Raw genomic sequence first — 109,870 nt, forward strand, 5'->3', positions numbered from 1 at the left:
CATAGCCATCGCCTGTGGCCCGCGGGTTCCTTCCTCGGGGACTTTCGTACGCCTGCCGGCGCCCGAAACTCTTCACGACAGCGGACTGGCAGCTTCGGGCTGCGAATATTCAACAGCGGACATTCAAGTTGGTGTGGGCATCGTCGTGACCTGACCCATTCGAGACCTTCATTCTCGGTGTTGCGAATGGCAGCAACGCGCACCATCTCGGTCGTTCACGGCAGTCCTGTGCATAAGCGGACGTCGATGGTGCACACGCCACGGGCGGCTTTGCGCTGCATGTCGGCCATTGAGATGGTCTCTGACGCTTCCCGGAAGCGGATATCACAGGATCCTCGAGCTGATAGGTCTCTGTGGCGCCACCAGCGCGATCAGATCGCTTTCCGCGACTGCCCGGCAGACGCCCGAAAAGACCGGTAGGGTCATCACTACCTGTCTACGACGACCGGCCTTCGCCAACGCGGGTATCCCCCATGACAGAGAACCCTGACAAGCGGTGCCTGCTTACGCAACCGCAAGAGGCGGCATCAGCATCTCCGCGAAGAAGTCGCTTGCGGTGGTCCGGAAGGTTCCCTGGGCCGTCGCCGGATCGAGGTGGTCGGCAGATTTGCCCTCCAAAATCGCACAATAGCATCACCGTCATCGAGTTCAAACGACCGCAGCGGGACGACTACACCGGCGACGACAATCCGCTCAGACAAGTGTTCGAACAGATACAGCTCATTCGCGGTGGCCAGTTCAAGGATGACAATGGCCGGCCGTTGTCGGTTGCGGGGGACAAGATACCCGCTTTCGCTTACGTCGTCTGCGACATCACGCCGAGCATGCACGCCGAGCTGAAGATGTCGGACGCGATGCCTACGCCGGACCAGCGCTCCTATTACGGCTATCACCGGACCTTCGGGATCTATTTCGAGGTCATCGACTACGGCCGGCTTCTTGCCGATGCCAAGCGTCGCAACCGCGTCTTCTTCGACCGCCTGAACCTCATGGACGCGCAGCTCCCCTAGAATTCGACCGAAAAGGGTCGTGTAGGGGATCGACATGCGCCGTGTCCCCAACTGTCGCGTTCTGCCGCGAGGACGGACGGATTTAGACGTAGCCGTGAACTAATTTGAACGTCCGCTTTCAGGAAGCCGCCACAAGTGGGCAAATGGCGGGAATCAGGCGCGTTGCCGACCGTCAGAGTCGGGGCCGAAGCGAACGTTGGAACCAAGGCGTGCAAGTCATGAATCCAAGGTATAGCTTCACACAGACCTGCTTCTCGTGGAAATCTGAAACTTCGTTGCACCCACTAGGTTTGGAATGTGATCCCGGGCGCCGCACTCTCCTTTGGTTCGTTTACGCTGGTGCCGGCCGAGCGCCTGCTTATGCGGGGCGACGAAAGGCTGAGGATTGGCAGCCGCGCTTTGGATATCCTCATCGTCCTGGTGTCGCGCGCCGGAGAGATCGTTTCCAAAGACGAGCTCGTCTCCCAGGTCTGGCGAAACATGTTCGTCGAGGAAAACAACCTGCGCGTCCACATCACGTCGCTGCGCAAGATTCTCGGCGAGGGCCCCGAGGCGCAGCAATATATCTCGAACATTCCAAATCGCGGCTACAGCTTCGTGGCGCCGGTCACGCGCAAGGAGTCGCCGACGCGGGCCGATGGCCAGCAACCCACGATAGCCCGACTGCCGCTACCCCGGCTGGCCAGCCGCATCATCGGGAGAGAGGCGGTTCTCGATCAGCTCGAGGGGCAGCTGCCCGAGCAAAGGCTGCTCACCCTCGTCGGTCCGGGAGGCATTGGAAAGACGACAGTAGCGCTCGCTCTTGCTCAACGCCTGGATGATGGTTATTCGGACGGCACGGCGTTCGTCGATTTCTCCGGGATTGCCAATGGAGCGCTGATCACCGAGCTGATCGCCACCGCAGCGGGCTTAGTGCTCGCTTCGACCGATCCGCTCGCTGAGCTGGCGAACAAGCTTAGTCATCGCTCGATGCTCCTCGTCCTCGACTGCTGCGAGCACCTCATCGACGAAGTCGCGGCGATCGCCGAGGAACTGATCACCAGGACGCGGCACGTGACGATCCTGGCGACCAGCAGGGAGCCGCTTCGGGTCGCGCCCGAATGGGTTCTGCGCTTGCCGCCGCTGGACTGCCCGGGACCGGACGAGAAGCTGGATGCGGCAAGGGCCCTGGATTTTGCTGCGGTCCAGCTGTTCGTCGAGCGCGCTTCGGCAAGCCTTGGAGGTTATTCTTTGAGCGACGCCGACGCCCCGGTGGTGGCCGATATCTGCCGCCGCCTCGATGGCATCGTGCTCGCTATCGAACTGGCTGCGGGGCGCGTTGATACGTTCGGCATTGCCGGCGTTTTGGAATCGCTGCGGTCTAATTTCGACATCCTGACGCGTGGACGACGCACGGCTCTGCCACGCCACCAGACGCTTCGCGCGACGATGGAGTGGAGCTTTTCCCTGCTTTCCCCGGCACAGCAGGCCGCTCTCGCGCAGCTTTCGGTGTTTAATCAGGATTTTACGCTGGCGGCGGCCCGCGCAGTGGTGTCGGGTGAAAGTGGCGGCGACGTCGAAGAGTGCATCATCGACCTTGCCGCGAAGTCGCTCGTGGTCGTTGATCGCAATGCCTATCCGGTGCGCTATCGCCTGCTTGACATGACTCGCGCCTACGCAGCCGAGAAATTTTCGGTCGCCGTGTCGCGGGAAGACGCTTCGCGCCGCCATGCAGTCCACTATCGGAGCCTGCTCGAATGCGCCGCGCCGCATGAGCAGGACGCCGGCTGGGTGGACGGCTTCGCCCGCGACGTCGGCAATCTCAGGGCTGCGCTCGACTGGTGCTTCTCGCCGGGCGGCGACGCGGCGGCCGGCGTTGCAATGACAGTCGCGGCAATTCCGTTGTGGTACCATCTTTCGCTGGTCGACGAATGCCTGCTGCGGGTGAGGCAGGCGCTGGGTTGGCTCGAACAACAGCCCGACGCCGATCAGCAAAGCCTGATGCGGCTTCATGCGGCGCTTGGCTTTCCGCACATGCGCGCGATTTCGGGCCGTCCAGGTGGCGCGGAAGCTTGGACACGTTCGTTCGAGATCGCCCAGAAGGTCGATGATGTCGACTTCCAGCTGCGCGCGCTTTGGGCGCTGTGGGTAGATCGGACGAATGGTGGCGAACCGCGTGGCGCGCTCGAGAAGGCCGAGGCCTTCTGCGCGCTGTCTGAGCGTTCGGCCGACGACTCGGACCGGCTGATCGGCGAGAGGATGAAGGCAAGGGCGCTGCATCTGCTTGGCGATCAGCCAGCCGCGGAAAGACATGTGCGGCGCATGCTGGATGCCTATCGCCCGCCGTCGAACGGATCGCATCTGGCGCGCTTTCAATATGATCAGCGCATCACCGCGCGGATCACGCTGGCGCGCGTGCTGTGGCTGCGCGGCAAAGCTGAAGAGGCCCTGCGTGAGATCGACGATCTGGTCAGCGCCGCTCTTGCCGCGGGCCACAATCTCACATTGTGCCACGCCCTGTCGGACGCCGCCTGTCCGGTGTCACTGATGGCCGGTGACCTCGCACGCGCCGAGCGCTATACGGACATGCTGCATCGGCGCACGCACGACCACGCGCTCGACGTTTGGCATGCCTATGCCGAATGTTTCGAGGGCGATATCCTGATTCGAACCGGAGACGCCGCAACGGGCGTCACACTCGTCGGCGAAGCTCTCGACCGGCTGGATCGTGCGGGATTCTATCTTTACCACACTGTCTTCCAATCGATACTCGCCTCCGGGCTGGCGAGGATTGGCCAGGAGCTGGAAGCCGTGGCGCTGCTCGACGACGCTCTGGCGCGCTGCAGGTCGAGTGGCGAGGCTTGGTACTGCCCGGAACTGCTGCACCAGAAAGGCAAGATACTTGCCGAACAGGCCTCGCGCCCGACTGAGGCCCGGCTGCTCCTCCAGCGCGCGATCGAAATGGCGCGAGATCAAGGCGCGTTGGCCCTGGAGGCGCGTTCGGTGGCCAGTCTGGTAACGCTAAACAAGCTGGTTAGCGCCGTTTAGCAACGATTAACTGGTTCACGCCGCTCCACTGCGAAACTGTCTCGTCATCGAACGAAGCGCGCGGAGGGAAAGAGCGATGACTTCAACCCGCAGTACATCCTTACGTCAAGCGGTCGTCGCCGGTCTGGCCGGCACTGCACTGCTCGCCGTCCTGATCACCTCGACGACGGCCAACCCGACCACCTCGGCAGAACCCAGCCAGACTGGGTTCTGCGACGCCGCCTGCGTGGAGACGAAAACGTTCGACGTCGACGGCGTCGCCTACGCCTACCGGACGCTCGGGACGCCGTCCGGAACGCCTCTGGTTTTCCTCAACCGCTTTCGCGGGACGATGGACGAATGGGACCCGGCATTCCTCGATCATGTCGCGGCAAGCCGATACGTCGTCATATTCGACAATATCGGCGTGGCCCGCTCCGGCGGCGACGCCCCTCTCTGCATGGCCGATTGGGCGAGGAGCGCCGGCGCCTTTATCGACGGCCTGGGTTTCAAGCAGGTCGATCTGCTGGGCTTCTCCTTCGGCGGCCTCGTCGCGCAGGAACTGACGCTCCAGCGGCCCGGCCTCGTGCGCAGGCTGGTCATCGCCGGTAGCGGCGCGGGCTATGTCGAGGGCGCAAACCTGAATCTCATGGCGATTGAGGTCGCCACCAAGCCGACAAACACAGACGACGACTTCCTCTTCCTCTTTTTCAAGGACATGCAAACCAGCCAGGCGGCCGGACGTGCGCACCTCGCTCGGCTACGGGAGCGCAAGGAGTCATTTGCGAGGCTAGTGAGCGAAAAAACCTGGAAGGCGATGCTTGCCGCCGCAGGGGATCTAGGGACGCCGGAAACATGGCTTCTCAATCGTGTCGGGGCGATCCGCCAGCCGGTGCTGGTGGCGAACGGGAACGAAGACGTCATGATCCCGACGCTCCAGTCTTACGCCCTGGCGCAGGCGATCCCGAACGCGCGGCTGATCGTCTACCCGGACTCCGGCCACGCCTTCCTGTTCCAGTACCCGCGCGAGTTCGGCGACGAGGTCATTCGCTTCCTCGGCGAGGAGTCACAGCCGTGAGCGCCACCCTGCATCCGATCCAACTCACCCGCCGCGAGATGCTCGCAGCAGGCATCACCGCCGGAGCGGCGACCCTTCTGCCGGCATACGCTGCGCAGGCGATTTCCGCCGAATCCACCACTCAACCCAGCGAAGGACGACAGAACATGGGCTTCATCACCACGAAGGACGGCACCGAGATTTTCTATAAGGACTGGGGTTCGAAGGACGCACAGCCGATCGTCTTCCATCACGGCTGGCCGCTCAGCGCCGACGACTGGGACAACCAGATGCTGTTCTTCCTGCACAACGGCTACCGGGTCATCGCGCATGATCGCCGCGGCCACGGCCGCTCAACACAGTCCGACACCGGCAACGAGATGGACACCTACGCGGCCGACGTTGCCGAACTGGCCGAGGCGCTCGACCTGAAGAATGCCGTCCATATCGGCCATTCGACCGGCGGCGGCGAGGTCGCGCATTACGTAGCTCGCGCAAAACCGGGTCGCGTCGCCAAAGCGGTGCTGATAGGCGCAGTGCCGCCGATCATGGTGAAATCCGCCAAGAACCCGGGCGGCCTGCCGATCGAGGTGTTCGACGGGTTTCGCGCGGCGCTGGTCGCGAACCGGGCGCAATTCTACTACGACGTGCCCTCCGGTCCCTTCTACGGTTTCAACCGGCCGGGCGTGAAGGTTTCGCAGGGCATCATCGACAATTGGTGGCGGCAGGGCATGATGGGCGGCGCCAAAGCGCACTACGATTGCATCAAGGCGTTCTCGGAAACCGACTTCACCGACGACCTGGAGAAGATCGATGTTCCGGTGCTCGTCATGCACGGCGACGACGATCAGATCGTGCCGTACGGCGACTCCGCTCCGCTGTCCGCCAAGCTTCTCAGGAACGGAACGCTGAAGACCTATGCCGGTCTTCCGCATGGCCTGTGCACGACGCATCCCGACATCGTCAACGCGGACCTGCTCGCCTTCATCAAGAGCTGACCGCAAGCGAAAGAGGAGACTTGCCATGACCTCGACCACGACCGCTATGGCGGAGGAATATCTGGAGCGCGCGGACGGCCCAAGGATCTTCGTGCGCTCTTGGCACCCTGCGTCCAGACCGAGCGCGGTCGTGGCGATTTGCCACGGCGTTAACTCACATAGCGGCCAGTACTTCTGGGCCGCCGAGCAGATGGCCGCCGCCGGCCACGCCGTCTACGCCCTCGACTTGCGCGGTCGCGGGAAGTCCGACGGCGAGCGGTTTTTCGTCGAGAACGTCACTGAGTATGTCGACGATCTATCGATGCTGATCCAGCTCGCCAAGCAGCGGGAGCCCGGATTGCCTGTCTTCCTGCTGGGCCACAGTGCAGGCGGCGTGGTCTCGACTACCTATGCGCTGGACCATCAGGCCGAGCTCTCCGGATTCATATGCGAGAGCTTTGCGTTCCAGGTGTACGCGCCGGATTTCGCTCTCGTGGTCGTCAAGGGGCTCAGCCACGTCGCGCCGCATTTTCACGTCCTGCGGCTGAACAACGAGGATTTTTTCGCGCGATGCGGCGATTGTGACGTCGATGAACGACGATCCGTTGATCGATAAGGAGGTCCAGCCGACGAGCACAGTCGCAGCACTGATTCGCGCAAACGAGCGGCTGAAAGCGCGACTTTCCGCTGATCACGCTGCCGGTCTTGATCTTACACGGCACGGCAGACAAGGCAACCAAGCTTGCCGGCAGCCAGCTGTTCTTCGACACCGCCGGCTCCGCCGACAAGACGCTGAAGCTCTACCCGGGCCACTTCCACGACCTGCTCAACGATCTCGGCCGCAAGGAGGTGATCGCCCACGTGCTGCGATGGATCGCCGCGCGCGTGCCGGTGCGGTTGGCATTGGCCGGAGTCGAGTGATTGTCAGGGGGCCGAGATGACGTCCACGGGCGCGCCGCTTCGCATAGCCGTCATGCTCAGTCGGTCCTCGGAAGCCGGCAACGTCGGGCTCGAGCAGTTCCTGGGGGTCTACTACGCGCTTCAGGATGCGGGCGCCGAGGTGCTTGTAGCGTCGATGTGCGGCGGCTACGCCTGGCCCACACGTTTCACGCGACTGGGAGCGGAAGCCGACGAGCTTGCAAGGCGGTTCCAGGCCGACCGCCGCGCCCGTGACGATCTCGCCAACACGCTCAGATTCGGCGAGCTGTTCGAGGAGGATTTTCACGGCGGTTTCTGCATCGGCGAGCCGGGCGCGCTCTGGCGCGACGCTGATCGCGACTCGGCCGCGGCGCTGATCGCTCAGTTCCTGCAGGCAGGCAAGCCGATCGCCGTTCTACCGAGCCTGCTGGATATCCTCCCCAAGGGCGCGGGAGATGGCCTGCTCATCCTCGGCGACGGGGCCTGGCCGCCGTCTGCCGCCGTCGCTGCGCTGTTGGCTGCAGCCACCAGACAATTCGAGATCAGGAGATTGGGCCATGAGACTTGATCGACGCACCTTCCTTGCCGGCGCCGCCGGGTTTGTCGGCTGCTCTTCAGTGCGGCCATGGCGCGCCATGGCCGCCTCGCCCCACCGCTTCCGCCACGGTTCCTTCAACATCACGGTGCTGAGCGACGGCCATTTTATGCTGCCGGCGGAGGTCGTCGCACCGGACGCGATGCCTGCCGAATGGGTCGACATCGAGAAACGGCTTGGCGGGAGCAGCGGCGCCATCGATGCGAAATGCAACGTTCCGCTGATCCGGACCGAGAAGGACCTGATCCTCTTCGACCTTGGAACCGACGACCCACAAGGACCGGCTGAACCAGGACATCCTGGATTTCATCAAAGGGTGAGTCTCCCGGCGAGGCCCTCTAGCCCGACACTACATGGCGTAGGAGAGCACGATGCCCAATGCGCATACAATCAATTTGTCTCGCCGCGGCTTCCGCCTGTGCTGCCTAGCCTCGGCTATTTTCGCCGAGGCGGGAGGTTGGCTGGCGCCGAGACAGTTCATGATGAATCCCGCCTTCTTCACCAGGCTCGCTTACGCGGGCGTATGACCAGCCCGGCGAGGAGCACTGCAGCTTTCAGTTAAAACATTAAACCGCTGCCTCCGCAGCCATGCGCACTGGAACCCATCATGGGAAAATTAGACGGAAAGATCGCTCTCGTTACCGGCGGAAATAGCGGTATCGGCCTGGCAAGTGCAAAGCGCTTTATGGAGGAGGGCGCGTACGTGTTCATAACGGGACGGCGCCAGCCCGAACTGGATAAAGCCGTCGCGTCGTTAGGTGACAACGTCACTGGAGTTCGCAGCGATGTTTCCAGTGCTCAGGACCTCGACCGACTGTATGAGACCATCACGGCCCAGAAGGGCCGCATCGACATCCTCTTCGCAAATGCCGGGCTTGGCGAGTTCATGCCGCTGGGCGACATTACCGAGACGCATTTCGACACAACCTTCGGCGTCAATGTTAAAGGCACGCTTTTTACCGTGCAGAAGGCATTGCCGCTGATGCAGGGCGGTGGCTCGATTATTTTAACCGGTTCCACTACTGGAAGCCACGGATCCCCTGCTTTCAGCGTCTACGGCGCGAGCAAAGCAGCGATTCGCAGCTTCGCCCGGAGCTGGATTCTCGATCTGAAAGGTTCCGGGATCCGGGTGAACGTCCTGTCGCCGGGCGCGACTTCGACGCCGGGTTTGCACGGCTTAACGCCTGATCTCGAACAAGGTCGTCAGATGACGGAGTTTTTAATCGCCCAGACTCCTCTGGGACGCATGGGACGTCCGAACGAAATCGCAGCAGCGGCGCTTTTCTTGGCGTCGGAAGAAAGCAGCTTTGTAAATGGCGTCGAATTCTTTGTCGACGGCGGTATGGCGCAAGTATGAGCGTCCAAGATGCGGGCCCGGCTCTTATTTTAACTGGTACTACACAAGGTAATGGACATGACCGAAAGCCCGACTTTGTGCTCCGAGCAGCCAGATCTTCTGCTCAAGAACCCAGATAGTAATTGGGCATCTATGGGTGGCCACCGACGACGCGCCGGTGAAAGTCTATCTGTCCAGCGCGTGTGGAGAGCGTAAGCGCCGGGTTGATGCGCCCGCACGCCAAAATCAACCCCGATACCAGTGCCGAAGAGAACTTTCGTTCAGCAGGAGAAACTCATGACAAATCTTTCGCGCAGAGCCTTTGCCTTCGCAATCCCCGCGGTCCCAGTTGCACTAGGCTCCGCTTTGGCCGCCAGCGTGAATACCGCGAAAGCGCGGACTGCCGATCCCAGAACGCTCGTCCCCTCAGCACAAATCAGGATCGGCCGCTTCACCGTAACCGCGCTGGTGGACGGGTTTGCCGATATGCCCTTCGGCTATTTCCCCGGGAGCATGCCCGAACAAGTTGAGGAACGAGCGCAGGCGATATCGGCGGCGAAGCCCGGAGGCATCCGCTTCGTGTTTAACCAGTATCTCGTCGATGACGGCGAGCGCCTGATCCTGATCGACACCGGCCCCGCCGGCGCGATGGGCAAAACGGGACAGCTCCCTGGTGCGCTCGAAACAATGGGAATCACGAGAGAAGATATTGGGGCGGTCATCGTCACGCATATGCATGTCGATCACCTCGGCGGCCTGGTGGCCGGTGGAAGCCGGAACTTCCCGAATTCTGACGTGTACGTCGATCGCCGTGACGTCGCGTACTGGACTGATCCCGCGAAGAGAATTTCAGCTCCGGAGTTCCTAAAACCCAGCTTCGATGCATCTTTGGAACTGGTCCGCCTCTATCCAAACCTGCAGGCAATGGATGGGGAACGTCAGATCACACCGGGCGTCTCGATCATCGACCTGACCGGCCACACGCCCGGGCACATCGGAGTCCGCATCGAGGATGGCGGACAAAGTCTGCTGATGGTTTCGGACATGCTCTTCCCGGTTGTCCATCCATCGAATCCGGAGGTCGGCTTCCTGTTCGAGCAGGACCGACCGGCCGCGCAGATCATGCGCGAACGATTTTTTCCGCGTGCGGCCGAGGAAAAAGCCCTGGTCGCAGCCACCCACATGCCTTTCCCAGGATTGGGACGGATCGTGACCGACGGCGGAAAGATGCGTTGGATACCAGCCGAGTGGGCTTTTCAGGAATGAGCCCGACCGCCTGCTTTGCAGCACATCATTCCGCAACAAACTCACCAAAGGTGCGGTGAACCCACGTCAAGGAGCCGACGGCGGCGATTGGCGAAGGCGAAGTGCTGCAGTGCTGCGCAGTCCCCGTCTCGTTTCCTGCGACCACCCTCCCATCCTTTCAGCGCTACACAAACAAGGAACTTACCAATGTCCCGTCCGCCGCTTCCCCCTTTCAACGAACAGTCCGCCATCGAGAAGGTCCGCCTTGCCGAAGATGGCTGGAACAGCCGCGATGCCGCCAAAGTGGCGCTTGCCTATACAGTCGACACGCGCTGGCGCAATCGCGCCGAATTCGCAACCAACCGTGCCGAGGCTGAGGCCTTCCTGACGCGCAAATGGAACCGCGAGCTCGATTATCGCCTGATCAAGGAGCTTTGGGCCTTTCAGGGTAACCGCATTGCCGTTCGCTATGCCTATGAATACCACGACGACAGCGGTCAGTGGTTTCGTGCCTATGGCAACGAGAATTGGGAGTTCGCCGATGACGGGCTAATGCGCGCGCGCCATGCCAGCATCAACGAGCATCCGATCGCGGAAGCGGGTCGCAAGTTCCGTTGGCCGCTCGGCCGCCGACCGGACGATCACCCAGGCTTGAGCGACTTCGGCTTTTAAGCGAGACCCGGATCAAGGAGGTCACCGCCGTGGCAGGCTTCAAGCTCGATGCGAAGGCACGGCTGTCGATCGAGCTCGCGCTTACCGCCGGACGCGATGATCGCATTTTTGTCCGGCAGCAGGAGGAAGAAGCGAAGGCTCGGCGCGCGACGTCAAAGAGATCCCTGCTCGCCAACGGCGCGTGGAACGTCCAACGGCGAAGTGGTTCTGGCCAGTATTTCCAGGCAAACGCGTGAAGGGACAATCACTGGAGATTGAGCACGATTCAGGCCGACGCCCATGCTCGTTCAATCGGCAATCTTGAGGACCAATTATGACTGACGAATGGCCTCCACTTAAACCGGTTCTCACTGGTGTACGCGGTTTGTGCCCCCGTTGCGGGAAAGGGCATCTTTTCAACGGGTTCCTGACGCTTAAGCCTAAATGCGAAGTGTGCGATCTCGACTTCTCGTTTGCAGATCCCGCTGATGGTCCCGCGTTCTTCGTAATCTGCTTTGCGTGTGTGCCGAGTGTTCTTCTTGGCGTATGGCAGCAGGTCGCTTTTGACACACCGTACTGGGTCCATCTGCTGACCACGCTGCCCTTCATGCTCATCACTTGCATCCCCCCGCTTCGGCCTCTCAAAGGTTGGCTCATCGCGAGCCAGTATTTCTATAAGGCTGAGGAAGGCAAGATCGACCGCGATTACGTGAGGCCTCGGCACGCTTCGTCCGGCGACGGCGAGGAAATCACACCTGCTGCCGTACCGACCTCTAGCGACGACTCATAAAGATGCGTTGGATACCAGCCGAGTGGGCTCATCCGGACCTAGGAGCACGCGCGTCATCGTTGACGATACCGTTCGCGGTTTCACCAACAATCATGAAACGATCAAATGCGTTCAACGCCAAACCCACAGCCGGGGTGTTGTAGCCTTGATCAGATGTCAGGCGTATAACTAACTTCACGGGTACGGCTATTGCTACACGGCGAAAAGGACCGGGTTCAACGGATGACATCCGACGATAATAGGCACGAGCCTGTCGAACAATTGCTCGACACTCCCGAACTTGCGACTGCGCTCGAAAGTGAACAGTTCAAGAAGTTCCTCGACCAAGTTCCTATCGCAATTGCGGTATCGGATCTGAGGGATCGCGAGACGGTGGTCTACGCCAATCCAGAATTCGAGAAGCTTTCCGGGCTTGCCGCCGCTCGCCTTGAGCAGGAGAATTGGAACGGGCTTTCGGGGAGTGCGGTGAAAGCGCCCTTCGATCAGCGGATCGATGAAGCGATTGTCACACAAACGGACTTCATTGGAACCTTCCGCCTCGAGCGCAAAGGCTCAGGTTCAGCGATCGTAGACGCCTATTCGAACGTCATCGAGGACGACGATGGCAAGCTCTGCTTTCGGCTTGTCGCCCTGGTGGATGTGTCTGCCCATAGCGAGGCGGACAAACTGTCCATTGAGGAGCGGATCCGGGAGAAAGATACGCTCCTCCGCGAGCTGCAGCACAGGGTCAAGAACAACCTGCAAATGATCACTGCGCTCATCCGAATGGAAACTCGAAACGCAGTCGAGCCAGACAAGACGCGATTTGAGCGGCTGGCTGGGCGCGTTGACGCACTCGCGATCCTGTATCAAGCGCTGTCTGGTGAGGATGACAAGAACGAGATCGATTTGGGCGTCTATCTGAGCCAGATAGCCTCCGCCGTGATGACCTCTCACGCGGTGGAGGGTATCCGCCTCGACATGAAGGTCGACACCTATCCGGTTTCGATAAATGTCGCCATGCCGACAGGACTGGTTGTGAACGAGCTTCTCACAAACGCGCTGAAGCATGCCTTCAGAGGTCGGAAGGGAGGGATAATCACGCTGCGGAGCATAGTTGACGGCAATGGTTGCCGGGTCGTGGTCGCTGACGACGGTATCGGTCTGCCTGAGGGTGTGACATGGCCCGCACCCGGTAAACTCGGAGCCCTCATCGCGCGGTCGCTGAGCGAAAATGCCAAGGCGCAGTTCGACGTCACCTCGGCCGTCGGTGAAGGAACCAAGGTGACCATCATCTTCAAGCGGTCGGCTGCGGTCGCCGGCTGAATAGATCATGGAGCCGGCTCGATCGGAATCGCCATTACTGGCATAAACCGCCCGCGGTAGGATCTACGGATTTATCATCGGGCCGCCGCCCTGGGGTTGTAGGGAAAGCGAGACGCACCGCCAGAGCCTCTGAGAGATCTGCGACTGAGGTCGACTGCACGAACGAATGGTGATGTGGCCCCGCCTCCCGATCCAAGGACCGCTTCGGGATCGAGAACTGCACCTTTAACTGGGCGGGCTCGAAGGTCCGAAAGTGCGCAACCAGGACCAATAGCTTCGCGCTGCCGATGTCCGCTTTCGAGTAACAGCGAAATTGCTTCGAATGACCAAGATAGGCGCTAAGCCGACCTTCGAACGGCACGATTGAACACGCGTCCTGCTACCGTCATCTCTAGCGCTTACCGCGTCGCCCGGCGCCGTCCACGGCGGCAAAGCCGCTCCTGCAGATGCCCGTTCAGCACGATCATTTCCTTGAGTGCCTTCACCGCGTCGCCCTTGTGCTGTGCAATGAATTTTTCTGCGATTACCTGAAGGGCGACCTCCTGCCGGCTGTCCGGCGTCACGTCCAGGGCGGCTATGCCTCCAACAGTTTCTGTTCAAATTGAACAAAACGGGAACAAAAATGTCAAGTGTGAATTGACTCGGCGAGGAATGTCTTCCTATTTGTCAGAGGTGGGGCGGTTGCTCACAAACTGGGGAGAGCCGCGATGGGCAGACGAAAAAGCCGGTTCGACAGGCTGTCGGCGAGGCATGCCGAGGCGATCATCAGCGACGCTCTCAGCCTGCGCAGGACGGTGCTTGCGTCGCAACTGCATCTGAAGGCGCAAGGCGAACTGTTTTGGCAGCTTTGCGGGCTTGTCGAAAAATTGCATGAGGTGATGGCCAGCGTAGCGGAGAAGGAGCCCGATTTCCGGATGCCGGATCTTGGCCTGCTTCCGCTTCCCAAGGGCTATTTGACTCGGAAATGAGGCCATGGCCGGGCCGATGGACAGCGTTGGACGTGCCGCGAAGGCCAACATGCTGCTGATCGTCGAGTGCGGCCACTGCTACCATGTCGGGCGTTTTCGGGCCAACGACGTGGCCAAGGTGGTGGGCTGGAACAAGCCGCTGGAAGCCATCAGGTTCAGGTGCAAACGATGCAGCCGCAAGGACACCACCGTTCGCACCCAGTTCGTCGACCAGGACCATCCGCCAAAAGGCTACATCTGGGTGCTGCAGAAATTCAAGCTTTAGAACAGCGAACCCTGTACCGGCGCCTGTGGCGCCTGCGGCGGAAATTTTATCTGCGTCGCCGGCTTGTCGACGATCACCAGCGCGTCGTCCGCTGCCGTGCGCTGCAGGTGCCTGGCCTGCGACCACGGCGCGGTCAGCCAGGTCTCGGTTTCCTCCTGCGTCGTCAGGATCACGGGCATCGCCTTCTCGTGGATCGGCGCGATCAGGGCGTTGGGCCTGGTGGTCAGAAAGCCGTAGAGCTCGAACTCGCCCGGTCCGTCCTTGATCTTGCGCACGCCTTGCCAGCGCGTCCACAGGCCGGCGAAGAAGAACAGCGGCCGCGCCTTGCTCAGCGCGAACCAGTAGTTTTTCTGGATACCGGTATCCGGATCCTTGTCGCCCGGCGTTGGGCTCGGTTCGGCAAAACTGGTGAGCGGCACCACGCAGCGGTTCTCGACGCCGAGATATTGCTGCCAGTGGCCATATTGCGGGTTGCGGATGTTGGTGGTGCCGTAGTCGGCCTTGCCCTTCACGCGCTCGATCGGCGTCGGCATGCCCCACAGCAGCTTGGCCAGCTCGCGCGTCCCGTCCGGCGCATTGCGCACCACCGGGCCGGGCTGGTTGGGATAGATGTCGATGGAGGGCTCGAGATTGCCGAGACTATCGCGCAGGGCGCGGGTCCACTGGCGGATCGCCTCCTGGCTGGTGGTGATGTTGTAGAGGTTGCACATATCGAGCCCCGGGGATGTTCAGGCATCTTGCGGGAAAGGGCAGGTAATTTCCAGCGCTTGTCCATTCGGCTGGTGATACGCTACCCCAGCCCACAGCGCCGCGATCACCGCCGCCATCCCGGCGGGTCGACCGCGGCAGAAGGATACTGCCGCGCAAGCGGCAACCGCTGGCTCCGCTTACGCAACGCACACCGCTCGCGCGCGTTCTATCCATTAGGAGGAGCACGGCCATCAGGAGGAGCATGGGATGTGACAGCTGGTCTCATGCGCTCACAATCGGAGGCAAACCACGATGTCCAAGTTTAGAGATGCCCTTGACCGCGGCAAGGAAGCTCGCCGTGAGCACGAGGAAAAGGTCGGCAATGAGAAGCCCGAAGGGGTGGACTTCGGCGCGCAAGCAAGGGCCTGGCTAAACGACGTCGTGGTTGCGTCGCTGGAAACGGCCAGGGCTGACGTAGCAGGCGAGGTGGCCGTCGAGATGGACACCGCGCCACGCCGCCAAGCCAAAGCATCAACACCATCTATTCGGTTCAGGATCTACAGGAAGCGGGGAACGGAAAAGGAGGTGGTCGGAAGGACGTTCACGGTCAACGTGCAGCTGAGTGGACAAGTGTCGGTCTCTTCGCCCGGGATGGTGGCGAGAAAAGTGGGAAACATCGGGGATAGGGCTGACGAGCGGTTCTCTAGCTTGCTGGCGGAACTGATCGAGGATGCAGCGAAGGGCACTTAGCCAGCAAGGTGTCGAGAAGGGGCTGGCAATTCCAGCGCTGTCCGCTGGCTGCTGACACCGCCGGGCCTGTCAGTAACAGCTTTCCGGATGCCGCAAACTCCCCTTCCGTTAACCTTTCGTTAACCATGGCTGGCTAGCGTTTACCTATCAGTAAGGAATCGCTGTCCGTGACCTTCGCCGCCCCCGTCGAGACCAAATCCATTCGCTTTCGCGCCCGCTCCTTCGTCGCCTTCACGCTCACCCCGGAGACGCCGCTTTCGGAGTGGCTGGAAAGTCTCGACCGCTGGATCGGCAATTCTCCCGGCTATTTTGCCGGCCGCCCGGTGGTGCTCAACCTCAACACGCTGAAGCCCGCGGTCAGCCAGATCGAGGCGCTGGTTGCTGAGCTTGGGCTGCGCGGCATCCGCATCTATGCCATCGAGCTCGACGGCAACACGGTGCTTGAGCCCAGTCTGCCGCCTGTGCTGATCGGCGCCAAGGAAGCCACAGCCGGGCTGCTCATGCAGGCCGACCAAAAGGCTGCCGGCAGGCCGGAAGAGACGGGCAGGGCGGAAGAAGGCAGGGCGGAACCGGGCAAGCGGTCAGAAGACAGGGTGCCGGAAGCGCCGGCCACGCTGATGGTCAAGACGCCGATCCGCTCGGGCCAGTCGATCTTCCACGCGCATGGCGATGTCATCGTGCTGGGCTCCGTTGCCTCCGGTTCCGAGATCGTCGCCGCCGGCTCGATCCATGTCTACGGCACGCTGCGCGGGCGGGCGTCGGCCGGTGTGCTCGGCCATTCGGCGGCGCGCATCTTCTGTCGCAAAAACGAGGCCGAACTGCTGTCGGTCGACGGCTGGTATTGCACCGCCGAGGAGATGGAGCCGGCCTTGCGTGGAAAAGCGGTGCAGGCGTTTCTGGAAAAAGACACGCTGCGCATCGCGCCGTTCAGCCAATGAAGGTACCCGAAAGTACGCAGCGGTTTTGAAATAGAAATAAAGACTTAAGCGCATCGCATAAATCAAACGCTTAACAATACGAACAACAATAAGGAGGCATAGATGGGCAAAGTTGTGGTGGTCACCTCGGGCAAGGGGGGCGTCGGCAAGACGACCTCGACGGCCGCCCTTGGCGCCGCCGTCGCGAGAACCGGCAAGAGGGTGGCGCTGGTCGACTTCGACGTGGGTTTGAGGAATCTCGACCTGATCATGGGCGCCGAGCGGCGGGTGGTGTTCGACCTGGTCAACGTCATCCAGGGAACGGCCAAGTTGTCGCAGGCGCTGATCCGCGACAAGCGGGTCGAGACGTTGTTCCTGCTGCCGGCCTCGCAGACGCGCGACAAGGATGCGCTGACCGAGGAGGGCGTCGGCGAGGTGATCGAAAAGCTGAGCTCGGTGTTCGACTACGTCTTCTGCGACAGCCCGGCCGGCATCGAGCGCGGCGCGCAGCTTGCCATGCGCTTTGCCGACGAGGCGGTCATCGTCACCAACCCGGAAGTCAGCTCGGTGCGCGATTCCGATCGCATCATCGGCCTGCTCGACGCCAGGACCGTCAAGGCCGAGCGGGGCGAGCAGATCGCCAAGCATGTGCTGGTGACGCGCTATGATGCGGCGCGCGCGGCGCGCGGCGAAATGCTCTCGATCGACGATGTGCTGGAGATCCTGTCGACGCCGCTGCTGGGCATCATTCCCGAGAGCCAGGACGTGCTCAAGGCCTCCAATCTCGGGTCGCCGGTGACACTCAGCGATCCGACCAACTCCGCCGCCCGCGCCTATATCGAGGCGGCCAAACGGCTCGAGGGCGAGGACCTGCCGGTCGTCGTGCCGTTCGAGCGCAAGGGCTTTCTCGATCGGCTTTTTGGAAGGAGGGCAGCATGAGCCTGTTAGACCTCTTCAAGCGGCGCGGCAGCGCGCCGGTGGCGCGCGAGCGGCTGCAGGTGCTGCTCGCCTATGAGCGCCGCAACCGCAGCCAGCCCGATCTCGTCTCGGTGCTGCGCGAGGAGATCATGGCCGTCATCGCCAGGCATGTGCAGATCGACCAGGATTATCTGCAGGTCTCGATGGATCGCGGCGAGACGATGTCGACGCTGGAGATCGACATCCAGATCCCCAACAAGAGCGCTAGGCCGCTGGCCATGTCGGCCTGAGCGGCGGTGTTGCGCCTGTCGTAATTTTGACGCCGGCGGGACAGCGCCCCCCTCTGTCCTGCCGGACATCTCCCCCACTTGGGGGGAGATCAGCCGTCACGTCGGCTTTCGTCATTCCGCAACGGTGCAAGAGAGCGCGGCGCGCCGAGGCTGCCAATCTCCCCCCAAGTGGGGGAGATGTCCGGCAGGACAGAGGGGGGCGCTGTCCCGCCGACATTATTTTTTTGTCAACCAGGGATCGCGTTAAACATGCGCGCGCCTTTGCCACTTGCGCAACCAACAAAAGGGTGAAAACGTTGGTCTGGGGTAAATGGGCAAGGGTGGTCGTCGCGGCGGTTAGAAGCTCCGGGGCGGCCTTGAAAAGCGATGAATTTTCCACAGTTCCTGGTAAGGATGACCGCCGCGGCATTCGTCGTGGCGCTCTCGATTTATTTGGCAACGGGTTCAATCTGGAAGGCGCTCGGCTGGACGGTCCTCACCTTGATCGTTCTGCAGCTTGGATATTTTTTGTCCATCGTCTGGCTGATCTATAGGGCCGAACGAAAGACACACAGTGACCGCGACCCGCGAGTACTGGACCGTCGAGACTGCATGCGGTTTCGAGATTCAGGTCGGCCACCACAAATATAAACATGCCTAGACCATGATGTTCATCAGATAGATAGTATGGTCTAAACCGCTTGAAAGCGGACATGTTCGGTTCTGGGAATGTGCCTTGGACGTTCCGTTACTTTAGTCAACCAGTATATATCTCCGGGTGCATATGCCCGATACTGCGCAGCGCGTCATCCGCTCCAGCTCCGTCGCTCTGCTCACTCCGCCGCCAGCTTGTCCTGCGTCCTGGTGTCGAAGTCGCTGGCGTCGTGGCGCTCGTGCAATTGCATCGCCGGCTCGCCGAAGGCGCGGTTGACCATGCGGCCGCGCTGCACCGCCGGCCGCGCGTCGATCGCGTCGGCCCAGCGCTGCACGTGCTTGTATTCCTGCACCGACAGGAACGCGCCGGCGTCGTTGTACATGCGGCCCTTGGCCAGCCCGCCATACCAAGGCCACACGGCGATGTCGGCAATCGTGTAGGCGTCGCCGCCGAGATATTCGCTTACCGCCAGGCGCCGGTCGAGCACGTCCATCTGGCGCTTCACCTCCATGGCGAAGCGGTCGATGGCATATTCGAATTTTTCCGGTGCGTAGGCGTAGAAATGGCCGAAGCCGCCGCCGAGATAGGGCGCCGAGCCCATTTGCCAAAACAGCCACGACAGGGTTTCTGCGCGCGCCGGCTGCTCGATCGGCAGGAACTCGCCGAATTTCTCGGCCAGATGCAGCAGGATCGAGCCGGATTCGAAGACGCGGATCGGCTTTGGCCCGCTGCGGTCCATCAGCGCCGGGATCTTGGAGTTGGGATTGACCTCGACGAAGCCGCTGCCGAACTGGTCGCCGTCGTTGATCCTGATCAGCCAGGCGTCATATTCGGCGCCTTTGTGGCCGCGCGCCAGCAACTCCTCCAGCATGATCGTCACCTTCACGCCGTTTGGTGTCGCCTGCGAGTAAAGCTGCAGCGGATGCTTGCCGACCGGCAGCTGCTTGTCATGCGTCGGGCCGGCGATCGGACGGTTGATGCTGGCGAAGGCGCCGCCATTTTCCTTGTTCCAGATCCATACTTTCGGCGGTGTGTATTGGTTCATTTCGGAGGCCTTTGATGTGAGCGGAGAGGGTCTTGGGGAGGATCAGCTTGCATAGATACAGGTAGTGCGGGCTGACGGAAGTTCAACTTGTGTTGAACTATTGTCGATATCGGCAGCGCAAGCCTGCGCGATTGCATCCGGCCCTTGCGCCTCGTCACATGCGCCATAGCTATAGAAGATGCCGGCCCTCTGAACGGTCGTCGTGAATATTGCCAGGATTGGGAGCATGACCATCGATACGATTTTGCGGTCCATCGTGACGGTGCGGGCTTCGATCCCGGATGATGCCTTCACCGCGAATGCGCTGGGCACCAGCCGGGAAGGCAGCGGCGTGGTCATTCGCGACAACGGCCTGGTGCTCACCATCGGCTATCTCATCACCGAGGCGGAAGAAGTCTGGCTGACCGACCACAGCGGGCGCGTGATTCCCGCGCACGCGCTCGCCTACGACCAGGAAACGGGCTTCGGCCTGGTGCAGGCGCTGGCCCCGCTCTCCCTGCCCGCAGTGGCTTTCGGCGACGCGGCCAGGGCGATGGCCGGCGACCCGGTGGTGCTCGCCGACGGCATCGGCCAGGCGGTCAGCGCGTACATCGTCACCAAGCAGGAATTCGCCGGCTATTGGGAATATCTGCTGGACGAGGCGATCTTCACCGCGCCGGCTCATCCGTCGTGGGGAGGTGCGGCCCTCATCGGGCAGGACGGCAGGCTGCTCGGCATCGGTTCTCTGCGCCTGCAGATGAGCCGCGCCGGCGAGATCGCCGATATCAACATGGTGGTGCCGATCGACCTGCTGCCGCCCATCCTCGACGATCTGCTGACGCGCGGCCAGGTTGCCAAGCCACCGCGCCCATGGCTCGGCGCCTTCTCCGCCGAAAGCAATGGCGAGGTCGTGGTGATGAGCGTCGCCGAAGGCAGCCCGGCCGCCGAAGCCGGCCTGCGCCAGGGCGATATCATCTCGGATGTGCGCGACGGCGAAGTCGACGGGCTCGCCGATTTCTACCGCAAGTTGTGGCAGAACCCGGCGGGCGCCGAGATCCCGTTGCGTGTTGTGCGCGACGGCCGCGAAACCTGGCTGCGCGTCAAGTCGGCCGACCGCAACAGCTTTCTCAAGAAACCGCAGCTGCAGTGAGGCTCCTTTCCTTCTCCCCTTGTGGGAGAAGGTGGATCGGCGCGCAGCGCCGAGCCGGAAGAGGGGTGTTGGACGGAATACGGCGATGCCAAGCTGGAGCACCCCTCATCCGACCGAGCTTCGCTCGGCCACCTTCTCCCACAAGGGGAGAAGGAGGCAAGGAGAACCGATGACGACCACACAAAGGCGGATCCGCTGATGGCGCCGGTCGAGGTCGACCCCGCCAAGGTCCGCGAATTCAGCGATGCCGAGAGCTTCTACACCTGGCTCGGCAAGCATCACGACACCGAGACAGAAATCTGGATCAAGATCCACAAGGTCGGTTCGGGACTGCCTTCGATCACGCCCAAGGAGGCCATCGACGTCGTGCTGTGCTGGGGCTGGATCGATGCCGTGCGCAAGGGGCTCGACGACAAGAGCTATTTGCAGCGCTACACACCGCGCGGCAGGAAGAGCATCTGGAGCCAGATCAACGTCGACAACGTCGCCCGGCTGATCGAGGCGGGCCGGATGACCGAGCATGGGCTCAAACAGGTCGAGGCGGCGAAGGCCGACGGGCGCTGGGCGCGCGCCTATGCAAGCGGCAAGGACATGAAAATCCCCGCGGATCTGCGGGCCGCAATAGACGCCGAGCCCGAGGCCATGGCGATGCTGGCAAGGCTCAGCGCGCAGAACCGCTTCGCGCTCGCCTTCCGCATCCACAACATGAAGACCGAGGCTGGCCGCGAGAAGAAGATCGCCGCCTTCGTCGAAATGCTGAAGCGCGGTGAGGCGATCTACCCGCAAGGGAAGAAGTGAGGCTGGCGCCGTCGCGGCTGTGGCTGCCATTGCGGCAAAGTTCGCGCCTCGTGGGTGTCAGGGTGAGAGAAATTGGCCGTCCACCCCAGCCGCTGCGCAGTAACGGATTCTTCTTTGCTTTTGCCGCACAATGGCCGCGACGAGGCAGGCGAAGTCCAGAGCATGGCCGAAAAGAAAAATCGCGACGGAGAGTTCTGGGAGCTGGCGCTCGAACGCGCGCATCTTGGCGTCTGGGATTGGGATCTCAGGAGCGGCGACTGTTTCTACTCGGCGATGTGGTTGCAGATGCTCGGCTATGGCGAGGGTGAGCTTGCCGAGACGAGCGATCTCTGGTTGCAGCTGACGCATCCCGACGATCGCGAGCGGGCGGTGGCCAGCGGCGAACGCCACATTGCCGGCCTGACCGATTCGATCGAGACCGAGCTCAGGCTGAAGCACAAATCCGGTCACTGGGTATGGGTTCTCGATCGCGGCGGAGTGGTCGAACGCGACGCCGAAGGCCGGCCGGTCAGACTGATGGGCGTCCAGACCGACATCACCAAGCAGAAGCAGGCGGAAGCAGAGCTTGAACAGGTCAACGTCCGCTTTCGCCTGGCATTGGCGGCCAGCGGCACCGGCATCTGGCATCACGATATCGGTGCACGCAAAAGCTACTGGGACCAGCGCACGCGGGACATCTACGGGCTTGTCGCCGACACCGACGAAGTGTCGCAAGACCTCTGGCACAGCTATCTGCATCCGGACGACCGGGCCGACGCCGAGCGGGCCCATTTGGCGCCGCTGCAAACCCAAAAGGTCGTCGCCGTGCAATACCGCATCATCAAGCGGGACGGCGAAATCCGACATCTCGAATCGCTGATACGGTTCGCCGACGCCCAGTCGTCGGGCCAGATCCTGGGCACGGTGCGCGACATCACCGAGGCGAAGCAACGCGAGCAGGAACTTGCCCATGCGGCCCGCCATGACGCGCTGACCGGCCTTCTGAACCGCGCCGCTTTCGACCGGCTGCTGGCCGAGCACATCGCAACGGCGCGCCGGCTCGCGGTGTTCTACGTCGATCTCGATTACTTCAAGGCACTGAACGACTTCGCCGGCCACGCCGCCGGCGACCTTGCCCTGAAGAGCGTCGCCGAGCGCATTCTGGGCTGTCTGCCGCCGTCGGTGCACGCCGCGCGCCTCGGCGGCGACGAGTTCGCGCTGCTGGTGCCTGATTGCGACGCAGCGCAAGCCGAGGGTCTCGCCGGCGCCGTACTCGCGGCGGTTCGCGATGCCGACCTCGGCTCGACGGCGGCGTCGCGCAAGCTCGCGGCCAGCATCGGCATCGCCTTTGTCGCCGATGCGAATACCGCAGTGGCCGACGCGCTCGCCTGCGCCGACGACGCCTGCTATGCGGCCAAAGCCGCCGGGCGCAATCGCTTCGCGGTATTCTCGCCCGAGACGACATCCGGTTCCAGCGGCCTCAATGCGGCGCGGCTGGCCGCCGACACCGTCGACGCCATGGCGGACGGAAGGCTGAAACTGTTCGGTCAGGAAATCCACCAGCTCGGAAAACCCTGGCAAGAAAGCCGCCATGTCGAGGTCCTGGCGCGGCTCGCCGGGCGCAATGGGCGGCTGATCCCGCCGGGCGAGTTCATCCCGGCGGCGGAGCGGTTCGGCGTCGCCTCGCGGCTCGACCGCTGGATTATCAGGACGGCGCTGTCGCTTCATGGTCCGGCGCTGAAGTCAGGGGCGCTCACGCTCGGCTTCAACCTGTCGGCGCAGACGCTGAGCGACCCGCAGCTTTGGGATTTCGTCGACGCCGTCATCGCCGAGACCGGGGCGCCGCATTCCGGCATCGGCTTCGAGATCACCGAAACCGCCGCGGTCACCAATTTCGCAGCTGCCGAGCAGTTCGTCGGCAAGGCGCGCGAGCGGCGCTGCCGCGTCAGTCTCGACGATTTCGGGGCGGGCATGAGCTCGTTCGAATATCTCCGGCGCTTTCCCGTCGACACAATCAAGATCGACGGTTTATTCATCGAGCATATTGCCGATAGCCGCTTCGACCGCGAGATCGTCTCGGCGATATCCGGCATCGCCAGGAGCCTCGGCTGCTCCGTGGTGGCGGAGAAGATCGAAGCGCAGGATGCGCTCGACATCCTCGCGGATATGGGCATTGACTTCGGCCAGGGATTTCTGCTGCACCGGCCGGAACCGCTGCAAGCGATCGTGGCGCGGGCGTGCGCGACCCGGGCGAGCGCGACGCAAGCGGGCGTGACACAAGCGGGCGCAACACGGGCGAGCAAGACACGGGCGAGCGCGCCGGCACCAGCCGGACGGCGAGCCTAGCCCGGATCTCTCCGGGCTGGCCGGGCGAAAAGTCCGCAAAACCGGTCCGGCGCCGTGATGCGCGACTGGTCAGGACTTTCCTGGCGGGCGATAGCGGACCGACTTTGCCTTGCCAAGCGCTTGCATCGTCTCTTCGACGCTCAGGAGAACGGTGGTCTCGTACGAGCTGAGCGCTCCTCCCGCACCAATGGCAAGCATGACAGATGCCATTGAAACGTTGTCGGGCGCCTCCCACAGGTTCCAGCCATCGTGCGCTCCGAAGCCGTACCAGAACCCGTGCAGCTTTCCGCCCACCGATTCGATGTAGGTGCGGGCTGCCTCGCGTCTATCCTCGGGGTTTTCGATCAGGCGCGCCCAGGTCTCGGGCGTATAGCTGAATCGTGAGAGATACATGGGCATGGTTCGCCTCCAGGGCCGCCGATCCCCCAGCGGCTCGGCGTCGAGGGGATCGAGGGGGGCTGGCGCCGAGCCTGACCGGTTTGGTTGGTTCACCGGCTGACAAAATATGCGCTCAGGCTAATATAATCGCAACACCTATCCTGCAGGCCGCCGCCGATGCGGGTCAGGCGTTGCGGCTCGCCATATGCGCGTCGAGCTTCTTTCTCGAAGGCCCGTACCGCTTGATGATGGTCGCGGCCTCGCTCGGCGGTATGCCATATTTTTTCGCAAACGCCGCTACGTCGTAAGGCTCCTCGCCGGCGGCCGGTTTGCGGTCCTGCTTGCTCCTGGATTTGTCGTCGGCCATGTCGTCCTCCATCATATCTGGTGGTTATAGGGTTCCTTGGTCGGCCCGACCATCCATGCCAGTTTGGAAAAGGGGAGGCACGCCGGTCTGACCGGTTGCCCGGCGGGGCGATGCTGGTTCCCGCTCATGGGCTCGAACCACGATTCACGCCTTCAAAGGGCGCTGTCCTACCATTAGACGAAGCGGGAATAGAGGAAGTGACGCTATCTAGCACTTTCTCATCCGCGCATGAAGCTGCTTCATGCCGTCATCGGCTTGAGCATGAGCTTTCGGCGCGGCCTTGTAGAGACGGGAGCAATCGCCGTGACCAGAACCGACCTCTGTGACATCTACCGAGACTACATTGCCTGCCTGAACAAGCAGGACTGGCCGAAGCTGGGACAGTTCGTCGATGATGAGGTGATCCACAACGGGCGGCGGCTCGGCCTATCAGGGTATCTCAAAATGCTGGAGAGAGACTTTGCTGAAATTCCGGACCTTTATTTCAACGTCCAGATGCTGATTTCCGATCCGCCCTACATAGCGAGCCGGCTCGGGTTCGACTGCACGCCGAAAGAAAGCTTCCTCGGCCTCCCTGTAAATGGGAGGAGAGTTTCCTTTGCCGAGAATGTTATCTATGAATTTGGGGACAAAAAGATCGTAGAAGTTTGGTCTGTCATAGACAAGGCTGCCATCGAAGCTCAGCTTTAGTGCAGGAATGCTCGGCCGTCGTTCCACGTTCCGATATGAACCACGATATGAACAATGGCAGCTGCCTGCCCACCGCCTGTCAAGGACCCGGCCTTGACGCCCGAACACGCTGCCCCAGATTACGCGGCGGAGTTTTCAGATATGCGATACGACTGGCAGGGGCGCAAATTCCTGGAACGGCATTTCGGCATTGTTATCGCAATTGGCCTGGCTGCAGGGCTGTCCGTGCTGGTCGCGCTGGGCTACACGCCTTAGAGACTGTTTGGAAACTCTACTCTGGCGGCCATCTGATGGCGTTTTCTGCGCTTCCGGTGCTCACGGACCAAAACGTCCGCTGCGCGCCGGTTCTCGAAACCACCACCATATGACTCGCCAGAGCGAATTTCGAAACAGTCTCTTAAGCCTCGGATTTAGCGCTCTGCTGGGCATGCCCCACGGCATTGGCGAAAGAAATGTCATCCTTGATCTCGCGCATCGCCATCGAGGTGATCGTGCGGCGCACGCCGGGCAGGCGGCTCAGCTCGACGCGCAGCATCCTGTCCAGCGCCATCATGTCGACGGTCACGATCTGCAGGAGATAGTCGGCCTCGCCTGTGGTGGCGTGGCAGCGCCGGATCAGCGGATGCGCCTGGACGGCGGCCTCGAAGGCTTCGGAGAGCTCGAAATCGATCGACACCTGGATGAAGGCTTCGATGCCGAAGCCGAGCTTGGCCGGGTCGATCCGCGTCGAGTAGCCGCGGATGATGCCGGCGTCCTCCAGCGCCTTGACCCGCTTCCAGCACGGCGTCTTGCTTAAGCCGACCTCGTCGGCAAGCACTGCGAAGGAGGTGCGCGCATCGCGTTCCAGCGCCGCGACGATCTTCCGGTCGACGGCATCCAGCATCACACGTTCTCCAAACCTTCGCGATGGACGGACATTCGTCCTCCATTTTCTGGCATTTGGATAACACAAAGGAACAATGTTCAAGTGAAAAGCGACTAAACTGCGGGCTCGGACCGAACAAACGCCCTGAGGACCGGACAAAGGAGCAGCTGCCATGCACAAGCCGGATTATTACGCCCGTATCGAAGCGCCCGAGATGCGCGACTATGGCGTCTATCTCAGCTGCGACAAGCTACTCGCCTGCCAGAAGCCGCTGGCCGAGATGGTCAATGCCGACGAGCTGCAGTTCCAGATCGTCCACCAGGTCGAGGAGCTGTGGATGAAGCTCATCGCCTACACGCTGGTCGATGTCGTCGACTTCCTCGAGCAGCAGAACACCCATCGCATCGTCACGCTGATGGGGCGGGTGCATCGGCTGATGCGCCTGGTGACGGCGCAGCTCGACCTGCTCGAATCCATGTCGCCCAAGGAATACCAGGAGATTCGGCTGCAGCTCGGCAATGGCAGCGGCCAGGAATCGCCGGGCTTCAAGCTCTTGCTGCGCATGCCGCCGGACCTGTGGCGGGCGTTCAAGGCGTCCTATCTCGATGGTCGCGGGCTCTCGCTCGAGGATGTCTACGATGTCAGCTATGACCACGGCGACAGCTATGTCGTCGCCGAGGCGCTGATCGAATTCGACGAGCTGTTCCAGAAATTCCGCGCCAATCATCTTTATCTCATCCACCGCTCGATCGGGCTCGGCTCGAAATCGCTCAAGGGCCGGCCAGTCGAACTGCTGCAGGCCGGCGCCCTGCATCGCTTCTTCCCGGAACTGTGGGACATACGCTGCGACATGACCGACCGCTGGAGCGGCCAGTATGGGACTGTGCGGGCACCGATCAGCCACCCGGAGGCGAAGGCAGGGTAAGGGTAGACGCCGCGCGAAACTCGAGGCGGTCCGACCGGACGGCGAGGCGATCGCGACGTCACATCTGGTCGTTGTAGGGTTCCTTCATCTGGCCGACCATGCGCGCCAGTTTGGAGAAGGACGGCATGTCCGCCTCCGGCTGGCACTGGTTCGCCAGCTCCAGCAGCCGGATCGGGAAGTTGACGGCATCGCGGCTCGACGCCGACATGCCTTCGGAGCGCTCCTCGCTGGTCTCGCTGGCTTCGGCCTTGCGCAAGGCGATGTCTATCTCCTCGACCGTCAGCACGCCCTTGCGGACAAGGATCTGATTGATCGATGCGACGGCCATCAGCAGGCCCTCGAGTTGCAGATTGGCGACATTCATGGCTTTGCTCCCATTGGCAAATTGCAAACGCGCGAACACCGGTTCCGATCCCTGCACCATAGCGCGGCGGGCGGCCGAATTTTAGGCCGGCCCGCGAGATTTCGCTTGCTTTGTGACGGCAGCTATGCTAGGAATATAGTCATGGTGCTGATTTGCGCCAACGACCCGCCCGCCGAGGCGGGTTTTTTTAATTCAAGCCTTCTCACAAGTTCGTGCCTGTGTTGCCGATATCAATGCCGGCGGGACAGCGCCCCCTCTGTCCTGCCATCTCTTTGCCAAAATTTGGCATCTCCCCCACTTGGGGGAGATCGGATGTCACCCCGGCTTTCGCCAATCACCAGCATCGAGGTAGGGCATGGCCGAGAATCCTTTCGACGACGAACCGGCTGATGTGACCGAACCCAGGCCTTCCGGCCGGCCGAAGCGAGCGAAAAAAACGCTGGCCGATGGTTTTCTGGACGCCATCCGCGCCGATTTCCGGGCGCATGGCGCCGGCGTCATCGCCGAGGTTCGTACCGAAAAGCCCGATCAGTATCTGAAGATCGTACTGTCGGTGCTGCCCAAGGATCTGCATCTCAACATCAACAGTCTGGAAGCACTGAGCGATGACGAAATCAGGCAGCGCATCCGCGGCCTCGAAGCCGTCCTGCGGCCGTTTCTCGAAAAGTCCGGCGTCGCAGGACAGGGGCTCGCAAAGCCGGGCCGCGACGGCGAAGGCCGAGTATCTGAGCCTGCTCAGGGAATTGGACCGGAGGCGGCGCACTAACCAGCTTGCCGCCTACCGGCCTTACCCGCGACAGGCCGAGTTCCATGCGGCCGGTGCTGCCAACCGAGAACGCCTGTTCATGGCCGGCAACCAGCTCGGCAAGACAAGGGCCGGCGGCGCCGAATGGGCGATGCATCTCACCGGCCGCTATCCCGAGTGGTGGCAAGGCAAGGTTTTTGACACGGCCGTGCGGCTGTGGGCGGCCGGCGTCACCGCCGAGGGCACGCGCGACAACCCGCAGCGCATCTTGGTCGGCCCGCCGCAGCAGCCGGCGGCGTGGGGCACCGGCATGATCCCGGCCGACGCCATTGTCAGCACCATCATGGGGCGCGGCGCGCCGCATGGGCTGGACAGCGTCGTCGTGCGCCATGGCGGCGGCGGTGATGTGCAGGCCGATGAATCGGTGCTGTCGTTCAAGAGTTTTGAGAAGGGCCGCGAAAAGTGGCAGGGCGAAACGCTGCACGGCGTCTGGTTCGACGAGGAACCACCGCTCGACATCTATTCCGAAGGCCTGACACGCACCAACGCGACAGGCGGCATCACCATCGTCACTTTTACGCCGCTGCTCGGCATGTCGGAAGTGGTGCTGTTGTTTCTGTCGGCGGAAGCGGTGGAGGGGATGGGGTGAGGGGGCGGCGGCCTTGCCTTCTCCCCTTGTGGGAGAAGGTGGATCGGCGCGCAGCGCCGAGACGGAAGAGGGGTGCTGGACGGAGTGCGGTTTTTGCCAAGCTGGAACACCCCTCATCCGACCTCGCTTCGCGAGGCCACCTTCTCCCACAAGGGGAGAAGGAAGAGCGCAGCGCCTTGGCCAGAAAAACCTTGCCCAAACAACACCATACGGCCGGCGCCTGCCAACATGATTCAAGTGCGAGGGCGAAGAAATGACCCGCCACGTCACCTTCATGACCATCGACGATGCCGAGCATTACACGCCGCAGCAGCGCGCCGCGATCGTATCGGCCTATCCGGCGCATGAGCGCGAGGCGCGGGCCAGGGGCATTCCGGTGCTGGGTTCCGGCCGCATCTTTCCGGTGCCGGAGGAGCTGATTGCCTGCGAGCCGTTCCGGCTGCCGCGCTACTGGCCGCGGCTCGGGGCGCTGGATTTCGGCTGGGATCATCCGTCGGCCGCGGTCGAGCTCGCCTGGGATACCGACGCCGACGTCGTCTATGTCACAAAGGCCTGCCGCGCCTCGCAGCAAACGCCGGCCATGCAGGCGCTGACCCTGAAACCGTGGGGCGAATGGCTGCCCTGGGCGTGGCCGCGCGACGGCCGCCGCGAGACGCTGGAAGGTGCGGGCGTGGCACTTGCCCGGCAATATGGCGCGCATGGGCTGAACATGCTTTCCAGCCATGCGCAGTTCGCCGACGGTTCGGTGTCGGTCGAGGCCGGGCTGATGGAGATGCTCGACCGCATGCAGAGCGGCCGCTTCAAGGTGTTCTCGACGCTTCTGCCCTGGTTCGAGGAGTTTCGGCTCTACCACCGCAAAGACGGCCAGGTGGTGAAGCTGCGCGACGATCTGATGGCGGCGACACGCTATGGCGTGATGATGCTGAGGGAAGCGGTGGTCGACCCGGCCGAGTTCAAGACGGCACGGCGAAAGGCAGGGCAGAGCGATCCGCTGGGGGCGTTCCGGTGAGGGCGATGACCGTTCGCATTGTCAGCGCTACGCTGCGCGACCTCTCTTACATCGCCGCCAACCTGCGGCTCGAGGACCGGACGGAGATCGACTGCCAGTTCGACGAATGGTCGCCGGCGCTGCTGGCGCTGACGGCGCTGCAGGGGTTTGCCTATGTCGCCGAGCTGAACGGCAATCCGGAGGCCGGCTTTGGCGCCGCCGAGCAGCGCGGCGGGTTGTGGATCGCCTGGAGCTGGGGCACGCGCCGCATGAAGCGCTGCGTGCCTGGGATCACGGCGTTCTTTCACGCCGTGCTCGGTCCGCAGGTTGCCGCGCACGGCGCCTGGCGGGTCGAGGCGCGGGCGCTGGCCAGCAATGAACTGGCGCTGCGCTGGCTGGCCCGGCTTGGCGCCACGCAACGCTGCCGCCTGCCGGGCTACGGCAAGAACGGCGAGGATTTTTTGCTCTACGACTGGACAAGAACGTCCGACTTCGGGACGTCCAACTTTGGAGAAAGCTGGAACCATGTGCCTGTTTCAAAAGCCGCCGGCGCTGAAGCCGCTGCCACCGACACCGACCATTGCCGACAAGGATGTGCAGGCGCGCGAAGCAGCGCTCCGGGCTGAGCTCGAGCAGCGCCAGGGCACCGCCGGCACGGTCAAGACCGATCTGTCGCCGAGCGAACTCAGTGGCCAGCGCCGCGTGCTGCTGGGGGTGTGACGTGAAATTAGTGAAGCGGCGAGGGTGAGGAGCACCCCTTCTCCCCTTGTGGGAGAAGGTGGATCGGCGCTTTTGCGCCGAGACGGATGAGGGGTGCTGGAAGGAATGAGGCAGTGGATTTTTGCGCTATTGCCAAGCTGGAACACCCCTCATCCGACCTCGCTTCGCGAGGCCACCTTCTCCCACAAGGGGAGAAGGCAAGGCTCTTCAGCCTTCACCCCGGCTTGCGCGCGAAGGCCCAGACCATCAGCGGATATTCCTCGTCGTTGCTGAGGTCGCGCCATAGGCCGTAGGCGCGCACCGGCCCGCCGATATGGGCTTTTGCGCAGGCTTTGTTGCCCCAGCTGAACACTTCAATGTTTGCCTGGGGGAAGCCGCCCTCGACCAGGACCTGCTTGAGGCCGGCGGCGGTCCAGCGGTTGTAGTCGTGCGGCCTGGCATGCACCCTGAACAGGAACGGCGTCGCCACCATCGCCCAGCCGCCCGGCCGGGTCATGGCGTGGATATTCTGTGCCGCGGCAAACGGGCGCTGCACATGCTCCAGCACCTGGTCGGCGATGACGACGGAATATTGCCGGTCGGTGCGGTCCTTGCAGATGTCGAATTCGGGAAAATCGACCGATGTATAGTTCGAGCAAATCGTCTTCCAGTGGCGGTTCCAGCCGGGCGAGATCTCGATCACGTCTGAGGATTTGCGGCCGTCGGCCTCAAGAAACGCGGTGAACGCCTCGATCTGCCTGATGCGCAGCCAGTTGCGGGAATCGTAGCCGATCAGCCGCTTTGCAACCTGCTTGCTTCGCCTCTTCAGGGCGCCGGGTAGGCTTTCCGTCATTATCAAATCGATCTCCTTGAGTCGCCGCCCCGCGCCCCCTTGAACATTGCAAAAGCGAACAAAATTCGACCTGGCCTTGGCAATATCTGGGCTTCGAACAAGCTGATACATCAGAACAAGGAAATGCCATGGCGAGCGATTCCCGTGCCCACGATATCCTGTCGCGACAGGCGGAACTGGAGAGCGAGCGCAGCCAGTATGAGGCTGTCTGGGAGGCGGTGTCGGAATTCTGCGACCCCGACGCGCCCGATGTCTGGAGTGGGCGCCGGGGCGCGGAACCGCAGGCCGAGCGGCAGCAGCGGCGCGGCGCCCGTGTCTACGCCAACACCATCAACTCGGCCGCCAACCGGCTGGCCGCCGGGCTGGAAAGCCTGATCATCCCGCAGTCGGAGAAATGGCACGGGCTGTCGACCGCCGCCGTGAACGACCAGGAGAGCGACGAGGAGAAGGAATGGGCGGAGGCGCTTCGCGATTTCCTGTTTGCGCTGCGCTATTCGGCCAATTCGAATTTCGTGCCGGCGACGCAGGCCTGCCTGCGCAACGTCGTGCGCTATGGCCCGGCCTATCTCTACGCCGAGGAGGGCTTTGGCGGCACGCTGATCCGCTATGCCTCGATCCCGGTGGTCGAGGGCTATCTCTGCCGCAACCGCTGGGGCCAGGTCGACATTTTCCACCGCCGCTATGAGCGCACGGCACGGCAGGCGGCGCAGCTGCTCGGCTATGACAAGCTGCCGGCGCGGATCAAGATGCTGGTCGACGACCCGGCCAGATGCGAGACCAAGATCTCGCTGATCCAGTGCATCCAGCCGCGCGACGAGCGCAAGATGTACCGGCTCTCCGGCACCTACCAGTATCTCGACACGGCATTCGCCTCCTACCACGTCGTCGAGGACGAGGAGGTCATCGTCAGGGAGAGCGGTTTCCGCTCCTTCCCGGTGTCCTGCTTCAACTGGCGCCGCCATGAGGGCGACCCCTATGGCATCTCGCCGACCATCGAGGCGCTGACCACGGTGCGCGAGGAAAATGCCGTGCGCCGCTCGGGCCTCAGGGCGCTGCAGCAGATCACCGATCCGGCGACCGCGTCGAAAGCGCGGCTCGACTATGTGCCGGTGCTCAATCCCGGCGAGAACTATCCCGGCCTGATCGACGACAATGGCCGGCCGCTTATTGCGCCGATCGCTGTGGGCCAGAACCCGACCCATGCATTCGACTACGCGGAAAGCCGGGCCGAGGAGATCCGCGACATGATGTTCGTCAACCTGTTCCAGACGCTGGTGCAGAACCCGCAGATGACGGCCACCGAAGCCTTGATCCGGCAGGAGGAGAAGGGCGCGCTGCTCGGGCCGTCCGGCTCGATCATCCAGGCCGGCTTTGCCGCCAATCTCGACCGCGAGCTCGGTATCCTCGAGGACAAGGGATTGTATGAGGAAGACAGCCGCTTCCTGCCGCCGGCGAGCCTCGCCGGCAAGGCGGTGCGGCCGACCTTCACCGGGCCGCTCGACGTGCTGCGCCGCTCGGCCGAGGCGCGCGACACCATCCAGGTGGTGACCACGGCCATGCAGATGGCGCAGTTCGACCCCGGCGTCATGGACAATATCGACGGCGACGAGGCGCTGAAGATCGTGCAGAGCGCCGGCCGCAGCCCGCAGCGCATCTTTCGCCGCCAGGACGAGGTGGCTGATATTCGCGATGCCCGAGCCAGGGCGCAACAAGCGCAGGCCGGCATGGCGGCGATCGCCGCCGCCGGCAAGGTTGCCAGGGATGCGGTGCCGGCGGCGGTCCAGGCGCGCGACAGCGGCCTGCTCGACAGTCTCAGCGGGCTGATGCCGCAGGACGGCGAGGGCGGCGCATGAGCGGCAAACGCTTCGCCCATTCGCGCCAGGCCGGCGGCCCGGCCAGGGCGCAGGATGCGCTGACCAGGGCCTATCTCAGGGTGTTCTCGGGCCAGGACGGCGAGATGGTGCTGGCCGACCTGACGGCGGCGACCGGCTATTACCGCCGCCCGTCCTATGGCGAGTGGCTGGCCAAGACCAGGACGCCGAACGGCTTCGAGCTGCACAGCGCGCTGAGCAACGCGCGCGCCGAAGTGGTGCAGCACATCATGGGGTTTTTGACACTCGACGAAGCGCAACTGGCGGCGCTGGAGAAGGCGGCGCGGCTGGAGGGGAGGTAGGGTGATGAAACTGCCTTATGGCTAAGTCTTGCTCAAATCGACGGTGATCCGCATCGGGCTGGTTTTGACGCCTGGCGGCCAACACTTCTGGACCGATTTCGAAAGTTGCTGGGCGGCTTCCGCCGCCGCCTCCGAATGTGGATCATAAGATACAACGGTAACCGACTTGACCTTGCCGACCTTGTCCAACGTCACCTCGAAAGTGGCTTTGACGTGATTGTCTACAGCGGCCACCGGCAAGACCAGGCAATCGCCGATCCGCTCAACACTGACAGCCTGTCTGGCGTGTGCGGAAACCGAACAAACAACCAGCAGCGAAGTCATCAAAAATCGCATCGTCGCCCCCTTTGGATAGCAGACGATAGCGTCTAAACGCGCTGAGGGTAAGGATCAAAACCATCGGGTAGACCGCGCCGACGCTGAAACTGCGCCCCTCTCCCCGTTCTACGGGGAGAGGATGCCGGCAGGCAGGTGAGGGGCGGCGCCAGCATATCAGAATTCTGCGCTGCCCCTCATCCCCCTGCCGGGACCTTCTCCCCGTATAGTGACGGGGAGAAGGGGCTATCAATAATCACCGCGGTAGTAGCGGTCGTCGCAACGGGCGGTGTAGATGCGGCCGTAGCGGTCCTGATAGCGGCAAAGCTGTTCGCCGCGCCGCTGTGGCGTCGTTGCGCTGCCGACGACCGCGCCCAGCAGGGCGCCGCTGGCTGCGCCGATAACCGTGCTCTTGGTGTCGCGGCCCAGGGCCTGACCGACCAGAGCGCCGCCAGCGCCGCCGACCAAGGCCCCCGTGGTGGCTCTTTGCTGGCCTTCGGTCTGCGCACATCCCGCCAGCGCGGCAGTCACAAGCAGGGCGGCAATGGCTTTGTACATGGTCATCGTCTGATACTCCGTTGAAGCCTATGAACTAATACACTGGCTGGTTTTGCCAAGTGTTTGCCAAGTGCGGTTGCATTGCGGCGGAACCGCGGCAACCGCTTGTCACGAAATGCGACATGGTTTCTTTCGTCTTGACGGTGCGTGCCTCCGGTTCTGAAAGATCGTACTCGAACAAGACGATAGCGCCAGGTTCTGTCGAAAAGAATCAGGCTGCGGCCACAACGATTCCGCCGCGTCCAGCCGATCCCTCAACAATCCAATAACACACCCGGCTGAACTGGCCAGTGCTCGTTTCCATTTGCAAACAACAAGAAGGAATCTTTCTCATGACAGATCTGGCAGACGCCGGGTCCGTGGTGGCGTCGCCACCGGCGGGCAACCTTGCACGGCCACCGGCCGCCGGGGACAACGGGTCCGCCCCGCCGGCTGCAGAAAGTTGGTTTGACGGTCTTTCCGAAGGCAACCGTAAAATCGCTGAAGCAAAGGGCTGGACCAAGCCTGATGGCAGCATCGACAAGGTGCTGACCTCCTATGCAGAACTGGAACGCCAGCAAGGCGAAAGCCTTCGCGTTCCGGCGGCCGACGCACCGCCAGAGGAATGGGCAAAGTTCCATGCCCGCCTTCCCGAAGACATGCGTCCGGTCGCAGCTGACAAGATCGATTTCAAGCGCCCGGAAGGGCTCCCCGAAAACCTGCCATACGACGAGAACCTGGCCAACGCCTCCAAGCCATGGATGGCCGAAGCCAAGCTTTCAGCGAAGCAGGCGCAAGTCGTTCACGACAAGTTTGCGGCATATCAGGCTGAACAGGCAACGGCTCAAATGGCCGCCATCGCCAAGTCGGTCGAGACGACGCATGACGACCTCGTGAAGGATTGGGGACCGGTAACCAGCGACGGCTTCAAGGAGAAGCTGGAGGTCGCCAACCGGGCGATGAAGAAGCTCGGCCTGGTCGATGCCTACAAGGCGAAGGGCATCCTCCTGCCTGACGGCGCCTTGACCGATCCGCAGATCGCCAAGGCATTCCACGCCATCGGCGAGGCGATGTTCAGGGAAGACACGATCGACGGCGGCGCAGCCCTGAGCGGAGGCAATCCGTTCAAGCGCAACGCCGCCGGCGAACGCAACCTGACCGAAATCTCGGCGCTCGTCAGAAGCGACCCCGTCCGCGCCCGGCGGCTGGCACGCGAGGCCGGCGAGAACCCGGATCTGTGGATGCCTACCAATCCTCTTTGAACCAAGACACCGCGCAACCTGAAGGAAAAAAGATGGCAGACGCCTATACCCGCATCGCGGACGCGATCGTTCCGTCCGTCTATGCACAATACTCGTTCGAGGAGCACGTCCAGTCGCTCGATATCTACCAGGCCGGGATCCTGTTTTCCGACCCGGCCATCGCCTCGAAGCTCTCCATGGGCGGGCGTTCCGTCGACATGCCCGGCTGGAAGGATCTCGGCAACGATCCGTCCGAGCCGGTCAACGACGATCCGGCCGACTCGATCGAGATGAAGAAGATCGGCGCGCGCCGCGAGGTCGCCGCCCGCAATGTCCGCGCCCAGGCGTGGGGCATCCCGGACCTGACCTCGATCCTGGCCGGCGACGACCCGCAGAAGCTGATCGTGCGCCGCCAGACAGACTACTGGCAGCGCGCCAACAAGCTGACGCTACTCGGCATCCTGAAAGGGGTGGTGGCCGACAACCTCGCCAATGATGCCGGCGACCTCGTCCGCATCACCGGCGCCTCCATCGTCGACAGCGACATCATCGAGGCCGCCTATCTGATGGGCGACCGCGCCGACAAGTTCAAGACGATCTGGATGCATTCCAAGCAGATGAAGGCGCTGAAGCTCGCCGACCTCATCGACTATGTGCGGCCGTCCGAGCAGGGCGGGCCGCTGATCCCCTATTATATGGGGCTGCGGGCCGTCATCGACGACGACATCCCGGTCGCCGCGGGCGTCTACACGGCGTTCATGTTCAAGGACAAGGCAATCCTGTGGAACGAGCTGCCGGTCAATACCGAGGGCGGGCCGCTGGAGTTCGACCGCAAGCCGCGCCAGGGCCATGGCGGCGGCGTCACCGAAATGGTCGCCCGCCGGCATTTTGTCGCGCATGTGCCCGGCACCCGCTTCCTCGATGCGTCGACGGCGGGTGAGTTTGCGACCGATGCCGAACTGGCACTGGCGGCGAACTGGGACCGCGCGGCGTCGAGCGTCAAGCACATGACGTTCATCGCGCTGAGGACGACCGAGGCCTGAGAGACCGTTTGGAAACTCTACTCTGGCGGCCATCTGATGGCGTTTTCTGCGCTTCCGGTGCTCACGGACCAGCGCATGACCCCTGAAACCGATTTCGGTTTCCGGAAAGGATCATGCGCAAATGTAGAGTGTTAGAGCGTCCTTTGCGCGTCCAATTGGACGCGCGGCGCTCTAATGTCCGCTGCGTGCCGGTTCTCGAAACCACCACCATATGACTCGCCAGAGCGAATTTCGAAACGGTCTCTACGCCGAGGTGACATGTGAGCCTCTGGCTGCATTGTTGTTGTTGCACATTGATCAATCGCCGCCACCAAACGGTTACACAAGCGGGCGATGCTGCCTTGTCTTTGCAATGGAGGGTAACCATGAATATGACCTACAAGGCAGTTCAGGATGTGCTTCGAAAAGCCGGCATTGTCATAAGCAAAAAGGGCGAGCTTCACCGCATCAACTTCTTCAGCGGCCTGGAAAACACCGCCTACTACACGACAAGCCTCGAGAATGCGCTTGAGCGCGGTTTGGCAATGGCGAGAGGCGCCGAAAAATTGCCAGCAAGCGCCTTTGCCAAGTCGCGCGGGCGGCCGGCGAGCGCACACTTCGGCTGACGCCGCAGGATGTCATCGCCGCGTTGCGCGGCGATGTTGGGAACGCCCACCAGTTTTCCAGCGGTCGCGTCCGTCGCGCCCCCCTCTGTCCTGCCGGACATCTCCCCCACTTGGGGGGAGATCGGCAGCTTCACCGACAACGCCCTTTCTTCAACGTTGGCGATTGGCGAAAGCCAACGCGACATCCAATTTCCCCCTCGTGGGGAGATCGGCAGCTTCACCGACAACGCCCTTTCTTCAACATTGGCGATTGGCGAAAGCCAACGCGACATCCAATCTCCCCCGGGAGATGCCCGGCAGGGCAGAGGGGGCGCGACGGATCGCGACCTTCCTCACAATCCCACCGCACTCATGTCCTGCTTTTCCCGATCCACACAGACGGAGGCCTAAAACCATGGCCATCACCCCGCTCGACATCGCCAACATGGCGCTTGGCGTCCTCGACGAGGCGCCGGTCGACAGCCTTGATCAGGATGTCAAACCGGCCCGCCTGCTCAACCTGCATTTCGACCTGACCCGCGAGGCGGAGCTGATGAAACATGCCTGGGTGTTCGCAATCCTGGCGGCCGCCGTCGCCGGGTCCGATACCGGCAGTGGCGCGGGCACGCTGAACTTTGCCTATGAATTGCCCGTGGACTGCCTGCGGCCTTTGCCGCTGACCCACAATGGCGAGCCGGATGGCGTGCCGATCGCGTGGCGCCAGGAAGCCGGCTTGATCTATTCCGACCAATCGAGCCCGCTGATCATCCGCTATATCGCCAACCTCACCGATCCGAACGACTGGGACGCGACGTTCACCGAAGTGCTGGTTGCAGCGCTTGCCGTCAAGATCGCGCATCCGCTGACCCACAAGGCGGGCATGATCGACATCGCCCGCGGTGCCTATAGCGCGGCGCTGGACGCGGCGTTCCACGCCAACGCCATCCAGCGTGGCGGCAGGTTTTCAACGTCGTCCTGGGCGGTCCAGCGCGGCGACAACCGGTTCCGGCGCGCCTGATGACGATGCTCTATCCCATCCAGGACACCTTCGTCCGCGGCGAAATCTCACCGCGATTGCACGCTCGCGCCTCGCTCGACCTATACAGGGCCGCGCTCTCCCGCTGCGAAAACTTTTTGACGCTTCCCCATGGTGGCATCCGGAAGCGCGGCGGCACCTATTTCTGCGCCGAGGTGAGGGATTCTTCCAAAGCGACGCGGCTGATCCCGTTCATCTTCTCGGCGGACCAGGCCTATGCGCTCGAATTCGGCGATCTCTACATCCGCGTCCATGCCTATGGCGCCCGCGTCGGGGTGGTTGAAGTGGTGACGCCATACCTGGAGGCTGACCTGTTCGACCTGCAATTCGTCCAGTCCGCCGACCAGATGTGGATCACCCACAAAAACCACCTGCCGCAGGTTCTCACCCGCACGGCGCACACCGCATGGACGCTGGCCGAGTTCGTCTTTCTCGACGGCCCCTATGACGACATCAACACAAGCGCCACCACGCTGACGCCGGCCGAGACAGGCGCCGTTCATCCGGCGATGACCAGCAATACGCTGCCAACCGGCACCGCTGCATCCAGCGCCGGCACCGCATATCTCGCGTTCGACCGTGACAACAAGACAGTCATAACGTTCGGTACGACCACCGGCGACGTGTCCTATGATTTTGCAGGCACCGCGACAAAGGTGTGCGACGGTTACTGGATACAGACTAGGGCGAACGGCGGCTCCAGAGCACCGGTGTCATGGGATTTCCAGGGCTTCGATGGCACCAACTGGATCTCGCTTGACAGCCGGACGGCGGAAACCGGCTGGTCGCGCGGCGAGGTGCGGTTTTATGAGTTCCAGAACGAGACCGCCTATCAGTCCTATCGGATAGTGCTCAACGGATCCGAAGGCGACGACAACATGGACATAGCCGAGATGGGCTGGCACGAGGACGGCGACACGATGACGCCATTCGATCTCACGGCATCCTCGATCGTCGGCATCAATGACGGCACCGGCTTCCAGACCAGCGATGTCGGCCGGACCATTCGCTTGCTCGGCTCGGATGCCGTCTGGCGCTGGGCGCGCATCACCAGCCGCAGCAGCGCGACCGTGGTCAAGGTCAGGCTGTATGGGCATGCGCTGCCCAATCTCAGCCCGATCGCCCGCTGGCGCCTCGGCACCTTCGTTCCCGGCAAATATGTCCAGAGCGGTTCGCTGTACGAGGAGCGCCTGGCCTTCAGCCGAAAATTTTCCGTCTATGCCTCGGCAACCGGCGATTTCGAGAATTTCGCCACCGGCGAAAAGGACGACGACGCGCTTGAATTCGTCCAGGCCGGCGGCGGCCAGGCCAACGATATCACCTGGATTGCGGAATCCGACGGGGCGCTGATCATTGGCACCCTTGGCGGCATCCGGGCGCTGTCGGGCTCGGGCATCGACGAAGCGCTGACGCCGTCATCGTTCAAGAACCGCCGCTCCCGCACCTTTGGCTGCGCGCCGCTGCGCCCTGTCGACGCCGGGCAATCGTTCCTGTTCGTCACCAGGTCGCGCAAATCGATTGCAGAACTGACCCAGAGCGCGACCGGCAAATTCACCTCGGAGGATGTCGGGCAGGTTTCCGAGCATATCCCGAAGCAGGGTGTCGTCGAACTGGCATTCCAGACCGATCCCGACCCGCTGCTGTGGTTCCCGCTCGATAATGGCGAGTTGGGGGGATACACGCACCAGCCTTCGCAGGAAGTCCGCGGCATGCACCGGCATCGCATCGCCGGGTATTTCTCCGGTTCCGCGTTCTCAGATTCAGCATGGGGAATGGTCGAGAGCGCCGTGGTGACGCCGGGGCAGGACGGCAATGACGATCTGTGGCTGATCGTCAAGCGCACCATCGGCGGGGCAACCAGGCGTACTATCGAAATCAAGTCGGCGCCGTTCGAATATGGCGAGATTGCCGACGCATTTGAGGTCGATAGCGGTCTGACCTACAGCGGTGTGGCTACAGGAACGGTCACAGGGCTCGATCATCTCAACGGCGAGACGGTCGATGCCCTGGCGGATGGCGTGGTCTACAAGGGCCTTGTCGTGGCTACTGGGGCGGTTTCCTTGCCTGGTGGTGCGACGGCCGCCAAATGGCAGGTGGGCCTGCCGTATGAGGCGGGCGCCGACACGCTGGAACTCGATGTCGGCGGCAGGGATGGCTCGATCGTTGGGCGGCGCAAGAAAGTCGCCAAGGTCATTCTGTCGCTGTTCGAGACGGATACGACCGGGCTGGAGATTACTTCCATGCAGCGTGGGCGGTGGGAGCCGGTTCGTATTCCCTCTGTCGTGACCCCTGACAGTTCGGCCAACCTGTTCACCGGGAACGTGGAAGTGCCGATCGACGATAGTTGGGAAGGGCAGGGGCGGGTGAGAATCCGCCATACCAACCCGACACCGTGCACCATCCGCGCGATCACGCCGGTGTTCGACAGTGAGGCGTAGTTCAAACTGCCGATCTCCCCCTCAAGGGGGGAGATTGCGCGCTCAGCCCTTCCATCACTCCCTTAAAAGGACCCCGCTTCGATGACCCCATCCCCGCATGCCGAAGCTCTCGGCAGGGCGCGGACGGCTGCCGATTTTGCTGCCGTCATCGCCTTGCTCGACAGCGACCTCAAAACTGCTGCCGCCCGCAAACAGGAACTGGAAAAGGCCAAGGGTCGTGCGATGTTCGGCCGTGGCGACCTGGCGGCGGCGCGCATTGCGCTCTCCGAGGCCAACGCCGTCGTTGCGCTGCTGGAAAAAACCCGTGAGGCGGCGAACGAGCGCCATGCCGCCGCGCAAAGCGAAGACTGCGTCGACATCGCAGCACTTGCCGACGAGATCAGGGCAAACGCCGCTTCCCTCGACGAGCGCTGGCGCATGGCCCACTGGCTGGTCGAGCAGCTGCGCCAGCAATTGTTCGACGCCGATGCCTTGCGCGGTGCCGTCGCCACCGTCAACAGCCAGCTCGACGCCGCCGGCGTCGCCAACCTGAAAATTAACCCGACCGCCGTCCGGCGCGCCGCCGTGACCGGGCCGCGAGCGACAGCTCCGGCTCGTCTCAGCGCGGCAGCGATCCAGGCCGACAGACTGCTTTTGTCGCTGCTCAGCCCCGGCGGCGCGCTCGACCCGCGACCGCCGCTTGGCGCGCCGGTCGGAGGCATCGCGGGTCGATATTCGCTGCGTGGCCGAGGCCGCGGCTGACCATGTGCACGCTTGCCCTTATCGGCACGGCTCTCTCGGTCGGCGGCGCGCTGGTCGAAGGCCAGCAGTCGCGGCAGATGGCCGACTATCAGGCCAGAGCCTATGAGCAGCAGGCGCAGGCCGACGCGCAAGCCGCCGCCTTCGAGCAGGCCCAGGAACGCCACAAGCAGGATCTGTTGCTGTCGCAGGCGCGCGCCCGGGCCGGCGCCTCGGGCGTCGCCCTGTCAGGCTCACCGAGCGAGGTGCTCGCCGCCAATGCAAGACAGGGCCAGCTCGACATCAAGGCGATCCAGTACGGCTCGCAGCTGCGCCAGAACAATTTGACCACGCAGGCCGCCATCTCGCGCTTTTCCGGCAGGCAGGCGGCGGCTGCCTCGATCTTCAGGGCCGGCGGCAATCTCGTGTCCGGCCTTTCCGGGCTGTACGACCCGAACAAAGCGGTGACGTTCGGCAACAGCGCCTTTCCGCCGGCGCCGGGCGGAGGGCTTTACTGATGGCGACCATCCCCCTCCAGCTCGCCCAGCGCCGGCTCGACAGCGGCAGCGTGGTTTCCTATCCCGACAACTCGCCGGTCGGCGCCGCGATGCAGGGCTTTGGCGACGAGCTCGCGGCCGTCGCCGAGCGTTTCCGCCAGCAGAAGCAGCAGCAGGACGCGTTCGACGCCGAGGTCATCGGCCGCGAGCTGAACGGACAGATCGCCCAGGCCGAGAAAGAAGCGATCCAGAATGCGCCGGCCGACGGCCGCGGCCTGCACGACGCCATGTATGGCCAGGCACGCAACGGTGTCGTCAAGCCCGGCCTGTTCGACAAGATCTTCGACAGCACCGTGCCAAAAATGCCGGAAAGCGAACGCGCCAGCTTCATCAGGCAAAAAGAGGCGATGAGATTGGCCGGGTCGGCGCGCATGGCCGCACAGCAATATGCGCGCCGCCAGGACTATGAGCAGGCCGAATGGTCCAAGGCGCAGGCTGCGGAACTCGATGCCATCGCGCAGAGCGACCCGGACGACAGCGCGACGTTCGAGGCGATCAGGCGGAGCGGGTTCGACTTCATCGCCAAGATGGGCAGCCCGGTGGCCCGGCAGCTGGCCGAAACCGGCTGGCGCAGCAACACGGCAAAGGCGCTCGCCCAGGCGATGCTCGCCAAGGACCCGAGGCGCGCTGCCGAAATGCTGGGTACTGCGCCGGCCGCGCAGGCCGGTGACGGTGAAACCACAGGCGCTGATGGCACTGATCTGTCGGCGGAAAACCCGAATGGGCCCGCTTCGGGCGACGACCGCCTTGCTGATCTGACGCCCGACGACAGGGTTGCGCTCGCCCGGCTGGCCGGCGTCTCGATGACGCAAAACTGATGTCGGCACCGGCGACCTGGCCAGGTTCTTCTCGTCACCTGGGCTGTTGCATCTTTAATGGCTTCTTCATGTTAGTGGGCTTTTTTATGGGAAAACCCAAAACCCCTCGCAGGCATGGGGTCGTTTTCAGCGATAAGAGCGACGGCGGCCTTTCTTACAACACAGACTTGTGGTTCTGGATTTGAAATTCCCATGCGCTGATGCGATCATTGGCAAATCCACCTCGCCCATGCAGGCTTCTCAGATGAAGGACTGACCCTACCTTGTTGCGCCTAGATTCTTTTCCGATGCTGGCAAGGATCGTTTTTCCGATCACGTTGGCCGGCGTTCTCCTGCTCACGCTTCTGCCGGCGCGGTTCTTGCCCGAACTCGGCACGGCCGTCACGCTTTACGACGACAAGCTGCAGCACGCCATCGCCTTCGCGGTGCTGGCGGCCCTGGGAAGCCTCGGCTGGCCGGAACACAGGACAAGGCTGATTGTCCTCCTCGCCTTTACCGGCGCGGCGATCGAGGTGCTTCAGGGCGCGCAACTCATCGGGCGCGATCTGGATGGGTTCGACTGGGTTGCCGACTGCGCCGGCATGGCGTTGGGACTGACAATCGCCGGGACAAGCAGGCGCGTTGGCAAGCGCGTCGGCGGATTGCCGTAGGTCGTCATCCCAAGGCGATCCATGCCGCGACATCAACCGAGCTGCGGCGGTTCAGGATAAAAGCGCTCCGTAGCGATCCTTCGCGCCCCCCTCTGTCCTGCCGGACATCTCCCCCACTTGGGGGGAGATCGGCCTCCATCACTGATTTCGCCAACCACCAACGTTGAAAAAAGGACGCTGTCCGCGAAGCTGCCAATCTCCCGCGTTGTGGGGGCGCTGTCCATCGGCGATCAAAAGAGGGCTTACGGCCAATCGCAGACGTTGGAGAAAGACCGCGCGTCCCGCGCCCGCTGAAATCACTTTCAAGCCTCGCTTCGCGGGGCTTTTTTTATGGAGCAAGCCTGATGGCCCGACCCGCAACTGCCGCCGTTCGACTTCTGACCGGCGAACGCGAACCCGTGCGCGTGGCGACCACGGCCAGCATCCTGCTCCATCGCCTGCAGACCATCGACGGCGTGCCGGCTGAGGTCGGCGACCGCGTGCTGGTCAAGGACCAGGCCGACCCGACGCAGAACGGCATCTACACGGTGAGCGAAGGCGAATGGTTCCGCGCCGCCGACGCGCGCACCGCCCGCACCTTGCAAAAGGGAACGACGGTCCACACCCAGATCGGGTCGGTCAATGCCGGCCGGGTATTTGAATTCAGCGCCGACGAGCCGGTGGTGGGCAGCGACGCCATCACCATTGCCCCGTTCGTGCCGCCCGATATTTCGCAGGTGGTCGGTGCGGTGGTGACGCTGCGCGATGAAACGCAGGTGCTGAAGCATGCCAGCGCGGCCAGCGCCGGCCAGGCCGCCGCCAGCGCGTCCACCTCTGCTGCCAATGCCGCACAGACCGCCGCCGATGTCGCTTCCACGGCGGCCAACCTGGCCGGCGCCCAGGCGGCACGCGACGCGTCGCTGTATGGCAAGGGCATCTTCCCGACGACGGCCGCCGCGTTCGGCTTCGGCGTGGCTGGCTTCAGTGCCCTGGTCGGCGGCGCCGGCGGCACGGACGGCACGTTCGATCTGGCGTTTACCGGCGGCGCCGGTTCTGGCGCCGCAGGACGCTTCGTTGTCGCTGGCGGTGCTGTGACGATGATCCTGATCACGGCACCCGGCTCCTACGCGGCGGCGCCGGCTTTCAGCTTTGCGGCCTCTGCGGGATTGGCGGGCGCAAGTGCGGCGGCGGTTTTGGGCCGGAATGTTGAAGTTGGTGAGTACTTTTGGACCGAGGTCAGCGACGGCATCATGGGAATGTACACCGTGGCGGCTGGGCCTGTTGCCGTCGACACCGGTGTTCGCGCGTCGGCAGCGGAAGTTGTCGGCTTGATCGGGTCGCGGACGGTTGGGCCGGTCCTGATCACGGGCTCCGTCGGCGGCACGGCTGTTACCAATACCAGCGCCTATTATTGGCCGGGCTCTCTGTCGGCTGTCGATGAGTATCTGTCGAGCCTTGAACTTGGCTTCGGCGCTGGAGCAGGAACAATCCATATCGTAATTGCCCACGCCGAGGGCGATGGCACTTTAACTCTCGTCTCTGAACAAACGATCCCTGTCGTTGCCGGCCCGTCTTCCGTCAACTCGGGTCTTTCGATCCTGAAGCCAGCCGGCAGTGTCATGGGCCTGCAACGGACAGGAGCCGGCACGTGGTATTACACGGCGGGGGCCATTCCGAACGGCGAAAGCAAGTGGCTCACGGCGACGGTTCCTGCGTCACACACAGCCAAGACCGTTGACTTTGTCAATGGTCCGCAATGGAAAGCCACTTTCACGGGCGAAGTCGGCACAAAGGCGCGTGCAGCCTACGACACCGCAAACGATCTGGTCGACATCGTCGGCACTGAGCAGGTGGTCGGCTGGCCGAACCTGGTCAACACCGGCACGAATACCCCGGCGAACTACAGCGTCGTCATGCAAACGCCAGCGCCGGCCGATGGATACATCACCGAAATCGATGTCGGTGCCAGCGGGGCCGGCACGGCCAACATTCACGTCGTCCAGTACAATGGCGATCTAACCGTGAACGTGATCAGCACGCATCAGATCACGTTGGCCAATGGTGTGAGCGAAATCCCCCTCAGCATACCGATTGCAGCGGGGCAGTATCCGGCAATCAGCGGCGGCGGCTACAAGTTTCAGAACAGCGTCAACCCGCAAGGCATCCCCGCATGGATCAGGTCTGGCGTGCTGTCGAACGGCGCTATTGTGGCATCATCGACCCTGCACCGCTATGAAGTTGCGTTCACGATCAAAACTGGCCTCATCGCCGACGCTGCGCGGGCTCTGACAGGCGGCACACAGAACACCGGCATGAACCTGCTGGCGGACGCCGACCCGAATGGCGTCGTTGACGCGACCGCAATCTTTGCCTCGGCCGCTGCTGCCCATCCAAACCCGTATGTGCCGCCCGGCAGCTTCGCGTTGACGGCTATGCCTAAGTCGGGTGACGGTTTTTGGGGACCAGGAAAGCCGTTCGTCGGCGGCCGGAGGTTCTTCGTTCCGGCCCGCCCGTCGCTGTTCAATCTCTATGATGGCTTCCGGGCCAAGATGGCAGAGCATATCGCCAACAACGATGTGCTCTGCTTGATCGCCGATGGCATCGGTCTTTGGGCGTTGGCCAGCAATGGCCCGGCGCATTGGTTTAATCGAGTTACCCAATTTGCCAATCTCGGCATTGCCGATGACGAGCCGGGCATGACGGCGCTGCGGCCAAGCTCCACCTACACGCCGGCCTTCTATGGCGTTGCGACCAGCGGAACCGTCTCGACGGGAACGCGCGGGCCACTTGGCGAAAGCATCATCCTTGCGGATGGCGCGTCCCTGGCGTTCACTGGAGCTTATGAACAGGTCGATGTCCACTACACCCGGGACGCCGGTCAAGGTTCGCTTGCCTTCGCTTTCGACGGTGGCGGGGCGTACAAGACCGTCAATGCTGCCGGCGCTCTGGCGCTCGATCAATATTCCGGCCCGTCGATGACGGGGCAGGCTGCCAGCGGCAATTACACACTGACGGCGGTAGGCGGCCCGTCGAAATTACCGGGCTTATCCGTCTTGGAGTTAAGGCGCCGGGATCGCGCCCTCGACTGCGCTCACTGCGCGCCGCGCATGGGAGCTATACTTTCGCGTCGTTTAATACGGCGCGTCTTACCTCGGCAATCGTTCAAGCGAGCTATGCTGGCGGCAAGATCGTTCCGATTCTCGCACTTGGCATCAACGACAGTTTTGGTACCGCGCCGGCTACGATTTCAACGAACATCACTGCGGTGCTTAATACGCTGGAGGCAGCTGCCGCACCTCGCATCCTTGCGATGCCGCCGACGCGCCCGTCTTCGGCCTGGGATGGTAGCTACACTGGAGGGCGGACTTACGACGCGGCGCTTGGCCCTATCCGCCAGACATACCGGTCACGAAACGTGCTGACGATCCCGATTGATGGTTTCGATTATATCGACGCTGGAGCCTATCAAGAGGGGCTTCACTTCAACGACGTCGGCCATGACAGCAACGCCTTGCGCTTCATCGAATATATCGCGGAGAGGGGATAGGCAAATGGCACAGGCAATTCAGCACAAGGGTGAGACGGTAGCCAAACTCCGGGAAGGCGAGGAGTGGGTCGTTGTCGGCACCAAGATCGAGCGGCATGGGCTACCTCACGTCGACACTGTACATGTCGGACGAGCTGCATCCGAATGCAGCCGGCAACCTGCCACCTATGACGCCGAATGCCTGCGTCAAATGGTGCGTCGGGGTCTCTTCGATGCCTAGACTGAAATGGTAGCGTGTGGCAGATGTTCGCAAATGCGTATCTTCTCCACCATTCTCGCTGTTCGCCGCCGCTTTTCGTCTTGGATCGCCACAGGCGCCGCAAGGGAGAATGCCGTCATCGGGCAGCGCACGAAGTTCGGTGCCGGGGCGGAGATCTTCAACATTCATGGCGACAGGTCCCGGGTCTCAATCGGCGCGGACAGCCATCTGGACGGACATCTGCAGGTCTTTGCCCATGAGGGTCGGATCAATATCGATGACTGGTTCTACCTTGGTCCAGGCTCGACGATTTGGTCATCGGATCCGGTGGGGATCAAGATCGGCAAACATGTCCACGTCTCGTGGGGGGTGGCGATCCACGATACCAACTCGCATCCCATGGACCCGCAGAAGCGTTTTGCGCAGATGCAGGCCATCTTTCGCGAAGGCCACCCGCGCGTCGACCCAGGCATCCGCTCAGCACCGATCACAATCGGAGATGATGTCTGGATCGGCAACAGTGCCATGATAATGAAGGGTGTCACGATCGGCGACCGGGCGATAATTTCAGCCGGCTCAATCGTACGGTCGGACGTTCCGGCCGACGCTTTGGTGCGGCCGGACCGCGACCTGGTGAAATGAAATGATGCCTTCGCTCATCAATGAGCGTCGTCCCATCATAGAGTGCCAACCATTCGCTTGCGCCAAGGCGCGGGCGAATGGCAACGGCTAATGACGGCTGTCTTGCGGCTTGTTGTGAGGCTGGCTGTTCGACCACCAGACAAAATACAGCGAACCCACCTTCATGACCGGCACGCGGCGCTCGCGTTCGCGCCCCCGCAATTCGCGATAGACTTTTACCTTCAAGGTGCCGCCCGGCAGTTTGATGCGCACGGCCATCGGTTCAACTCCGCTGTGCAATTCAATGATGATGTGCGATGCAGCAATTAGAGAACTTCCCCAGCCGAAGAGTCAACCGCCGATGCGCGCGTTTGTTGGCTTGACCGGAAGGGTTCAAGCGCAGCCGCCCGAGGACGGCTTTTTTCGGGCCGTCAAGGCGCTGCCCGAGATCGGTTTGGATCGTCGTCGGGCTGGTCGTTCAACGGACGCGGCCGGTTCGACCACCAGCTGAAATACAGCGAGCCCAGCTTGAGAACCGGGATGCGGCGGGCGCGCTCACGCTCGCGCAACTCCCGATACACCTTCATCTTCAAGGTGCCGCCCGGCAACCTGATACGCACTGCCATTGCTCCCAACCCCCGTTGTGCAATGCAGCGACTTAGAGAGCTTCCGTGGCGGAAGAGTCAAGGGCTGATCGTTGATTATTTCCGCGGCTGTTTTCCGGGACCGGTTCCAGAACAGCTTGAGCGGGTGAATGGTGAATGGTGAATGGTGAATGGTGAATGGTAGTAGTGAGTAGTGAGTAGTGAGTAGTGAGTAGAGTGAGAGCACCTTCTTCACTATTCACTATTCACCCACTCCCTTTGGCGGGCGTCCGGACGGACGATCCGAAATGCTGCTCGGCCACCAGACGATGAAATAGTCTCCAAGCCGCCAGACCGGGACTTGGCGCTTCTGCTCGCGGCGGCGCAGCTCGTCCTTTTTCTTGATCTTCAGTGTCCCGCCCGGAAGCCTGATCCTGATTGTCACGCGCCCTCCGCACCTGTTCCCATGGGGTATGAACGGTTCATGCGAGCAGTTTATTCCGGCTAAGCGGTTTCCATGCCGATGGCAAGACGGATCGAGCTGTTCTCAACTGGTCAATGCCGTCAGTTGAAGAAATTCGCCATGCCCCGGAAGGCCAGGAACGCATAGACGATCGGCCCGGCTATCAGCCCGCAATAGAGGCACAGGATCACCGCCAGCGCGACAAGCAGAGGCTTGTCGCGGCCGACCGCGCAGAGCTCGGCCTTCACCGTCCAGCGCGCCGTTCCTTCGTCTTGCGACATCGGCAAATCCCCACAGTTTGGGGCCATTTCACACAATCGCCTGCAAACATCAACCGGGCGCCTGCAAACATCAACCGGGCGCCTGCAAACATCAACCGGGCGCCTGCAAACATCAAGCTGGCGCCTGCAAACATCAAGCTGGCGCCTGCAAACATCAACCTGGGAAAGGACCAAGACCATGGACATGACGTTCAAGGGCGCCGCCAGGCGCCTCGACGATCTCGATCTGCCAAAACTCGGCGCCAGCATCGGCGTCGGCGAAGACGAGATCCACGCCTTTCTCGATGTCGAAACCAGCGGGCATGGCTTCGACGCCCAGGGCCGGCCGGTCATCCTGTTCGAGCCGCATGTGTTTTACCGCAATCTGGCGGGCGCGGCTCGGGCAAAGGCGGTAGCGGCCGGCCTTGCCTATGCCAAATGGGGCGAAAAGCCTTATCCCCGCGACAGCTATCCGCGCCTGAAAGCCGCCTGCGCCATCGACGAGACGGCGGCGCTCAGATCGGCGTCATGGGGGCTCGGCCAGGTTCTCGGCGAGAATTTCAGGGCGGCCGGCTTCCTCACCGTGCAGGCCATGGTCGAAGCCATGATGGCGGACGAGGCGCTGCAGCTGGCGGCGGCGGTCAATTTCATCGCCCCCAACCGGCTCGACGGCAAATTGCGCAAGCATGACTGGGCCGGCTTCGCCAGGGGCTACAACGGCGCATCCTATGCGAAGAACGCCTACGATATCCGGCTTGCCGAGGCGTTCCGCAAATGGTCCGGGATCAGGGACACGCCGCCCCCTCCGGCGCCGGTTCCGATCCCGCAGCCGCCGCAACCGAAGGGTTTCACGCCCGCCAAGGCAGAGCCGGGCAAAGCCGGAGTGCGGCCCGGACCGTTGTCCGGACCGTTTTCCGGATCGTTGTCCGGATTATGGGCCGCAGTGCTGGCTCCGTTGGTCGCCGCAATCCTCTCCTTGTTTCGAAAGGCCCCCTCCTTGTTTCGAAAGGTAAAGCCATGAACTGGTTCAATACCAACGCCGCGCACAATCTGATCAATGTGCTGATCCTGCTGCTCACCGGCCTGGTCGGCTTCGACTGGACGCTGTTCGGCATCGACGCCGCCCTGGCGCTAAAAATCACCGGGGTGCTGGCCCTGCTCAAGATCCTGATCAATGTCGTGCGCGACGGCGTCGCCGGCCTCGTCAGAAACCAGCCTGCCGTGGAGGGCAATTGAGATGTGGGTGCTTTCGATGCTGGGCGCGCTCGCCGGCAACACGACGATCTTGGCGATTTTCGCCGCGCTCGCCGGCGGCATCGGCCTGTTTGTCGCCGGCGGTCGGGCCAACAAGGATGCGGCCAGGCGAGCGGCGGAAAAACTCGTTGCCGTCGAGGAGCGCCTCGAAATGGACCGCGAGGCGACCGATGCCGAACGCGCGGCGCGCGACCTGCCGGACGAAGCCGCACGGCGGGAGGCGATGCGATGGTCAAAGCGCTGATGCTGCTGCCCAAGAGCCTGCTGTTTGGGTGCCTGTTGCCCAAGTGCCTGCTGTTTGGCGGCCTGCTGCTCGCCGGGTGCGCAACGCCGGTTTCGCCGGCGCGCCAGGTCTGGTGCGACCACAACCAGCCGCGCCGTGCGTCCGCCGCCGTCGTCGCCGCCATGACGCGGCCGGAGCTCGACGAAATCAATGCCTACAACGGCAAGGGCGCCAGATGGTGCGGGTGGAAGCCATGATACAGGAACTTCTCGACGCGCTCGGCATCAAGGCGCCGGTGGTGGTCGCCGGCCTTTCCGGCGGGATTTTGCGAGCCCTGTCGCGCCACCGCTACAAGGTTCGCGAGATGGTGGCGTCGCCGATCTGCGGCGCGCTGGCGGCGGCCTACCTGACCTTGCCGGCGGTGCATTAATTCCGCGCCACCGGCCTGGCGATTCCAGCCAACGACGACACCACGACGCTGGCCGCGGCGTTCCTCATCGGCGTCTCGGCGATGTGGATCTCGGACATCGTCTTCGAGGTGGTGGTCAGGCGGTTCAAGCCCGAGAAGGAGGAGTGAGATCGCGGCTGTCTTGTTGCGCCGCAGTAGCACTCTTGCGGGAGACACTGGTAGAGTGGGGTGAAGGTGCGGAACCACGGCCGAAGCTGCGCGTTAGGCACGACCTTTGCGAGGATGCAGCATGCCAGCTCGCCCAATCGTCGCGACAGCCGCAGCGATCCTGATCGCCGCGACAAGCATGGCTCACGCCCGGCCGGATACGCGCGCCATGACATGCGAACAGACGCAGCTTCTGATCCAGAGCCGGCGCGCGGTGGTGCTGACCACCGGCCGCAACACCTATGACCGCTATGTCCGCCGGTTCGGCAATGAATGCGACTGGCCCGAAGTGCCTGTCGCCGCCTATGTCGGGACGCTTGACGGTCAATGCCGGGTCCATCGATGCGAGGAACCGGTGTTCGATTTCCCGGACTAGGAGCGCTGTTGCATACAGAACCTTTGATCGCCGAGGGACAGCGCCCCCCTCTGTCCTGCCGGACATCTCCCCCACAAGGAGGGAGATTGGCCTTCATCAATGATTTCGCCAACCACCAACCTTGCAAAAAGGACGCTGTCCGCGAAGCTGCTAATCTCCCCCCAAGTGGGGGAGATGTCCGGCAGGACAGAGGGGGTGCGAAGGATCGCTACAGAGCGCTTTATTCTGAACCGCCGCATTCTTCGGCTGATGCGACATATGGACCGCTCTAGAAGCCGAAGAACTGCCAGCCGATGAGGTAGCCAAGCGCGACGACCGCCAGGGGAAACAAGGCCGGCGCCAGCCGGCTCAGGGCGGAGTTGCTTGCCGGCTCCTTTGGAGCGCTTCTTTCGGCGTTTCCGAGGTTCTTGGTCATTCCGCTATAGTAGCAATCGCTGATTAACGATTCCCCAACATGCCGCGCCCGCGCGAAGGAGCCGGGCGGCTTGCTGCAGGCGGGAACCAATCGCCGCCAACCGGCTTTGGCAAAGAGGCGATCGTTCGCGCGGAGGCGTTCGACATGAAACCTTTCGCATTCCTGCCAATCACGCTGCTCGGCGCACTGGCGTTGGCGGCGCCGGTTGCCGCCCAGGCGGATAACCAGACACAAGACCAGGCGCCTGCCGGCCACTGCCAGGCGCAGCCGCAGAACGGCCAGCAGCAGCCGCCGCCGCCCGTCAACAACGGTGACAACAACAACCTGACCGATACGCTTGACCCCTGCAACGGCGTGCTGCTGCCGCCGCCGACCGGCGATCAGGGCGTGGCCGCACCGCCGCCGGACCAAGGCAGGACACCGGTGCTCAAGCCCGGCGAGGTCCCGGCGCAGCCGCCGAAACCATAGATTGGGGGCATTTGCCGGTCTCGCGCCTGACGTGCCGGCGCCGGCAGGGATTTTTTGCCGTAGGGAGCGGAACATTAGTTATCGCTGAATGTTCTTTTCGAAGCAGTCGATATCATCCCCCTCCGGTATCGCTGCTGATCGGGCAAAACCGATCGGCCCGCGCGCTTGGGCGACCAAGATCGCGGGCCACTGCCAGCCAACACGGCGATCAATTAGTCGCCGCTCACGGAACAAGACGGTTTCGTCAAACGTTGGCTTTTGGGCTGAGTCGTCCCGACTGTGGACAGCAGAGCCCGCAAACCAGACAGGAGAAGACGATGAAAATCCACCTTGTTCCTGCCGCCGCCGGGCTGGCTCTGCTGGCCGGTGTCGGCGTCGCCACCGCAGACCAGGTGATTATCACGCCCGAGCAGCAGACGGTCGTCCGCCAATATGTGGAGAGGCACCCGCTGGCGTCGATCAGCCTCCTGGGCGTGGAACTCAATGTCGGTTCCACCTTGCCCGACACGGTTGAACTTCATGAGGTTCCCGACGTCGAATACAGATACGTAGTCGTCGACGATCGCACCGTGCTGGTCGATCCCGGCACCCGCAGGATCGTGCAGGTCATCGACTGACCTTCACCCGCCGCTCTCCCGGGAAGACGCGGGAAGAGCGGCGGCTCGCCGGCAGGCAGCCGGCTGTCGATCGTCTTCGTGGCGGGACGGAAGGAGCCATTTCCATGTTGCCGCATGTCGAATCACGCGATGTGGCCGCATCCGTCGACAAGCTGCTTGCCCTACTTGCCGAACGGGGCTCTGCCCTGTTGTCGATGAAGGCGTTGATTGCAGCCGTGCGTGAGCAAACCGGAACCGAGCGCTCGGACGCGGATCTGGCGGGGCTGATCACCAAAAAGGCGGCACTCCTCGGGGTTGCGGTCCTGTCCGATTTAGGCGGGCCAGACCCGGGCCGACCCGACCCTGGCCGACCCGATCTGGGCCGAAGCCCCCAAGACGCCGGTCGAAAATTCAGCTAGAAGTTGTCGCTCACCGATTTGAGCCGAGGAGGCAACAGTGACTGATAACAGGCAGGAACGCATTCGCCGGCGGGCTCACGCGATCTGGGAGCAGGCCGGCCGGCCCGACGGCGCGCATCAGCAGCACTGGGACCAGGCCGCGGCCGAGATCGACGGTGGTGGGGAAAGCGGACCCAAAGCCAAGACTGCTCGGCCGAAGGCGCCGGCTCGGCCGAAGGAGCCGGCGGCCGGCAAGCTGACCAGTTCAAAGACTGCCCGGCCGCGCAAGGGCTAGCCGCCATCTGATGTAGTGCTCTACGGCGCCCCCCTCTGTCCTGCCGGACATCTCCCCCACAAGGGGGGAGATTGGCAGCTTCGACGACGGCACTCTTCTTGCGACTTTTGTGATTGGCGGAATCAGTGATGACAGCCAATCTCCTTTTGTGATTGGCGGAATCAGTGATGACAGCCAATCTCCCCCCAAGTGGGGGAGATGGCCGGCAGGACAGAGGGGGGCCTCGCTCTGCCATCAAAGGTTTCGCACATAACGCTTCGGCCGCGGGACGAAGCACTGTCCCGCGGCCGAAGCGCTGGTCCCGAAATCGATCTCGGCTACTGGCCGCAGTGCCTGTCGTTGACGGTGGGTGAAACCGTGCCGGGAGCCTTGTGCGTGGCATCAGGCATCGCGCCCTGCGGGCTTGGCGGGCAGTTCCGGTCGGCATTGGAATTCGTGCCGTCGGGGCCCGCAATGATGCTGCCGGTAATCCCGGTATCGACCGTATCCGGCTCAGCCAGGGTCGGATCGACCGGGGCCGGGTCGATGACGACGCTCCTGCCGCTGCCGGGAGCCATGCCAGCCTCTGTGTCGGCTGGGTCGGCTGTGGTCTGGGCCATGGCAGAGGTGGCCAGGCCGGCGGCGAGCACGGACGCCGCGAGTAACTTGGTAAGCATGGTTTGCCTCCATTTGTCTCCATTTTTTCGGTCGTCGCCGCATCGCGACTACAGAAAAAACCGCTCGGGGGTGGTGAAGGTTCCCATAAAATTCCAGCCTGCGACGAGCCGTCGTGACCAGGAGGGGCCGTCGTGATCAGCAGGGCCCGTGGTGATCGGGAGAGGCCGTCGCGACCAGCAGGGCAATCTTGCCTGGGATTCCGGGAACCCAAAGTGCGCCGGCCGCGAGCCGTTGACATGACTTGGCCTATCGCGATATTGAACAGGACTATACAGGTTTACTGAACAGGTATTCCATGGCGCGTCGCACGACCCTGTCGTCTCCCGGAACCGGCAAGCCGGAACGGATCGCCACCGTCCTCGAGCACGAGATCCGCTCCGGCGTGCTCGGCTTCGGCGACCGCCTGCAGAGCGAGAACGAGCTTGTCCAGCGCTTCTCCGTCAGCCGCAACACCATCCGCAAGGGTCTCGAGGAATTGTCGAGCCGCGGACTGATCACCACCAAGGTCGGCATCGGCTCGTTCGTCACCTTCGACGGCATGCCGGTCGACGATGCCGTCGGCTGGTCGCGGGCGCTGGCCAATGCCGGCGCCAATGCCGAGACGCGCACGCTCAGGCTCGAAGTCATGCAGGATGGCGAGCTCGCCGCCAGGCTCAGCGTCGAAAGCCCGTTCTTCATCGCCGTCGACCGGGTGCGCTCAAATGCCGATGACGGCCACGCCATCTCGATCGAGCGCAGCCGCCTGCCGCTGTCGCCCGAACTGGACGACGTGCCGCTGCGTGGCCTGCGCGAGGGCTCGCTGCACCAGACGCTGCGCGCAGCGGGGCTTGTCCCCGATCACGGCGAGGAGTGGGTCGATATCGAGATGCTGAGCGCCGAGGACGCGGCCATTCTCGACTGCGCGCCGGGCGCGCCGTTCCTGCGCACGCGGCGCCTGACGCGCGCCGCCGACGGCCGCGCCATCGAATATGTCACCAGCCTGCTCAATCCGGCGCATTTCGCGCTTCACCTGGAGTTCTGAGCATGGAGATGGCCGCGGCGATCGACCGGGCGATCGGTGCGCTTGTCGGCGGGGCGCTGGGCGATGCGCTCGGCATGCCGACGCAGCTTTTGTCGCCGGCCCGCATCGCCGAGCTCTACGGTCCTGTCGAGAGTTTCGTCGCGCCCGCCGCCGACCATCCGGTGTCGAAGGGCCTGGCCGCCGGCACCGTCACCGACGACACCGAACAGGCGCTGCTGCTCGGCCGCATCCTGGTCGCTTCAGGCGACGGCTTCGACCACACGCGCTGGGTCAAGGCGCTGCTCGACTGGGAGCGCGAGGTCAAGGCGCGCGGCAGCTACGATCTGCTCGGACCGTCGACCAAGCGCGCCATCGACGCCATCAATGACGGCGTGCCGGCCGAGGAGGCCGGGCGCAGCGGCGACACCAATGGCGCGGCGATGCGCATCGCGCCGGTCGGCATCATGATGCCGCCGGAGCCGCTCGACGCGCTGGTCGCCAAGGTTGCGGAAACCTGCCGGGCGACGCACAACACCTCGATCGCCATTGCCGCGGCGGCTGCCGTTGCCGCTGCCGTCAGCTGCGGCGTTGCCGGCGGCGATTGGCGCGCCGCCTCGGATCGCGCGGTCGTGGCGGCCAGGCAGGGCGCAGAACGTGGTCACTGGACCACCGGCGGCGATATCGCCGCGCGCATCGACTGGGCGAGGGGCCTGGTTCGCGGCAAGGCCGTCACGGACGGCATCCGGCTGATCGTCGACCTGGTCGGCACCGGCGTCGCCAGCCAGGAATCGGTTCCGGCGGCCTTCGCGGTGCTGGAAATCGCCGGCGGCGATCCCTGGCGGGCGGCCGTCATCAGCGCCAATCTCGGCGGCGACACCGACACGATCGGCGCCATCGCCGCCGGCATGGCAGGCGCCTGCGCCGGCTTTTGCCGATTGCCGCAGGAACAAATCGCCGGGCTCAAGGGCCTCGACATCGCGCAGGTGCGCGCGCTCGCCGCCGACCTGGTCGCGGCGCGGATGGCGAAACGCGGTTCAGGCAAGGACGCGGCGGCATGAGCGGAGCTCAGCCTGACATGAGCGGAGCTCAGCCTGACATGAGCGGAGCTCAGCCTGACATGAGCCGGCGTCTTGTCCATGTCGGCAGCGCGGTGGTCGACTATGTCTACCGCATCGACGCCCTGCCTGAGCCCGGCACCGAAAAGACCGCATCGAGCTTTGCCCAGGTCGCCGGCGGCGGCTTCAACATGATGGTTGCGGCCAGTCGCACCGGCATGAAGGTCGTCTTCGGCGGCCAGCTCGGCAGCGGACCGAATGGCGACTTCCTGCGTGCCGCTTTTGCCGCCGAGGGCATCGCAACGCTGACGCACCCATCGCCTTTGATGGACAGCGGCAATTGCGTCGCCATGATCAGCGGCGACGCCGAGCGCACCTTCGTGTCATGGCCTGGCGCCGAGAGCGTGCTCAGCCTCGGCATGATGGCGGCCGTCCGGGTTGCGCCTGATGATTGGGTGTTCGCCTCCGGCTATACGCTGAGCTATGTCGGGAGCCGCGACGCGCTGGCCGACTGGATCGAGGCGCTGCCGGCGGAAATTCCCTTCGTCTTCGATCCGACGCCTGTCATATCGGAGATTCCGCGCGCCATTCTCGACCGGGTGCTGACGCGCACGAACTGGTTGAGCTGCAACACAACGGAAGCGGCCGAGATCGCCGGCCGCGGCGATGTCGAGGCCGTTGCCGCCCGGCTGCTGGCCAGCCACTGCCCGAACGCCGACGGGGTCGTCATCCGCGCCGGAGCAAAAGGCTGCTTCGTGCGGTTGGCTGACGGCACCGCGCGGACCATGCCCGGATTCAACGTCACCGCCGTCGATACCAACGGCGCCGGCGACACGCATATCGGCGCCTTCGTCAGCGCGCTGTCACGCGGCGTGCCGCCGTTCGAAGCGGCGGGTTACGCCAATGCGGCGGCAGCGCTCTCGGTCACCCGCCGTGGTGGGTCGTCGGCGCCGACCGACGAGGAGATCCAGACATTCCTCAGCCATGACGATCGATCCGTGCACGGCCGGAAGCAAAAGGCCCATTTATGACAGCCTAAATGACGCAACAAGCCCGCCAACCGGGCAAACAATGAGAGGAACGAACATGCGCATGCCCAAACTGACTGCTTTTCTGACGGCAACCGCCGTCTTCGCTTCCGCACTGGTCGCCAGCGCCGACGAGGTGCATGTGCTCAACTGGAAGGGCTACGGCGCCGACGAGCCCTGGGCCATCGCCGCCTTCGAGAAGGCGACCGGCAACAAGGTCGTCAACGATTTTTTCAATTCCGAACAGGAAATGCTGACCAAGCTCAGGACCAATCCCGGCCTCTACGACGTCGTCATGATCAACGCCGCCTTCAACGACCAGGCGATGGCGGAAAAGCTGATCCAGCCGATCGACGTCTCGAAAATCCCCAACTATGCCGACATCAGCGCGGACAAGGCAGGCTCGCCGATGCTCGCCCGCGATGGCAAGGTCTATGGCGTGCCATGGGTGTGGGGCCTGACCGCGCTCGCCATCAACGAGAAAGCCTTCGAGACGCCGCCGACCAGCATCGCCGAGATGTGGAACGAGGCGCACAAGGGCCGCGTCACCATCCGCGACGACGCGGTCGAGGCGGTTCAGTTCGGCGCCATCGCCACCGGCCAGAACATCAACGACATCAAGGATATGGAAGCGGTCAAGGCGAAGCTGGCCTCGCTGATGCCGCAGATCAAGACGTTCTGGAGCTCGGAAAACGACTGGAACCAGATGGTCGCCTCCAACCAGATCGACATCGGCACTTATTGGAGCGGCTCGGCCGATCGGGCCAAGACGCATTTCAAGCTGCCGGTCTCGCTGGTCATCCCCAGGGAAGGCGCCGTCGCCTGGCTCGACGCCTTTTCCATTCCGGTCGGCGCCAAGAATGTCGCCGGCGCCGAGGCCTTCATCAACACCATGATCGACCCGAAATTCTACGTCGAATGGGTCACCAAGGTCGGCGCGCCGGTGTCGGCCAACGCCAAGGCGGTCGCCGCCCTTCCCGAAGACGCCTTCAACCGCAAGGTGATGGGCGACCCCGACGTCGCCAAGCGCATCCAGTTCCAAGCGCCGATCAGCGATGCGCAGCGCGAGGCTTATCTGGCGCTGTGGCAGGAGCTGAAGGTCAATGTGAAGTAACGGGCTGGGTGAAGTAACGGGCGGGGTGAAGTAACGGCAAGCTTTTCGGGAGGAACATATGGCAGGACAGGTCGCGACCGGTGCGAGGAGCGGATTGCGATCGGCTTTGCCCCTGCTTGTGCCCGCCTATCTCTGGCTGACGGTGGCGATCTTCTTGCCGCTGTCGGCCATGGTGTTCTTCTCCTTCATGACCGAGCTGCCGCTGTCGGGAAAGGCGTGGTCGTTCACGCTGGACAATTATGCCACCTTCTTTGCGCAAGGCCTCTACCGGACGCTGCTGCTGGCCTCGCTCAGGCTCGGGCTCGAGGTGACGCTGTGGTGCGTCGTCATCGGCTATCCCGCGGCCTATGTGCTGGCCAAGGTGTTTAGGGGACGCAGCCGCGAGGCGATCTTCCTGCTCGTCATCCTGCCGTTCTGGTCGAACGGCCTGGTGCGCATCTTCTCCTGGGCGATGGTGCTGCGCGAGGGCGGCCTTCTCGACACCGCACTCAACGCCGTGCTGCCGTTCAAGATCAACATCGACCTGATGTATTCCTATCCGGCTGTCATCATTGGCCTGGTCCACTCCTACGTGCCCTACATGGTGCTGACCTGTTACCTGACGCTGCAGGCCATCGACGATTCGCTGATCGAGGCAGGGCGCTCGCTCGGCGCCTCGCGGCTGCAAATGCTGAAACGGGTGATCATTCCGCTGTCGATGCCGGGGCTGGTCGCCGGTGCGGCGCTGATCTTCGTTCCCGTCGTCGGCTCCTTCATGGAACCGCGTATCCTCGGTGGCCGCACCGGCACTTTCTACGGCACGGTCATCGAGGACCAGTTCGTCGCCGTGTTCAACTGGCCGCTGGGTGCGGCGCTGTCCTTCATCCTGCTGGCCGTCGTGCTGGTCATCCTGGCATTGGCGTCGCCGGTGTTGAAGAGGGCCGCGTGATGGCGACGACGCGTATCCTGGAATGGTGTGGGCGCCTCTACATCTGGCTGCTGCTCGCCTTCCTCTACCTGCCTGTTATCATCATGGCGCTGATGTCGTTCAACGTCTCGCCCTTCTACCAGTTGCCGTTCGAATGGACGACCGAGTGGTACGCGTCGTTGTGGCAGAACGACCAGCTGATCTCGGCCACCTGGAACAGCATGGAGATCGCCATCATCAGCACCATCATCGCCATGGTGCTCGGCTCGGCGGCATCGCTGGCGCTCTATCGCCATGAATTTCGCGGCAAGAAAGTCCTGCAAGCGCTGCTGTTTCCACCGATCGCCATTCCGTGGCTGATCACCGGCACGGCGATGCTGATCTTCTTCTTCGGCGTCGGCATCGGGCGTGGGCTGTTCGCGATCCTGCTCGGCCATGTGGCGCTGGCGCTGCCCTATGTCATCGTCGTCGTCTCGGCCCGGCTGCAAACCTTTGCGCCGGAGCTGGAAGAGGCGGCGCGATCGCTCGGCGCCAACCAGTGGCAGGTGACTTCGCGGGTGACGCTGCCCTGGATCATGCCGGGCGTCATCGCCGGCGGGCTGTTCGCCTTCGCCGTGTCGTTCGACCAGTTCGTGGTCTCCTACTTCCTGTCGACGCCGGGCCAGACGACGCTGCCGGTCGAGATCTACGCCGCGATCCGCAAGGGTTTCACGCCGGAGATCAATGCCGTCTCGACGATCATCATCGTCGTCTCGATGGCGCTGATGCTGCTCACGGCAAAATTCTTCAAATTCGGCGGAGAGAAATAATGGCCGGCGTGCAGGTAGCGAATCTGTCGCGCAGTTTTGGCGCGCACAAGGCGCTGGACGATGTCTCGATCGATTTCGCCGACGGCGGTTTCTATGCGCTGCTCGGGCCGTCGGGCAGCGGCAAGACCACGCTCCTGCGCCAGATCGCCGGCTTCGATTTCCCCGACTCCGGCCGCATCGCCATCGGCGGCGAGAGCGTCGAGCGGGTGCCGGTCGAGAAGCGGCGCATCGGCATGGTGTTCCAGAACTATGCGTTGTTTCCCAATATGAGCGTCGCCGACAATGTCGGCTTCGGCCTGTCGGTGCGCGGGCAAGCCAAGCCAACAATAGCCAGCGAGGTGCAGCGCGCGCTCGACCTGGTGCAACTCGGCAAGCTCGGCGGCCGCCGCCCGCACCAGCTGTCGGGCGGCCAGCGCCAGCGAGTCGCGCTGGCGCGCGCCATCGTCACCAAGCCGCGCGTGCTTTTGCTCGACGAGCCGCTGGGCGCGCTCGACAAGGCGCTGCGCGTCGACATGCAGATCGAGCTGAAACGCATCCAGCGCGACATCGGCATCACCACCATCTTCGTCACCCACGACCAGGAAGAAGCGCTGACGATGAGCGACCGCATCGGCATCCTGCGTGACGGCAGGCTGGTGCAGGAGGGGCCGCCCGAGGAGATCTACGACAGGCCGAAGAGCGAGTTCGCCGCCACCTTCCTCGGCGACGCCAACATTTTTCGCGGCGACAGCACCGGCGCCGGCATCCGGCTGCCGGACGGCACGGCGATCGCCGCCGCGGCAGGCGCGACGCTTGCCGCCGGCGCCACGGCCAGCTGCGCGGTGCGGCCCGAACGCATCCGCATCGCTACCGATTCAGGGACGACCGATCCGAACGCCAATATGCTTCGCGGCCAGGTATCCAAGCGCATCTTCGCCGGCAACAACAGCACCTATTTCGTCGATCGCGACGGGCAAACGCTCAAGGTCATCGTGCAGAACACCGGCGTTGAAAGGTTGGCGGAGGGGCAAGAAGTGGTGCTGCGCTGGTCGCCGGAGAGCACGGTGCTGATCGCGGCAAACTGATCTTGCCAGGCCGACCGCAATCAGTGAGAGCATGGTCGGGCATAGTGCGGGAAAGCGGAACACCCGATGACGCTTGAACTCAGTGCGGGCGACCAGTCGATGCTCGACGGCGAGCACGGCCGGGCCGTGGCCGCAGCCATGAAGATACTGGTCGCCTTTTCCAACGCCGTCGGTGCGCGCAAATTGTTGGACATTGCCGGGGCGCATATCGACGGCTGTCTTTATCACGGCCAGGCCAGCCTCGATTTCGTCGAAAGGCTGGTCGAGGGCGGCGGCCGCGTTCGGGTGCCGACGACACTCAATGTCGGTTCCTTCGACCTCATCCATCCCGGGCTGGTGAAGATGCCGCCGGCGCAAGAAGTGCCGGCGCGGCGGCTGATGAAGGCGCATCTAAAACTCGGCTGCCAGGCGACCTTCACCTGCGCGCCCTATCAGACGCGGTTCCGGCCGGGCTTTGGCGAGCAGATCGCCTGGGGCGAGTCCAACGCCATCGTCTTTGCCAATTCGGTGATCGGCGCGCGCACCAATCGCTATGGCGATTTCATCGATCTGTGCTGCGCGATGACCGGGCGCGCGCCGGCCTGGGGACTGCATCTCAGCGAAAACCGGCGCGGCCAGATCCTGTTCGAGCTGACCGGTTCTTTCGAACCTTCCGATGCCCTGTTCGTTGGCGTCGGGCTTATTGTCGGTCAAAGGAGCGGCGACCGTATTCCTGTGATATCGGGCCTGCCGCAGCCGCGCGACGAGGATCAGTTGAAGGCGCTTGGCGCGGCGGCGGCAACGACGGGTGCAGTGGCGCTGTTTCATGCGGTCGGCATCACGCCGGAAGCAAGGACGCTCGACGATGCATTTCGCGGCGTGGCGCCGGAAGCGACGATCCGGATCTGTCGCGCCGACATCGACCAGGCGCTGGCAAAACTGTCGAGCGTCCCCGACGGCGCGCCGCTTGCGGCCGTATCGCTCGGCACGCCGCATTTTTCCCATGACGAGTGGATGCGCCTGCTGGCGATGCTGCGCGAGGTGGCGCCGGGCAGGGGCATCCCGATCTACGTCAACACCGGGCGCGCCACTTTCAAGAGATTGCAGGACGAGGGCGAGCTGAATGATGCGCAAAAGTTCAACCTCATTCCGGTTACCGATACCTGCACCTATGTCACCTCTGTGCTCGAGCGTCTCGACGGCGTGGTGATGACCAATTCCGGCAAATGGGCGCATTACGCGCCCGGCAATATCGGCGTGTCGGTGGCCTTCGGCGACCTGGCAGACTGCGTTCGCTCGGCCGCTGCCGGCCGCGTCGTGCGAGGCGCGCGATGAGCCGACAGGACAGTCGAGCGCAGAACAGAGTTGGCACGTTCCAGCTTGCCGGCGAGGCGCAGGGATCGGCGCTGGTGCTGTCGCATGCGCTCAGCTTCTGGGGCGGCGTCGATGCCGAAACGGGCGACATCATCGACCGTTCGCACCCGGGCGGCAACGTCGCCGGCAAGATCCTGGTGATGGCATCCGGGCGGGGATCGTCGTCCTCGTCTTCGGTCCTGGCCGAGGCGATCCGCCGGGGCACGGCGCCGGCCGGCATCATCCTGCAGCGGCCCGATCCGATCCTGGCCGTCGGCGCCATCGTCGCCGAGTTCCTCTACGAAATCAGCATGCCGCTGGTCGTCTGCGACATATCGGGCATTGTCTCCGGCGACCGGATCGCGATCGGCATGGCTGAGGGTGCGCAAGCGATGGTGAGCAGAATCTAGGCCCGTGTTGACAGTGCCACAGGCCGTTCAGATCTCCGGGATGCTCTCCCTAAAAATCACCTGCAGCCTCGGCTGGTGCAACTCGTAGGGCAAGCCCCTGATCGCGTGGGTCAAGGTGTTGAGCGCTTCGCGGGCCTCGACGCGCGGGTTCTGGTCGATCACTGCATCGAGCGTGCCGTCGAGCAAAAGCTCCTTGGTGCCTTCCGTCACTTCATGGCCGAGAAACACGGTCGACAGCGCCCGCCCTCGCTCCTTGAGCGCGCGGGCGATGCCGGTGTTGCCGGCGCCGACATTGTAGATCGCGGCCAGGTCCGGATGCCGATCCAGCAGGGCGGAGGCCTCCGCATAGGCCTTTTCCCGGTCGTCGAGCATCTCGCGCATCTCGACGATCTGCAGATTGGGCGATTCTTCCGTCAATATGTGGCGGAACCCCATCTCGCGTTCCTCATGGCCGCGATAGGAGAGCGAGCCGGCGAACAGCGCGACCTTGCCCGGACGCTCAGCGCCCATGAAGCGATTGAGCAGATAGCCGGCGAGCCGGCCGGCGGCGCGGTTGTCGATGCCGATATAGGCGACCCTCGGCACGTGCAGGATGTCGGACGCTATGGTGACGACGTTGACGCCGCTGGCCGACAGCGAACGGATCGCCTCGCGGACCGTCGGGTGATCGAGCGCGATGACGCCGACGCCCTGCGTCTGGCCGCGCAATTCCTGCAGCAGGCGGGCAAGCCGGTCGGGATTGAAGCCTTCGATCGTGGCGACGCGAACATCGAGGTCTGGCCGCGATTGCGCCTGCGCCTCGATGTGCCGGTGCAGCATCTTGATGAAGGAATTGGTGCCGGCGGGCAGGGCGAAGTCGAGCCGTATGACATCGCCGGTCGGTGCGTGGCGCGGGGTCGGGCTGTTCGAATTCTCAGCTATGTAGCCAAGCCGCTGCGCCGTTTCCAGCACGACCTCGCGGGTGCGCGCCCTGACCCCGGCGCGGTTGTTGAGCACACGATCGACCGTCGCGGCTGAAACGCCGGCTTCCCGGGCTATGTCTGTCAGGGTGGACCGCACAGTCGATCACCTCACTGCTTGCGCGCTACCGCGCATCAAAATCGCGCGCTCAATGGTTCGAATGCCGGACGACCGCTTCATGCCATCCGCGATTCTGATGGGAAATGATGTATCCGGCCTTAGCCGATGCGCAAGCCGGCGCTACACTAAATCGTCGAGCCGCGCCGCCCTTCAAATTCAAGCCCCTCAAAATCCAGCAGCGAGTGCGATGGGGCGATGATGATCGACTGCATTTTTCCTCCATTTGCGATGTTGTGATTTGTTTTGATTATTTATGATGTTGACAGCCTTCCCCGGTGCCGTCAATATCCATCACGAGGGCCGTGGAGGAACAAGGCCCCCGAGGGAGGAGTTCCAATGTCTGATATGATCCGCATGTCGCGGCGCCGTCTGCTGGCGTCCGGTGGAAAGGCGGCCGTGCTTGTTGCCGCCGCAGGTATCGCGCCGAAATTCATCCGCCCCAGCCGCGCCTATGCGGCCGATGCGCTGGCGCCGGGCATGATCGGCGGCCCGACCGGCTTCGACGGCTCGGAGCGCTATCAGTATGGTCCCGACACGCCGGAAGGCCGCGCCATCGAGGCGGCCAAAGCGATGAAGGGGGCCGGCAAGGCGCCGGCCAAGATCGTGCTTGGCCTGTCCGACGGCTCGATCGGCCAGCTGACGCAGCCATTTCCCGCCGGCGCGCCCTCGATCAAGGATCTGTGGGAGAAAGAAACCGGCATTCCGCTCGAGATCGTCGGCGTGCCGAACGGCCAGGAATTCACCAAGACGATGCAGGACATCTCCACCAAGGGTGGGGCCTATGACATCTACGCGGTGGAATGGAACCGTCTCGGCGATCTCGCCGAAACCGGCGGCATCCTGAAGCTCGACGACTTCGTCGCCCAGTACAAGCCGGAATGGGACGACCCCGAGCGCGGCTATGTCGACGGCGCCAAGGGCGTCTCGCTGCTCAACCAGTATCGCGGCTCGACCTATGGCGTGTCGCTGGACGGCGATTTCCAGACTTGGGTCTATCGCACCGATCTGTTCGGCGACGCGGCCGAGAAGAAAGCCTTCTCCGACAAGCATGGCTATGAACTGGCGCCGCCGAAGACCTGGAAGCAGCATGACGAGATCGCCGCCTTCTTCCATCGCCCGGACAAGGGTCTGTTCGGTTCGACCGATCTGCGCAACCAGGGCTGGGGCTACACCAATTGGTATCAGCGTTATGTTTCAATGGCTTCGCCCAATCAGTTCCTGTTCGACGATACCGGCAGGCCGCTGATCAATTCGCAGCAAGGCATTGCCGCTGTTAACGAGTACATCGCCTCGCTGGCCCATCATTCGCCGGATGCGATCTCGTGGGGCTGGCCGGAGCAGTACGGCAATTTTGCCAAGGGCGGCGCCGCGATGACCTGCGCCTTCTCCAACCTGCCGAAATTTTTGGACAATGCCGGCAACAAGGATTCAGCTGTCACCGGCAAGATCGGCTCGATGCTGCCGCCCGGCCGCGAGATCGACGGCAAGCTGATCAGCCGCTCGGTGCTGTGGCTCAATCTGTCGGCCTCGGTCTCGTCGCAGGCCAAGAATCCGGAGGCCTGCTACCTGTTCCTGCAGTGGCTGGGTTCGAGCCGTATCTATGCCTGGATGACCGCCAATCCGGGCGGCTATTTCGATCCGTTCCGGTTGTCGGATTTCTCCGACCCGCTGGTCCGCCAGACCTATCACGCCTACCACATGGATGTGGTGCGCGAGACGGTCGCCCGCACCGTGCCGACCATCAACTATCCCGGCGCCACCGCCTTCCACAACGCGCTGGACGAGAACCTCGTCGCCGCACTGACCAAGGCCAAGACCGCCGAGCAGGCGATGGCCGACACCGAGGCGGAATGGAAGAAGATCGCCCGCCGCACCGGCGAGGAGAAGCTTCTCGAAGCCATCAAGACCAACAAGGAGGCCTGGCCCACGGTTCTCGACCCGGTCAGCTGATCCTCCTCCCAGGATCCGAATGGAGGCGAGGAGTTTGCGCTTCGCCCCCGCAAACGACGGTACCAGCAAAGCTGCAAGATGAAGCGTTCCATTCCCTTCGAAATATTCCGCTATGCAGCGATCCTTGCCGCCATCGCGGTGACGCTGGTGCCGATCCTGTGGATGGTGTCGATGGCCTTCAAGCCGATCGCCGAATGGTCGGCGACCGGCGCCGAGCTGACCTGGTGGCCGAAGGATCCGACGCTCAGCAATTTCCGCTTTGTCTTCGGTGAATCGACCAACAACCTGATCGTCGCGCTCGACCGCACCGCCCTGAAGCCGATCCTGTCGTCGCTGCTGTCGGCCACCTTCGGAACGGCGATCGCCATGTCGGCGGGCACCGCGGCGGCCTACGGGCTGTCGCGCTTCGGCTCGGGCCAGAACCTGCCGCTGGCGCTGATCCAGCTCCGCCTGTTTCCGCCGATGGCGGTGATGACCCCGGTGATGATCATGTGGGCCTTCCTCAACTTCACCGACAGTTGGTGGGGGCTGTCGCTGATCTACGGCATCGTCACGCTGCCCTTTGCGTTCTGGCTGATGAAGACCTTCTTCGACGACATGCCGCGCGAGATCGAGGAAGCGGCGCTGGTCGAGGGCTGCTCGCGGCTGCGCGTCTTCACCCGCATCACGCTGCCGATGATGCGCGCGCCGCTGGCCAGTGCCGCGCTGTTCGTCTTCATCCTCAACTGGTCGGACTATCTGATCGCGCTGCTTCTGACGACGCGCGAATGGGTGACGGTCCCCGTCTACATGGCCTCGCTGTCCTCCTCGATGACCGGGCAGCTCTATGGCGCCAAGGCAGCTCTCGGCCTGATCGCGGCGGTGCCGCCTGTGATCATGGGTATCGCCATCCAGCGCCATCTGGTGCGCGGGCTGACCTTCGGGGCGCTCAAGCAATGAGCGCCGCGACTGCCGCAATTTCGGAGCAGGCCCCCATCCCGGAGGACAACAGCCACGCGGCCCACGCAAACCCGGCTTTGCCTGATGAAGGGGCAAAGCTCGGTTTCCGGCTGACCTTGCCGGCGCAGATACTGGTGCTGTTCATCGCGGTCTTCCCGCTCTTGATGCAGCTCTATATCAGCCTGACCGACTGGTCGCCGCTGTCGGGCCTCGGCTGGTGGAGCGCCTGGTCGCTGTGGAACAATTTTGCCAACTACACCGACCTTGCCGCCGACGCTCGCTTCTGGAGCGCGCTCAGGCGCACCGTCATCGTGATGATCGTCTGCGTGCCGGCGGAATTCCTGCTCGGCCTGGCGCTCGCCACGCTGTTTGCCGACGAGTTTCCAGGCAAGCGGATCTTTTATTCGATCCTGCTGATGCCGATGATGGTGGTGCCGGCGGTGGCCGGCTACATGTTCTTCATGCTGTTCCAGTCGGGCGGCCCGGTCAACGACATCCTGTCGGCGCTATCAGGCTTTCCCGTCACCATCGCCTGGCTGTCGGACCCGACGCTGGCGCTCATCGCCGTCATGGTCGCCGATATCTGGCAGTGGACGCCGCTGATGTTCCTCATCCTGCTTGCCGGCCTGGTCGGCGTGCCCGAAGACCAGATCAAGGCGGCGACGCTGCTCGGCGCCAATCCCTGGCAACGCTTCGTCACCATCGTGCTGCCGAAGATGAAGACGATCATCATCATCGCGCTGGCGATCCGGGTGATCGAGAACTTCAAGATATTCGACACGCTCTACATCATGACCGGCGGCGGCCCCGGCGTCGCCACCGAAACCATCTCCGTCTATATCTATAAGCTCACCACCCAGGACCTGATCTGGGGCTATGTCGCGGCGATCGCGCTGGCCATATTGATCGTGCTGTCCATAGCCGCGGTGTTTGCCATGAAGCGCATGCCCGGGCACGCGAGGTGACGGCATGAGCGCCATCCACCTGCAGAACCTGGTCAAGAAGTTCGGCGACTTCACCGCGCTGAAGACGATGGATCTTGCCATCGCCGACGGCGAGTTCATGGCGCTGCTCGGGCCGTCGGGCTGCGGCAAGTCGACGACGATGAACATGATCGCCGGCATGGAAGAGCCGACCAGCGGCAAGATCCTGTTCGGCGAGCGCGACATGGAAGGCGTGCCGATGGGACGCCGCGGCGTCGGCTTCGTCTTCCAGAACTACGCGATCTTCACCCACATGAGCGTGCGGCAGAACCTCGCCTACGGCCCCAAAATGCGCGGCGCGGCAAAGGCCGAGATCGACCGTCGCGTCGGCGCCATTGCCGAGATGCTGCAGCTGACTGCGCTGCTCGACCGCAAGGCCGACAGGCTGTCGGTCAACATATTGCAGCGGGTGGCGATCGGCCGCTCCGCGATCATCGAGCCGGCGATCTTCCTGCTCGACGAGCCGCTGTCCAATGTCGATGCCGCCTTCCGGGCGGTGATGCGGACCGAGCTGAAGCAGCTGCAGCGGCAGTTCCGGCAGACCATGGTCTATGTCACCCACGACCAGCTCGAAGCGATGACCATGGCCGACCGCATCGCGGTGATGGACCATGGCGTGCTGCAGCAGATCGGCACGCCGCTCGAGGTCTACAACGATCCGGCCAACGTCTTTGTTGCCCGCTTCATCGGCGCGCCGGGCATGAACCTGCTGAGGGGCAGGCCGGCGGAAAGCGACCGGGGCCTGGTCATCGACCTCGGCCCGCTCGGTGTCACGCCGCCGCTGCCGGACAATCTCGCCGCGGCAGTGAGGGCCGCGCGCGGAGATGTGCTCTACGGCTTTCGGCCGGAGCAGGTGATTCTCTCAGACCGCGGCCTGTCGATGCCGGTAACGTTCGTCGAGCGCATCGGCGCGCGCACCATCGTCCATCTCGGCCAGGGCGAGAGCGCGGTGAAGGCGGTGTTCGACAATGATGTCGGGCTGGCGATCGGGCAGACAGCGGTTGTCGCGCCGGCCGCGCAGTCGGTGCGCGTCTTCGACGCTGGCACTGGTCGCGCCATCAAGGCGGGAGGCTGAGATGCTCGTACAAATATCTCTACGTTGGCGCCGCCCCTCACCCTTACCCTCTCCCCGTATAGTGACGGGGAGAGGGGGGCGCCAGCGTTGGAGCTTCACCCTTCTCCCCGTCATTATACGGGGAGAAGGTCCCGGCAGGCGGATGAGAGGCAGCGCCAACGCCGGTAGTCTGTCCGCAACCAGCGAAGCGGATTAAGACCATGGCCGATATCGTCTTCCGCAATGTGACGAAACGCTATGGCGACACGCTCGCCGTCGATGACGCCTCGTTCACTGTCAATGACAATGAGTTCTTCTGCTTCTTCGGCCCGCCGCTGTCCGGCAAATCGACGATACTGCGCTTGGTGCTCGGACTGGAAACCCCCGATAGTGGCGAGATCCTGATCGGCGGCCGGCCGGTCAATACGGTGTCGCCAGCCGAGCGCAATGTCGCCATGGTGTTCCAGAACCTTGCGCTGTTTCCGCATATGAGCGCGCGCGACAATGTCCGCTTTCCCCTGGTCGAACGCCGGGTCGCCGAGGCCGATATCGTAAAACGTGTCGATGACGTCGCGGCCAAGCTGCATATCGGCCACATCCTGCACAAGCCGCCGGCGCAGCTTTCGGGCGGCGAGCGGCAGCGCGTGGCGATTGCCCGGGCGCTGGTGCGCGACCCCAATGCCTATCTGATGGACGATCCGATCTCGGCGCTCGACGCCAGGCTGCGTGAGGAGACTCGCGTCGAGCTGAAGCGCATCCAGCGCGAGCTTGGCAAGACGCTGATTTATGTCACGCACGACCAGGAAGAGGCGATGTCTGTCGCCGACCGCATCGCCATTCTGGAAAACGGCAGGATCAGGCAGACCGGCGCGCCGGCCGAGATCTATGATCGGCCGGCCAGCACCTATGTCGCGCGGCTGCTCGGTTCGCCGATGATGAACATCTTGAAGTCGGTGCGCGGCGCGGAAGGCATGGAGGCGGCCGAAGGCGCGATCCGTATTGCGGACAAGGCCGCGCCGGCCAATGCCGTCGAGATCGGGCTCAGGCCGGAAGATATCAAGGTCCGGCCCTGGCTGGATGGGGAAATATCGGATGGCGGAATGTCGGTTGGGCGCGCGGGCCGCCCGGCACGAGTGTTCGAGGTCGAGCCGCTCGGCGGCTATACCGTCGTGACTCTCGCTGCCGGGCAGGCGCGCCTGCGGGCGCTGCTGTGCGGCCAGCCGGACATCAGGCCGGATGCGATGGTGGCGATATCCTGCGAGCCGGGCAGGGTACATTATTTCGGGCAAAGCGGGGGAGCGCTGGCAAGATGACGGCGACCGCAAGCAACGAGGTTCGGGAGGAAGACATGGCGAGCGAAGGCGGGCCAAGAAACGGCTTCGAGCCGGACGTTAAAGTCCGCACCAGGGACTACAGGATCGGCTGCGTTGGCGCCGGCATGATCATGGCCGAATGTCACCTTGCCGCCTACAAGGAAGCTGGTTTTCCCGTGGTGGCGATCGCCTCCAGGACCAAGGCCAGCGCCGAGAGGGTCGCCAGGCGCTGGGAGATCCCGACCGTCCACGACACGCCGGAACAATTGATCGAGGACAAAAATGTCGAGATCATCGACCTTGCGTTTCCGCCGGACCAGCAGCCGGCGCTGATCCGCCATGCGCTGAAGCAGCAGCATATCAGGGCGATCCTGGCGCAAAAGCCGCTGGCGCTGTCGCTCGATGAAGCGGTCAAACTGCGCGACGAGGCGGCCAGGGCCGGCAAGATCCTCTCGGTCAACCAGAACATGCGCTACGACCAGTCGATGCGGGTGCTGAAGCAGATCATCGACAGCGGCGCGCTCGGTGACATCGTCTTCGCGCAGATCGACATGCATGCGATCCCGCACTGGCAGACATTCCTCGAAGACTATGACCGGCTGACGCTCGCCAATATGAGCGTCCACCATCTCGACGTGCTGCGCTTCCTGTTCGGCGATCCCGACGAGATCACGACGCTGACCCGCAAGGATCCGCGCACGCGCTTCGACCATTCGGACGGCATCACCGTCTCGACGATGCGATTTCCGTCCGGCGTGCTCGCCGTATCGCTGGAGGATGTCTGGTCCGGCCCGCGCCAGGACGGCTACAGGGACGACCAGCACATCAACTGGCGCGTCGACGGCACCAAGGGCGTCGCCAAGGGCACCATCGGCTGGCCGACAGGCTCTGCCTCGACGCTGACCTATGCCTCGACCGAGACCACCGGCGGCGAATGGGTCACTCCCAGCTGGAGCACGATGTGGTTCCCGCATGCCTTCATCGGCGTGATGGAGCAACTCCAGCATGCGGTCAAGACGGGTGAGCGGCCGGCACTTTCCGTCGCCGACAACGTCAAGACCATGGCGCTGATCGAAGCCGGCTATCGCTCGATCGACGAGCGCCGCACGGTCAAGCTGTCCGAAATCTCGATAAACCCAAGCAACTGAATCGCTTACAGGGAGGATTTCATATCATGATGCAGGCAGGTATCTTCACGGGCTATTTCCCGTACGGCCTCAAGGAAACCGCGCAGAAGATCCGTGCGCTCGATTTCAACACGGTACAGCTCGATCTGCATTTCAGGGATATCGACCTGTCGGCCGGGCAGATCACCAAGGAAAAGGCCAGGACGGTTCGCGACACCTTCCGCGACCACAACCTGCCGGTGTGCTGCGTGTCGGGCTATACCAACATCATTCATCCGGACATGGGCGAGCGCGAGAGGCGCGTCGGCTATCTCAAAGAGATCATCCGCAATGCGCGCGAATTCGGCTCGCCTTACGTGATCTCGGAAACCGGCACCTACAACACCGAATCCGACTGGGTGCACCATCCCAAGAACAAGACCGAGGAAGGTTTTGAGGAATGCCGCAAGGTTATCGCCGACCTTGCCCAGACCGCCTACGACCACGGCGCGGTGTTCCTGCTCGAAACCTATGTCAACAATGTCGTCGGCTCGGTCGAGGAGACGGTGAAGATGTTCGCGCACGTCGACCATCCCGGCCTCGGCCTGTTGATGGATCCGACCAACTATTTCGAGACCCATAACATCGACAGGATGGACCAGATCCTGAACCAGGTATTCGACACCCTGACCGACAAGATCAAAATAGCCCACGCCAAGGACGTCAAGCGCTCGGGCGGCGACAAGTCGGAGAAGCACGCCGATATCGGCGACGAGGACGCGCTGGAAAGCCACACTTTTCGCGGTGTCGGCGAGATCGAGCTGCCGGCGCCCGGCCTCGGTTCGCTGAACTACGACCTCTATCTCAAGCGGCTGTCCGAAAAGCACCCGAACATCCCGGTCATCATCGAGCACCTTTCGGAGGACGACGTGCCGCGCGCCAAGAAATTCCTCGACGAGAAATTTCGCGCCAACGGACTGTGACGGCCACAACAAAGGGAGGAAGAGAATGTTGAGATTCGTATCGAAAATCGCGGCTGCGGCGACCGTGTTCGCCGGTGTTGCACTGGCTGTACCGGCGCTGGCGCAGGATGCTCAGAAGACGTTCTACCTGCTGTCGCATGGCGGCCCGTCGGACGCCTTCTGGATCGACTGGAATGCCGGCGCGACCAAGGCCTGCGACCAGCTCAAGGTGACCTGCAAGATCTCGTTCAGCGGCGGCGACATGGCGGCGCAGAAAGAGGCCTTCAACTCCGCACTTGCCGCCAAGCCGGACGGCATCGCCACCACCTCTGCGCAGCCCGGCCTATGGACCGAGGAGGTCAAGGCAGCCAAGGCGGCTGGCATCCCGATCGTGTTCTTCAACACCGACGATCCAGCGACCGGCCGGCAGGCCTATGTCGGCGCCGACCTTAGGCAAGCCGGCGTCATCTGGGCGAAATATCTGGTCGACCACAAGTTGGTGAAGCAGGGCGACAAGGTGTTCCTGCCGGTCGAAGTGCCGGGCGCCAGCTATCAGCAACTCGAGACCGAAGGCATCGCCAGCGTCTTCGATCCGCTCGGCATCAAGTACGACGTGGTCGATTGCGGCACCGATCCGGCCGGCATCATCGCCAAGATGACCGACTACATGGTCGCCAACAATCCGCCGGCAATCATCGCGCTCGGCGATTCCGTGGCGGCCAGCGTCAAGCGGGTGTTCGACGGCGCCGGCGTGCCGGCTGGCAAGATCCCGGTCGTTGGCTGGGGCAATTCCAGGGAAACCGCCGAAGCCGTCAAGACCGGCTTCGTCAACGCGGCTGCCTGGCAATTCCCGTCGGCGCAGGGCTTCATGCCGGTGGCGCTGCTCGGGCTTGCCGCCGCGGGCGAACCGATCGGCTACGATATCCACACTTTCAGCCTCTACGACGCATCGAGCGTCGAACCGATCCTGAAACTCTACGACAAGTGATTGAAACTGACGCCCGCTGCGCAGGCGGCGGGCGCCGCCCTGAGATATGGTCCAAGCAGTCATGACTATCGCCGCAGAACAGGAAATGCCGCGCTCCAAACGCAGGTCGAGCCTGATCCGCTCGCCGCAATTCTCTTCGCTCGTCATCCTGATTGTCCTGCTGGCGGTGTTCGCGATCGCCGACGGGAACTTCCTGTCGCCGCTCAACATCTCCAACATGATGGCGTTCCTGCCCGAACTCGGCATCATCGCGCTCGGCATGACGCTGCTTCTGACGGCGGGCGAGTTCGACCTTTCGGTCGGCGCCGTGTTCGGCCTTGCGCCGGTCGTCGTCATGCTGCTGGTGCAGAACGGCGGGTTTGATATCGGCATCGCGCTGCTTGCCGGCCTGCTGCTCTGCATAGCGATCGGTGCGGTCGACGGGCTGATCGTCACCAAGATCGGCATCTCCTCGTTCCTGGTGACGCTGTCGATGCTGCTCGTCGTGCGAGGGGCTGCGCTCTACATCACGCAAGGTTTTCCGCTGAAATCCTGGGACCAGCCTGGCTTTTTCGTGACACTGCTGGCCGGCAGCTTCAATATCGGAACGTTCCGTTTCTATACCTCGCTGTGGTGGTTCATCGGCCTGTCGCTGCTGGCGATCTACGTGCTGCACTACGCCAAGCTCGGCAACTGGATCAGCGCCATCGGTTCGAACCGCAACGCTGCGGTGGCGCGCGGCGTGCCGGCCGATGCGGTCAAGGTCTGGCTGTTCATCCTGACCTCAGTGCTTGCCGGTCTTGCCGGCATGATCAGTGCGTTCCGCATCTCGGCCGCCTCGCCGGTAGCCGGTACCGGATACGAGCTCGAAGTGATTGCCATGGTGGTGGTCGGCGGCACGGCGCTGACCGGCGGGCGCGGCACCATCCTGGGTACCATCGTCGGCGCGCTGATGCTGCGCAGCATCCGCAACGGCATCGTGCTGATCGGCGTGCCCGGCCTCGCCTACAATATCTTCGTCGGCGTCATCATCCTTGCCATGCTCATCCTGCACGCTTTGCTGCAGAAGAACGCCGCCAGGAGCTGACCATGGAAGTGCTTCGGCTGCACAATCTGCAAAAATCCTTCGGCAGCGTCCGCGCGCTGAAGAGCGCCTCCTTCACCCTCAACGAGGGCGAGGTGGTGGCCTTGCTCGGCGACAACGGCGCCGGCAAATCCACTTTGATCAAGGCGATCTCCGGCGTCTTCCCCGTCGACCGCGGCGACATCTATGTGCGCGGCCTAAAAGTCTTGATCCGCTCGACGCGCGACGCCATGGATCTCAGCATTGAGACCATTCACCAGGACACGTCGCTGGCGCCGGACCTGAGCATCGCGCGCAACCTCTTTCTCGGTCGCGAGCCGGTCAATCTGAAATGGCTGGGCGTGTTCGCGCCGCTCGACCTCGCCAAATTGCGCGATGCCGCGTCGGCGCTGCTGAAGCGCGTCGGCATCTCGAAAAAACTCGACGCCGATGCGCTGGTCAGCACATTGTCGGGCGGTGAGCGCCAGTCGATCGCCATTTCGCGGGCCATGCAGTTCGCCGCCAAGGTCATCATCCTCGACGAGCCGACCAACAATCTCGGCGTCGAGGAAACGCACGGCGTGCTGCGCTTCGTCAAGGAGGTGCGCGCCGCCGGCCATTCGGTTCTGCTGATCACCCACAACATCCATCACGTCTTCCAGGTCGCCGACCGCATCATCGTCATGCGCCGCGGCGAGATCGTCGCCGAGCAGACAGTCGCTGATACCGACCTGCTGACGGTGGAGAGCATCATCACCGGCGCCGACATGTCGGCCCTGCTCAAGGAGACGAGGGCGAAGTGAAGGAACTGGCCGTCAGATGGTAGAGCTTTACGGCAAGACGCTTTCGCGCCGGCAGGTCTCGGAGCGGTCCGGCATGCTGTCGCAATTCGCCGGCGTGCGGCTGATGACGCTCGGCGACGGGGTGGAGCGCGGCATCCGCATGCTCGAATTCCGCACCGGCTCCGGCCTGCGCTTCACCGCGCTGGTCGACCGGGCGCTCGACATCGCCGATTGCGATTTTAGGGGCCAGGCGATCGGCTGGCATTCGCCGAGCGGCTTTCGCCATCCCGGCCTGCACGAATATGAAGGCGAGGAGGGGCTGGCCTGGGCGCGGTCGTTTTCCGGCCTGCTGCTGACCTGCGGCCTCGACCATATATTGTTCATGAACGAGGTCCCCGCCGACAGCTACAATTATCCGCCGAAGAAGACGGTGCGCCATTCGCTGCATGGCCGCGTCAGCACCATCCCGGCGCGATTGACCGGCTATGGCGAGACATGGGACGGCGACCGCTGCGTGATGTGGGCCGAAGGTGTCGTCCAGCAGTCGACGGTGTTCGGCGAGGATCTGCATCTGCTGCGGCGGATCGAGGCCGATGTCGGCGGCAACGAGATCCGGCTTTCGGACCGCGTCGTCAATCACGGTTTTAGCCGCACGCCGCATATGTACTTTTATCACATCAATGTCAGCCATCCGGTGCTCGACGAGGGCTCCCGCTACCTGGCGCCGATCCGCGACGTCGTCTGGGCGGGCCATGCCGGCGAGCGCTATGAAGCGCAGAAGGTCGGCTACCGCACGGCGCCGGCACCGCAACTGGGCTTCACGGAACAGGTCTGGCAGCACGAACTCGGCGCCGACGCCAACGCCGACGTGCCGGTGGCGGTGGTCAACGACCGTCTCGGCCTCGGTCTCGAAGTCGTCACGCGCAAGCACCAGTTGCCTTGCGCCTATGAGTGGCAGAATTTCCAGGCTGGGCATTATGCGCTTGGCATCGAGCCGTCGACGCATCATGTGCTGGGCAATCTGGCAGCGCGCGAGCGCGGCGAGATGATCTGGCTGGAGCACGGCGAAAGCCGTTCGTACGAAGCGGTGTTCCGGGTTCTCGACGGCGCCGGCGAGATCGCCGCCGCCGAGAGCCGGATCGCAGCGATTGCCAGGCAGCCGCGGGAGGATTATCCGCGGCCATCGGGTCATTTTCCTGTTCTCGGAGGCAGGTCGTGACAATGGCGAAGGCGGTGCGAAACACCAGTTGGAAGGCTGGCCTTGGCCGGAGTGGAGAGAGCTCGCGGCGGTTCGAAAATTGGAGGTCACAATGGCTGGCAAGGTGAAGCGCGATTACAGCCTGGTCGGCGAAAGCACGCGGATTGCGATCGAAACCGGGCTAGCCTCGGCTGAGTGGTACCATACCGATGTGCCGCGCAAGACGATGAAGGAACTGATGCAACGTTCCGACAGTCCGGCAATCCGCGACACGGCCATCTGGCTGGGCGCCATCCTGGTCTCCGCCGCCGGCGGCGTTTACTTCTGGGGCACCTGGCGGTGCGTGCCGTTCTTCTTCGTCTATGGCGTGCTCTATGCCTCGGCCAGCGACTCGCGCTGGCACGAATGCGGCCACGGCACGGCTTTCCGCACACGCTGGATGAATGATGTCGTCTACCAGATTGCCAGCTTCATGCTGATGCGCAATCCGGTGACCTGGCGCTGGAGCCATGCCAGGCATCACACCGACACCATCATCGTCGGGCGCGATGCCGAGATCGCCGTTATGCGCCCGCCGGATCTGCTGCGCACCGCACTCGCCTTCACCGGTATCCTCGACTTTCGCTATTCGCTTCCGGCACTGGCACGCCAGGCGTTCGGCAAGCTGACGCCGGACGAGAAAAGCTACGTGCCCGAGATGGAACAGCACAAGGCCGTCATCGCCGCGCGCTGCCATGTCGCCATCTACATCGCCACAATCGCGCTCGCGGTTTTCATGCAGTCGTGGATACCGCTGGTGCTGATCGGCGGGCCGCGCCTCTATGGCACCTGGCACATGGTGCTGACCGGCCTGCTGCAGCACATCGGCCTGGCCGACAATGTCATCGATCACCGGCTCAACTCCAGGACCGTCTATATGAACCCGATCAGCCGGTTCATCTACTGGAACATGAACTACCACGTCGAGCATCACATGTTCCCGATGGTGCCCTATTACGCGCTGCCCAGGCTGCACGAATTGATCAGACACGATCTGCCGGAGCCGAACCCGTCGATGTGGCATGCCTATCGCGAGGTTTGGCCGGTCCTGCTCAGGCAGCTCAAATACGAGGACTATTTCCTCAAGCGCGAGCTGCCGCCGACGGCACGGCCCTATCGTGGCGAGTTCCACGAAGTGAACATGTCGGCAGCAGCTGAATAGCACTGCGCAGCACAACAAGTCGAAACTTCGGGAGAAAGTAGGGATGGCCGATTGGGTCGAGGCGTGCGCTGTCGACGATGTCGACGAAGAGGATGTCATCCGCTTCGATCATGGCGGCCGCAGCTTCGCGATCTACCGTTCGCCGGATGACGAATTCTTCGCCACCGACGGCTTTTGCACACATGAAAAGGCGCATCTGGCCGATGGGCTTGTCATGGACGACATCATCGAATGCCCCAAGCACAATGGCCGCTTCAATTACAAGACCGGCCAGGCCAAGGGCGCGCCGGTCTGCGTCAATCTGCAGACCTTTCCGGTGAAGGTCGAAGCTGGCAAGGTGATGATTCAGATCTAAAAGCATGATTCCGAAAAGTGGGAACCGGTTTTCGGATAAGATCATGCAAATTGAAGCCTGACCGGCCTTCCATTCACGTAACATAGGGGACCAGAATCGATGAGCCGGAAAAGACCGACGGTGGCAGACCTGCGCGCCATGAAGGGCAAGCGGCAATTGACCATGCTGCGGGTGCTGACGATGGACGAGGCCGAGGCCGCCGAACGAGCCGGGGTCGACATAGTCTCGGTGCCGCCGGAACTGGTGCTCGATCCGCGATACCGCGATGCCGCACCCAGCCTGTTCACCATGCCGGGCGACAATTTCTACGAGATCGGCACAGCCGACGATTTCGTCCGCTGGGCGTTCCGGCTCTACAAGGCGAGCGCCGACGCGGTTTATTGCAGCGCCGGCTTTGCCACTGTCAAACGGCTGGCCGATGACAATATCCCGGTCATCGGCCATGTCGGCCTGATCCCGTCGCGCGCCACCTGGACCGGCGGCTTCAAGGCTGTCGGCAAGACCGCCGACAGCGCCATGCAGATTTTCGACGCAGTCAAGCAATACGAAGCGGCCGGCGCGATCGGCGCCGAGATCGAAGTCGTGCCGGTCGAGGTGGCCAAGGCGATTTCGGAACGCACTTCGCTGATCATGCTGTCGATGGGGGCCGGCACCGGCTGCGACGCGCAATATCTGTTCGCCGACGATATCCTTGGCCAGAACCGTGGCCACATGCCGCGCCATTCCAAGGTCTATCGCAATTTCGCCGCCGAATATGACCGCCTGCAGGCGGAACGCATCGCTGCTTTTTCCGAATATGTCGCCGACGTCAACAGCCTGGCCTATCCCGAAGACAAGCATGTGGTGCATATGGACCCGGATCAGCTCGGTCAGTTCATGGAGAAGATCGACGCCGGATGAGACGCTCCGGCCAGGACCTGCTGTGACCTTCTCCCACAACAAGGGGAGAAGGAAAGGGCGCTGCTCGCTACACCGGCCGATATATTCTCTGCCGTGACTGGTCGCGCTACGACACAAAAGTTTGTTGGGCCAAGTCTGGACGTCGCCGCCCAAATGCTGTTCAAACCGGTGCGTCATCGATTTGCCGGACAATCGCCTGGTCCCAGTGGCGCGGGAAACCTTTCGTACAGTTCTGCGCATGACCGCCATTCCCGAAAACAAAGCCTTGCCCGAAACCGCGACGGCGGCGCGGCAGGCGCGGCGGGTGGCGCTGATCGTCGCCGTCGCCTTCTTCATGCAGCTTCTGGATTCGACGATCATCTCGACATCGCTGCCGCAGATGGGAGAATCCTTCGGCGTGCCGGCAGTGGCGATGAGCATCGGCATCACCGTCTACATGCTAACCATGGCGGTGTTCGTGCCGCTGTCCGGCTGGCTCGCCGACCGCTTCGGCGCGCGCAACATCTTCCTCGTGGCGATCGCCCTGTTCACGCTGGCCTCGATCGCCTGCGGCATCTCGCAGAACCTGACCCAGTTCGTCGCCGCGCGTGCCGTGCAGGGCCTGGGCAGTGCGCTGATGACACCGGTCGGCCGCATCCTGGTGCTGCGCAACGCCTCGAAGTCCGAGCTTCTCAACGCCACCGCGCTGATCACATGGCCGGCGCTGTTTGCGCCGGTGATCGGGCCGGTGCTTGGCGGATTCATCACCACCTATCTTTCCTGGCACTGGAATTTCTTCATCAACATTCCGCTCGGCGCGGCCGGCCTGGCGCTGGTCGCCCGCTTCATTCCCGGCGACCGCGCTTCCGAAACCAGGCCGCTCGACTGGCGGGGCTTCCTTGTGACCTCGGCCGCGCTCGCCTCAATGCTCTACGGCCTCGAACGCATCGCCCATCCGCAAGACGGCGCCTTGCCGACCGTGGCGCTGCTTGGCGCCGGCGTCCCGATCGGCTGGCTGGCCGTGCGGCACCTGGCGCGCGCCAAAAATCCGCTGCTCGACCTTGCGGCATTCAAGGTGCAGACTTTCGCCATATCGACGCTGTCGGCCGGCACCATTTTCCGGGTCTCCATCAACGCCACGCCGTTCCTGCTGCCGCTGCTGTTCCAGGTCGGGTTCGGCCTGAGACCCGTCGATGCCGGCATGCTGATCCTGGCTTATTTCCTCGGCAATCTCGGCATGAAGACGGTGACGACGCCGACGCTGAAGCGCTTCGGTTTCCGTTCGGTGCTGGTCGTCAACGGCGTGATCGCATCGCTGTCGATCATGGCCTGCGCCGCGATATCGCCGCAGACACCGCAAGCGCTGGTAGTGGCGCTGATGCTGATTGCCGGATTGACGCGGTCGATGCAGTTCACCGCGCTCAACACGCTGGCCTTCGCCGATATCGCTTCGGCGCAGCGCAGCTCGGCGGCGACGCTGTCCAGCATGCTGCAGCAGGTGGCGATGCTGTTCGGCGTGGCGGTCGCCGCGGCGCTGCTCAACCTGTCGCAGATCGCCAGGGCCGGGGCGGCGCCCGACCTGGTCGACTTCCGCCTCGCCTTCCTGGCGATCGGGGCCATCGGGCTCGTGGCCTCGTTCCGCTTCCTGGCGCTGCCGCGGGCCGCCGGCGCCGAAGTTTCGGGCCATCGGGCATGACCTTCTCCCACAAGGGTGTTTGGAAGGGGGGCAGCGCGTCACACCGGCCGATATACCTTCTCCGCTGTGTTCCAAAAAATGTCCGCCTCTGCGGCGGCACCATGCTTGGCTACTGCCTGCCGGTGCGCCTCGATCAGTTCGGCGTGGCTGGTCCATAGCTTTTCGATCGGGAAGTTGGAGCCGAACATTAGACGGTCGCTGCCGAGGATGTCGATTGCGTTGTCGACGATGTAGGCGATCAGCGCCGGGTCGTTGCGGTGGACGAAGGTGCCGAGGCCGGACAGCTTGGCGTAGAGGTTTGGCGCTGCTGAAAGCGAGCGCAGGCCGGCCTTCCAGGCTTGCGTGGTTTCCTCCGACATGTCGGTCAGCATGCCGGCATGGGTGAGGATGAAGTTGGTCTCGGGATTTTCGCCGACAAGCGTCAGCCCGTCCTTCATCTGGGCCGGGAAAAGCTGCAGATCGAAGGACAGGCCATAGTCCTTCAGCCGCGCCACATTGGCCCGCACCTTCGGGTCGACGACCTGATCGGCGGACGCGGCAAAGCGGAAGGCCGGCGTTTCGTGCCAGTGCAATTGCATGCGCACGCCGCGCAGCAGGGGGTACTTGATCAGTCGGTCGATCTGATGGCGTACATCGTCCACCATCATGTCGGCATAGCCGACGATGGCGTGCGGGCAACCGGTTTCGTTAGCCGTCGTCTGCAGGAAGGCGACTTCTTTCTCGAAATCCTCCTTGGCCCAGTTGGTCTGGACGTAGACCGCCTTCTCGACGCCAGAGCCTTGCTGGTCGGCGAGGAATTCCTCGATCGGGTAGTCGCGGCGGATCGGCTCGTAGGGCCCAAAAATGCGCGGCACCATCGGCCCGCGTAGCCAGGGCTGGTCCTCTCGGCGCCAGATGTGGAAATGCGCGTCTATCGCCTTCTGCATCATGAAACCCTTTTCCAGATTGCTGCCGCCGCCGGAGCTGGGCGGGCGAGCGACAGGATGAAATCGCTGAGACCGGCGATCGAAGAACCGTCGACCAGATCGTCGAGCACCGGCAGGATGGCGCGAAGTGCTGCCGTCGCCGGCCGGAAACGCGGATCGCCGGCCAGCGGCGTCGCCAGCGACAGGCGGAAGGCGCGGGCGCTCAGCCGGCGCATCGCCATTTCCAGCTCGGCATGATCGCCGCGCTCCAGCGCGTCGGACAGGATGATGACCGCCGCCCCGCGGGCGAATGCGGAAAAGCGCGGCACCGACAGGAAGGCGAGCAGCGTCGGTCCCATGCGGGTGCCGCCATCCCAGTCGTCGACCAATGCTGCCACGCGGGCGAGCGCCTGGTCGCGGTCGCGAATGCGCAGCGCCGCGGTGATGCGGGTCAGCCGCGTGCCGAAGGTGAAAATTTCGGCCCGGTCCGCGCCTTGCACCGCTGCATGCGCCAGCTTGAGATAGTCCGATGTGTAGAGCTTCATCGAGCCGGACACGTCGATCAGCAGCAAAAGCTTGCGCGGCACGGTCTGCCGGCGGCGCAGCAGCGGCGACGGTATATCGCCGTCGGCACTAACGCTTTCGCGCAGTGAGCGGCGCAGATCGAGCTTGCCGCGCGCGTGCGTGCGCACAGTGCGGAAGGAGCGGCGGGCGGGCAGGGCGGTAGCGAGCTTGCGGCGGAAAGCGGCAAGCTCGTCGCCGTCGCGCTCGAAGACGCGGGCGCTCAACTGTTCGGCGCCGGACGATAGCGCACCACCTTCCTCCTGGCGCGCCACCTCGTTCTCCTCGTCGCTGGCGCCGCCGTCATCCTTGATGCGGGTTTCCTCGTCGGCCTCGCCTTCGACTACGGCAACCGTGTTGCCGTAGAAATAGCTTTGGAAATGCGCCTCGAATTCGTCGCGGCGGTCGGGCGGCGGCGCCAGCGTGGCAAGGGCGGCCTCGTGGATATCGGCCATTGAGCGGGGCCCGAGCAGCGTCACCGCCTGCATGAAGCCTGACACCTGCTCGGGCGCCACCGGAAAGCCGTAGCGGCGCAGCAGCCGGCCAAAACCGAGGAGAGGTGCTGCGGCGCGGGGCAAGCTTTCTTTCCGCATCATTCCTTCGCGGGCGCTGTCCCGCCATCGGTGTGGTCGATCCGTATTCGGCCGCCCCGCCGTGAACGGGGAGAAGGGATCGTTGACGTCGCGTGTCACGCCAATGCCTCCTCGACGATCCGGCCAAGCTCGGGGGCGATGTAGGACAGGTCCTCCTCGTCCTTGATCAGCACGCCGATGGCGCGGCGGAACGCTTCCGGCCACGGGCTGCCGCCCTTTTCGAGGATCGTCGCGGCGTTCGCCCATTCGACCGCTTCGGCGATGCCCGGCGGCTTGGCCAGCGGGCGGGCGCGGATGTCGCGCACGGCCATAGCCACGGCGCGCGCCGTGGCGTTGGCGACGCCGCCGGCGCGCAGCATGATGATTTCGGCCTCGCGCTCGGCGTCGGGATAGGTGATCCAGTGGTAGACGCAGCGCCGCCGCAGCGCCTCCGCCAGTTCGCGGGTGCGGTTCGAGGTCAGGACGACGATCGGCTGGGCTTTGGCGCGGATGGTGCCGCGCTCGGGAATGCTGATCTGGAAGTCGGACAGGAATTCCAGCAGCAGCGCTTCGAACTCATGGTCGGAACGGTCGATCTCGTCGACCAGCAGCACGCGCTTTTCCGGCGCCTTCAGCACCTGCAGCAGCGGCCGCGCGATCAAAAAGCGGTCGTCATAGATGTCGACCTCATGCTCGCCGGCATGGCGGATGGCGAGCAACTGGCGCTGGTAGTTCCATTCGTAGAGCGCGTGTGCTGCGTCGATGCCTTCGTAGCATTGCAGCCGCACCAGGTCGCGCCCGAGCAGTTCGGCTATCGCCTTGGCCGCTTCGGTCTTGCCGACGCCCGGCGCGCCTTCGAGCAGCAGCGGCTTGCCCAGCCGGATCGCCAGGAAAATGGCGGTGGCCAGGCTTTCATCGGCCAGATAGCGCGAGGCGGCGAGACGCGATGCCACCGCCTCCGGCGAGATCACGACAGTGTCGGCGCTTCTAGCCCGGGCGCTTCTTTTGGGCATTTCCAGCACTCAGTTCGAGGCTTGCGCCTTCAGCGCCCGCAGGATGCGTTCCGGCGTGATCGGCAGCGTGTCGATGCGCACGCCGACGGCGTCGAAGACCGCGTTGGCGACCGCCGGGATTTGCGGGTTGGCGCACATTTCGCCCGGCCCCTTGGCGCCGTACGGCCCGTCGGCCGAGGGCCTCTCCAGCACGATGATCTCGGTTTTCGCAAGATCGCCTGGTCCCGGCATCAGATATTGGTTGAAGTCGATGCCGCCATGATCGCGGTCGGGGTAATAGGGTTCCGTCGTCTCGTAGAGCGCGTGGCTGATGCCCATCCACGAGCCGCCGACGAGCTGCTGCTCGACCATTTTCGGGTTCAGCGCGCGGCCGATCTCGAAGACATTCTTCACCGTCAGCACGGTGACCTCGCCGGTCTCGTCGTCGACCTCGACCTCGGCCACGGTGCAGGCATGGGCGTAGCAGGTCGACGGTTTCATCGCGCCAGTCTCCTTCTCCGGATAAGAGCGCGGGATGAGAAACATGCCGCGGCCGGAAATCGAGCGGCCGCGCTTGAAATGCGCCGACAGCGCGACATCGAAGATCGAGATCGATCTTTGCGGCGCACCCTTGACCAGGATGTTGCCCTGGCCGTCGGTCTCGAGGTCCGAGGCGTTCACTTCCAGTTCCTCGGCCGCCACTTCCAGCATCACCTGGCGGGCTTCCCTGGCCGCCTGGATGACGGCGTTGCCGGCGCGATGTGTGCCGCGCGAGGCGAAGGTGCCCATGCAGTGCGGGCCGGTGTCGGTGTCGGCGGTGTCGACAACAACGCGGTCGGTCGGCACGCCGATCGTCTCGGCACAGATCTGCGCCATGATCTGCTTCATCCCCTGGCCGAGATCGACGCTCGACAGCGTCACCATGAAATTGCCGGTCGGCGTCGAATGGACCAGCGCCTGGGTTGGATCGCCGCCGAGGTTCATGCCTGTCGGATAGTTGATCGCGGCGACGCCGCGCCCGCGCCTGATCGCCATTTCAAGCTCCCTTCGCGTAGGACGACATCGCCATGAATTTTTCCGCCACCGGCCAGTTGGCGGCGCGCGAGGCTTCCTGCATGCACTCGATCAGAGCCGCGCCCTCGGTCGGCTGGCGGTGCGCCTTCATGTCGCCGTCGCGGTAGGCGTTGATGAAGCGGAATTCTAGCGGGTCCATGCCGATCAGCCGGGCGAGCTTGTCCATCTGCACCTCAAGCGCGAAATCGCCGATGGTGACGCCGAAGCCGCGCATGGCGGAGGAGGGAGTGCGGTTGGTGTAGACGCAGTAGGTGTCGATCCAGACATTCGGGATGGTGTAAGGGCCGGGATAGTGGCCGGCGCCCTTCTGCGCGCCATAGGGCGAATGGCGCGAATAGGCCCCGGCATCGGTGTAGCCGGTGACTTTTCTGGCGACGATGCGGCCATCCTTCATGACGCCGTCCTTGATGACGACCTTTTCGGCGGCGCGCGGCGAGGAAATCTGCATCTCCTCCTCGCGGCTGTAGATGAAGGAGACCGGCCGCCCGGTCAGCTTGGCGCCGAGGATGGCGATCGGCTCGACGATGACGTCGACCTTGCCGCCAAAGCCGCCGCCGACGGTGCCGCCGACGAAATGCAGTCTGTTGCCCGGCATCTGCAGGATGATCGAGGCGTTGTCGAGGGTGAAGAACATCGCCTGCGTATTGGTGTAGCAGGTGAAGCGGTCGTCGCCCTCCGGCGCGACGATGCAGCCGGTCGTCTCGGTCGGCGCGTGCTCGATCGGCGACGATTGATAGGTCTGTTCGAGCACGTGATCGGCGCCGGCAAAACCGGCCTCGACATCGCCGAAGCGCACCTTGCGGCATTCGCCGCTGTCATAGAGGTAATAGTTCCGGCCGTGGTATTCGTTGACAACAGGCGCGCCGGGCTTCAGCGCTTCTTCCATGTCGAAGACGGCCGGCAGCACCTCGTAGTCGACCTTGACCTTGGCCGCCGCTTCCTGGGCGGCACGCTCGGTCTCGGCCAGCACCGCCACCACGGCTTCTCCCTTCCAGCGCACCTTGCCGTCGGCCAGCACCGTCTCGTCCTCCGGGCCGATCTGGATCAGGATCAGGATGGTGTAGACATTGTGCGGCACGTCCTTGGCGGTCAGGATTTTCACCACGCCCGGATGCTTTTCCGCCTCTGAAGTGTCGATGCTGCGGATGCGGGCGTGATGATGCGGGCTGCGCACCATCTTCAGATGCAGCATGCCTGGAAAATTGCGGTCGGCGAAATAGGCGGTCTTGCCGGTGACGTGACCGGGCGAATCGGAGCGCGGCCGTGGTTGGCCGATCTCGTGCAGATCGTCCGTGCGCTGGTCGGCGAAATAGCTCTTGCGGAGTTCCATTTTTTCGACTCCCCTCAAGCTGCATTCTGCGAATTGGATCGCGCGGCGGTCAGCACCGCCTGGATGATCGGCTCGTAGCCGGTGCAGCGGCAGATATTGCCCGACAGCGCCTCGACCACCTCGTCGCGGCTGGGGTCCGGCGTGTGGTCGAGCAGAACCTTGGCGGCCATGATCATGCCCGGCGTGCAGAAGCCGCATTGCGTGGCGAAGGCGTCGAGGAAGGCGCGCTGCAAGGGATGCAGCACGCCGCTTTGCGAAAGCCCCGATGTCGTGGTGATCGCCGCACCGTTGCAGGTTTCGGCGAGTGTCAGGCAGGACAGCCGAAGCTCGCCGTCGATGATGACCGAGCAGGCGCCGCATGTGCCCTGATGGCAGCCGCCCTTTGGCGAGGTGTCGCCGATCTTGTCGCGCAGCGCATTGAGCAGCGTCGTGCCGCTGTCGATGAATTCGGCCTTCTCCGCGCCGTTGAGCGTGAACTGAACGGGGATCTTTGCCATCTTTTACTCCTTGCGCCGCAGCCAGGCGGAGATGCGCGCCGTCGGCTTTCAGGCGAGCAAAAGCCGGCCGAGATGGACCGGCAGGACTTCGTTGCGATACCAGGCACTGGCGATCGGATCGGTAATCGGCGAGGTGCCGTCGTTCGCGACGGCCAGCGCCGGCGCGATGCCGTCGCTCGTGAGTTTCCTGCCGAGCAGCGCCTTCTCCGCCGCCTTGGCGCGCATCGGCCGGTCGGCCATGCAGCCAAGCGCGATGTGCGCCGATGACACGGTTCCGTCCGGCGTTCGTTCCAGCACGGCGGCGATGCTTAGCACCGAGACGCCCTTCGGCTTGACCCGCGATATTTTCAGGAAGCGAAAGCCGCCTTCCAGTGGCAAGCTGAAGCCGACCGAAGTGACGATGGCGTGATTGTCTTCGCGTTTTGCCAGGAAGGTTTCGATCGGCACCTCGCCGTCATCGGTGCCGACGGTTGCGCCCAATGCCAGCAGCGCGACGGTGAAATCGCCATAGGGCGCCGGGGCGAAGAGATTGCCGCCGACGGTCGCCATGTTGCGGATCGCCGGGCCGCCGACGGCGCGTGCGGCGCGGGCAAGGGAAGACAGATCCGGGTGACGGGCGATCGCCGCCATGGTCACCGAAGCGCCGATGCGGACCTCCCTGCCGGAAACGGTGATGGCCGACAGCACCGGTTCGGTCGACCTGATGAGGCCGGAGACCGAAACGTCGCCTTCATTGGCGGCGCGCACCACCAGCGTGCCGCCGCCGAGATAGCGGGTGCCGGCGGCTTTCAGCGCCGCATTGGCGTCCTTGACCGTCGAGAAAGTCTGCAGTGCAAGCGCCATGGAACGCTCCTTTTTTGTGAGCCCCATTCAGCTCAACCCTGGCCGGCGAAATGGGTCTTCAGGGCGTTAAAGCCGCCCTGGAAGACATTGGCGCCCATGCCGTCGGCCAGCTTGTCGGCTTCCTCTGGAGCCGCGTCGAAGCTGGCGGTCCATTCGGCATAGGTGCGGTCGCCATCGGTCACCCGGCGCAGCTGCAGCGTCGCCTGGTGGTTGGTCAGCGGCTGCGGCGTCTCCAGGATGGAGTAGCTGACGAGGAAATTATCGTCGGAGAAGTCGAGCAGCTTCTCGCGGATGCGGGCGCCGCTGGCGAGCTGAAAGTTGCGCACGCAGCCGACCGTGCCGGCGTCCTTGCCGTCCTCGATATGGCTTTCGACCATGCGCGGGTGCCAGTTCGGCAGCCCGTTGAAGTCGCGTATGCGCGCCCAGACCTTTTCGACCGGTGCGTCGATGACGCTGGAGACGGTGACTTTCGCCATATGATGCTTCCCTTGCAGATAGCTGTGTCGCGAGGGTAGGGCGGCGAGCCCGGCAGCACTTATCAATGCGTCTTGAACGCCTATCAATAAGTCTGAAAAAAACCGGCAATCTGAAAAAAACGGGCAGTGTGAAAATGGCTCAGGAAATGGCCCGCGCCGCCTCGCGATAGAGTGTCGGGGGAACGCCGACATGGTCGCGGAAGAAACGCGAGAAATTGCCCTGCGTGGTGAAGCCGAGATTGCAGGCGACCGAGATCAGCGGTTCCCGCGACCACTGCAACTGCCGCACCGCTTCCTCCATGCGCAGCGTGTTCCAGTAGACATTGGGCGTCAGATTGGTCTGCTCCTTGAACAGCGCGAAGAAATGCGGCCGCGACAGGCCGACGCTACGCGCCACCTCGTCGAAGCAGATGCGTTCGCAGACATTGGCCTTCATCAGCTGGATCGCCTTGCGGACACGGAAATCCTGCACGCTGTGGACGCGGGCGCGCGCCACTTGTGGCGCCGAGGCGTCGGCGGCGTCGAGCACGCTGTCGATGAAGCGCTCGATCTCGTAATTGGCGATGTCGTCGATGCTCTCATTGTCGCTGAGATGATCGAGAAGATTGGCTGCCGCCTTGTGCAGCCACGGCTCCAGCGTGATCGCCGGTGCCGAAAACAGCGGCGCGGTCGACGGCAGGTCGCGGCGCCGGCGCGCCCAGTCCGGATCGATGTAGAAGGCGAGGAACAGGCCGGGCCGGCCGTCGCGGGACAAAGCGTGGCTGTGCGGCTGGAAGGAATTGATGCCGGCGGCGGTGCCGGGCCCAAGCCGCACCGTCTCGCGGCCGATGGTCATCTCGCCGGCCGTGCCTTCCAGCCAGATGATGATATGCGCCTCGACATGGGCATGGGTGACGAAGTCGCTGGCGACGTTCAGGACAGAAACATGTCCGAACCGGCCCCAGTAGAGCCTGATCGCTTCCGTCATGGGTATATCCTCCCGCAGGCGCTGGCCTCCCTTCGCCTGCAATCGGGATAGTGCGGCTCAGTCCGGGCCTGCGTCAAGGCGCATGTGCGCGCCTGGCGCCGGCCGCGCGGCGTGCCGGCCGATTTTCAGACTGAGCGATAGCAACGACAACGAATTGCGCTTCTGTCGCCGGCCAACGTATTTACCTGCCGCAGCGGTTGTATCCATGGAGAACGCAATGACTTGCCAGCCGCGCTGACCGGAATCGCTGGCTCACCCTCGCCATCCGGCCATGGAGGTGGCGGCCAACAGGGCAAAGCAGCACAAGAGATGAGGAGCTTTGAATGACACTGGACTTGGAAACCTCTCGCCTGCGACTATCAAGGGTTCAACCTGAAGATTGGGAGCCCTATTATCCGATCTTTTCAGCCCCGGAGACATCGCGGTTTTCCGATTTTCCACGCAAGCCTACCGAGAAGCGGACAAGAGGGTTCGTGAACTGGATGGTCCGCGTTTCCCAGCAATCCAAGGGATTCGGCTGGATGGTGCGTGATCGCGGTACTGGGGTTCTCTTGGGCTGTATCCGCCTGAATTCGATCGACAAGCCAGCGTCGCTGGCGATCATCGGTTACGAGTTCGGTAAGTCCTTCTGGGGGACAGGATACGCCACCGAAGCATTGATCGCTGTCACCATACACTGCCATGAGGCCATGAAGCTTTATCGGCTGGAGGCTTGGACAGTTGAGGGTAACCCGGCCTCGGATCGCGTGCTCACAAAAGCGGGGTATCGGCACGAGGGAACACAGCGAAAGAAAATGGTCATAGGCAAGCGGCGCTTCGATCGGCGGCTATTTGGACGACTGGCCGATGATTGAAGTGGGGAAACCGGACGTGAAATCGCAGTCGCATTCTGGTTAACTGAGTCCTCGCCCTCCTTCTTTCCTTTAGCGTCTGAGCGAGCCATGTCGATTTCCGATGCTATCTACGGTCCCTTCGAAAATTTGATCCGGCCACTCGATATTCCCTACCGGCCGCTGCCCTCCAAGGGGCCCGTAACCGTCCTTCTGCACTTCATCTCGATGTTCCGTGGCGTGCTGATCGCGCTCGCACTTTCGTCCATGACAATCGAGGCTATCAACCTGACCATCGTCTGGGGGCTTTCGGTCATCGTCGATGGCGTATCGCAGAAGGGCGCATCCGCCTTCTTGCACAGCGAATGGCCACTCCTGACTTTTCTCGGGCTCCTGATATTTCCGGCCATGCCAGTCGCCTCGTTCCTTCTAAACACACTCAATTCGCATACGCTCGGCGTCGGCATGCCGGCCGCTATCCAGTGGCAGGGTCACAAGGCGGTCGAGCGGCAGGATCTGGCGTTTTTCCACGACCTTTTTGCCGGACAGGTCGCATCGCGCCTGTCACAGGTAGCATCGGCCGTCCAGCAGCAGATCATCGCCGCCTTCCAGTCCATTCCGCGCTTCTTGTTGCAGATGGTCGGCTCCGTGGTTCTGCTCAGCGCGTTATCCTGGCAGCTCGCCCTGCCGGTCGTCGTCTGGATTGCGCTTAATGTGGCGCTCGCCATCAGGATGGCGCCGATATTCGTCGAACGCTCGCGCAGCACCGCCAAGCAGCGCAGCCTAGTGGCCGGCGCCATCACCGACCTCTACACCAATATGCAAATGATCAAGCAATTCGCGGCCGAAGACAGCGAGGCTGGCGCAATCCGTCGCATCATTCAGAAGACCATACAGACGCAGCACAGGGAACAACGCATCTACCGCACGTCGGAACTGACTGTCGTGGCGCTTAACATGGCACTCTGGCTAGCGATGCTTTCGATTGGCTTTTCGGGCCTCGTCCACGCCTTTCTCACAGTCGGCGAGTTCGTCGGCGCGGTCTATATTCTGCAACGGCTGTCTGGTCACACCTTCACGTTCCTGCAGATGGGCCAGCAGATCTTTCAGGCAATCGGAACGATCAAAGACGCGATGCCCGTGATGACGACGCCGCCCACCATCACAGATCGGCCTGACGCGGCGAGCCTCACGGTCAATAGCGGCGAAATTCGTTTCCAAGACGTCTGCTTCGCATACAAGTCCGGGAAGCATGTCATCGATAATCTGTCGCTAACGGTTCGGCCCGGCGAGAAGGTGGGGCTGGTCGGCCTCTCCGGGGCGGGCAAGACTACGCTGGTGAGTCTGCTGCTACGCTTCTACGACATCAGGGACGGCGCGATCCTGATCGACGGGCAGGATATCCGCACGGTCACACAGACGAGCCTGCGACAGTCGGTCGGAGTCATCGCCCAGGACGTTTCGCTGCTGCACCGTTCGGTCGGCGACAATATCCGCTACGGCCGACCGAAGGCGACGCAGGACGAGATCGAACAGGCGGCGAAGACGGCAAGAGCCGATGCATTCATTGTCGATCTTGCCGACGGCGAAGGCCGCAAGGGCTATGACGCCTTCGTTGGGGATCGTGGCATCAAGCTCTCCGGCGGTCAGCGCCAGCGTATCGCCATCGCGCGCGTCTTGCTGAAGGACGCGCCGATCCTTGTGCTTGACGAAGCGACCTCCGCCCTGGACAGCGAATCCGAGGCGGTCATCCAAGAAAAACTCAATTTCGTGATGGAGGGGAAGACGGTGATTGCCATCGCACATCGCCTTTCGACCATTGCCATGATGGACCGGATAGTCGTGCTCGATCAGGGCCGCATCGTGGAAGAAGGCAGGCCCGGCGAACTGGTCGAACAGGATGGCTTGTTTGCCCGCCTGTGGAAACGCCAGACAGGCGGCTTCATTCCCGATGAATTAGCATAGCCTCGTCGGGTGACGAACACGTTTGCAAGGTCGCGAAAGCGCCATTCTGGCACTCAAGTGGCAGGGCAGCTATAACACCACAGCCGGAGAAGAGGTGAAATGACAGCTCCCTGTCTCACTCGTTGCGCCGGAAATTGCGGAGCCGGTCGAACAGGACCGCCATCAGAATGGCACCGCCGATGAACACCCCCTGCCAGAAGGCGTTGATGCCGAGCAGGCCAAGGCTGTTGCGGATCACTTCGATCAGCGCCGCGCCGACGACGGCGCCAAAGGCCGTGCCCATGCCGCCGGCCAGGTTGGCGCCGCCGATGACGGTGGCGGCGATGACCTGAAGCTCCATACCGTTGCCGAGATTGGTGGTGACGGCGCCCAGCCAGCCGGTCTGGATGATGCCGGCAAGGCCCGCTGCCAGCGCCGAGATCATGTAGACAGCGACCTTGATCTGGCGCACCGGAACGCCGGTCAGCGTCGCCGCATGCTCGTTGCCGCCGATGGCGAAGATGTGCCGGCCGAATTTCGTCCAGCGCAGGACGAAGCCGGTGATCAGCGCCAGCACGATCATGTAGAGCACCGGATTGGCGATGCCGAACACAAAGGCGCCGCCGCCCAGCGCCAGAAGCTTGTCGTGGTCGGGCCCGAACTGGAAGACGACGGTGTTGTTGGAGGCGACCATGGCGAGGCTACGCGCGATCGACAGCATGCCGAGCGTCACCACGAAGGGCGGAAACCCGAGATAGGCGATCAGGATGCCGTTGAAGGCGCCGATGATCAGCGCCGTCGCGATCGCAGCGGCAATGCCGACCTCGATGCCGTAGCCGGCATGCATGGTCACGGCGAGCACCATCGAACACAGGCAAAGCACCGAGCCGACCGACAGGTCGATGCCGCCGGTGATGATGACGAAGGTCATTCCGAGCGCGACGATGGCGACGAAGGTGATGTTGCGGGTGATGTTGTAGAGGTTCTTCGTCGTGGCGAAGGAATCGGTGGCGACGGACAGGAACAGGCAGGCGAGGATGACCGCGATCACCACCCAGAAGGTCTGGCTGGCAAACACCCTGGTCAGCAAAGTGTGCTGTTTCTGCGCGATCGTCTGGTCAAGAGTTACTGCCATCGTCGACCTTTATCTGCTTGCGTGGTGGAACCGGCTGGCATCAAACCTGTTCGATGGCGCCGGTGATGAGCCCGGTGACTTCCTCGGGCGAACTCGACGCGATCGTCTTGTCGGCGACCTTGCGGCCGCGCCGCATGACGATGACGCGGTCGGCAACGTCAAAGACGTCGGGCATGCGGTGGCTGATCAGCACGACGGCAATGCCCTGGTCGCGCAAATGGCGGATCAGGTTCAGCACCTCGGCGACCTGCCGGACCGAGATCGCCGCCGTCGGCTCGTCCATCAGCACGATCTTGGCCTGCGAAAGCATGGTGCGGGCGATCGCCACCGCCTGGCGCTGGCCGCCCGACATCTGCTTGACCAGATCGCGCGGGCGGGTTTCGGATTTCAGCCCGGCAAAGATCTGGCCGGCGCGCTTGTACATCGCGGCGTAGTCGAGGATGCGAAACGGCCCGACACCGCGGCGCAGCTCGCGGCCGAGATAGACATTGGCGGCGGCCGTCAGATTGTTGCACAACGCCAGATCCTGATGGACGATCTCGATGCCGTGCTGGCGCGCCTCCACCGGCTTGTGCAGGATCAGCTCCTTGCCGTCCATCTGCATCGTGCCATGGCTTGGGCGGAAGTTGCCGGCGATCATCTTGACCAGCGTCGACTTGCCGGCGCCGTTGTCGCCCATCAGCCCGACCACCTGTCCGGCCTCGATCGACAGCGAAACGTCGTTGACGGCCTGGATGGCGCCGAAATGTTTTGAGATGTTGGCGAGTTCGAGAACCGGCACCAGTCTGCTTCCTCCGTGCTTTCGGCCTGCGATCCTGTCGCGGCCTCGCTCTTCCCAGCTCCTCCCGGGAACCGCGCTTTCGCCCATTTACGCATATGCCCCCTTGCCGTCAACAGCGGCTTCTTTCGAAAAATCCGTTTTGTAGGACAAATAGCAATTGACGTCCGTCGCAAGCCGATATTAGCTAGGCGTCGGAGGAGATTATGCCGATCTCCTGCCCCGGCTCGCCGGGGCTGAGCAGGCGGAGGTTTATCGGTCGAGGATCTGGCAGCGTCCCTATCGCGCTGGTCTGCAACCGCATATGGAAATACTTATCGGCCCGGCTTGACGACACGAGCGCTCGCGAAACGAACCTCTGTCATCGCGCATCCGGGCTGGTCTGTGTGGCGGGCACGCCGTGTCCGTCTGTTTCAAGGGAGGACTGAAATGAGGAAATCACTATTGCTCGCTGCCGTCGCCATGCTGGCGTTGGGCGCCGGGCCGGCCATGGCCAAGAAACAGCTCGTCATCGTGGTCAAGGGGCTCGACAATCCGTTCTTCGAGGCCATCAACCAGGGTTGCCAGAAATGGAACAAGGAAAACGCCGACTCGGAGTATGAGTGCTTCTACACCGGTCCGGCATCGACCTCGGACGAAGCCGGCGAAGCCCAGATCGTCCAGGACATGCTGAGCAAGCCGGACACGGTGGCGATGGCGATTTCGCCGTCCAACGCACCGCTGATCGCGCAGACGATCAAGAGCGCCAATCCGTCGATCCCGATCATGACGCTCGACGCCGACCTCAGCAAGGAAGATGCGGCGCTGCGCAAGACCTATCTCGGCACCGACAACTACCTGATGGGCTACAAGATCGGCGAGTACATCAAGAAGGCCAAGCCCGACGGTGGCAAGATCTGCACCATCCAGGGCAATCCCGCGGCCGACAACATCCTGCGCCGCGCCCAGGGCATGCGTGACGCGCTTACAGGCCAGAAGGATCTCCCGGCGCTCGCCGGCGAGGGCGGCTGGACCGAGGTCGCCGGCTGCCCGGTGTTCACCAATGACGACGGTGCCAAGGGCGTGCAGGCGATGACCGATATCCTCGCCGCAAATCCCGATCTCGACGCCTTCGGCATCATGGGCGGCTGGCCGCTGTTCGGTGCGCCGCAGCCCTATCGCGACCTGTTCAAGCCGATGGCCGACAAGATCGCCAAGAACGAGTTCGTCATCGGCGCCGCCGATACGATCGGTGAGGAAGTGGCCATTGCCAAGGAGGGCCTGGTGACCGCATTGGTCGGCCAGCGGCCGTTCGAGATGGGCTACAAGGCGCCCTCGGTGATGATCGACCTGGTCGAAGGCAAGCCCGTCGCCGATCCGGTCTTCACCGGTCTCGACGAGTGCACCAAGGATACGGTCGATACCTGCATCCAGAAGTAGGTTCGCATTTTCGGGGCGTCCGCTCGACGGGCGCCCCGTCACGCCGGTTCACGAAAATCTACGAGGTGACGTGGCTGGGGCGAACCGCTCCTGCTTTGCCGCGCCTTGAGTTCAGCCTGTGCCGGGGAACATGGATGTCGGACGCCAGATCGAAAAAGCGACTTATCACGGTCAAGGGACGGGCTACGGTCAAGGCACGGGCCAAGGTCAAGGCACGGGCCAAGGTCAAGCCGCCGGTCGCCCGCCCGGCCGGCGCCCGCCGGACCGACGCGGCGCTGATCCCCGGATCGAGCGTGCATGCGTCGCTGGCCAACGAGATCGGCCTCAGGATCGTGCGCGGCGACTATCCGCCGGGAACCATCCTGCCCAACGAGGCCAAATGGTCGGAGACTTTCGACGTCAGCCGCTCGGCGGTGCGCGAAGCGATCAAGATGCTGATGGCCAAGAGCCTGCTGGCCTCACGTCCCAAGATCGGCAGCTGGGTCGAGCCGAAAGAGCGCTGGAACCTGCTCGATCGCGACGTGCTGGCCTGGTATGCGACGGCGCCAGATCGCGAAATGTTCCTGCGCACGGTCCAGGAGTTCCGTCACATCATCGAGCCGGAAGCCAGCGCCTTTGCGGCGATCCGGCGCAGCGACGAGCAGATGGCCGAGATCAGCCAGGCCTGCCGGGAGATGGGCGAGGCGGCGACATTGCCGGAGCGCACCCGTGCCGACACGCGTTTTCACCTGGCTATCCTGCGCGCCTCTGGCAACGACCTGCTGGTGCCGCTGGGCGTGCTGATCGAATCGGCGCTCGATCATCTCTTCGTTTTCGTCACGCGCGAAACCAGCGACCAGCCTCGAGCGCAGGCGCTGCATGAGGCGATCGAGAAGAACATCCGCCTTCGGCGGCCGGCGGCAGCCCGCACCGCGGTGCACCGACTGCTCGCCAACACCGACGAGGTTATCGGGCGGTCGCGGCGGTAAGGTCAAACGCAATCGCTCTGAACGGCCAGGGAGCGGCGACTTGGAAGACTCACGTCGGGCCTGAAACCCCATATGCTTCGTTGACCTCCTTAGAGCGAGGAACGAACCCATTTGCCAGCACTCTTGCTGAGGAGTATCCTTTTGCGCAAAGCTGGCGGTGAGTGTCGGTTGAAAGGGGGAGCATGGCCAGACTTGTCGCACTCTACAAGACTCCGAAAGACGTGGCCGCCTTCGACCATTACTATGTTTCGACCCACATTCCTCTGGCCAAAGCCATTCCCGGGTTGAGGAAATACGAAATCAGCGATGGCGGCGTCCATTCGCCGGGTGGGGCCTCAGGCTATCATCTTGTTGCTACGCTCTACTTCGATTCCGTTGCGGATATTCAAGCGGCCTTAGCGTCCCCCGAGGGTCGGGCCACGGCGGCTGATCTTGGCAATTTTGCAGATGGCGGAGTGGAGCTAATGCTCTTTGAGACTAGGGAAGTCTGAACCTCGCACAATCCGACCCCAGCAAAGTATCAACCGAATTTCGGTTGTCGTTCCGCTGTTCGTCATGGGCTCAGTTGCGCCATGACCATTCATTCGCGCCGCCCTGGACGAACGGCAACTCATGGCGATGGCTTTCGCTGGCTGCCGGCGGACTGGGTCTGGGATAGAGAAACCTGACCTGTTTGCGTTTCCTGGGCGATCTGCTGTCGCGGATGTCACGCCTAAACGCCGATTGACACGGATCGCGGTTCTCAACGACGTCCCGTGGAAAAGCCACTGTCACCAACCGATCCGCCATCAAGTGGCCGTCAAGGCGGGACTGGAAATCCGCTGGGGCGGTGAGCCATCGAAGAGGGCTTCTGAAGCATTGATGGCGTTTTCCGAGCGCCCACTTGGTGTATTAGATGTCGGACGTCATCTGCAGTATGACCGTAGATTGCCATGACCGTCAGGATGATCGGCTCGCTCAGGAGATCGTCAAGCGTAGGTTCACGCTCTTGCGTCATAGGTCGCCTCAAAATTCTTGTTTATTCCCGCACCTTCTCCTCGAACGATGACAGTGAGACGGCGATCGGGAAACCCCTCAAAAAGAGGTAGTCTGCATCGTCATTGCCGACGACTGATATGGGTGCAGGTTGCCGCCATTAGCGGCTGGAGCTTGTCCCTTCTCCCCGTTTTCCACGGGGAGAAGGTGGCGGCAGCCGGATGAGGGGCAGCGCCAACTTTGACCAGATACAGCGAGCCGATCGCCTCAAATCGTCTGTTTCTTCCCATCCTTCGTCGGCGTCAAATCGACGCCGTTGACCTTGCGGATATGCGTCGCCAGCATCGGCACATATTGATCGGCGGGCCCAGCGGCGAATGCGCCGGCGAAGGCGTTCTTGGTGGCATTGCCGAGTGGGTTGGCGATGCCGGCGGCACCGGCCATCGATTCGAGATAGGTAAGGTCCTTGAAGGCGTTGGCGATGGTGAATTTGTGCGCGTCGCGGTCGCCTTCAAGCGTCCAGCGCATAAAAGTCTGGTAGAAGCCGCAATCCATGCGGCCGTTGCGGATGACGCTGTCGAAGCGCGGCGGCGAGATGCCGACCTTTTCGGCCAGCGCCAGCGCCTCGGAATAGATCGCCGCATAGCCCAGCGAGATGAAATTATTGAGCAGCTTCATACGGTGGCCGTCGCCGGTGTCACCGATATGGACGATACGTCCGGCCCAGGTATCGAGCACTGGCTTCAGCCGGGCAAAGACCGCGTCGGATGCACCGACCATGGCGTCGAGCGTGCCTTCCCAGGCCTCCTTCGGCGTGCGGCTGAGCGGGGCATCGACATAGTCGATGCCGAGCCCCTTGAGTTCGGCGGCAAGCGCCACCGTCGAGGTCGGGTCGGAGGTCGAGCAATCAACGACCACCGAACCCTGCTTCAGGCCCTCCTTGAGGCCGCCCGGCCCGCGGATGATGGCCTCGACCTCGCGCGAGCCGGTGACGCAGATAAAGACGATATCGGATGCAACGGCCACGTCGCGCGAGGTCGCGGCTTCCTTCGCACCGCGGTCGAGCAGGTCTTGCGCCGGTGCGCGGTTCTTGCGGCCGAGAAACGTCAGGGAATAGCCCTTGTCGACGATGTTCTTGGCGATCCCGTGTCCCATCAGGCCAAGGCCGATGAAGCCGATCTTTTCGCTCGCGGCGGTGGTGTTCATGTCGTGTAATCCTGTGTTGCGGTCTCGATGACGGCGCCGCACTTCGGCAGGCGAATTGTTGAAGCGGGTTTTTGCCAAAAGCGGTTGGCGGACGATTGCAGAGTTCGATATTGTCTGACAATACACCCGAATTCCAGGGAATGTGGAGAGCAAAATGACGAAGCGGATCATGTTCACCGGCGGCAGCGGCAAGGCTGGGCGTCATGTCGTGCAGTATCTGGTCGAGCAGGGCTGCCAGGTGCTCAACATCGACACCAAGCCGCTCGACAATCCCAAGGTGCGCACCTTGATCACCGACATCACCGACAGCGGGCAGGTGTTCAATGCGCTGTCGAGCTATATGGGCCTGCATGAATTCGACCCGTCGCTGCGCGCGCAGCCCGTCGATGCCGTGGTGCACTTCGCGGCGATCCCGCGCATCATGATCACGCCCGACAACGAGGTGTTCCGCATCAACGCGCTCGGCACCTACAATGTCATCGAGGCGGCGGCAAAACTCGGCATCCGCAAGGTGGTGATCGCCTCCAGCGAGACGACCTATGGGCTGGTCTTCGCCAACGAGCCGCGCGACCCGACACATTTCCCGCTCGACGAGGACTATGACGTCGATCCAATGGACAGTTATGCGCTGTCGAAGATCGTCAACGAGAAGACGGCGCGCGCCTTCGCGCTGCGCAGCGGCATCGACATCTACGCCTTGCGCATCGGCAACGTCATCGAGCCGCATGAATATTCGCTGTTCCCGAAATGGTTCGCCGATCCAGGTTTCCGCAAGCGGATCGCCTGGAGCTATATCGACGCGCGCGACCTCGGCCAGATCACCCTGCGCGCCATCGAGAAGGACGGGCTCGGCTATCAGGTGTTCAACGCCGCCAATGACGACACCTCGTCCGACCTGCCGACGGCCGAACTCTTGAAGCGGTTCTATCCCGGCGTGCCGGTCAAGGGCGAGCTCGGCGAATACGAGACGCTGCTTTCGAACCGCAAGGCGCGGGATATGCTCGGCTTCCGCCCGGAACACAGCTGGCGGAAATACGTCAAGACGGCATGACGAGGCCGATGCATCCCGGCTGATCTGTGCACAGAAGCAGGCTTTGCCGCCCGAGGCTTGTCCGGTGCTTGACAGCTTTCGCAATCCGGACTTTGTGAACGCATGCGGGACGGCAAGCCGAATAAGCGAAAAACACCGGCCAGGGCGGCGTCGGCCGAGCGCCCGGCTGCCGTTCGCCGTGCCGATACGGCGCGCATGCCTGGGGCGAGCGTGCATGCGTCGCTGGCCAACGAAATCGGTCTCAGGATCGTGCGCGGCGACTATCCGCCGGGAACCATCCTGCCCAACGAGGCCAAATGGTCCGAGACTTTCGACGTCAGCCGCTCGGCGGTGCGCGAAGCGATAAAAATGCTGATGGCCAAGAGCCTTTTGGCGTCGCGTCCAAAGATCGGCAGCTGGGTCGAGCCGAAAGAGCGCTGGAACCTGCTCGATCGCGACGTGCTGGCCTGGTACGCGACCTCGCCCGACCGCGAGGTGTTCCTGAAAACGGTGCAGGAGTTCCGCCACATCATCGAGCCGGAAGCGACCGCCTTTGCCGCGATGCGGCGCACAGACGAGCAGATGGCCGAGATCAGCCGGGCCTGCCGGGAGATGGGCGCGGCGGCGACGCTGCAGGAGCGGACCCGTGCCGACACGCGTTTTCATCTGGCGATCCTGCGCGCCTCCGGCAACGACCTGCTGGTGCCGCTCGGCGTGCTGATCGAATCGGCGTTCGATCATCTGTTCGCCTATACGACGCGGGAACTGGACGATCTGCAGCACGCGCAGAAGCTGCACGAGGCGATCGAAAGGAATATCCGCCTGCAGCGGCCGGATGCGGCACGCAACGCGGTGCGCAAGCTGTTGGCCAATACCGACGGCGTCATCAAATCGCGCTGATAAAGCGCGGCGGACCACTGCAGCGCTTCATCTTCTTTCTCCACCGCCCGCAATTTCGCCGTTCGCAATCTCCCCGTTCGCGATCGCCGCCGGGCCACAGCCGCCAATCTCCAAGATTTGAGATTAGCCGCAGGGTCCCATGCCTTCGTCATCCTGGGGCGAAGCAAGGAGCGAAGCGACGCCGCGCAGACCCCAGGATCCATTCCGTTACCTTGGAGCACTGCTGCGGTGCAGGACCTTTGATCGCGGAGGGACAGCGCCCCCCTCTGTCCTGCCGGACATCTCCCCCACAAGGAGGGAGATTGGCTTCATCACTGATTTCGCCAATCACCAACCTTGCGGACGCTGTCCGCGAAGCTGCCGATCTCCCCCAAGTGGGGGAGATGTCGAGTCTTGGCAAAGAGGGCAGGACAGAGGGGGCGCGAAGGATCGCTACAGAGCGCTTTTGTTCTGAGCCGTTGCATTCTTCGGCGGCTGTCACGGAATGGCTCCCAGGGTCTGCGCCGCGTCGCTTCGCTCCTTGCTCAGTGTTCTCTCGGGCGGCCAAACGCGGCGCGCAGTTCGTCCTTGGCGTCCTCCAGCACTTTCTTCTGCTTGGCCGGCAGGTTCGTGCCGGCGCGGTTGATGTAGAAATTCAGCATCGACATGGCGGACTGGAACGGCTCGGCCTTGCGCCGGTCGCTGTGCTCGGCCGATCGCTTCAACGAGGCTGCGATCTTCTTGGGGTCGTGGGATTCGAAGATATGGTCCTCGAGGTCCAGCGCATCGCTGTGCTCGGTGACCTCGGCCGACCATTTCCTTTTCGCGGTCATGACAAACTCCTTCTTCCTTCTATTGGCCTATTGGCGAGTTTGATGAAAAACTTCGGGAAGGCGGCCACCGTTCCACTGCAGCTCAAATCTCTGGAGCCACGCAATTGCGCGATGTGGCGCTGCACGGCGCCGCCAATGTGCCGATAATGGTGTCGAACCCGTCGACTTGCACACAACCGCGGACAGGAAACGCCTTGACCACAACCGCCTCCAGCCGGCCGAGCAGCCCCGGCATAGACAGCGCCTATGCCTGGCTGCGGCTCGGCATCTCGATGCTGCTGGCGACGATCGGCGGTGTCGGCATGTGGGCGGTGGTCGTGGTGCTGCCCGCCATGCAGGCCGAATTCGGCGTCGATCGCGCCGCCGCTTCGATGCCCTATACCGCGACCATGGCCGGTTTCGCCGTCGGCAATGTGCTGGTCGGCCGCGCCATCGACCGCATCGGCTACTGGATACCGGCGCTCATTGCCTCGGTGACGCTCGGTACCGGGTTCCTGCTGGCATCGCTGACCACTTCGATCCTGCAGTTCACCCTTGTCCAGGGACTTTTGATCGGCGTCGGCACGTCGGCGATTTTCGGGCCGCTGATCGCCGACATCTCGCACTGGTTCAACCGCCGCCGCGGCGTCGCGGTGACGGCTGCCGCCGCCGGCAGCTATCTCGCCGGGGTGATCTGGCCGTTGGCAATGCCCTACGTCATACAGAGCGAGGGCTGGCGCTTCACCTATGCCGCAATCGGCGTCGTCTGCCTCGCCACCATGCTGCCGCTGATCATGCTGCTCAGGCGCGGCGCACCACATGCCGCCGCTCCCGGTTCACCCGGCAGCCGGCCGGTCCAGCCGATCACGCTGTCACCGGCAGCGCTGCAGGTGTTGCTCGTCGTCGCCGGCCTTGGCTGCTGCGTGGCGATGTCGATGCCGCAAGTCCATATCGTCGCCTATTGCATGGATCTCGGCTACGGCGTGGCGCGAGGCGCCGACATGCTGTCGATCATGATGGCGGCGGGCGTCGTCAGCCGGCTGGCGTCCGGCTTCCTCGCCGATCGCATCGGCGGCGTGAAAACCCTGCTGATCGGCTCGGTGCTGCAAGCCCTGTCGCTGTTGTTCTACATCCCCTTCGACGGGCTCGCGTCGCTTTACGTCGTCTCGCTGGTCTTCGGCCTGTCGCAGGGCGGCATCGTGCCCTGCTATGCCATCATCGTGCGGGAATACATGCCCGCCAAAGAGGCCGGCCAGCGCGTCGGAATCGTCATCATGGCAACGATCTTCGGCATGGCAATCGGCGGCTGGATGTCGGGCTGGATCTACGATCTGACCGGCTCCTACGCCGCCGCGTTCCTCAACGGCATCGCCTGGAACCTGCTGAACATAGCGGCCATGGTGCTGCTGTTGTGGAAGGCGCGGCGCAGCGCCGCGGCGATGGCCTGAGCACTGACCCCCTTTGGCCAGAGCGATGGCAGCGACATGGGGTAGGCCCCGTGACGCGGAGCCCGGTCCAGGTTCCTGCTTGACGTACACATATCTCGGCGGTTATTGATTTCCAATAGCCAGAGAGTTATCGATCGCCATGTCACAGCCCCACGAGATCCTCTTCAAATCGCTTGCCGATCCGACGCGACGGGCCATCTTCGAGCGGCTGTGTCGCGACGGAGACCAAACCGTCGCGGCCCTGACCGCTCGGGCCGGGGTCTCGCAACCGGCCGTGTCAAAGCATCTTGGGGTGCTGAAGCAGGCCGGGTTGGTGCGCGATCGCCACGAAGGCCGCAACACGCACTACAGCGCGGAGCTCGGCGCCCTGGCGCCGCTGATCGACTGGACAAACCAAATGGCTGGGTTCTGGCAAAACCGGTTCGACAACCTCGAAGATCTGCTCAAAAGGATGGACCAATGACCAATACCGAGACCGAAACGCGCGCCGTCATTGTTGAACGGGAGGTCGCTTTTCCGCCCGGAAAAGATCTGGCGCGCGCTCACCCAATCACACCTGATCGAGGAGTGGCTGATGAAGAACGATTTCAAGCCAGACGAGGGGCACCGTTTCAATCTGAGCGCGGACTGGGGGACGGTCAACTGTCAGGTCCAGGCAGTCGAGCCCAACAAGATGCTGTCTTACACGTGGGATACCAAGGATCTCAGAAGTGTCGTCACGTGGACGCTCACCCCTACGAGCACGGGGACCCATCTGCGCATGGAGCAGTTGGGCTTCCGGCCGGACCAGCAGCAGTACTACCAGGGCGCCCAACACGGGTGGCAGCGGTTCTTTGCGAAGCTGGAGCAGGTCCTGGCGCGGATAGAATAGCCGTGCCGGCGCCATAGGCATCTGCGGGCGAAACGCAATGCCCAACAAGACGTCTGTCAACGAAACAAGGTAGCAAAAAAGCCGCCAAGCGGGTCGTGCGGCTCGTCTTCAGAGGAGGTCCCAAATGAACTGGAACACGTGGATCCGGCAATTCCACCGCTGGCTGTCGATCATTTTTACGGCGGTCGTCGCTGCCATCTTCATCACCTTGGGCGTAGGTGTCGAGCCGGCCTACTGGGTATATCTCATGCCGCTGATCCCGCTCGGCTTGCTCATGCTCAGCGGTCTCTATCTGTTCGCGTTGCCCTATGCCACGAACTGGCGCAGCGGACGACGCACGGCGTAGAAGACTGAGCACGGTGGACGACAAGACGCCCGCTCACCACCCACAGCCGAAATTCAAACAGTGGCGCTACCCGAGTTCGGGTAGCGTCCTGCCCGGTTCGCTTGACAATGGGGTAAGGCTGCGCGACGCCAGACGGGTGTGGCAAGTCGGGTGCGGCAAAGTCGGATTGGCATGGCGACAGTGGCAAAGACGCTGAACAGCATTTCGCGGTCGCGCTTCGGCGAGGGCGCCGCGTTCGGGACCAGGCTATGACCAAACCGCGCTCGCGCCGTGGCGGCGGCCGTCCGACGATCGCCGATGTCGCGCGCAAGGCCGGCGTCGGCGCCATTACCGTCTCCCGTGCCTTGCGCGAGCCGGAGCGCGTTTCGGAGGATCTGCGCCGCCAGATCCAGGCTGCTGTCGATGAGCTCGGCTATCTGCCCGATCCGAATGCGCGAGCATTGGCTTCGGCGCGCGCCGAGGTCTTTGGCGTGCTGGTGCCGTCGCTCACCAACAGCGTCTTTGCCGAAGTGCTGCGCGGCATCTATGACAGCCTGTCCGACAGTTCCTACCGCATCCAGTTCGGTAACACCCATTATTCCGGCCTCGAGGAGGAACGGCTGCTGCAGGTGTTCGGGCCGCAGCGCCCGGCGGCGCTGATCGTGGCGGGCATCGACCAGACGCCAGTTTCGCGAAGACTGCTCGAGACGGCCGGCTGCCCGGTGGTGCAGGTCATGGAGACCGGCCCCGATCCGGTCGACATGATGGTCGGCTTCTCGCATTTCGATGGCGGCAGGGCGGCGACTGAGCACATGATCGAAATGGGCTATCGCTGCATCGGCTTCATCGGCGCGCGCATGGACCCGCGCTCGCAGCGGCGTCTGGCCGGCTATCGCGCGGCGATGGAGGCGGCCGGCCTGTTCAACGCGCGGCTTGTCACCACCACGCCGGTGCCGTCCAGCGTGACGCTCGGGCGCGAATTGTTTCGCGACGCGCTGGCCAAGATGCCGACGCTGGACGGGATTTTCTGCAACAATGACGACATCGCGCTCGGCGCGCTGTTCGAGTGCCACCGCGCCTCGATCGCCGTGCCGAAGACGATCGGCATCACAGGCTTCAACGATCTCGACATGATGGAAGTGGCTTTCCCCTCGGTCACCAGCGTCCGGACGCCTCGCTACGAGATCGGCCGGCTGTCGGTCGCCATGGCGCTCGCGGCGATTGCAGGCAAGCGGCCGCAACAACCGGTCGTAGACCTTGGCTTCGAACTCAAGCGCCGTGAGAGCACTTCCCGCTGAAAGCACTGGCCGCTGAAAGCGCTTGCAGGCATCGCGAAATGCCGCTTTACTCTACGTCATGGTAGCGCTACCAGTTCTATCCAGGCGAAAGCTCGCGAAACAGCGAAGGTCTGTTTATTATATATAAGCGACAGCTGATGCTTGTTTATTATGTATAATATGATAGTTTTTATTCCGGTTTACTGAGCCACGAGGGAGGAGATCGGGTTGGCATTCGGCCACCCTGAAAGCGCGACGGCAAGGCAGGAGGTGCCGAGCCAGGCACGCGAGACGCGTAAGAACAATCAGAAACTGCAACTGGGAGGAATATCGATGATCAAGTCACTCGTAGGTGGCGTCGTCGCCGCCACTGCATTCGTCATGCTGAGTTCGTCGGCGCTCGCCGAACCCGAAATCGTCGCAGGCCCATCCGCCGAGCCGGAATGCTTCGCGCCATGGGCCGCCGACACGCAGTTCTTCAAATTTCCCAAGAAGGAAGGCCCGTACCGCATCGCGCTCGCCAATGGCTATATCGCCAACACCTGGCGCATCCAGATGGTGCAGACGGCAAAAGCCTATGCGGCGCAGCCGGAGGTCGCGGCCAAGCTCAAGGAATTCAAGGTCGTCTCGACCGGCGAAGACGTGCCGGCGCAGATTTCGGCGATCAACAATTTCATCGATTCCGGCTATGACGCGATCGTCGTCAACGCGCAGAATCCGACGGCATTCGGTCCGGTCATCAAGCGTGCCAAGCAAGCCGGCGTCGTGCTGGTCGCCTTCGACAACATCCTCGACACCAAGGACGCCATCAACGTCAATGTCGACCAGAAAGGCCTTGGCGAATTGTGGGCCAACTGGCTGATCAAGCATATCCCCAATGGCGGCAAGCTCCTCGAGGTGCGCGGCGTTGCCGGCACGTCGGTCGACACCGACCGCCACAACGGCATCCATGAGGCCCTCGACGCTTCGGGCAAGAAGTGGGAGGTCACCGAAGTCGTCGGCAAATGGGACGATGGCGTCGCGCAAAAGGCTACGGCCGACGCGATCGCCACCAACGGTCCCTTCGACGGCGTCACCGGGCAGGGCGGCGACACCGGCATCGTCCAGGCGATGATCGACGCCAAGCATCCGTTCGTGCCGTTCGGCGGCGAAACGGAGAATGGCTTTCGCAAATTCTGCGCCAAGTTTGCCTCAGAAGGGCTGAAATGCTCGTCGGCCGGAACCGGACCCGCCCAGGTGGCGGTCGCCATCAAGACGGCGATCGCCGCGCTCGAAGGCCAGGTCGTCCCGCAGGCGGTGAAGCTGCCGCTGGCGATCGTCGAGGATCCGAACTTCAAGGAGGGCGAGGACTATTTCCCCGACCAGTCCGACAATTTCTTCGTCGGCAATTCCTTCCCGACCTGCGGCATCAATTTCACCGCGCAGGAAATCATGGGCCAGAGCAAGGAGAACCAGTAGGCTGATCGCTCGGCGCCGCGGGTATTCCGTGGCGCCGGTCCCGAAGAACAAGCGCCTTGGGAGGGGCCGATGGACGGTGCGGTTCCGCTCTTCCGCATGGAGGGCATATCCAAGCGCTATGGCGGTGTGCGGGCGCTGGAAAAGGCCGAGCTTTCGGTCACGCCAGGCAGCATCCACGCTATCCTCGGCGAAAACGGCGCCGGCAAATCGACGCTGATCAAGGTCATGGCCGGCGTCGTCGCGCCTGACGAAGGCCGCATGATGCTGGACGGAAGCGAGGTGAGCTTCGCGTCGCCGGCCGCGGCCAACCAGGCCGGCATCGTCTGCATCTTCCAGGAATTGTCGCTCGTCCCCGAACTCAGCGTCGCCGACAACATCGTCATTTCCGATCCGCCGAAACGGTTCGGCATGATCGACCGCAAGGCGCAGCGGCGCATCGCGGAGGAAGCCCTGGCGCGTGCAGGCGCCGCCGACATCCACCCGCTGGCGCTGGTCAAGGATCTTCCGCTTTCAAGACGGCAGATGGTCGAGATCGCCAAAGCACTTGCCAGGAAGCCGCGCATCCTGATCCTCGACGAGGCGACCTCGGCGCTGACCGCGGCCGACGTCGCCAAGATTTTTGGCGTCTTGAAGCGGCTGCGCTCGGAAGGGTTGGCGCTGCTCTACATCTCGCATCGGATGAACGAGATCGCCGAACTAGCCGACCAGTGCACGGTGTACCGCAACGGCCGCAACGTCGCCAGCTATGCTGCGGGCTCGAAGAGCGACAATGAAGTCGTCGAGCTGATGATCGGCCGCGAATACAGCCATATTTTTCCACCGAAGCCGGTGCGCGCCCCGGCTATAACCGCTCCGGTGCTTGAGGCGCGAAAACTGTCGTGGACCGACCGGCTGGACAATATCTCGCTCACGGTCGGGGCAGGCGAGGTCGTCGGCCTCGGCGGCCTCGACGGCCAGGGCCAGCGCGAATTGCTGCTCGCCTTCTTCGGCGTGCTGCGCGGCCTCAGCGGCCAGATACTGATCGACGGCAAGCCGGTGGCGATCGCCAGCCCTGCCAAGGCCCGCGGTGACCGGATCGGCATGGCGCTGATCCCGGAGGACCGCAAGACCGAAGGCCTGATGCTGCCGATGACGGTGCGCGAAAACCTCTCCTTCGCCGCACTCGACCGGTTGTCCAGGGCCGGCATCATCGACCGTGCCGCCGAACAGCGGCTGATCGACGAAATGGTCGCCCTGCTGGCGATCAAGACGGCCGGCCTCGACATCCCGGTCGGCGCGCTGTCCGGCGGCAACCAGCAGAAGGTGGTCATCGCCAAATGGCTGATGCGGCAGCCGCGCATCATCCTGCTCAACGACCCGACGCGCGGCATCGACGTCGGCACCAAGCAGGAACTGTATCAGCTGATGCGCAAGCTCGCCGACCAGGGCGCGGCGATCCTGTTTTACTCGACCGACTATGACGAGCTGATCGGCTGCTGCGACCGGGTGCTGGTGCTCTATGACGGAGCGGTCAAGCGCGAGCTGGTCGGCGCCGAGATCACCGAGCGGGCGCTGATCGCCAGCGCGCTTAACATCCATGGCGAAGAGATGAAAGTCAAAGGCATGGCGAAGACGCCAGCCCGAGGAGCGGACGCGTGAAGGATTGGCGCTACTGGCTTGCCGAACAACGCGGAACGCTGCTGGCATTCGGCATCTTCATCGTGATGTTCACGATCTACACCTCGAACCATCCGGCCGGCTTTACCGCCAATGTCGTGCAGACGGCTTCCAACAAAGGCGTGCTGCTTGCCTTCGTCGCCATGGCGCAGACGCTGGTGGTGATCACCGCCGGCATCGACCTTTCCGTCGGCATGATCTTTCTGCTGACCAACTGCCTGGCCTCATGGCTGGTCATCGGCACCGGCATCGAGACCGCGTTCGGTGTCGTCGCGGTGCTCGGCACCGGGCTGCTGTGCGGGGCGATCAACGGCGCCATCGTCATCTACGGACGGCTGCAGCCGATCGTCACCACCATTGCCACCGGCGCGGTCTATTTCGGCATCGCGCTGCTGCTGCGACCGTTCCCGGGCGGTTCGGTCAATGAGGATCTTGCCGACGCGCTGACCGGGCGGCTGTTCGGCGTGGTGCCGGCGAGCCTGGTGGCGCTGCTGGCCATCGTGCTCGTCGTCTGGGTGCCGTTCAGCCGCTCCGTGCTTGGGCGCGCGGCCTATGCCGCAGGATCTTCGGAGATGGCAGCCTACATGTCCGGCGTGCCGATCCGCCGGGGAAAATTCGCCGCCTATGCGCTGGCCGGCCTGCTGGCCGCGATCGGCGGGCTGTTCCTGACCTTCTTCACCTATACAGGCGAGGCGGCCTATGCCAGCGGCAATGCCTATACGCTGTTCTCGATCGCCGCCGTGGTGCTCGGCGGCGTCTCATTGTTCGGCGGCAAGGGCAGCGCCATCGGCGCGATTTTCGGCGCGCTCGCCTTCCGCACTATCGGCGACCTGCTCTTCGTCTTCGATTTCGATCCGCTCTGGCAGCCGCTGTTCCAGGGCGTCATCCTGCTGATCGCCGTCAGCCTCGGCGCCTTCGCCCTGTTCAGGGTCCGCAACCGGCTGGAGTGGTTCCTGTGAGCGAAACGACCATCGCCGGCATCGCCGGCCGCATGCCGAAATTCATCCGCCGCGCCGACCCTGCGGTGCTGACCGCCTTTGCCTGCATCGTGCTGCTGCTGTTTGTCGGCAGCCTTTACTCGCGCAGCTTCCTGTCGCCGGAATATCTGCTGCAGCAGCTCAAGGTGGCGTCGTTTCTCGGCGTCATCGCCACCGGCATGATGCTGGTCATCCTGCTTGGCCAGATCGACCTGTCGGTGCCGTGGTCGGTGGCGACGGGCGCGATGATGGCCTGTGCGGCCGCCGCCTACGGCCCGCTCGGCGTGGCGCTGGCGATCCCGTTCGGCATTTTCTGCGGCGTCGCGATCGGCATCGTCAACGGCATTGGCGTCGCTTATCTGCGCATTCCCTCGATGATCATCACGCTCGCCACCAATGCCGTCGCGCAAGGGCTGATGGTGGTCTATACCGGCGGCTTCTCGCCACAGGATTCGGCGACCCGGGCGATGCGCTATCTGGCGACCGGCTTTGCCATTCCGGGCGTGCCCAACGCCGTCGTCATCTGGGCGCTGATCGGTGCTGCGATGGTTTTCGTGCTGACCCGCACGGGCTTCGGCCGCACGGTCTACGGCATCGGCAACCGCGAGCGCGCCGCCTACCTCTCCGGCATCGACACGCGGCGCGTGGTGCTGATCGCCTTCGCCGTATCCGGCGGGCTCTCAGCCTTCGGCGGCGTGCTTCTGGCCGGCTATGCCTCCAAGGCGGCGCAGTCGATGGGCGACGCCTATCTGCTGCCGTCGATCGCTGCGGTGGTGCTTGGCGGCACCTCGATCCTCGGCGGCCGCGGCTCCTATCTCGGCACGGTCGCGGGCGTCATCCTGATCACGCTTTTGCAATCCATTCTTTCCGTCATGCAGATGCAAGAGGCGGGGCGGCAGATCATCTATGGCGTCGTCATCGTCGCCATGCTCCTGCTTTACGGCCGCGCGCCGGCCAGCCGCTGACCCGCATCGTGGACGAAAAGCCAGCACAAGTGCAGAGGAAACGCATTCGGCCCGCACCGGCCGTCGTGGTGATGGGCGTCGCCGGATGTGGCAAGTCGGCGGTCGGCGACGCGCTGGCGGCGGCGCTGGGCGCTGCCTTCGTCGAGGGCGACAGGCTGCATCCACCGGAAAACGTCGCGCGCATGGCAAGCGGCGAGCCGCTGACCGACGCATTGCGCGAAGGCTGGCTCGACGCGATCGGCCGGCGCATT

123 protein-coding genes, 1 tRNA gene and 3 pseudogenes (1 of these 127 cut by a window edge) are annotated in these 109,870 nt (G+C 63.3%); 96 read left to right on the forward strand and 31 right to left on the reverse strand.

The genetic code is table 11. From position 1 onward, the window contains the following. The first annotated feature begins 701 nt into the window (after window positions 1-701). The 13 genes from AC0L2B_RS10175 to AC0L2B_RS10235 all read left to right on the forward strand — a co-directional run bounded on the left by AC0L2B_RS10175 (window position 702) and on the right by AC0L2B_RS10235 (window position 12,890). Window positions 702-1,010, forward strand: coding sequence for a hypothetical protein (locus AC0L2B_RS10175; protein ID WP_473745216.1), 309 nt, complete (start codon window positions 702-704; stop codon window positions 1,008-1,010). A 297-nt stretch (window positions 1,011-1,307) separates the two neighbouring features. Beyond that, entirely contained in the window at window positions 1,308-4,037 is a 2,730-nt protein-coding gene (locus AC0L2B_RS10180) for an ATP-binding protein (RefSeq protein WP_473745217.1), read from the forward strand. 76 nt (window positions 4,038-4,113) lie between these two features. Next, complete coding sequence (locus AC0L2B_RS10185) at window positions 4,114-5,094, forward strand: alpha/beta fold hydrolase (protein WP_473745218.1); 981 nt, start codon at window positions 4,114-4,116, stop codon at window positions 5,092-5,094. Between the two features lie 146 nt (window positions 5,095-5,240). After that, a complete protein-coding gene (locus AC0L2B_RS10190) occupies window positions 5,241-6,071 on the forward strand; it encodes an alpha/beta fold hydrolase (protein ID WP_473745351.1) in 831 nt (276 codons plus the stop codon). Window positions 6,072-6,096: 25 nt separating this feature from the next. Next, complete coding sequence (locus tag AC0L2B_RS10195) at window positions 6,097-6,666, forward strand: alpha/beta fold hydrolase (protein ID WP_473745219.1); 570 nt, start codon at window positions 6,097-6,099, stop codon at window positions 6,664-6,666. A gap of 74 nt (window positions 6,667-6,740) precedes the next feature. Further along, window positions 6,741-6,971, forward strand: coding sequence for a serine aminopeptidase domain-containing protein (locus tag AC0L2B_RS10200; RefSeq protein ID WP_473745353.1), 231 nt, complete (start codon window positions 6,741-6,743; stop codon window positions 6,969-6,971). A 16-nt stretch (window positions 6,972-6,987) separates the two neighbouring features. Then, window positions 6,988-7,536: a type 1 glutamine amidotransferase family protein gene (locus tag AC0L2B_RS10205; protein ID WP_473745220.1), complete on the forward strand. Its 549-nt coding sequence runs from the start codon at window positions 6,988-6,990 to the stop codon at window positions 7,534-7,536. Window positions 7,537-8,170: 634 nt separating this feature from the next. Continuing rightward, window positions 8,171-8,920 (forward strand): SDR family NAD(P)-dependent oxidoreductase, encoded by a 750-nt coding sequence (locus tag AC0L2B_RS10210; RefSeq protein WP_473745221.1) that lies wholly within the window; start codon window positions 8,171-8,173, stop codon window positions 8,918-8,920. A gap of 276 nt (window positions 8,921-9,196) precedes the next feature. Continuing rightward, entirely contained in the window at window positions 9,197-10,165 is a 969-nt protein-coding gene (locus AC0L2B_RS10215) for an MBL fold metallo-hydrolase (protein ID WP_473745222.1), read from the forward strand. Window positions 10,166-10,351: 186 nt separating this feature from the next. Next, complete coding sequence (locus AC0L2B_RS10220) at window positions 10,352-10,816, forward strand: nuclear transport factor 2 family protein (protein ID WP_473745223.1); 465 nt, start codon at window positions 10,352-10,354, stop codon at window positions 10,814-10,816. 29 nt (window positions 10,817-10,845) lie between these two features. Continuing rightward, window positions 10,846-11,052: a hypothetical protein gene (locus tag AC0L2B_RS10225; protein ID WP_473745225.1), complete on the forward strand. Its 207-nt coding sequence runs from the start codon at window positions 10,846-10,848 to the stop codon at window positions 11,050-11,052. Window positions 11,053-11,129: 77 nt separating this feature from the next. Beyond that, a complete protein-coding gene (locus AC0L2B_RS10230) occupies window positions 11,130-11,585 on the forward strand; it encodes a DUF983 domain-containing protein (protein ID WP_473745227.1) in 456 nt (151 codons plus the stop codon). A gap of 222 nt (window positions 11,586-11,807) precedes the next feature. Continuing rightward, window positions 11,808-12,890 (forward strand): sensor histidine kinase, encoded by a 1,083-nt coding sequence (locus AC0L2B_RS10235; RefSeq protein WP_473745229.1) that lies wholly within the window; start codon window positions 11,808-11,810, stop codon window positions 12,888-12,890. Between the two features lie 398 nt (window positions 12,891-13,288). Here AC0L2B_RS10235 and AC0L2B_RS10240 read toward each other — a convergent pair whose 3' ends face one another. After that, the gene (locus AC0L2B_RS10240) at window positions 13,289-13,453 is read right to left on the reverse strand and encodes a hypothetical protein (protein ID WP_473745231.1); all 165 of its coding nucleotides are present in this window, start codon (window positions 13,451-13,453) and stop codon (window positions 13,289-13,291) included. Window positions 13,454-13,597: 144 nt separating this feature from the next. Here AC0L2B_RS10240 and AC0L2B_RS10245 point away from each other — a divergent pair, with 144 nt between their 5' ends. Further along, window positions 13,598-13,858 carry a hypothetical protein gene (locus AC0L2B_RS10245; protein ID WP_473745233.1) on the forward strand — a complete coding sequence of 87 codons (261 nt, stop codon included), beginning with the start codon at window positions 13,598-13,600 and terminating at the stop codon, window positions 13,856-13,858. Window positions 13,859-13,862: 4 nt separating this feature from the next. After that, the gene (locus AC0L2B_RS10250) at window positions 13,863-14,123 is read left to right on the forward strand and encodes a hypothetical protein (protein ID WP_473492941.1); all 261 of its coding nucleotides are present in this window, start codon (window positions 13,863-13,865) and stop codon (window positions 14,121-14,123) included. Here the strand turns inward: AC0L2B_RS10250 and AC0L2B_RS10255 are convergent. Then, a complete protein-coding gene (locus tag AC0L2B_RS10255; protein ID WP_473745235.1) occupies window positions 14,120-14,833 on the reverse strand; it encodes an SOS response-associated peptidase in 714 nt (237 codons plus the stop codon). The genes AC0L2B_RS10250 and AC0L2B_RS10255 overlap by 4 nt on opposite strands. 292 nt (window positions 14,834-15,125) lie before the next feature. Between AC0L2B_RS10255 and AC0L2B_RS10260 the strand changes: the two genes are divergently transcribed. From AC0L2B_RS10260 to AC0L2B_RS10280, 5 genes are all read left to right on the forward strand, one after another. Further along, entirely contained in the window at window positions 15,126-15,563 is a 438-nt protein-coding gene (locus AC0L2B_RS10260) for a hypothetical protein (RefSeq protein ID WP_473745237.1), read from the forward strand. Window positions 15,564-15,730: 167 nt separating this feature from the next. Next, entirely contained in the window at window positions 15,731-16,501 is a 771-nt protein-coding gene (gene minC / locus AC0L2B_RS10265) for a septum site-determining protein MinC (RefSeq protein WP_091598979.1), read from the forward strand. A 102-nt stretch (window positions 16,502-16,603) separates the two neighbouring features. Beyond that, window positions 16,604-17,419: a septum site-determining protein MinD gene (gene minD / locus AC0L2B_RS10270; protein WP_023803856.1), complete on the forward strand. Its 816-nt coding sequence runs from the start codon at window positions 16,604-16,606 to the stop codon at window positions 17,417-17,419. Continuing rightward, entirely contained in the window at window positions 17,416-17,688 is a 273-nt protein-coding gene (gene minE / locus AC0L2B_RS10275; protein ID WP_023803855.1) for a cell division topological specificity factor MinE, read from the forward strand. Before minD ends, minE begins: the two co-directional genes overlap by 4 nt. Before the next feature lie 393 nt (window positions 17,689-18,081). Beyond that, a complete protein-coding gene (locus AC0L2B_RS10280) occupies window positions 18,082-18,318 on the forward strand; it encodes an exopolysaccharide production repressor protein (RefSeq protein WP_473745354.1) in 237 nt (78 codons plus the stop codon). Window positions 18,319-18,500: 182 nt separating this feature from the next. On the opposite strand, the gene yghU is transcribed toward AC0L2B_RS10280, so the two are convergent. After that, the gene (yghU, locus tag AC0L2B_RS10285) at window positions 18,501-19,367 is read right to left on the reverse strand and encodes a glutathione-dependent disulfide-bond oxidoreductase (protein ID WP_473517254.1); all 867 of its coding nucleotides are present in this window, start codon (window positions 19,365-19,367) and stop codon (window positions 18,501-18,503) included. A gap of 226 nt (window positions 19,368-19,593) precedes the next feature. On the opposite strand from yghU, the gene AC0L2B_RS10290 reads away from it, so the two are divergent. The 3 genes from AC0L2B_RS10290 (at window position 19,594) to AC0L2B_RS10300 (ending at window position 23,619) form a co-directional block, all read left to right on the forward strand. Further along, on the forward strand, window positions 19,594-20,496 hold the full coding sequence (locus tag AC0L2B_RS10290) for a S1C family serine protease (protein WP_091598989.1): 903 nt from the start codon (window positions 19,594-19,596) through the stop codon (window positions 20,494-20,496). A gap of 198 nt (window positions 20,497-20,694) precedes the next feature. After that, window positions 20,695-21,294, forward strand: coding sequence for a YdeI/OmpD-associated family protein (locus AC0L2B_RS10295; RefSeq protein ID WP_473745239.1), 600 nt, complete (start codon window positions 20,695-20,697; stop codon window positions 21,292-21,294). Between the two features lie 162 nt (window positions 21,295-21,456). Then, complete coding sequence (locus AC0L2B_RS10300) at window positions 21,457-23,619, forward strand: EAL domain-containing protein (protein ID WP_473745241.1); 2,163 nt, start codon at window positions 21,457-21,459, stop codon at window positions 23,617-23,619. 69 nt (window positions 23,620-23,688) lie between these two features. Here the strand turns inward: AC0L2B_RS10300 and AC0L2B_RS10305 are convergent, their stop codons facing one another. From AC0L2B_RS10305 to AC0L2B_RS10315, 3 genes are all read right to left on the reverse strand, one after another. Next, the gene (locus AC0L2B_RS10305) at window positions 23,689-24,018 is read right to left on the reverse strand and encodes a GYD domain-containing protein (protein WP_128174988.1); all 330 of its coding nucleotides are present in this window, start codon (window positions 24,016-24,018) and stop codon (window positions 23,689-23,691) included. Between the two features lie 163 nt (window positions 24,019-24,181). Further along, window positions 24,182-24,364: a DUF3606 domain-containing protein gene (locus AC0L2B_RS10310; RefSeq protein ID WP_027155385.1), complete on the reverse strand. Its 183-nt coding sequence runs from the start codon at window positions 24,362-24,364 to the stop codon at window positions 24,182-24,184. A 114-nt stretch (window positions 24,365-24,478) separates the two neighbouring features. Beyond that, window positions 24,479-24,552 (reverse strand) — tRNA-Gln (locus tag AC0L2B_RS10315). Window positions 24,553-24,667: 115 nt separating this feature from the next. Between AC0L2B_RS10315 and AC0L2B_RS10320 the strand changes: the two genes are divergently transcribed. Together AC0L2B_RS10320 and AC0L2B_RS10325 are read left to right on the forward strand one after the other, a co-directional pair. Beyond that, window positions 24,668-25,054, forward strand: a complete 387-nt coding sequence (locus AC0L2B_RS10320; RefSeq protein ID WP_473745243.1) for an ester cyclase — start codon at window positions 24,668-24,670, stop codon at window positions 25,052-25,054. A 93-nt stretch (window positions 25,055-25,147) separates the two neighbouring features. Then, on the forward strand, window positions 25,148-25,309 hold the full coding sequence (locus AC0L2B_RS10325) for a hypothetical protein (protein ID WP_287283671.1): 162 nt from the start codon (window positions 25,148-25,150) through the stop codon (window positions 25,307-25,309). 142 nt (window positions 25,310-25,451) lie between these two features. Here the strand turns inward: AC0L2B_RS10325 and AC0L2B_RS10330 are convergent, their stop codons facing one another. After that, window positions 25,452-25,937: an Lrp/AsnC family transcriptional regulator gene (locus AC0L2B_RS10330; protein WP_473745245.1), complete on the reverse strand. Its 486-nt coding sequence runs from the start codon at window positions 25,935-25,937 to the stop codon at window positions 25,452-25,454. Window positions 25,938-26,091: 154 nt separating this feature from the next. Here AC0L2B_RS10330 and AC0L2B_RS10335 point away from each other — a divergent pair, with 154 nt between their 5' ends. Beyond that, window positions 26,092-26,844: a tryptophan 2,3-dioxygenase family protein gene (locus AC0L2B_RS10335; RefSeq protein ID WP_473745247.1), complete on the forward strand. Its 753-nt coding sequence runs from the start codon at window positions 26,092-26,094 to the stop codon at window positions 26,842-26,844. A 58-nt stretch (window positions 26,845-26,902) separates the two neighbouring features. Here the strand turns inward: AC0L2B_RS10335 and AC0L2B_RS10340 are convergent, their stop codons facing one another. Further along, window positions 26,903-27,208, reverse strand: coding sequence for a hypothetical protein (locus AC0L2B_RS10340; RefSeq protein ID WP_473517260.1), 306 nt, complete (start codon window positions 27,206-27,208; stop codon window positions 26,903-26,905). Window positions 27,209-27,563: 355 nt separating this feature from the next. On the opposite strand from AC0L2B_RS10340, the gene AC0L2B_RS10345 reads away from it, so the two are divergent. The 4 genes from AC0L2B_RS10345 (at window position 27,564) to AC0L2B_RS10360 (ending at window position 30,216) form a co-directional block, all read left to right on the forward strand. Further along, window positions 27,564-27,974: a hypothetical protein gene (locus AC0L2B_RS10345; protein ID WP_473745249.1), complete on the forward strand. Its 411-nt coding sequence runs from the start codon at window positions 27,564-27,566 to the stop codon at window positions 27,972-27,974. A 79-nt stretch (window positions 27,975-28,053) separates the two neighbouring features. Next, the gene (locus AC0L2B_RS10350) at window positions 28,054-28,602 is read left to right on the forward strand and encodes a terminase large subunit domain-containing protein (protein ID WP_473745250.1); all 549 of its coding nucleotides are present in this window, start codon (window positions 28,054-28,056) and stop codon (window positions 28,600-28,602) included. Between the two features lie 253 nt (window positions 28,603-28,855). Continuing rightward, window positions 28,856-29,611 carry a phage terminase large subunit family protein gene (locus AC0L2B_RS10355; RefSeq protein ID WP_473745251.1) on the forward strand — a complete coding sequence of 252 codons (756 nt, stop codon included), beginning with the start codon at window positions 28,856-28,858 and terminating at the stop codon, window positions 29,609-29,611. 5 nt (window positions 29,612-29,616) lie between these two features. Continuing rightward, the gene (locus AC0L2B_RS10360) at window positions 29,617-30,216 is read left to right on the forward strand and encodes a hypothetical protein (protein ID WP_473745252.1); all 600 of its coding nucleotides are present in this window, start codon (window positions 29,617-29,619) and stop codon (window positions 30,214-30,216) included. Between the two features lie 308 nt (window positions 30,217-30,524). Here the strand turns inward: AC0L2B_RS10360 and AC0L2B_RS10365 are convergent, their stop codons facing one another. After that, window positions 30,525-31,142: a methyltransferase domain-containing protein gene (locus tag AC0L2B_RS10365; RefSeq protein WP_473745253.1), complete on the reverse strand. Its 618-nt coding sequence runs from the start codon at window positions 31,140-31,142 to the stop codon at window positions 30,525-30,527. A 128-nt stretch (window positions 31,143-31,270) separates the two neighbouring features. Between AC0L2B_RS10365 and AC0L2B_RS10370 the strand changes: the two genes are divergently transcribed. Both AC0L2B_RS10370 and AC0L2B_RS10375 read left to right on the forward strand, forming a co-directional pair. Then, window positions 31,271-32,995, forward strand: a complete 1,725-nt coding sequence (locus AC0L2B_RS10370) for a portal protein (RefSeq protein ID WP_473745254.1) — start codon at window positions 31,271-31,273, stop codon at window positions 32,993-32,995. Beyond that, window positions 32,992-33,315, forward strand: a complete 324-nt coding sequence (locus tag AC0L2B_RS10375) for a Bbp19 family protein (RefSeq protein ID WP_091599017.1) — start codon at window positions 32,992-32,994, stop codon at window positions 33,313-33,315. Before AC0L2B_RS10370 ends, AC0L2B_RS10375 begins: the two co-directional genes overlap by 4 nt. Window positions 33,316-33,336: 21 nt before the next feature. Here AC0L2B_RS10375 and AC0L2B_RS10380 read toward each other — a convergent pair whose 3' ends face one another. Together AC0L2B_RS10380 and AC0L2B_RS10385 are read right to left on the reverse strand one after the other, a co-directional pair. After that, window positions 33,337-33,639 (reverse strand): hypothetical protein, encoded by a 303-nt coding sequence (locus tag AC0L2B_RS10380; RefSeq protein ID WP_473516455.1) that lies wholly within the window; start codon window positions 33,637-33,639, stop codon window positions 33,337-33,339. A 240-nt stretch (window positions 33,640-33,879) separates the two neighbouring features. After that, window positions 33,880-34,194: a YMGG-like glycine zipper-containing protein gene (locus tag AC0L2B_RS10385; RefSeq protein WP_027154393.1), complete on the reverse strand. Its 315-nt coding sequence runs from the start codon at window positions 34,192-34,194 to the stop codon at window positions 33,880-33,882. A gap of 326 nt (window positions 34,195-34,520) precedes the next feature. On the opposite strand from AC0L2B_RS10385, the gene AC0L2B_RS10390 reads away from it, so the two are divergent. The 13 genes from AC0L2B_RS10390 (at window position 34,521) to AC0L2B_RS10450 (ending at window position 47,618) form a co-directional block, all read left to right on the forward strand. Further along, the gene (locus AC0L2B_RS10390) at window positions 34,521-35,429 is read left to right on the forward strand and encodes a hypothetical protein (protein WP_473745257.1); all 909 of its coding nucleotides are present in this window, start codon (window positions 34,521-34,523) and stop codon (window positions 35,427-35,429) included. Window positions 35,430-35,461: 32 nt separating this feature from the next. Next, window positions 35,462-36,451 carry a Coat protein gene (locus AC0L2B_RS10395; RefSeq protein ID WP_473745259.1) on the forward strand — a complete coding sequence of 330 codons (990 nt, stop codon included), beginning with the start codon at window positions 35,462-35,464 and terminating at the stop codon, window positions 36,449-36,451. 260 nt (window positions 36,452-36,711) lie between these two features. Further along, the gene (locus AC0L2B_RS10400; RefSeq protein WP_236473360.1) at window positions 36,712-37,056 is read left to right on the forward strand and encodes a hypothetical protein; all 345 of its coding nucleotides are present in this window, start codon (window positions 36,712-36,714) and stop codon (window positions 37,054-37,056) included. Between the two features lie 394 nt (window positions 37,057-37,450). Then, a complete protein-coding gene (locus AC0L2B_RS10405) occupies window positions 37,451-38,053 on the forward strand; it encodes a phage connector family protein (protein WP_473745260.1) in 603 nt (200 codons plus the stop codon). Continuing rightward, entirely contained in the window at window positions 38,053-40,509 is a 2,457-nt protein-coding gene (locus AC0L2B_RS10410; RefSeq protein WP_091599035.1) for a phage tail protein, read from the forward strand. The genes AC0L2B_RS10405 and AC0L2B_RS10410 overlap by 1 nt, the downstream gene beginning before the upstream one ends. Window positions 40,510-40,590: 81 nt before the next feature. Next, entirely contained in the window at window positions 40,591-41,250 is a 660-nt protein-coding gene (locus tag AC0L2B_RS10415) for a hypothetical protein (protein ID WP_091599038.1), read from the forward strand. 2 nt (window positions 41,251-41,252) lie between these two features. After that, complete coding sequence (locus AC0L2B_RS10420) at window positions 41,253-41,744, forward strand: hypothetical protein (protein ID WP_473745262.1); 492 nt, start codon at window positions 41,253-41,255, stop codon at window positions 41,742-41,744. After that, a complete protein-coding gene (locus tag AC0L2B_RS10425) occupies window positions 41,744-42,601 on the forward strand; it encodes a hypothetical protein (protein WP_208602549.1) in 858 nt (285 codons plus the stop codon). The genes AC0L2B_RS10420 and AC0L2B_RS10425 overlap by 1 nt, the downstream gene beginning before the upstream one ends. Before the next feature lie 287 nt (window positions 42,602-42,888). After that, window positions 42,889-43,251 (forward strand): VanZ family protein, encoded by a 363-nt coding sequence (locus AC0L2B_RS10430; protein ID WP_023797892.1) that lies wholly within the window; start codon window positions 42,889-42,891, stop codon window positions 43,249-43,251. Window positions 43,252-43,595: 344 nt separating this feature from the next. Then, window positions 43,596-46,652 carry a hypothetical protein gene (locus tag AC0L2B_RS10435; protein ID WP_473745264.1) on the forward strand — a complete coding sequence of 1,019 codons (3,057 nt, stop codon included), beginning with the start codon at window positions 43,596-43,598 and terminating at the stop codon, window positions 46,650-46,652. Beyond that, complete coding sequence (locus tag AC0L2B_RS10440; RefSeq protein ID WP_473745265.1) at window positions 46,646-46,777, forward strand: hypothetical protein; 132 nt, start codon at window positions 46,646-46,648, stop codon at window positions 46,775-46,777. The genes AC0L2B_RS10435 and AC0L2B_RS10440 overlap by 7 nt, the downstream gene beginning before the upstream one ends. 4 nt (window positions 46,778-46,781) lie before the next feature. After that, entirely contained in the window at window positions 46,782-46,997 is a 216-nt protein-coding gene (locus tag AC0L2B_RS10445; protein WP_091599048.1) for a hypothetical protein, read from the forward strand. Between the two features lie 33 nt (window positions 46,998-47,030). Continuing rightward, window positions 47,031-47,618, forward strand: a complete 588-nt coding sequence (locus tag AC0L2B_RS10450) for an acyltransferase (protein WP_167366550.1) — start codon at window positions 47,031-47,033, stop codon at window positions 47,616-47,618. An 87-nt stretch (window positions 47,619-47,705) separates the two neighbouring features. Here AC0L2B_RS10450 and AC0L2B_RS10455 read toward each other — a convergent pair whose 3' ends face one another. The 4 genes from AC0L2B_RS10455 to AC0L2B_RS10470 all read right to left on the reverse strand — a co-directional run bounded on the left by AC0L2B_RS10455 (window position 47,706) and on the right by AC0L2B_RS10470 (window position 48,925). Further along, window positions 47,706-47,876 (reverse strand): hypothetical protein, encoded by a 171-nt coding sequence (locus tag AC0L2B_RS10455; protein ID WP_023798595.1) that lies wholly within the window; start codon window positions 47,874-47,876, stop codon window positions 47,706-47,708. Window positions 47,877-48,028: 152 nt separating this feature from the next. After that, window positions 48,029-48,223, reverse strand: coding sequence for a hypothetical protein (locus AC0L2B_RS10460; RefSeq protein ID WP_473509311.1), 195 nt, complete (start codon window positions 48,221-48,223; stop codon window positions 48,029-48,031). Window positions 48,224-48,443: 220 nt separating this feature from the next. Then, a complete protein-coding gene (locus AC0L2B_RS10465; RefSeq protein WP_023798597.1) occupies window positions 48,444-48,626 on the reverse strand; it encodes a hypothetical protein in 183 nt (60 codons plus the stop codon). A gap of 119 nt (window positions 48,627-48,745) precedes the next feature. After that, entirely contained in the window at window positions 48,746-48,925 is a 180-nt protein-coding gene (locus tag AC0L2B_RS10470; protein ID WP_287223987.1) for a hypothetical protein, read from the reverse strand. 178 nt (window positions 48,926-49,103) lie between these two features. On the opposite strand from AC0L2B_RS10470, the gene AC0L2B_RS10475 reads away from it, so the two are divergent. From AC0L2B_RS10475 to AC0L2B_RS10500, 6 genes and pseudogenes are all read left to right on the forward strand, one after another. Continuing rightward, window positions 49,104-49,925: an N-acetylmuramidase family protein gene (locus AC0L2B_RS10475; protein ID WP_473745268.1), complete on the forward strand. Its 822-nt coding sequence runs from the start codon at window positions 49,104-49,106 to the stop codon at window positions 49,923-49,925. After that, on the forward strand, window positions 49,922-50,140 hold the full coding sequence (locus tag AC0L2B_RS10480) for a hypothetical protein (RefSeq protein WP_023798600.1): 219 nt from the start codon (window positions 49,922-49,924) through the stop codon (window positions 50,138-50,140). The genes AC0L2B_RS10475 and AC0L2B_RS10480 overlap by 4 nt, the downstream gene beginning before the upstream one ends. A gap of 1 nt (window position 50,141) precedes the next feature. Further along, window positions 50,142-50,402, forward strand: coding sequence for a hypothetical protein (locus tag AC0L2B_RS10485; RefSeq protein WP_473646961.1), 261 nt, complete (start codon window positions 50,142-50,144; stop codon window positions 50,400-50,402). Continuing rightward, the gene (locus AC0L2B_RS10490) at window positions 50,387-50,638 is read left to right on the forward strand and encodes a hypothetical protein (protein WP_287073200.1); all 252 of its coding nucleotides are present in this window, start codon (window positions 50,387-50,389) and stop codon (window positions 50,636-50,638) included. Before AC0L2B_RS10485 ends, AC0L2B_RS10490 begins: the two co-directional genes overlap by 16 nt. Further along, window positions 50,617-50,958: pseudogene (locus AC0L2B_RS10495) on the forward strand (hypothetical protein). The gene AC0L2B_RS10490 and the pseudogene AC0L2B_RS10495 overlap by 22 nt, the downstream one beginning before the upstream one ends. A 121-nt stretch (window positions 50,959-51,079) precedes the next feature. Beyond that, window positions 51,080-51,373, forward strand: coding sequence for a hypothetical protein (locus AC0L2B_RS10500; RefSeq protein WP_473587528.1), 294 nt, complete (start codon window positions 51,080-51,082; stop codon window positions 51,371-51,373). 268 nt (window positions 51,374-51,641) lie between these two features. On the opposite strand, the gene AC0L2B_RS10505 is transcribed toward AC0L2B_RS10500, so the two are convergent. After that, window positions 51,642-51,788, reverse strand: coding sequence for a hypothetical protein (locus tag AC0L2B_RS10505; protein WP_091599075.1), 147 nt, complete (start codon window positions 51,786-51,788; stop codon window positions 51,642-51,644). Between the two features lie 144 nt (window positions 51,789-51,932). On the opposite strand from AC0L2B_RS10505, the gene AC0L2B_RS10510 reads away from it, so the two are divergent. From AC0L2B_RS10510 to AC0L2B_RS10525, 4 genes are all read left to right on the forward strand, one after another. Continuing rightward, window positions 51,933-52,256 (forward strand): hypothetical protein, encoded by a 324-nt coding sequence (locus AC0L2B_RS10510; protein ID WP_473745271.1) that lies wholly within the window; start codon window positions 51,933-51,935, stop codon window positions 52,254-52,256. Window positions 52,257-52,573: 317 nt separating this feature from the next. Further along, window positions 52,574-52,873, forward strand: coding sequence for a DUF1236 domain-containing protein (locus AC0L2B_RS10515; RefSeq protein WP_091599078.1), 300 nt, complete (start codon window positions 52,574-52,576; stop codon window positions 52,871-52,873). Between the two features lie 104 nt (window positions 52,874-52,977). Beyond that, a complete protein-coding gene (locus AC0L2B_RS10520; protein ID WP_473745272.1) occupies window positions 52,978-53,271 on the forward strand; it encodes a hypothetical protein in 294 nt (97 codons plus the stop codon). Between the two features lie 37 nt (window positions 53,272-53,308). Continuing rightward, window positions 53,309-53,545, forward strand: coding sequence for a DUF2934 domain-containing protein (locus AC0L2B_RS10525; RefSeq protein WP_091599081.1), 237 nt, complete (start codon window positions 53,309-53,311; stop codon window positions 53,543-53,545). 317 nt (window positions 53,546-53,862) lie between these two features. Here the strand turns inward: AC0L2B_RS10525 and AC0L2B_RS10530 are convergent, their stop codons facing one another. Then, complete coding sequence (locus AC0L2B_RS10530) at window positions 53,863-54,201, reverse strand: hypothetical protein (protein WP_473745273.1); 339 nt, start codon at window positions 54,199-54,201, stop codon at window positions 53,863-53,865. 296 nt (window positions 54,202-54,497) lie between these two features. Here AC0L2B_RS10530 and AC0L2B_RS10535 point away from each other — a divergent pair, with 296 nt between their 5' ends. The 9 genes from AC0L2B_RS10535 (at window position 54,498) to AC0L2B_RS10575 (ending at window position 62,921) form a co-directional block, all read left to right on the forward strand. Next, window positions 54,498-55,223, forward strand: coding sequence for a GntR family transcriptional regulator (locus AC0L2B_RS10535; protein ID WP_473745275.1), 726 nt, complete (start codon window positions 54,498-54,500; stop codon window positions 55,221-55,223). 2 nt (window positions 55,224-55,225) lie between these two features. Continuing rightward, complete coding sequence (locus tag AC0L2B_RS10540) at window positions 55,226-56,260, forward strand: ADP-ribosylglycohydrolase family protein (protein ID WP_473745276.1); 1,035 nt, start codon at window positions 55,226-55,228, stop codon at window positions 56,258-56,260. 59 nt (window positions 56,261-56,319) lie between these two features. Further along, a complete protein-coding gene (locus tag AC0L2B_RS10545) occupies window positions 56,320-57,288 on the forward strand; it encodes a PfkB family carbohydrate kinase (protein WP_473745277.1) in 969 nt (322 codons plus the stop codon). 55 nt (window positions 57,289-57,343) lie between these two features. After that, window positions 57,344-58,399: an ABC transporter substrate-binding protein gene (locus AC0L2B_RS10550; protein WP_473745279.1), complete on the forward strand. Its 1,056-nt coding sequence runs from the start codon at window positions 57,344-57,346 to the stop codon at window positions 58,397-58,399. Window positions 58,400-58,457: 58 nt separating this feature from the next. Beyond that, a complete protein-coding gene (locus AC0L2B_RS10555) occupies window positions 58,458-59,327 on the forward strand; it encodes an ABC transporter permease (RefSeq protein WP_473745280.1) in 870 nt (289 codons plus the stop codon). Beyond that, window positions 59,327-60,115: an ABC transporter permease gene (locus AC0L2B_RS10560; protein ID WP_473745281.1), complete on the forward strand. Its 789-nt coding sequence runs from the start codon at window positions 59,327-59,329 to the stop codon at window positions 60,113-60,115. Before AC0L2B_RS10555 ends, AC0L2B_RS10560 begins: the two co-directional genes overlap by 1 nt. After that, a complete protein-coding gene (locus tag AC0L2B_RS10565; protein ID WP_473745282.1) occupies window positions 60,115-61,179 on the forward strand; it encodes an ABC transporter ATP-binding protein in 1,065 nt (354 codons plus the stop codon). Before AC0L2B_RS10560 ends, AC0L2B_RS10565 begins: the two co-directional genes overlap by 1 nt. 66 nt (window positions 61,180-61,245) lie before the next feature. Beyond that, window positions 61,246-62,493: an aconitase X gene (locus tag AC0L2B_RS10570; protein ID WP_473745283.1), complete on the forward strand. Its 1,248-nt coding sequence runs from the start codon at window positions 61,246-61,248 to the stop codon at window positions 62,491-62,493. Then, window positions 62,490-62,921 carry an aconitase X swivel domain-containing protein gene (locus AC0L2B_RS10575; RefSeq protein WP_473745284.1) on the forward strand — a complete coding sequence of 144 codons (432 nt, stop codon included), beginning with the start codon at window positions 62,490-62,492 and terminating at the stop codon, window positions 62,919-62,921. The genes AC0L2B_RS10570 and AC0L2B_RS10575 overlap by 4 nt, the downstream gene beginning before the upstream one ends. 27 nt (window positions 62,922-62,948) lie before the next feature. Here AC0L2B_RS10575 and AC0L2B_RS10580 read toward each other — a convergent pair whose 3' ends face one another. After that, window positions 62,949-63,980 carry a LacI family DNA-binding transcriptional regulator gene (locus AC0L2B_RS10580; protein WP_473745285.1) on the reverse strand — a complete coding sequence of 344 codons (1,032 nt, stop codon included), beginning with the start codon at window positions 63,978-63,980 and terminating at the stop codon, window positions 62,949-62,951. Between the two features lie 357 nt (window positions 63,981-64,337). On the opposite strand from AC0L2B_RS10580, the gene AC0L2B_RS10585 reads away from it, so the two are divergent. The 15 genes and pseudogenes from AC0L2B_RS10585 (at window position 64,338) to AC0L2B_RS10655 (ending at window position 80,449) form a co-directional block, all read left to right on the forward strand. Further along, entirely contained in the window at window positions 64,338-65,951 is a 1,614-nt protein-coding gene (locus AC0L2B_RS10585) for an extracellular solute-binding protein (protein ID WP_473509278.1), read from the forward strand. Window positions 65,952-66,029: 78 nt separating this feature from the next. Continuing rightward, entirely contained in the window at window positions 66,030-66,890 is an 861-nt protein-coding gene (locus AC0L2B_RS10590) for a carbohydrate ABC transporter permease (RefSeq protein WP_473745286.1), read from the forward strand. Further along, window positions 66,887-67,863, forward strand: a pseudogene (locus AC0L2B_RS10595) (carbohydrate ABC transporter permease). The gene AC0L2B_RS10590 and the pseudogene AC0L2B_RS10595 overlap by 4 nt, the downstream one beginning before the upstream one ends. After that, window positions 67,860-68,948 (forward strand): ABC transporter ATP-binding protein, encoded by a 1,089-nt coding sequence (locus tag AC0L2B_RS10600; RefSeq protein ID WP_473745287.1) that lies wholly within the window; start codon window positions 67,860-67,862, stop codon window positions 68,946-68,948. Before AC0L2B_RS10595 ends, AC0L2B_RS10600 begins: the two are co-directional and overlap by 4 nt. A gap of 200 nt (window positions 68,949-69,148) precedes the next feature. Beyond that, window positions 69,149-70,240: an ABC transporter ATP-binding protein gene (locus tag AC0L2B_RS10605; protein WP_473745288.1), complete on the forward strand. Its 1,092-nt coding sequence runs from the start codon at window positions 69,149-69,151 to the stop codon at window positions 70,238-70,240. Between the two features lie 35 nt (window positions 70,241-70,275). Further along, window positions 70,276-71,388 carry a Gfo/Idh/MocA family protein gene (locus tag AC0L2B_RS10610; protein WP_473745355.1) on the forward strand — a complete coding sequence of 371 codons (1,113 nt, stop codon included), beginning with the start codon at window positions 70,276-70,278 and terminating at the stop codon, window positions 71,386-71,388. A 26-nt stretch (window positions 71,389-71,414) separates the two neighbouring features. Further along, window positions 71,415-72,329 carry a sugar phosphate isomerase/epimerase family protein gene (locus tag AC0L2B_RS10615; RefSeq protein ID WP_473745289.1) on the forward strand — a complete coding sequence of 305 codons (915 nt, stop codon included), beginning with the start codon at window positions 71,415-71,417 and terminating at the stop codon, window positions 72,327-72,329. Window positions 72,330-72,354: 25 nt separating this feature from the next. Continuing rightward, complete coding sequence (locus tag AC0L2B_RS10620) at window positions 72,355-73,296, forward strand: sugar ABC transporter substrate-binding protein (RefSeq protein ID WP_473745290.1); 942 nt, start codon at window positions 72,355-72,357, stop codon at window positions 73,294-73,296. A 61-nt stretch (window positions 73,297-73,357) separates the two neighbouring features. Beyond that, complete coding sequence (locus AC0L2B_RS10625) at window positions 73,358-74,362, forward strand: ABC transporter permease (RefSeq protein ID WP_473745291.1); 1,005 nt, start codon at window positions 73,358-73,360, stop codon at window positions 74,360-74,362. After that, window positions 74,359-75,141: an ATP-binding cassette domain-containing protein gene (locus tag AC0L2B_RS10630; protein ID WP_473745356.1), complete on the forward strand. Its 783-nt coding sequence runs from the start codon at window positions 74,359-74,361 to the stop codon at window positions 75,139-75,141. The genes AC0L2B_RS10625 and AC0L2B_RS10630 overlap by 4 nt, the downstream gene beginning before the upstream one ends. 16 nt (window positions 75,142-75,157) lie before the next feature. After that, window positions 75,158-76,339 carry an aldose 1-epimerase family protein gene (locus AC0L2B_RS10635; RefSeq protein ID WP_473745292.1) on the forward strand — a complete coding sequence of 394 codons (1,182 nt, stop codon included), beginning with the start codon at window positions 75,158-75,160 and terminating at the stop codon, window positions 76,337-76,339. Window positions 76,340-76,430: 91 nt separating this feature from the next. Further along, window positions 76,431-77,519, forward strand: a complete 1,089-nt coding sequence (locus AC0L2B_RS10640) for a fatty acid desaturase family protein (protein ID WP_473745294.1) — start codon at window positions 76,431-76,433, stop codon at window positions 77,517-77,519. Between the two features lie 43 nt (window positions 77,520-77,562). Then, entirely contained in the window at window positions 77,563-77,874 is a 312-nt protein-coding gene (locus AC0L2B_RS10645) for a MocE family 2Fe-2S type ferredoxin (RefSeq protein ID WP_473745295.1), read from the forward strand. A gap of 99 nt (window positions 77,875-77,973) precedes the next feature. Continuing rightward, a complete protein-coding gene (locus AC0L2B_RS10650) occupies window positions 77,974-78,774 on the forward strand; it encodes a 3-methyl-2-oxobutanoate hydroxymethyltransferase (protein WP_473745297.1) in 801 nt (266 codons plus the stop codon). A 238-nt stretch (window positions 78,775-79,012) separates the two neighbouring features. Continuing rightward, a complete protein-coding gene (locus tag AC0L2B_RS10655; RefSeq protein ID WP_473745298.1) occupies window positions 79,013-80,449 on the forward strand; it encodes a DHA2 family efflux MFS transporter permease subunit in 1,437 nt (478 codons plus the stop codon). A 38-nt stretch (window positions 80,450-80,487) separates the two neighbouring features. Here the strand turns inward: AC0L2B_RS10655 and AC0L2B_RS10660 are convergent, their stop codons facing one another. The 9 genes from AC0L2B_RS10660 to AC0L2B_RS10700 all read right to left on the reverse strand — a co-directional run bounded on the left by AC0L2B_RS10660 (window position 80,488) and on the right by AC0L2B_RS10700 (window position 88,666). Next, entirely contained in the window at window positions 80,488-81,375 is an 888-nt protein-coding gene (locus tag AC0L2B_RS10660) for an amidohydrolase family protein (protein WP_473745357.1), read from the reverse strand. Further along, entirely contained in the window at window positions 81,375-82,511 is a 1,137-nt protein-coding gene (locus tag AC0L2B_RS10665) for a vWA domain-containing protein (RefSeq protein WP_473745300.1), read from the reverse strand. Before AC0L2B_RS10665 ends, AC0L2B_RS10660 begins: the two co-directional genes overlap by 1 nt. A 92-nt stretch (window positions 82,512-82,603) precedes the next feature. After that, complete coding sequence (locus tag AC0L2B_RS10670) at window positions 82,604-83,500, reverse strand: AAA family ATPase (protein ID WP_473745302.1); 897 nt, start codon at window positions 83,498-83,500, stop codon at window positions 82,604-82,606. Between the two features lie 9 nt (window positions 83,501-83,509). Continuing rightward, window positions 83,510-84,514, reverse strand: coding sequence for a xanthine dehydrogenase family protein molybdopterin-binding subunit (locus tag AC0L2B_RS10675; protein WP_473745304.1), 1,005 nt, complete (start codon window positions 84,512-84,514; stop codon window positions 83,510-83,512). Between the two features lies 1 nt (window position 84,515). After that, window positions 84,516-85,883 (reverse strand): xanthine dehydrogenase family protein molybdopterin-binding subunit, encoded by a 1,368-nt coding sequence (locus AC0L2B_RS10680; protein ID WP_473745306.1) that lies wholly within the window; start codon window positions 85,881-85,883, stop codon window positions 84,516-84,518. Window positions 85,884-85,897: 14 nt separating this feature from the next. After that, window positions 85,898-86,380 carry a (2Fe-2S)-binding protein gene (locus AC0L2B_RS10685; protein WP_473745308.1) on the reverse strand — a complete coding sequence of 161 codons (483 nt, stop codon included), beginning with the start codon at window positions 86,378-86,380 and terminating at the stop codon, window positions 85,898-85,900. A 48-nt stretch (window positions 86,381-86,428) separates the two neighbouring features. Further along, complete coding sequence (locus AC0L2B_RS10690; RefSeq protein ID WP_473745310.1) at window positions 86,429-87,223, reverse strand: FAD binding domain-containing protein; 795 nt, start codon at window positions 87,221-87,223, stop codon at window positions 86,429-86,431. Between the two features lie 32 nt (window positions 87,224-87,255). After that, window positions 87,256-87,699 carry an SRPBCC family protein gene (locus tag AC0L2B_RS10695; protein WP_473745312.1) on the reverse strand — a complete coding sequence of 148 codons (444 nt, stop codon included), beginning with the start codon at window positions 87,697-87,699 and terminating at the stop codon, window positions 87,256-87,258. 139 nt (window positions 87,700-87,838) lie between these two features. Continuing rightward, window positions 87,839-88,666, reverse strand: coding sequence for an AraC family transcriptional regulator (locus tag AC0L2B_RS10700; protein ID WP_473745314.1), 828 nt, complete (start codon window positions 88,664-88,666; stop codon window positions 87,839-87,841). A gap of 323 nt (window positions 88,667-88,989) precedes the next feature. On the opposite strand from AC0L2B_RS10700, the gene AC0L2B_RS10705 reads away from it, so the two are divergent. After that, the gene (locus AC0L2B_RS10705; RefSeq protein ID WP_236376882.1) at window positions 88,990-89,520 is read left to right on the forward strand and encodes a GNAT family N-acetyltransferase; all 531 of its coding nucleotides are present in this window, start codon (window positions 88,990-88,992) and stop codon (window positions 89,518-89,520) included. Between the two features lie 87 nt (window positions 89,521-89,607). Further along, the gene (locus tag AC0L2B_RS10710; RefSeq protein ID WP_473745316.1) at window positions 89,608-91,461 is read left to right on the forward strand and encodes an ABC transporter ATP-binding protein; all 1,854 of its coding nucleotides are present in this window, start codon (window positions 89,608-89,610) and stop codon (window positions 91,459-91,461) included. A gap of 115 nt (window positions 91,462-91,576) precedes the next feature. Here AC0L2B_RS10710 and AC0L2B_RS10715 read toward each other — a convergent pair whose 3' ends face one another. Then, a complete protein-coding gene (locus AC0L2B_RS10715) occupies window positions 91,577-92,575 on the reverse strand; it encodes an ABC transporter permease (RefSeq protein ID WP_128175099.1) in 999 nt (332 codons plus the stop codon). A 40-nt stretch (window positions 92,576-92,615) separates the two neighbouring features. After that, the gene (locus AC0L2B_RS10720; protein ID WP_473745318.1) at window positions 92,616-93,356 is read right to left on the reverse strand and encodes an ATP-binding cassette domain-containing protein; all 741 of its coding nucleotides are present in this window, start codon (window positions 93,354-93,356) and stop codon (window positions 92,616-92,618) included. Between the two features lie 426 nt (window positions 93,357-93,782). Here AC0L2B_RS10720 and AC0L2B_RS10725 point away from each other — a divergent pair, with 426 nt between their 5' ends. The 3 genes from AC0L2B_RS10725 to AC0L2B_RS10735 all read left to right on the forward strand — a co-directional run bounded on the left by AC0L2B_RS10725 (window position 93,783) and on the right by AC0L2B_RS10735 (window position 96,231). After that, window positions 93,783-94,772 carry a sugar-binding protein gene (locus AC0L2B_RS10725; RefSeq protein ID WP_473745320.1) on the forward strand — a complete coding sequence of 330 codons (990 nt, stop codon included), beginning with the start codon at window positions 93,783-93,785 and terminating at the stop codon, window positions 94,770-94,772. A gap of 134 nt (window positions 94,773-94,906) precedes the next feature. Continuing rightward, window positions 94,907-95,740: a FadR/GntR family transcriptional regulator gene (locus AC0L2B_RS10730; RefSeq protein WP_473493724.1), complete on the forward strand. Its 834-nt coding sequence runs from the start codon at window positions 94,907-94,909 to the stop codon at window positions 95,738-95,740. 182 nt (window positions 95,741-95,922) lie between these two features. Beyond that, complete coding sequence (locus AC0L2B_RS10735) at window positions 95,923-96,231, forward strand: EthD family reductase (RefSeq protein ID WP_473745322.1); 309 nt, start codon at window positions 95,923-95,925, stop codon at window positions 96,229-96,231. A gap of 751 nt (window positions 96,232-96,982) precedes the next feature. On the opposite strand, the gene AC0L2B_RS10740 is transcribed toward AC0L2B_RS10735, so the two are convergent. Next, a complete protein-coding gene (locus AC0L2B_RS10740) occupies window positions 96,983-97,921 on the reverse strand; it encodes an NAD(P)-dependent oxidoreductase (RefSeq protein ID WP_473745324.1) in 939 nt (312 codons plus the stop codon). Window positions 97,922-98,075: 154 nt separating this feature from the next. Between AC0L2B_RS10740 and AC0L2B_RS10745 the strand changes: the two genes are divergently transcribed. After that, window positions 98,076-98,972, forward strand: coding sequence for an NAD-dependent epimerase/dehydratase family protein (locus AC0L2B_RS10745; RefSeq protein WP_287052676.1), 897 nt, complete (start codon window positions 98,076-98,078; stop codon window positions 98,970-98,972). Between the two features lie 102 nt (window positions 98,973-99,074). Beyond that, window positions 99,075-99,851 carry a FadR/GntR family transcriptional regulator gene (locus AC0L2B_RS10750; protein WP_473745326.1) on the forward strand — a complete coding sequence of 259 codons (777 nt, stop codon included), beginning with the start codon at window positions 99,075-99,077 and terminating at the stop codon, window positions 99,849-99,851. Between the two features lie 524 nt (window positions 99,852-100,375). On the opposite strand, the gene AC0L2B_RS10755 is transcribed toward AC0L2B_RS10750, so the two are convergent. Then, window positions 100,376-100,663 carry a DUF3175 domain-containing protein gene (locus AC0L2B_RS10755; RefSeq protein WP_023798654.1) on the reverse strand — a complete coding sequence of 96 codons (288 nt, stop codon included), beginning with the start codon at window positions 100,661-100,663 and terminating at the stop codon, window positions 100,376-100,378. 194 nt (window positions 100,664-100,857) lie between these two features. Between AC0L2B_RS10755 and AC0L2B_RS10760 the strand changes: the two genes are divergently transcribed. From AC0L2B_RS10760 to AC0L2B_RS10805, 10 genes and pseudogenes are all read left to right on the forward strand, one after another. Beyond that, window positions 100,858-102,090 (forward strand): MFS transporter, encoded by a 1,233-nt coding sequence (locus AC0L2B_RS10760; RefSeq protein WP_287285202.1) that lies wholly within the window; start codon window positions 100,858-100,860, stop codon window positions 102,088-102,090. Window positions 102,091-102,229: 139 nt separating this feature from the next. Next, window positions 102,230-102,553 carry an ArsR/SmtB family transcription factor gene (locus tag AC0L2B_RS10765; RefSeq protein ID WP_473745327.1) on the forward strand — a complete coding sequence of 108 codons (324 nt, stop codon included), beginning with the start codon at window positions 102,230-102,232 and terminating at the stop codon, window positions 102,551-102,553. Further along, window positions 102,550-102,961, forward strand: a pseudogene (locus AC0L2B_RS10770) (SRPBCC family protein). Before AC0L2B_RS10765 ends, AC0L2B_RS10770 begins: the two are co-directional and overlap by 4 nt. Window positions 102,962-103,085: 124 nt before the next feature. Next, entirely contained in the window at window positions 103,086-103,307 is a 222-nt protein-coding gene (locus AC0L2B_RS10775; RefSeq protein ID WP_023798658.1) for a hypothetical protein, read from the forward strand. Window positions 103,308-103,555: 248 nt separating this feature from the next. Further along, window positions 103,556-104,584, forward strand: coding sequence for an HTH-type transcriptional regulator GntR (gene gntR, locus AC0L2B_RS10780; RefSeq protein WP_287241017.1), 1,029 nt, complete (start codon window positions 103,556-103,558; stop codon window positions 104,582-104,584). A 312-nt stretch (window positions 104,585-104,896) separates the two neighbouring features. Then, the gene (locus AC0L2B_RS10785) at window positions 104,897-106,021 is read left to right on the forward strand and encodes a sugar ABC transporter substrate-binding protein (RefSeq protein WP_027154324.1); all 1,125 of its coding nucleotides are present in this window, start codon (window positions 104,897-104,899) and stop codon (window positions 106,019-106,021) included. 69 nt (window positions 106,022-106,090) lie between these two features. Further along, window positions 106,091-107,659 (forward strand): sugar ABC transporter ATP-binding protein, encoded by a 1,569-nt coding sequence (locus tag AC0L2B_RS10790; RefSeq protein WP_473745329.1) that lies wholly within the window; start codon window positions 106,091-106,093, stop codon window positions 107,657-107,659. Beyond that, a complete protein-coding gene (locus tag AC0L2B_RS10795; RefSeq protein ID WP_023798662.1) occupies window positions 107,656-108,636 on the forward strand; it encodes an ABC transporter permease in 981 nt (326 codons plus the stop codon). Before AC0L2B_RS10790 ends, AC0L2B_RS10795 begins: the two co-directional genes overlap by 4 nt. Beyond that, window positions 108,633-109,619, forward strand: coding sequence for an ABC transporter permease (locus AC0L2B_RS10800; protein WP_473745332.1), 987 nt, complete (start codon window positions 108,633-108,635; stop codon window positions 109,617-109,619). The genes AC0L2B_RS10795 and AC0L2B_RS10800 overlap by 4 nt, the downstream gene beginning before the upstream one ends. 8 nt (window positions 109,620-109,627) lie before the next feature. Then, window positions 109,628-109,870, forward strand: partial view of a gluconokinase gene (locus AC0L2B_RS10805; RefSeq protein WP_473745334.1) — the 5' end (the start) only. Its footprint extends 306 nt past the window's final position; 243 of the gene's 549 nt are visible here — the first part of the coding sequence; the start codon lies at window positions 109,628-109,630; its stop codon lies beyond the right edge, outside the window.

The sequence above is a fragment of the Mesorhizobium sp. WSM4815 genome (genome assembly GCF_055811575.1).

Coding starts and splice junctions, on each gene's coding strand:
- AC0L2B_RS10185 (WP_473745218.1), top strand. CDS start 4,114: ATGACTTCAACCCGCAGTACATCCTTACGTCAAGCGGTCGTCGCCGGT.
- AC0L2B_RS10190 (WP_473745351.1), top strand. CDS start 5,241: ATGGGCTTCATCACCACGAAGGACGGCACCGAGATTTTCTATAAGGAC.
- AC0L2B_RS10195 (WP_473745219.1), top strand. CDS start 6,097: ATGACCTCGACCACGACCGCTATGGCGGAGGAATATCTGGAGCGCGCG.
- AC0L2B_RS10205 (WP_473745220.1), top strand. CDS start 6,988: ATGACGTCCACGGGCGCGCCGCTTCGCATAGCCGTCATGCTCAGTCGG.
- AC0L2B_RS10210 (WP_473745221.1), top strand. CDS start 8,171: ATGGGAAAATTAGACGGAAAGATCGCTCTCGTTACCGGCGGAAATAGC.
- AC0L2B_RS10215 (WP_473745222.1), top strand. CDS start 9,197: ATGACAAATCTTTCGCGCAGAGCCTTTGCCTTCGCAATCCCCGCGGTC.
- AC0L2B_RS10220 (WP_473745223.1), top strand. CDS start 10,352: ATGTCCCGTCCGCCGCTTCCCCCTTTCAACGAACAGTCCGCCATCGAG.
- AC0L2B_RS10230 (WP_473745227.1), top strand. CDS start 11,130: ATGACTGACGAATGGCCTCCACTTAAACCGGTTCTCACTGGTGTACGC.
- AC0L2B_RS10235 (WP_473745229.1), top strand. CDS start 11,808: ATGACATCCGACGATAATAGGCACGAGCCTGTCGAACAATTGCTCGAC.
- AC0L2B_RS10245 (WP_473745233.1), top strand. CDS start 13,598: ATGGGCAGACGAAAAAGCCGGTTCGACAGGCTGTCGGCGAGGCATGCC.
- AC0L2B_RS10250 (WP_473492941.1), top strand. CDS start 13,863: ATGGCCGGGCCGATGGACAGCGTTGGACGTGCCGCGAAGGCCAACATG.
- AC0L2B_RS10255 (WP_473745235.1), bottom strand. CDS start 14,833: ATGTGCAACCTCTACAACATCACCACCAGCCAGGAGGCGATCCGCCAG.
- AC0L2B_RS10260 (WP_473745237.1), top strand. CDS start 15,126: ATGTCCAAGTTTAGAGATGCCCTTGACCGCGGCAAGGAAGCTCGCCGT.
- minD (WP_023803856.1), top strand. CDS start 16,604: ATGGGCAAAGTTGTGGTGGTCACCTCGGGCAAGGGGGGCGTCGGCAAG.
- minE (WP_023803855.1), top strand. CDS start 17,416: ATGAGCCTGTTAGACCTCTTCAAGCGGCGCGGCAGCGCGCCGGTGGCG.
- AC0L2B_RS10280 (WP_473745354.1), top strand. CDS start 18,082: ATGACCGCCGCGGCATTCGTCGTGGCGCTCTCGATTTATTTGGCAACG.
- yghU (WP_473517254.1), bottom strand. CDS start 19,367: ATGAACCAATACACACCGCCGAAAGTATGGATCTGGAACAAGGAAAAT.
- AC0L2B_RS10290 (WP_091598989.1), top strand. CDS start 19,594: ATGACCATCGATACGATTTTGCGGTCCATCGTGACGGTGCGGGCTTCG.
- AC0L2B_RS10295 (WP_473745239.1), top strand. CDS start 20,695: ATGGCGCCGGTCGAGGTCGACCCCGCCAAGGTCCGCGAATTCAGCGAT.
- AC0L2B_RS10300 (WP_473745241.1), top strand. CDS start 21,457: ATGGCCGAAAAGAAAAATCGCGACGGAGAGTTCTGGGAGCTGGCGCTC.
- AC0L2B_RS10305 (WP_128174988.1), bottom strand. CDS start 24,018: ATGCCCATGTATCTCTCACGATTCAGCTATACGCCCGAGACCTGGGCG.
- AC0L2B_RS10310 (WP_027155385.1), bottom strand. CDS start 24,364: ATGGCCGACGACAAATCCAGGAGCAAGCAGGACCGCAAACCGGCCGCC.
- AC0L2B_RS10330 (WP_473745245.1), bottom strand. CDS start 25,937: ATGCTGGATGCCGTCGACCGGAAGATCGTCGCGGCGCTGGAACGCGAT.
- AC0L2B_RS10335 (WP_473745247.1), top strand. CDS start 26,092: ATGCACAAGCCGGATTATTACGCCCGTATCGAAGCGCCCGAGATGCGC.
- AC0L2B_RS10340 (WP_473517260.1), bottom strand. CDS start 27,208: ATGAATGTCGCCAATCTGCAACTCGAGGGCCTGCTGATGGCCGTCGCA.
- AC0L2B_RS10345 (WP_473745249.1), top strand. CDS start 27,564: ATGGCCGAGAATCCTTTCGACGACGAACCGGCTGATGTGACCGAACCC.
- AC0L2B_RS10350 (WP_473745250.1), top strand. CDS start 28,054: ATGGCCGGCAACCAGCTCGGCAAGACAAGGGCCGGCGGCGCCGAATGG.
- AC0L2B_RS10355 (WP_473745251.1), top strand. CDS start 28,856: ATGACCCGCCACGTCACCTTCATGACCATCGACGATGCCGAGCATTAC.
- AC0L2B_RS10360 (WP_473745252.1), top strand. CDS start 29,617: ATGACCGTTCGCATTGTCAGCGCTACGCTGCGCGACCTCTCTTACATC.
- AC0L2B_RS10365 (WP_473745253.1), bottom strand. CDS start 31,142: ATGACGGAAAGCCTACCCGGCGCCCTGAAGAGGCGAAGCAAGCAGGTT.
- AC0L2B_RS10370 (WP_473745254.1), top strand. CDS start 31,271: ATGGCGAGCGATTCCCGTGCCCACGATATCCTGTCGCGACAGGCGGAA.
- AC0L2B_RS10375 (WP_091599017.1), top strand. CDS start 32,992: ATGAGCGGCAAACGCTTCGCCCATTCGCGCCAGGCCGGCGGCCCGGCC.
- AC0L2B_RS10380 (WP_473516455.1), bottom strand. CDS start 33,639: ATGACTTCGCTGCTGGTTGTTTGTTCGGTTTCCGCACACGCCAGACAG.
- AC0L2B_RS10385 (WP_027154393.1), bottom strand. CDS start 34,194: ATGACCATGTACAAAGCCATTGCCGCCCTGCTTGTGACTGCCGCGCTG.
- AC0L2B_RS10390 (WP_473745257.1), top strand. CDS start 34,521: ATGACAGATCTGGCAGACGCCGGGTCCGTGGTGGCGTCGCCACCGGCG.
- AC0L2B_RS10395 (WP_473745259.1), top strand. CDS start 35,462: ATGGCAGACGCCTATACCCGCATCGCGGACGCGATCGTTCCGTCCGTC.
- AC0L2B_RS10405 (WP_473745260.1), top strand. CDS start 37,451: ATGGCCATCACCCCGCTCGACATCGCCAACATGGCGCTTGGCGTCCTC.
- AC0L2B_RS10410 (WP_091599035.1), top strand. CDS start 38,053: ATGACGATGCTCTATCCCATCCAGGACACCTTCGTCCGCGGCGAAATC.
- AC0L2B_RS10415 (WP_091599038.1), top strand. CDS start 40,591: ATGACCCCATCCCCGCATGCCGAAGCTCTCGGCAGGGCGCGGACGGCT.
- AC0L2B_RS10420 (WP_473745262.1), top strand. CDS start 41,253: ATGTGCACGCTTGCCCTTATCGGCACGGCTCTCTCGGTCGGCGGCGCG.
- AC0L2B_RS10425 (WP_208602549.1), top strand. CDS start 41,744: ATGGCGACCATCCCCCTCCAGCTCGCCCAGCGCCGGCTCGACAGCGGC.
- AC0L2B_RS10430 (WP_023797892.1), top strand. CDS start 42,889: ATGCTGGCAAGGATCGTTTTTCCGATCACGTTGGCCGGCGTTCTCCTG.
- AC0L2B_RS10435 (WP_473745264.1), top strand. CDS start 43,596: ATGGCCCGACCCGCAACTGCCGCCGTTCGACTTCTGACCGGCGAACGC.
- AC0L2B_RS10445 (WP_091599048.1), top strand. CDS start 46,782: ATGGCACAGGCAATTCAGCACAAGGGTGAGACGGTAGCCAAACTCCGG.
- AC0L2B_RS10450 (WP_167366550.1), top strand. CDS start 47,031: ATGCGTATCTTCTCCACCATTCTCGCTGTTCGCCGCCGCTTTTCGTCT.
- AC0L2B_RS10455 (WP_023798595.1), bottom strand. CDS start 47,876: ATGGCCGTGCGCATCAAACTGCCGGGCGGCACCTTGAAGGTAAAAGTC.
- AC0L2B_RS10460 (WP_473509311.1), bottom strand. CDS start 48,223: ATGGCAGTGCGTATCAGGTTGCCGGGCGGCACCTTGAAGATGAAGGTG.
- AC0L2B_RS10470 (WP_287223987.1), bottom strand. CDS start 48,925: ATGTCGCAAGACGAAGGAACGGCGCGCTGGACGGTGAAGGCCGAGCTC.
- AC0L2B_RS10475 (WP_473745268.1), top strand. CDS start 49,104: ATGGACATGACGTTCAAGGGCGCCGCCAGGCGCCTCGACGATCTCGAT.
- AC0L2B_RS10480 (WP_023798600.1), top strand. CDS start 49,922: ATGAACTGGTTCAATACCAACGCCGCGCACAATCTGATCAATGTGCTG.
- AC0L2B_RS10485 (WP_473646961.1), top strand. CDS start 50,142: ATGTGGGTGCTTTCGATGCTGGGCGCGCTCGCCGGCAACACGACGATC.
- AC0L2B_RS10490 (WP_287073200.1), top strand. CDS start 50,387: ATGGTCAAAGCGCTGATGCTGCTGCCCAAGAGCCTGCTGTTTGGGTGC.
- AC0L2B_RS10500 (WP_473587528.1), top strand. CDS start 51,080: ATGCCAGCTCGCCCAATCGTCGCGACAGCCGCAGCGATCCTGATCGCC.
- AC0L2B_RS10505 (WP_091599075.1), bottom strand. CDS start 51,788: ATGACCAAGAACCTCGGAAACGCCGAAAGAAGCGCTCCAAAGGAGCCG.
- AC0L2B_RS10510 (WP_473745271.1), top strand. CDS start 51,933: ATGAAACCTTTCGCATTCCTGCCAATCACGCTGCTCGGCGCACTGGCG.
- AC0L2B_RS10515 (WP_091599078.1), top strand. CDS start 52,574: ATGAAAATCCACCTTGTTCCTGCCGCCGCCGGGCTGGCTCTGCTGGCC.
- AC0L2B_RS10520 (WP_473745272.1), top strand. CDS start 52,978: ATGTTGCCGCATGTCGAATCACGCGATGTGGCCGCATCCGTCGACAAG.
- AC0L2B_RS10530 (WP_473745273.1), bottom strand. CDS start 54,201: ATGCTTACCAAGTTACTCGCGGCGTCCGTGCTCGCCGCCGGCCTGGCC.
- AC0L2B_RS10535 (WP_473745275.1), top strand. CDS start 54,498: ATGGCGCGTCGCACGACCCTGTCGTCTCCCGGAACCGGCAAGCCGGAA.
- AC0L2B_RS10540 (WP_473745276.1), top strand. CDS start 55,226: ATGGAGATGGCCGCGGCGATCGACCGGGCGATCGGTGCGCTTGTCGGC.
- AC0L2B_RS10545 (WP_473745277.1), top strand. CDS start 56,320: ATGAGCCGGCGTCTTGTCCATGTCGGCAGCGCGGTGGTCGACTATGTC.
- AC0L2B_RS10550 (WP_473745279.1), top strand. CDS start 57,344: ATGCGCATGCCCAAACTGACTGCTTTTCTGACGGCAACCGCCGTCTTC.
- AC0L2B_RS10555 (WP_473745280.1), top strand. CDS start 58,458: ATGGCAGGACAGGTCGCGACCGGTGCGAGGAGCGGATTGCGATCGGCT.
- AC0L2B_RS10560 (WP_473745281.1), top strand. CDS start 59,327: ATGGCGACGACGCGTATCCTGGAATGGTGTGGGCGCCTCTACATCTGG.
- AC0L2B_RS10565 (WP_473745282.1), top strand. CDS start 60,115: ATGGCCGGCGTGCAGGTAGCGAATCTGTCGCGCAGTTTTGGCGCGCAC.
- AC0L2B_RS10570 (WP_473745283.1), top strand. CDS start 61,246: ATGACGCTTGAACTCAGTGCGGGCGACCAGTCGATGCTCGACGGCGAG.
- AC0L2B_RS10575 (WP_473745284.1), top strand. CDS start 62,490: ATGAGCCGACAGGACAGTCGAGCGCAGAACAGAGTTGGCACGTTCCAG.
- AC0L2B_RS10585 (WP_473509278.1), top strand. CDS start 64,338: ATGTCTGATATGATCCGCATGTCGCGGCGCCGTCTGCTGGCGTCCGGT.
- AC0L2B_RS10590 (WP_473745286.1), top strand. CDS start 66,030: ATGAAGCGTTCCATTCCCTTCGAAATATTCCGCTATGCAGCGATCCTT.
- AC0L2B_RS10600 (WP_473745287.1), top strand. CDS start 67,860: ATGAGCGCCATCCACCTGCAGAACCTGGTCAAGAAGTTCGGCGACTTC.
- AC0L2B_RS10605 (WP_473745288.1), top strand. CDS start 69,149: ATGGCCGATATCGTCTTCCGCAATGTGACGAAACGCTATGGCGACACG.
- AC0L2B_RS10610 (WP_473745355.1), top strand. CDS start 70,276: ATGGCGAGCGAAGGCGGGCCAAGAAACGGCTTCGAGCCGGACGTTAAA.
- AC0L2B_RS10615 (WP_473745289.1), top strand. CDS start 71,415: ATGATGCAGGCAGGTATCTTCACGGGCTATTTCCCGTACGGCCTCAAG.
- AC0L2B_RS10620 (WP_473745290.1), top strand. CDS start 72,355: ATGTTGAGATTCGTATCGAAAATCGCGGCTGCGGCGACCGTGTTCGCC.
- AC0L2B_RS10625 (WP_473745291.1), top strand. CDS start 73,358: ATGACTATCGCCGCAGAACAGGAAATGCCGCGCTCCAAACGCAGGTCG.
- AC0L2B_RS10635 (WP_473745292.1), top strand. CDS start 75,158: ATGGTAGAGCTTTACGGCAAGACGCTTTCGCGCCGGCAGGTCTCGGAG.
- AC0L2B_RS10640 (WP_473745294.1), top strand. CDS start 76,431: ATGGCTGGCAAGGTGAAGCGCGATTACAGCCTGGTCGGCGAAAGCACG.
- AC0L2B_RS10645 (WP_473745295.1), top strand. CDS start 77,563: ATGGCCGATTGGGTCGAGGCGTGCGCTGTCGACGATGTCGACGAAGAG.
- AC0L2B_RS10650 (WP_473745297.1), top strand. CDS start 77,974: ATGAGCCGGAAAAGACCGACGGTGGCAGACCTGCGCGCCATGAAGGGC.
- AC0L2B_RS10655 (WP_473745298.1), top strand. CDS start 79,013: ATGACCGCCATTCCCGAAAACAAAGCCTTGCCCGAAACCGCGACGGCG.
- AC0L2B_RS10660 (WP_473745357.1), bottom strand. CDS start 81,375: ATGCAGAAGGCGATAGACGCGCATTTCCACATCTGGCGCCGAGAGGAC.
- AC0L2B_RS10665 (WP_473745300.1), bottom strand. CDS start 82,511: ATGATGCGGAAAGAAAGCTTGCCCCGCGCCGCAGCACCTCTCCTCGGT.
- AC0L2B_RS10670 (WP_473745302.1), bottom strand. CDS start 83,500: ATGCCCAAAAGAAGCGCCCGGGCTAGAAGCGCCGACACTGTCGTGATC.
- AC0L2B_RS10675 (WP_473745304.1), bottom strand. CDS start 84,514: ATGGCGATCAGGCGCGGGCGCGGCGTCGCCGCGATCAACTATCCGACA.
- AC0L2B_RS10680 (WP_473745306.1), bottom strand. CDS start 85,883: ATGGAACTCCGCAAGAGCTATTTCGCCGACCAGCGCACGGACGATCTG.
- AC0L2B_RS10685 (WP_473745308.1), bottom strand. CDS start 86,380: ATGGCAAAGATCCCCGTTCAGTTCACGCTCAACGGCGCGGAGAAGGCC.
- AC0L2B_RS10690 (WP_473745310.1), bottom strand. CDS start 87,223: ATGGCGCTTGCACTGCAGACTTTCTCGACGGTCAAGGACGCCAATGCG.
- AC0L2B_RS10695 (WP_473745312.1), bottom strand. CDS start 87,699: ATGGCGAAAGTCACCGTCTCCAGCGTCATCGACGCACCGGTCGAAAAG.
- AC0L2B_RS10700 (WP_473745314.1), bottom strand. CDS start 88,666: ATGACGGAAGCGATCAGGCTCTACTGGGGCCGGTTCGGACATGTTTCT.
- AC0L2B_RS10705 (WP_236376882.1), top strand. CDS start 88,990: ATGACACTGGACTTGGAAACCTCTCGCCTGCGACTATCAAGGGTTCAA.
- AC0L2B_RS10710 (WP_473745316.1), top strand. CDS start 89,608: ATGTCGATTTCCGATGCTATCTACGGTCCCTTCGAAAATTTGATCCGG.
- AC0L2B_RS10715 (WP_128175099.1), bottom strand. CDS start 92,575: ATGGCAGTAACTCTTGACCAGACGATCGCGCAGAAACAGCACACTTTG.
- AC0L2B_RS10725 (WP_473745320.1), top strand. CDS start 93,783: ATGAGGAAATCACTATTGCTCGCTGCCGTCGCCATGCTGGCGTTGGGC.
- AC0L2B_RS10730 (WP_473493724.1), top strand. CDS start 94,907: ATGTCGGACGCCAGATCGAAAAAGCGACTTATCACGGTCAAGGGACGG.
- AC0L2B_RS10735 (WP_473745322.1), top strand. CDS start 95,923: ATGGCCAGACTTGTCGCACTCTACAAGACTCCGAAAGACGTGGCCGCC.
- AC0L2B_RS10740 (WP_473745324.1), bottom strand. CDS start 97,921: ATGAACACCACCGCCGCGAGCGAAAAGATCGGCTTCATCGGCCTTGGC.
- AC0L2B_RS10745 (WP_287052676.1), top strand. CDS start 98,076: ATGACGAAGCGGATCATGTTCACCGGCGGCAGCGGCAAGGCTGGGCGT.
- AC0L2B_RS10750 (WP_473745326.1), top strand. CDS start 99,075: ATGCGGGACGGCAAGCCGAATAAGCGAAAAACACCGGCCAGGGCGGCG.
- AC0L2B_RS10755 (WP_023798654.1), bottom strand. CDS start 100,663: ATGACCGCGAAAAGGAAATGGTCGGCCGAGGTCACCGAGCACAGCGAT.
- AC0L2B_RS10765 (WP_473745327.1), top strand. CDS start 102,230: ATGTCACAGCCCCACGAGATCCTCTTCAAATCGCTTGCCGATCCGACG.
- AC0L2B_RS10775 (WP_023798658.1), top strand. CDS start 103,086: ATGAACTGGAACACGTGGATCCGGCAATTCCACCGCTGGCTGTCGATC.
- gntR (WP_287241017.1), top strand. CDS start 103,556: ATGACCAAACCGCGCTCGCGCCGTGGCGGCGGCCGTCCGACGATCGCC.
- AC0L2B_RS10785 (WP_027154324.1), top strand. CDS start 104,897: ATGATCAAGTCACTCGTAGGTGGCGTCGTCGCCGCCACTGCATTCGTC.
- AC0L2B_RS10790 (WP_473745329.1), top strand. CDS start 106,091: ATGGACGGTGCGGTTCCGCTCTTCCGCATGGAGGGCATATCCAAGCGC.